Raw genomic sequence first — 112300 nt, forward strand, 5'->3', positions numbered from 1 at the left:
CCCGCTTTATTTCTCCCAAGCCAGTCGAACTTTGTGTACCAATGGCGCCCAAGAACGCCTCGTACCAACGCCTTCGTTCAAAATCGTTCGAAAAGGGAGAAGACAATGCGTGAAGCCGTCATCGTTTCCTATGCACGCACGGGCCTCGCCAAGTCCGGCCGCGGCGGGTTCAACATCACGCCGCCGATGTCGCTCGCGGCCCACGCCATCAAGCACGCTGTGAGCCGCGCCGGCGTCGACAAGGACTATGTCGAGGACTGCTATCTCGGCAATTGTGCCCATGGCGCGCCGAACATCGGCCGTCAGGCCGCGCTGCTCGCGGGCCTGCCGACCACCACGGCCGGCGTCTCCGTGAACCGCTTCTGCTCCTCGGGCCTGCAGACGATCGCAATGGCCGCCAACTCGATCCGCTCCGACGGCGCCGACTGCATCGTTGCCGGCGGCGTCGAGAGCATCTCGATCCCGGGCGGCGGCTCGCCGAAGGAATCGATCGATCCGGAGCTGCTCAAGGTCGCGCCCGATATCTTCATGGCGATGATCGACACCGCCGACATCGTCGCCGAGCGCTACAAGCTCAGCCGCGAATACCAGGACGAGTTCTCGCTGGAATCGCAGCGCCGCATGGCCGCGGCCCAGCAGGCGAACAAGTTCAAGGACGAGATCGTCCCGATGAAGACCAGGATGAAGGTCGTCGACAAGGCGACCAAGGCCGAGAGCATCGTCGACTACGTCGTCGATCGCGACGAGTGCAATCGCCCTGAAACCACGCTGGAAGGATTGGCAAAACTCGAGCCGGTGAAGGGCCCCGGCAAGTTCGTCACCGCCGGCAATGCCAGCCAGCTCTCGGACGGCGCCGCCGCCGTGGTGCTGATGGAAGCCAAGGATGCCGAGAAGCGCGGCCTCAAGCCGCTCGGCCGCTTCGTCGCCTGGGCGACGGCCGGCTGCGAGCCTGACGAGATGGGCATCGGCCCCGTGTTCGCGATCCCGAAGCTGCTGAAGCGCACCGGCCTGAAGATCGACGACATCGATCTGTGGGAGCTCAACGAGGCCTTCGCCAGCCAGTGCCTCTACTCGCGCGACAAGCTCGGCATCGATCCCGCCAAGTACAACGTCAATGGCGGCTCGATCGCGATCGGTCATCCCTTCGGCATGACCGGCGCGCGTCTCACCGGCCACATCCTGCAGGAAGGTGCGCGCCGCAAGGCCAAGTGGGGCGTCGTGACCATGTGCATCGGCGGCGGCCAGGGCGGCGCCGGCCTGTTCGAGATCTACAGCTGAGATAAGGCACAGGAATGTGAAAGGCGCGGCGCCGCAAGCGCCGTGCCTTTTTCGTTGCGGACCGACCACCACGAATCTATAAGCCTCGTGTCGGAAAAGGCAGATTTGGTCTGGTAAGCCCAAATCCTTTCGGTAACGAAAGCTCTGGTCTTTGGCCTTGTGCACGAGATCCCCGCGACGAACATCGGACGCTCAGGCGTCCCATCGTTCGTCCGTGTGATTCTCGCGCCTCAGGGAACGCTCCGGTCGAACATCGACCACAGGAGCGTCTCATGCACGATCAATCCTCACTTCCATACGACGTCGTCGTTGCCGGTGCCGGCCCCGTCGGCCTGTTTCTCGCGTGCGAGCTGCGGCTCGCGGGTCTCCACGTTCTGGTGCTGGAGCAAGCGCGGGACCCGCATTCGGCCCTGAAGCAACTCCCGTTTGGCCTCCGCGGCCTCTCGGTCCCGACACTCGAGGCCTTCCACCGGCGTGGCTTGCTGGAAGAGATCGAGGCCGCGCAGCAACGTGCGTCAGGCGCGATCAAGAGTGCGGCCCACTGGATGCAGCAGACGCGACGGCCCGCGGGCCATTTCGCCGGCATCCAGTTCTATCAGGACGACATCGATGCCGTGAAGTGGCCCTGGCGCCTGCCGACGCCGGCCGATGCCAATGTCGCCGTCGATATGGAAACGCTCGAATCCGTTCTAGCCGCGCGCGCATGCAGTTTGGGCGTGGAAATCCGGTGCGGTCTTGGCGTCAATGCCATCACCGCTTCAGACAATGAAGTAAGTATCGAGGCGGCCGGCGAGACTTTCCGCGGACGCTGGCTTGTCGGTTGCGACGGCGGTCGCAGCACGGTGCGCAAGCTGAGCGGATTCGACTTCGTCGGCACTGATCCGGAGTTCACCGGCTATTCCGTCGAGATCGAGCTGGCCGATCCGGAAAAGCTCCGACCGGGCCGCAACTACACACCCGCGGGCATGTACACCTATGCGCAGCCCGGAACGATCGCGATGGTCGATTTCGACGGCGGTGCCTTCCACCGGACCGGGCCGATCACGCGCGAGCATGTGCAGAGCGTCCTGCGCAATGTCTCCGGCACGGACGTCACCATCAATGCTCTCCGGCTTGCCGCGACGTGGACGGATCGGGCGCATCAGGCAACGACCTATCGCAAGGGTCACGTGCTGCTGGCAGGCGACGCCGCCCACATCCATTCGCCGCTGGGCGGCCAAGGCCTCAATCTCGGTCTCGACGATGCGATGAATCTGGGCTGGAAGCTGGCGGCCACGATCCGCAGGCAAGCACCGGCCGATCTCCTCGACACCTATTCGCGCGAGCGGCATCCTGTCGGCGCGCAAATCCTCGACTGGTCGCGCGCGCAGGTCGCGATCATGCGGCCGACGCCGAGCGCCCGCGCACTTCAGGCCATCATTCGCGATATCGTCGAGACCCGCGACGGTGCGACCTATTTCGCCGAGCGCGTGCGCGGCGTTTCGCTCCGCTACGATCTCGGCAATGGTCATCCGCTCGTGGGCCGGAGTGTCCCCGATTTCGAGTTGCTTGACGGGACGACGGCCGGAGAGCGCCTCAGGACGGCGAGGGGGATATTGCTGGACTTCGACGCTCGAGCACCGCTTCAAGCGCTTGCAAGCCGCTGGGGTGGCCGGATCGATTATGTCGCGGATGAGCCTAAGGATCGGCTGAGCCTGAGCGCCGTGCTGGTGCGCCCCGATGGCATTGTCGCCTGGGCCAGTGACGGTGCCCCCGACCATGAGGAGGCCGCTCAGGCCGCGTCGCGATGGTTCGGCGATTCCACAGCGGCGCGCGAATGTCCCTGAGCGCCGTCCTCAAGCCTTCGCCAGGGCCGGTCCGAACACCACCTCGATCAGCGTGCCGGAATTGCCAGCGCTCTTGATGTTGAACCGGGCGCGGTTGGCTTCCACCAGGGCCTTGGTCAATGACAGGCTGAGCGCCGAACTGTCCGCGGCATCGCCGGGCGGTGGCGTGCGGAACGGCTCCATCGCGGCGGCGACCTCGCGCTCGCTCAGGCCGTGGCCGGTGTCGCGGATGCGCAGGGCGATCTCGCCGCGGTCGGTGAGCGCGGTCGAGACAATGACCTGGCCGCCGGCGCTGGCAAGCCGGATCGAGTTCGAGATCAGGTTCATGGTGATCTGCCGCATCGCGCGCGCGTCCACGCTCACCTGCGGCAGCGCATGCCCGAGCGAGGTGCGGATGATGATGCGCTCGCGGTTGGCCTGCGGCTGCATCACCGTGACGCAGGCTTCGACGAGATCGTTGAGATTGAGGTTGGCGAAACTGAGATCGAGCTTGCCGGTCTCGATCCGCGACAGCTCCAGCAGATCGTCGATGATGGTGATGACGCGCTCGCCGGAGGCGCGGATGTCCTTCATGTACTCGCCGTAGCGCTCGTTGCCGAGCGTGCCGAAGCGCTCGGAGATCATCACCTCGGCGAAGCCGATGATGGCGTTGAGCGGCGTGCGGATCTCGTGGCTGATCCGCGCCAGCATGTCGGCCTTGGCATTCGCGGCGCCGTCGGCGAGACGGCGGGCGTTCTTGAGCTCGCTTTCGCCCTTCTTGCTCTGCGAGAGGTCGCGGAACACGGCGAAGAAGTTCGGGCCGTCGGGCCTGGTGCGGCCCATGATCATGGCGAGCGGAATGACGCCGCCCTTCTTCTCGCGTCCCAGCACCTCGCGGCCGTGGTCGAGCAGGCTCGCGATGTCCTGGCTCTTGAGGCTTTCGAGATAGTCGGCCACGATTTGCTGGCTCTCCGGCGCGAACAGCGTCACCAGGTTCCGCTGCATCAGCGCTTCGCCGTCATAGCCGAACAGCGCTTCGGCGCTGCGGTTGCAGGCGTGGATGTTGCCTTCGGCATCGAACATGACGATGCCCTCGGCGGTGGTGTCGAGGATCGCGGCGAGATCCTCGGCGTCGGCATCGCCGGCCTCGGGCTCGGGTGCGTAGGGGAAGGATTCCGCGACGACGGGGTCGACGACGACAGGCGGCGCCACGGCAGGCGCAGCAACGACTGTTGCGGCTTGCGGCAGCGCGCAGATCAGCGCATGCGCGCTCGCGCCGTCCCAGTCGATCGTGTGCAGATGCGCTTCGGTGGTCGGAAGCGGCTCTTGGCCGTTGGCGAGCGTCGCGCTGATGGTCACCGGCGTGCCGGCCTGCGACGTGCTGCTCGCCGACGATACGCCCGGCTCGACATAGAGCGCATCGAGCCCGCCGGCATCCTCCAGCGCGCCCAGGCTGGAATGGCCCATGCGCGCGAGGAAGGCGGGATTGGCGTAGAGCAGCCGGTCGAGCCGGTAGATCAAAATGCCCGTCGGCAGCAAATCGAGCAGCGCGCGGTCGCGCACGCTGTGGCCCTGCGCGGGCGGCGCGGGTTCGGTCAGCCATTCGGCCGGCGCGTGCGGCGCCTCGGGCGCCGGCATCGGAGGTTCGGGCGCACGCTCCGCGGCCGGCGGCTCGGAGGCGCCGGCCGCGATCGTCTCGCGTTCGCGTTCGAGCCGCTCGGACAATTGCCGGGCGAGCTCGTTGAACGCGCTGTTCTCGACCGGAGTCAGCGTCGGCGATCTCTGATCACTGGGTGATCTGACATCGCCGGGCGGGCGGAACGGCACGACATTGGGAGGCGTTTCCACTGGCGTTTCCGGATCGGTTGGGTGTGAATTCGCGTCGGCTAAGGGTTCGGGCAGTTCGGGTTCAGGTGTTGGCTCGGGCTCAGGCTCGGGTGCGGGCGGCTCACTCGGCGGAGGCGGTGCCTCCGCCATGGGCTCCGGCTCGGGATCGACGACGTCGGCGGAGAGACTGTGCTGTGCGGGCGGCGCGGCGAGCAGCTCAAAGCGCCTGAGCGCATCGAGCCGGTTCAGCCCGTCGAGATCGCGGCAGACGCCAAAGCCCCTGAAGCCCGCGAAATTGCGCTCGCGGTCGTAGACGGGCAGGCCCGCGAGTTCGACCGGCAGATGCTCGCCGCCATCGGCCGGCCAGTTCACGGTGATCCCGGCCCAGGTGTCGTGGCTTGCAAGCGCCTGCGCGACGCGGCCATCAGGGTCGAGCGCAAACTCGTCGGCGATCTCGCACCAGGGGCGGCCGAAGCCGGCGGCGGTGTGCGCGCCGATCAGGTGGATGAACTCGTCCGAGCCGAGCACAAAGCGCCCCTCCTTATCCACCTGCCACAGGAAGCGCAGCGGATGTTGACGCGGTGCGGACGGCTCCGCTGATTGCGGTTCGACCATGTGCGAGGTGATCGGCGCGGCCTGCGGCGACACAATGGCCTCTCGCGGGTTTTCAACCGGAGTTTTGGGCGCGGCTTCGCCCGCTTCGCCGATCGTTTCCTGGACAGGCGCTGCGGCCGCCTCCGGGATCGTTACGACCATCGCGTCGCTCGCGGCGTGCGCATCCGCGATCGTCTCTGATGGCGGGACGGTCCCTGTCGGAGCCGGCGTTTCGACCGGCTCGGCGAAGGCGTCGAACAGCGCGATTCCGGATGCAGCCTCGTTCGGCCGCGCAGGCTGCACATGGTCAGGCACCGCGGCCGGAGGGACCGGCGGCGGAGCCTCAGGCGCGGGCTGAGCGGCTTGTCCGCGCGCGATGGTCTCTTCGACATCGGGCGCCGCCTGCCGGGCGGCCGGCTCGATCAGCGCGACCAGGCCGACATCGGCGCCGACGCCGACCCGCTGCAGCACCATCTGGCCGATGCCGATCGGCGTCTCGGCGCGGCCTTTCGCCAGCGCATCGCTGCGGGCCTGGTCGAGGCCGGCATCGCCGAGATCGCGGAAGCCGAGCAGGGAGCGGGCGGCTTCGCTGGCGCCGACGAACAGGCCGTCGGGCGCGAACGCCGCCATCGGCACCCTGGCGCCCTCGACGAGACGATGCAGGCGCTCGACCAGCGGCATGGCGCGCTGCGTCGGATCCATCGCGGTGACGAGCACGCCGGAGCTTCCGTCGGCGAAGTCGAGGCGGGCGCAGGCGCAGGTCATCAGCATGCCCAAGCGGGCGCCGAAGCCGCGCAGCCGTTCCAGCCTGATCGCCCCGTTCGGCGTCAGCCGGCGCGCCAGCCGGGCGACCTGGCGGCGATGGCTGTCCGCCGGGCCGAAGGTCCTGTCCGCGAGCGCTGTGGCATGGGCCGCGCCGAACAGCCTTGCGCCGACCGGATTGGCCCACAGCACGCGTGTGCCGTCGATCGACCAGAGCCAGGCGGGCAACGGAGAGGTCGCGTGCACGGCCAGCCGGGGATCGCCCACGCCTCGCAACTGGAAATCCGAACTCGTCATCCGACCGGCTTCAAGTCTCGCTTGGTAGCATCAGGGTGCAAGGCTGCCGGAATGACAGCCTTAAGAAAGGGTTACTATCGCGCGCAGGCGCGGGCAGGTCCACGGCTCCGGTCTACACGGCGAAGCCTAAAGCCGCGATAACCTTAATCTAGCCGCCCCCGCAAGCCGCAGCCCAACGGCATCCGCAGGATTCGCGGGGCAGTCGCGCGGCGAAGCCGAAGCAGGCAGATCTGGCCGAAAGAGCAGGCTGGCGCGGCATCACAGATGCCCGTCCTCCAATGGAGGGGGAGGATCGGTTCGCATGGAGCGAAGCGGCATGCGAACCGAGGTGGGGTGACAGTCTCTCCGCCGAAGCGGTGCCCGAGCGGAGAGATCACCCACCCCGCTCGCGTTTCCGCGCGATCGGCCCCCGAGCGAGCTCTGCACGTCTCGCCCCCTCCAGGGAGGGTAAGAAAGCCGCTCAGCAGGCACCCAATTACCTCAACCCTGAGTTCCCCGGCTCAGGAACCTCATCCTGACCGCGATTAAATTTCGCGGTGCGGCCCCGATCACGTTTGCGTTGCACAATGTTGACATCTTAGGCAGCGATAGTGATCGGCGCTGGGCGAGCCATCTCATTCGTTTCGCGTTTCCAGTCGTCGTTCCCGCTGAATTTGAGGCCTAGGTTGGGGCCGGCGGGCGCGCCGGAAGGCTCACTCCATTTTTCATTAGCGTGAGGGACAACCATGACAGCTGCGACTGATCCGTTTTCTGCCTCGATCATTCCGTTCGAGGTCCCCGAGCAGATGCGTGCGTTCGCCGAAAAGGGCGTGTCGCAGGCGCGCGAGAGCTACGCCAAGTTCAAGGACGCGGCCGAGACCCATAACGGCACCGTCGAGGCCGTGTTCACCTGCGCCAACAAGGGCGCGAGCGAGTACACCGCCAAGCTGGTGGAGTTCATGAAGGCCAACACCAGCGCCCAGCTGGACTTCGCCCAGCAGCTGTTCGGCCTCAAGTCGCCGGCGGAGGCGCTGGAGCTGTGGACCGGCCACACCCGCACCCAGCTCGAGACCTTCCAGTCGCAGGCCAAGGAGCTGGTCGAGCTCGCGCAGCGCGTCGCCGCGGAGACCGCCGAGCCGATCAAGGCCTCCGCCTCGAAGTTCTACAAGCCCGCCGCCTGATTGGCCGGCTGGTCCAAATTAGGAAACCCGGGCCTAGAGCCCGGGTTTTGCTTTGGAAATAACCTCGTCCGAAGCGCGATTCTCAGGTTTTGCGGCCTTGCCAAAAACGCCCGTTGCACCTAGTTTCCGCCCCGTCCAGCCCCCCTCGGTGACCGGCCTGTTAAAGGCGCCCCCGGGCGGCTCGCAAGGATGCAGTTGTAGCTCAGTTGGTTAGAGCGCCTGTCTGTGGAACAGGAGGTCGGTGGTTCGAGCCCACCCAACTGTACCACTGTTGCGGATAACCCCACGTTCTCAGCATCTTATTGATAGACCTAACGGATTTGCGTCGCCAAAATACAAAAGGCGATACAAATGGCGTTGCGAATGGTTGCGTTAAATCGAATTGCGGATGGTCGGTGGTTTGCTCGCAAAGGTATCCCCGAGGATGTACGTGAGGACTACCAACGGCTCTACGGGACCAAACGTGAAGCTCAACTGAAACTCGCGGCCGACACGCCCAAGTACGAAGCTAAGGCTCGTCTTGGCGAGTGGGAAGCAGAGGTCGAAACGCGCATCGCGACCCTGCGAGCCCAAAGGAACGGCGAGGGGCAACCACTCACGAGGCTCAACGCAATCGCTCTCGCAGGCCGCTGGTACTTGTGGTTCGTGAAGCAGCACGAGGCGGACCCCGGCAAGCCCGGATATTGGAAGAACCTCGGAGATATCATGGTTTGGGAGGTGACCCACAGCGGACCTAAGCGGGACTCGCAGGACATCTAAGATGCCGGCACGTCCCCACTGTTGGGGCGCTGTGACAATTCGTCCTAAACTAGCGCGGATCAGCGTAACTATCGGTCCCAGATGGGTCGGTGTCGTTGACATTGGACCTTGGTCCAACTCGTTTGATTTTCCCCAATCGACAAAAATAGCTCGCGACGCCTCCTTGCCAAAAGCGAACTCGACTGCAAGCCGCGCAAACATGGGGTACATGAGATGAAATCTCACAAGCAACTTTTGCTCTGTTCGTTGGCCGCTTCACTCACATTGATCGCGGGGGCGTCAAGGTCGCAGGAAGTAAAGGGTTGGGACCGCACGGTCAGGACCGCCGACTATCTTGAACCCGCGATTCCGCATCCAACCCAACAGCAGGCGGCATTGGAAAAGTTGCGCCAGTTTGAGGCAAAGAACGGTCGCAAGGCAAATATTCTGATCATCCTCGTCGATGACATGGGCTACGGCGATCCAGGTGCCTTTGGAGGCGGAGCGATGCTTGGAGCGCCAACTCCGAATATCGATAGCCTCGCCGCCGGCGGGCTGAAGTTAACGTCGATGTATGCCACTCCCGTATGCACTCCGTCCCGTGCCGCTTTGATGACAGGCCGCATTCCTGCCCGAAGTGGTCTCACGCGTCCTCTACTTGCCAGCGACAAGCCGACGAAGAACCCGTGGGCCGATGAAGTCACTGCGGCGAAGTTGTTGAGCCAAAACGGTTACGTCACGGGGTTGTCGGGGAAATGGCACATCGGCGAAGGCAAGGGGATGCAGCCGCAGGACGTTGGCTATGACGAGTTCCGTGGTTTCCTGTCGGTCGTCAGCGAATATACGCAGTACATGAATCTCTCCAAATACTCGCAGCTCATGCTTGACCCTGAACGTTTGAAGACTTTCAGGGACCTGAGCGAGTACAATGGGATCGTCGAGGGCAAAAAGGGCGGCGAGCTGAAGATTGCCTACAAGCTCGAAACGCCGCAACAGATGGGAAATGTCGATCAGGACTTCGCGAACTTTTCCGTGGACTTCATCAAGCGGGCGGCTCAGGTCAAGAAGCCATTCTACCTGATCCATTCCTTCGCAAAGGTGCACTTCGATAACTATCCTGGCGATGGCTATCAGGGACGTAGCGCCGCCAAGCTGCCCTACAGGGATGCCGTTGTCGAAGTCGACGACATCGTCGGCCGCCTCAAGAAAACCCTCGAAGAAACCGGGCAGGCCGACAACACATTCGTGTTCTTCACGTCCGACAATGGTCCCGAGGAAGACTCGTATCCCGATTCCGGCTTCACGCCCTTCCGTGCAGGCAAAGGGACAACCTGGGAAGGCGGCGTCCGGGTACCCGGCATTGCATATTGGCCTGGCGTGATAAAGCCGGGGCGCACCAGTGATGGCCTCTTTGATATCATGGATCTGTTCAATACCTCGCTCGCCCTCGGCGGCATCGAGAACAAGATTCCGACGGAGCGCTACATTGACGGCGTCAACCAGACGAGCTTCCTGCTCGCCGACGATGGCGACACCAATCGCCAAGCTGTGTTCTCGTACAATCAGGCCGAGTTTTCGGCCGTGCGGTGGGCGAATTTCAAGGGCTACTTCAAGGTTTTCCAGATCGAGCAGCCTTTCTCCAACATCAGCATGTCGACCTTTGCGCCGGTGGCAGTTGCCCCTTGGATATTCGATGTTTACCGCGACCCCAAAGAACGCCTCACCCGGAGCAACGGCGACTATGAATGGATCTATGGTCCGATCCTTCAGATGCAGGTGGCCCACGCTGCGACCTTCGTCAAATATCCGAAAAAGGACATCGGATTGGGAATTGGCGGCGGAGGCGATCCCCGATAGCTGACGAAGACACGCGTGTAGTGTGAGAGCCGCCTTCCTCTGGGCGGCTTTCAATTGAGTCTCGACACTGCGCGTATTCCGCTGTTGGCCCTTAACCGACCTTGCTGTGTTGAGTGCCAACGTCTGCTTCGTCTAGGAGCGGATCAGGGCGCTCGCAGTGGCCAGCGGGGCCACGTGGTATCCCTTGGTCTACGTGAGAACCGCATGGGTCCTTCCGGCTCGACTGGACCCTATCGCAGCGCGATGCCCGTGCGGCACATCAAGTCTACTTGGCTTCAAGGCCTTTGATGCTGCCCAATGACGGCTGTCCGGCGACGGTCCCTCAGCTTGACTGAAACAATACCGGCAGAACCACCCCCGCGACCCCAGTTCCCGCAGTAGCCTCGAGGATTCCTTCAGGAATCCATACAGAGGCCATTCCGTCGCCCAGTGTCTGGTAGCCCCCGACGGCCGAAACGAATCCAGCGGCTCCGTAGGAATCCCTGGGACCTATGTGGCTGTGCCAGAGAGACGCAATGCACCCCGGCCGCTCATCTCCGACTGATACGCCCCACCTAGTCATAAACTTATCGGGTTGGGTCCAAACATTCGTTCCACGTTATGGTAGGGATACCCTCCGAGGTACATGGGGGTGAATAACCATGACCATACCCCTATGTAATAATACCTATTATATTATATATTTCATATACTTAGGTATATTCCATATCCTCCTCCCGTTAGAAATCCCATAGGTGGGTGACATCTAAGCTGGGACTGACCCCGAGACGGGTCCGGAATTGATGGGTGATCGTCTTCACAGCCAAGGCCTGATGTGAAGCTGGTACGATCAGACTGTCATGAACTGGCAGACTTGGCACGCCCTGCGCCATCAGTTCTTTCATACTGCCGATCACGACCTCGCTCTCCGCAAACATCAGGTCGCTCCAATCCCGAGCACGGCCACCGATGGGGTGACCCCAGCGCTCAAGCAGCGGATGGTGTTCAAGAACACGCCTCTTCACCTCGCGAAGATTGTAGCGCTTCAGGTTGAACTCTTCAGGTGCAATGGCCTTCTTCTTCAAAATCTTCCTGACATCCGCAACAACACCCGAGCGCCACGCTGCAAGGAAGTCACCGTTCCCGAAGTGGTAGTTGATGAAGAACTTCGTCACCACCCGGTCCAGCTTGGTAGGGCCAAGGATATCCCCGTAGGCGTCCGCCTCGGTGTCGAGCGGCTGACCGATCCAAGCGTAGAAGATGGTGAGGTACGACGATGAGATATCGACCTCCGCCACCGCTTCGCCGTCGATCCGCATCTGGACCCGTTTGTCTTCCTGAATCTGCTGATATCGCCAGGCGACGCGTAAAAGCGATAAGATAACAGAGGAGAAGCGCGCGGCCCTTACCAAAATGTTCGGCTCTGACCAATGGGAGAGGGAGCTTTATTCTGATAAGGGTCAAGGCGATATGTTCGGCGGTGGGCCCACACAGCGAGAGTTCGATGTCAAAGGGCTTGAGCGGTATGTGAAACGTCGACTTGAAACCCTCTTCCCCAAGGTGTTCGAGCCACTGGCGCTTCCTGTCGATAAGGCGCCTCAGCGCTTTTCGCTCTTTCTTTGTATTTCAAACGATGAACCTAAGGCCGTGGGACTCGCGACCCGGATCGCCAATCACATACTCAAGGCAGGCAACTCATCGTAGGTGCGGCCACGCAGGAGGCGACCGGCAGCCTTCTTGTTCTTGCCGCCCCACTGCTTGAAGAAAAACGCCGTACCTGATCGCCGGCAAATCGCTTCAATTTCGTCCACCCATTCAGGCTTCATCTCGCGCGAGCGTGGTCCGCTTTCACCTCCGACAATCGCCCAGTGGATATCTGTCAGGTCACCAGAAGCAACCGAACCAATTAAGGGCTCGAAGGAAACAAACCGGATTACCGCCGGCACAGCCCGGAGTGCGTCGAGCCGGCCGAGAACCCGAGCATCTTCCACGCTCGTGCCAAGCCAAACATTCGGCAAGACGGTGAAGCGGCGATCGGAAAGTACCTCCGCCATGATTTCAGGACGCTTCGTCAAAATCTGATAGGTGTGCCGCGGTGTGTCTTTCATGACCTCCCAAACCCGCAAGATAAAGGTTTTTGGGACTTTCGGATGAAACAGATCCGACATTGAATTGACGAAGACCTTCCGCGGCTTTGTCCAGGTTCTCGGCGCACCAAGAGATTTTCGGTCGAGCCGGATATTGCCCGTCCAGACCGCTCTGCCACCGCTCTTGCGCGTGAGGCCCTCATACTTTTCAAGACCCATCGCCTCGAGCCTAGCTGCCATGCGCATTGCGTAGCAGTTGGTGCAACCGGCAGTCAGCACAGTGCACCCGGCAACCGGATTCCAAGTCGCGTCAGTCCATTCAATGGAAGTATCGGCCATGGCGACATTGAATCAGAAGAGCATGAACCTGTGAATCAAAAACTTTGCGATCATGGGAGAATGCTTGCGCGACGACAGGACAACCCCGACGCCGCAGCAGTCGACCCGCGCCAGCAACTATTGCGTTGCCACGACCACCACCACCACCGGCAACGTCACCGCCGCGAGCAGCGTCCCCGGCGCAACCGCCCCCGACACCGGGTTCACCAGCCGCTGATACTGCGCCGCGAAGATGTACGCGTTCGCGCCCGTCGGCATGGCTACGAACAGCACAGCGACGCCAGTTCAGGCGCTTTGCGAGCACGAAGGCCTCACGCCCTCCTCAACGCGCGATCCAATCCCGTCTCATCGCGCGTCAGGAGACGATGGCCTTGATTTGCGCAGTGTCCGCGAATTCAATCAGCTCAATGATTTTGCCATCCTGAAATTTGAAGAGGTCCAGGACTTCCGTGCTGAAGACTTTCCCGCTTGGACGGTATCGGATGACAAGGCGGGACCGTATTGCAGCACAATTCCCTTCAACCAATTCGCTCAGGATCTCGCGCTTTTCGAAGTCGAAATGGTCAATGAATTGACCGAAGGCGCCACGCAGTGGCTCGTGCCCCTGCACATTTCCTGTCAGGTGCAGTGCGCTTTTGTCGCCCACCAGGTTGAACTGGCCCTCGGGATGAAAAGCGGCCACCAGGTCTGCCGCGTCACCATCACCGCGCGCGGCGTAAGCGCGCTTGATCACGTCGAGCATTTCCTCGCGATGTCCCATATCCGCCTCCTGCTATGGGTATCATCGCAGGATAGCTACCTTTGCGTGCAAAGGCAAAATTAAACGGGGGCTTACCTGGCCACCACCATCACCACCATTGGCAACGTCACCGCCGCCCGCAACTTCCCCAGCGCCACCGCGCCCGACACCGGGTTCACCAGCCGCTGATACTGAGCCGCGAAGATGTCCGCGTTCGCGCCGGTCGGCGCACGACCACGCCAGTCGCTGGCGGCGTCGGGTTGAGCAGCTTTGCGAGCACGAACGCGACTGCCGGCGTCGCCAGAAGCTTGAGCGCGCCCATCACTGCGATGCTCCTCGCCCTTGATCTCGCGCCGGAAGAAATGCGCGGAGTGATCGGCTGCGTCAACATTTCTGGCTTGGTTTGCTCATCCTCCGCGATGTAGCCTGACTGCGCATTGCGATCTGCGTCGATGGCCGTACTCATCCCGATGACCTCGGCCGCATCGGGTCTAGCTTCCCGGGGGAAATTCGAGCGTAACAATCGTTGGGGATCTCATGTCGAACTCCGATCTCGCGTTGTCGATTGCGCTCGGTGTCGGTCTTGCGGCCGCGACGGGCTTCCGGGTGTTCCTGCCGATGCTGGTTGCCAGCGTGGCCGCTTACTCGGGTTCGCTTCCTCTAGGCGACGGTTTCGCGTGGCTTGGAACACCTGCTGCAATGCTGATGCTTGGCGTGGCCGCGCTCCTGGAGGTTGGTGCGTATTTCATTCCCGGCGTGGACAATTTGCTCGATGTCATCGCCGCGCCTGTCGCGGTGATCGCCGGAGCCATCGTGTCGGCGGCGACCATGGCGGACCTTCCGCCGATGATGAAATGGACGGCCGCCATCGTTGCGGGTGGCGGCGCGGCCGGCATCGTGCATGGCGTCACCGCGGCCCTGCGGGCCAAATCGACGGTCCTGACGGCCGGCCTCGGCAACTCGACCGTGGCGACCGCCGAACTGGGCGGTGCACTCCTCGTATCGCTTCTTGCCCTGGCTGCACCGGTTGCCGCCTTCGCGATCGTCGTTCTGATGCTCTGGCTGGCGATACGTTTGATCCTGCGTTTGCGGAGGTCAGCGCCTCGCACGGATGCACTGGAATGACCGCGTGACCGCTCGTGCGGCTACTTCCACCCCGCCACGATCACCACCACCACCGGCAACGTCACCGCCGCCAGCAGCGTCCCCAGCGCCACCGCGCCCGACACCGGGTTCACCAGCCGCTGATACTGCGCCGCGAAGATGTACGCGTTGGCGCCGGTCGGCATTGCCGCGAACAGCACGATCACGCCGGCTGCGACTGGCGGCAAATCGAGCAGCTTGGCCAGCACGAACGCGGCCGCCGGCATCGCCAGCAGCTTGAGCGCGCTCATCACCGCGACGCTCAGCATCTCGCCCTTCACTTCGAACCGAAACAGATTGATGCCGAGCGCGATCAGCGCCGCCGGCGATCCCGCCTGCGCGAGCAACTCGATCGTCCTGTCGACGACGGGATTGAGACCGAGGCCGGTCAAGCGCCAGACGACGCCAAAACCGATCGCCAGCATCAGCGGATTGCGCGCGAGATCCGCGAGCACGGGGCGGATGACCGACAGGACCGAGCCCGTCCGCTTGCGGCTGACCAGCTCCATCTGCAGGATGCCGCAGAGCCAGAGCAGCGGCGTGTTCACCGACAGGATCAGCGACATCGGGCCCGCGGCCTCGTTGCCGAGCGCCGAGAGCACGAGCGGAATGCCGAGCATCACGATGTTGCCGTAGACCGAGCCGATCGCGAACACGACGCCGTCCTCGCGGTCCTCGCGCCGCTCACGCAAGCATGCCGAGAGCGCCAGCGCCGCGATCCAGGTGATGGCGAGCGCGCCGTAATAGGCGCCCCACATCCGGTAGGGGCTGACATCGGGGAATTCCGACACGACGATGGTGCGGAACAGCAGGGCGGGAATCGCGATGCTGAAGGCGAACTCGGAGATGCCCTTGTGCGCGGTCTCGGAGACGAAGCGAAACAGCACCGACGCATAGCCGGCCGCGATCAGGGCAAACACCGGCGCGACGATCAACACGGTGGCCATGCAGTCCTCACCTCAAGGGGGAAGCTGACCACCCCACGCATTTTTCGATGATGGCATTATGCCCCTGTTTTGCCCGACGAGTCAAAGCGACTTCGAAAAATCCGTAGAGGTGGATTTTGCGAGGGATATCAAGACCCGGTCTACTGTGCATGGGGTTGTTTTCGCTTTTTTGTTGGAAGGGGCGGTAGGGGGCTCGGGTCGAGGGCCGGTCTGGCCAGTATCGACAAAGGGGAAAGCGGTGTAGCGCGGAGCCCTTCCCCACCCCCAACTGTCGTCCCCCGCCTTGTGCGCAATTGCGCACAGGAGCGGGGGGATCCAGTACGCCGCGGCCCCTCGTGGAACGTTTGGCGTCTCTGGAATACTGGGTCGCCCGGTCAAGCCGGGCGACGACACCTGAGAGTGTAGCCGGCAGCCGGGCCCCCGCCTGTTGCCGAGACCGCACACGTCTGAGCTTTCGCCTCCCGCCTCGTTGCCAACGAACGGCCGTTCACCCACTATTCCCTCCGACTCGACACTTGGGGGGATCGATGCCCGCGTTCCGTTTCAAAAAATCCTTGGCTAAATCCTTGGCTGCAGCGATCTCGGGCATTGCGCTCGCCGTCCTGGTCCATCCCGGCGCGGGCTTCGCCTACACGCAGGAGGAGCAGCAGGCCTGCTCGCCGGACGCGATGCGGCTGTGCGGCGAGTTCGTTCCGAACGTCGATGCCATCACCGCCTGCATGATCCAGAAGAAGGCTCAGCTCTCGCCGCAGTGCAAAGTGTTCTTCCGCCAGGGACCCGAGCCCGGCGAGGCCCGCGCCAAGAAGAGCATCAAGCCTTCGCAGAAGACGGCCAAGAAGAAGAAATCCAGCGAAAGCTGAGCGCGGGGCTGGCGTTCTTTCTTTGAAGCTCGTCATGTCAGGGCAACAGCGCGAAGCGCCGTCGCGTCGGCGTGTCCCGCGTGTGCGTTGCCGCCATCAGCTGCGCGCCAGCCTCCGGACTCCTTTTGTTCGCCTCCGCGTGCGGACGCCTGCGACAATTACCAGCGCGTGCGATGGAAAAGAGTCGCGAGAGGGTTTGCGCGGGGAGGTTGCATTCCGTTTTTTCCCGCGTTGCTGCCGAAAAAGCGCGGGATTGCCGGCGTGAAGGGCGTTTCGTTGCCACTGGTATCCCGGTCGCGCGAAGCAGTGTGACTCAAAAGCCGCCACGTCTTGTTATTTCGTGGCTCCGAGGCCACTGCCGATAAATTTTTCTTTCCCGAATCAGCGCGGTGATTCATTTTCGTGGCCTGGGGTCAATCTGGAGGCGAAGGGTATGAACGTTATTGTTTTTGCATCGCGTAAAGGCGGCTCGGGCAAGAGTACCCTCGCCGCACATCTTGCCGCACAGATCAAGGCGAGCAAGCAGGTGATGCTCGTGGATGCGGATCCGCAGGGCTCGCTCACGCTGTGGCACAAGCTGCGCGGCACCAACGAGCCGCCGATCAAGCCTGCCGTGAACTCGGTTAGCGGCATCGTCTCCGCTGCCAAGCGCGACGGTTATGAATGGGTGTTGATCGACACGCCGCCGAACCTCTCGGCCGTCGTCGACGACGCGATCAAGAACGCGACCATGGTGGTCATTCCGGCGCGTCCCGGCGTGTTCGACGTCAACGCGGTGCAGGAAACCATCCAGATGTGCCGCGCGGCGCGCAAGCCCTACGCGGTCGTGCTCAACGGTGCCCCGGCGCGCCGCGACGAGTCCGAAAGCCCGATCGTCACCATCGCCCGCGAGGCGCTGGCGAAATTCCGCGCACCGGTGTGGGGCGGCCAGATCACCAACCGTTCGGATTTGCTGATGGCGCTCAGCCACGGCGAAGGCGCGCGCGAGTATCAGGCCGAGAGCCGCGCGGCCCAGGAAATCGCAAGGCTGTGGGCGGCGATCGAGCGTTCAGTGAAGGCTATTCGCGGCACGGCGTCGGCATCCGGCGCAATGCACAAGCAGGCGGCATAATTTTCATAAATCATTCCCCGGACGGAAAGCGCGCGGAAGTCCGCGCGTTTTGCGTTTTGGTCCGGTGGAGATGTGTTACGCCACCATCAGCATGTAGAACACGATGACCGGCGACAGCGTCAGGATCACCGACCAGATGCCGGCGGCCCAGAGGATGTCCTCGGTGGTAAAGCTCTGCTGTCCGGCGTCGTAATGCGACGCCACTTCATTCTGGATATTCACAAAACGCCCCCGCGATTCTTCGCTTATGGAGGCCAGCGATAGCCGGGATGTTTTAACATTCCGCGTCGCGATTTCGGGCGCATTCGAACACAGGTGCTACCACGGATTAACCATGCCGGCGCGGCGCGTGCGTTCGCGCGGGGTTAACTACGGGGCGCGTTCTGCCCCTCCCCCCGAGGGGAGGGTAAAGGACTCGCGCCGCCGCTAAACCCAGTCGCTGTATTTCCTTCTGATCTCGTCGATGTAGTCCACACGCGATTTCACCTCATCCGCGGTCAACCCGATATCGCGCCGCAGCCAGTCGGATAACTCGCTCGCATATGAAACGCGTTCCCATGCCGCCTTCAGCGCATCGCGCCACTGACGAATGTCCATAGGTCGATCTCTTTTCCGGATTGAGATGATGTCGAGCGGACACGACGCTGCCTTCCCTCTCCCGCACGGGGAGAAGGGGGGGCAGCATGCGTGTGAAGAGAGGAAGCGGAGGCGCTACGCGGCGACTTTCATCCGCCGCTCGATTTCGCGGTCGAGCGCGGCGGCGAGCTCGCTGCTCACTTCCACCATCGGCAGGCGCACTTCGGGGCTATCGATGAGGCCGCACCGCCACAGCCAGTACTTCGCCGGCGCCGGGCTCGGCTCGGTGAACAACAGGCGCGTCAGCTCGGCGACCTCGTGCCAGCGCGCCTGCGCCGCGTCGTGGTTGCCTCGCTTCATCTCGGCATGCACAGCCGCAAACGTCGCGGTCTCGACATGGGCGGACAGTACGATGCCGCCGTCGGCGCCGTCGGTGAGCGCCTCAAAATAGTTCGCATCCTCGCCGGTGAGCACGCGAAAGCCCTTCGGCCTGTCGCGCAGGAGCGCGATGGATTGCTCGCGGTTCGCGCCGCAATCCTTCAGCCCGACGATGTTCCGATGCTCGGCAAGCCGCAGCAGCGTCTGGTTGGTGATGTTCACCGAGGTGCGATAGGGGATGTTGTAGAGCGCGATCGGCCACGCCGCGTGATCGGCAAGGGCTTCGAAATGAGCCAGGAGCCCGCGCTGCGAGGGCCGCACATAATAGGGGCTTGCGATCAGATAACCGTCGATCGGCCAGTCCGCGGTCTCGTCGAGGCGTTCCTTCAGCCGCGAAGTGTCCGCGCCCGACAGTCCGAGGCAGATCGGCAGCGTGCGGCGCCCCGCCGCCATCTCGTCGCGCACGACGGCAACGAGGCGTTCGAGCTCGGCCTCGCGCAGCGTCATGCCCTCGCCGGAGGTCGCCCCCAGGATGAAGCCGTCGACGGCCTGTCCGCTGTAATGTCGCGTCAGCCGCCGCAGCGATCTCTCGTCGAGAGCGCCGTCGCGAAACGGCGTCACCAGCGGCAGCCAGAGTCCGTGCAAATGATCTTGTAGACCGGTCATGTTCCATCTCCTTCTCGGGAAAAAAACCTGAGACGGAGGGCACATGAAAAAACCCCGTCCAGGTGGCGGGGTTTCGGGATTTGCTTGCGATGACGAAGCTGTGTTAGCGCGCGCAAAAATCCGAGGTCCCCGGATGGGGGCCTTTTTCGAGGCGACTGCCTTGAACGAGATTGCGCACGACTTCGTGATCATTCGCAAATGATGCGGGGTGTGCGTGGAACTGTCAATACACGCGGAGCGCGATACCCGAATGGGACAGAAAAAAGCCGGGCTCAAGCGAGCCCGGCTTAAGGTATTGGCCACGTGAGGCCGACACAATCACCTTCCAAGAGGGATTACTGAACTCCCGCGCCACTGGAGGAGGGGGACAAATGCGCAACGCGAAGGCTCAGCGTGCAAGCAGTATGAGCTTGGCGAGCGCCATGCAGCAACAGCCGAGGCCGCATGTCAGACATGCGGAAATCAGGAAGGCCAGCGCTGCGCCTTGCTCACCACGAAGTCGCGGAACACCTGCACGCGCGCGACTGTCTTCAACTCCTCGGGATAGACAAAATAAGTGTCGAGCTGGATCGAATCCGATTCACCGAACAGCTGCACCAGGCGGCTCTGTTCCTCGATCAGATAGTCCGGCAGCGCCGCGATGCCGAGGCCCTGCTGGCAGGCGCGGACGAGGCCGAGGATGTTGTTCACTCTGAAATAGGCCTCGCGCGGACCAGAGCCGTTGCGGCCGGCTTCGACCAGCCAGTTGCGGTTCTGAAGATGCGGCGCGAAGTTGCCGTCGGAGAGCGTGATGATGCGGTGGGAGTCGAGCTCCTCGAGCGTGCGCGGCGTGCCGAAGCGCTTGATGTAATCCGGCGAGCAATAGGCGTGGAAGCCCATCGCGAACAGCTTGCGCTGGATGAGATCCGGCTGGGTCGGCTTGCGGGTGCGGATCGCGACGTCCGCCTCGCGCATCGACAGGTCGAGCTCCTCGTCGGTGACGATCAGCGAGATCCGGATCTCCGGATAGAGCGCGGTGAACTCGCCGAGCCGCGGGATCAGCCAGTTGATGCCGACGCCGGGCGTGGTGGTGATCTTGAGATCGCCGCTCGGCCGCTCGCGGCTGTCGGTCAGTTTGGCGCGCGCCGCCTGCAGCTGCATGAACACGTCATGCGCGGTGCGGAAGAGCAGGTCGCCCTGCTCGGTGAGGATCAGGCCGCGGGCGTGGCGGTGGAACAGCGAGACCGAGAGCTCCTGCTCCAGTGCCGAGACCTGGCGTGACACCGCCGATTGCGACAGGCCGAGCTGCTCGCCCGCATGCGTGAAGCTGCCCGCTTCCGCCGCCGCGTGAAACACCTTCAGCTTGTCCCAATCCATATCCGTAAATCCGTCGCGTGTTCGAGGCATGATCTTTATTCCGCTGCAGCGCGCTCGCTGGCGCGCAGGGCCAGGAAACGTTCGGCTTCGAGAGCTGCCATGCAGCCGAGGCCGGCAGCCGTCACGGCCTGGCGATAGGTCTCGTCGGCGACGTCGCCGGCGGCGAACAGGCCAGGCACCGATGTGGCGGTCGAGTTCGGGGCGACCTCGACATAGCCCGACCGTTTCAGCTTGACCTGGTCCTTCACGAGCTCGGTCGCCGGCGCGTGCCCGATGGCGATGAACACGCCGTCAGTCTTCACGTCCCTGAGCGCGCCGGTCTTGACGTTCTTCAGTCGCACATGGGTGACCTTGTTCGGGTTCTCTGTGCCGCAGATCTCGTCGACCGCCGAGTCCCAGACCACCTTGATCTTCGGGTGCTTGAACAGACGCTCCTGCAGGATGCGTTCGGCGCGGAAGTGATCGCGACGATGCACGATGGTGACCTGCGAGGCATGGTTGGTGAGGTACAGGGCTTCCTCGACCGCGGTATTGCCGCCGCCGACCACCATGACTTCCTTGTTGCGGTAGAAGAAGCCGTCGCAAGTGGCGCAGGCCGAAACGCCGCCGCCCTGGAATTTCGTTTCCGACGGCAGCCCGAGCCAGCGCGCTTGCGCGCCGGTGGCGAGGATGACGGTGTCGGCAAGATAGACGTCGCCGCTGTCGCAGGTGAGGCGGAACGGCCGCTGCGTCGTCTCCAGCTTGGTGACCAGGTCGGAGACGATCTTGGTGCCGACATGGAGCGCCTGCTTCTCCATCTGCTCCATCAGCCAGGGGCCCTGGATCACGTCGGCGAAGCCCGGATAGTTCTCGACGTCGGTGGTGATGGTGAGCTGGCCGCCGGCCTGGATTCCCTGGATCAGGATCGGCTCGAGCATTGCGCGCGCGGCGTAGATCGCCGCCGTGTAGCCGGCGGGGCCGGAGCCAATAATGACGACCTTTGCATGAACAGTGGCAGACATTTTGACGGACGCCTTTCACGGGGGATCTGCAGCGCGGGTGCGGAACGTGCCGGGAGGCCTCGCGGAAGCGCTGAAATATCAGAGCTAATCTAAGCCTTCTGGTGAGCTATGCAAGAATTGCATTCCCTGTCGGCGGATTTTTCCAACAGGGAACAAAAGTCGATTGCGCTGCACGCGCAATAAAATTGCGCAATCGCTGCGGACTGGCTATGAGGATTGCGTCAAATCCACCAATACAGCCGCAAAGGCCAGGAGTTCCAATCACGTGTCGCGGAACCTAGACGAGATCGACCTGAAAATTCTCACCGAGGTCCAGGCCGACGGTCGAATCACGAATGTCGAGCTGGCCAAGCGCGTCGGCATCTCGCCGCCGCCTTGCCTCCGCCGCGTCCGCGCGCTGGAGGAGGAGGGGTATATCCACGGCTATCGTGGCCTGCTCGACGCCCGCAAGCTCGGCTTCGACGTCACTGTGTTCGCCGCGGTGCACTTGTCCAGTCAGGCCGAGGCGGATTTACGCGCCTTCGAGGAGTTCGTCCGTGCCGAACCCCTGGTGCGGGAATGCTGGATGCTGTCGGGCGAGGTCGATTTCATCCTGAAATGCGTCGCGCCCGACATGGCCACCTTCCAGGATTTCGTCGCCCACCTCACCGCCGCGCCGCATGTGCGCAACGTGCGGACGTCGCTGGTGCTGCACAATTCGAAATACGAGGCGGCCGTGCCGCTTGATGTGAAGGGAAGAAGGTAACTTACGCAAGCACTCGGCATGACCCCGAAACAAAAAGGCCGCGCAGGGCGCGGCCTTTTCGAAACATCATCACGCCTGGCGGCAAATCCTTACCGCCACTCCACCTTGGTGATCTCATACGCCTTGGCGCCGCCAGGGGCGTTGACCTCGACGGTCGAACCCTTCTTCTTGCCGATCAGCGCGCGCGCGAGCGGCGAGGTGATGGAGATGCGGCCCTTCTTGGCGTCGGCCTCGACCTCGCCGACGATCTGCCACACCGTCTTCTTCTCGGTATCCTCGTCGACCAGCGTCACGGTGGCGCCGAACTTGATGGTGTCGCCGGACAGCTTGGAAATATCGATGATGTCGGCGCGCGCGAGCTTGTCCTCGAGCTCGGCGATGCGGCCCTCATTGTGGGACTGCTCTTCCTTCGCGGCATGATATTCCGCGTTCTCCGACAGGTCGCCGTGCGAGCGCGCTTCCGCGATATGCTCGATGATGCGCGGACGGTCCTCGGACTGGCGCTTCTTCAATTCTTCCCCGAGCGCGGCAAAGCCGCCCGCTGTCATCGGAACCTTTTCCATCTCTTCTCTCGTCCTTCGATCGCGCGCCCCACGAAAACAGAGGGCGCGGCAACCTTGATTCGTCAGTATGTCCGGGGGGCTGAACACGCCGCCGCCGAAGCGTTATGTGGGTCTGGCGCCGGAACAGAACAACCACAATGCCCGGACAGTTCCTCCGGCCATTGTGGCTTCATTGCCAATTACTTACCGGCAGCCTAGCCGCCACTCGCGATCAGGTGTCCGAAAAGTAGCTCTGCAGGGTCCGAACCTCAAGGTCCCCGCCCAGATAGGCGCGGATGCCCTGCGCGGCTGCCACGGCCCCGGAAAGAGTGGTGTAATACGGCACTTTATGCAAGAGGGCCGCGCGCCGCAGCGAACGGCTGTCGGCGAGCGCCTGCGGGCCTTCGGTGGTGTTGAGGACGAGCTGGACGTCGCCATTGGTAATGGCATCGACGATGTGCGGCCGTCCCTCAAGCACCTTGTTGACCCTCTCGGTCGGGATGCCCTGATCGGTCAGGAAACGTGCCGTGCCCGATGTCGCCAGCACCTTGAAGCCGAGCGAATGCAATTCGCGAACGGCCTCGGCGATGCGCGTCTTGTCGCTCTCGCGAACCGAGACGAACACCGTGCCCTTGCGCGGCACCCGCGTGCCGCCGCCGAGCTGGCTCTTGGCAAATGCCACCGCGAAGGAGCTGTCGATGCCCATGACCTCGCCGGTCGAGCGCATCTCGGGGCCGAGCACCGTGTCGACGCCGGGGAAGCGGGCGAACGGAAACACCGATTCCTTCACGCCGACATGCTTGAAGTCCGCCTTCTTCAGCTTGAAGTCGGCGAGCTTCTCGCCGGCCATGATGCGCGCCGCGATCTTGGCGACCGGCGTGCCGACCACCTTGGCGACGAAGGGCACCGTGCGCGAGGCGCGCGGGTTGACTTCGAGCACATAGATCTCGCCGTCCTTGATCGCGTACTGCACATTCATCAGGCCGACGACGTCGAGGCCGAGCGCCAGCTCACGCGTCTGCCGCTCCAGCTCCTCGATCATCTCCGGCTCGAGCGAGTGCGGCGGCAGCGAGCAGGCGCTGTCGCCGGAATGGATGCCGGCTTCCTCGATGTGCTCCATGATGCCGACGATGAAGGTGTCCTTGCCGTCGCAGAGGCAGTCGACGTCGATCTCGGTGGCGTCGGACAGATAGCGGTCGAACAGCAGCGGGTTCTTGCCGAGCACGGTGTTGATCTGCCCGGTCTTGTCGTTCGGGTAGCGTGCCTTGACGTCGGCCGGCACCAGCTCCGGCAGCGTGCCGAGCAGATAGTCGCTGAGCTGGTTCTCCTCGCGGATGATCTGCATCGCGCGGCCGCCGAGCACGTAGGACGGGCGCACCACCAGCGGCAGGCCGAGATCGGTTGCGACCAGGCGCGCCTGCTCGACCGAATAGGCGATGCCGTTCTTCGGCTGCTTCAGCCGGAGCTTGTCGAGCACGCGCTTGAAGCGGTCGCGGTCTTCGGCAAGGTCGATGGCGTCGGGCGAGGTGCCGAGGATCGGCACTTCGGCGGCCTCCAGCGCTCGCGCCAGCTTCAGCGGGGTCTGGCCGCCGAACTGCACGATCACGCCGTGCAGCGTGCCGTTGGTGCGCTCCTTCGCGATGATCTCCAGCACGTCCTCGGCGGTGAGGGGCTCGAAATAGAGCCGGTCGGCGGTGTCGTAGTCGGTCGACACCGTCTCGGGGTTGCAGTTGACCATGATGGATTCGTAGCCGGCGTCATGCAGTGCGAAGCAGGCGTGACAGCAGCAGTAGTCGAACTCGATGCCCTGGCCGATCCGATTGGGCCCGCCGCCGAGAATGATGACCTTCTTCTTGTCCGACGGCGAGCTCTCGTCCGCGGGCGCGCCCGCAAACAGCGCCTCATAGGTCGAATACATGTAGGCGGTCGGCGACGCGAACTCGGCGGCGCAGGTGTCGATGCGCTTGTAGACAGGGCGGACGCCGAGCGCGTGGCGCTTCGCCGTCACGTCAGCTTCCGTCGTCTCGGCGAGCACGGCGAGCCGCGCGTCGGAGAAGCCCATGGCCTTGAGCGTGCGCATGCCGAAGGCGTTGCCCGGCAGGCCGTTCTTCCGGACCTTCTCCTCCATGTCGACGATGCCGCGCATCTCGCTGAGGAACCACGGATCGATCTTGCAGGAGTTGAAGATGTCCTCGTTCGACCAGCCGAGCCGCATCGCCTGGGCGACCTGGAGCAACCGGTTCGGCGTCGGCGTGCCGAGCGCGGCGCGGATCGCGTTCTTGTCGTCGTGCTGGCCTAGCCCCTCGATCTCGATCTCGTCGAGCCCGGTCAGGCCGGTCTCGAGTCCGCGCAGCGCCTTCTGCAGGCTCTCCTGGAAGGTACGGCCGATCGCCATGACTTCGCCGACCGACTTCATCGACGTGGTCAGCGTGGTCGACGCGCCCGGGAATTTCTCGAAGGCGAAGCGCGGAATCTTGGTGACGACGTAGTCGATGGTCGGCTCGAACGAGGCCGGCGTCGCGCCGCCGGTGATGTCGTTGGCGATCTCGTCCAGCGTGTAGCCGACCGCGAGCTTGGCTGCGACCTTGGCGATCGGGAAGCCGGTGGCCTTGGAGGCCAGTGCGGACGACCGCGACACGCGCGGGTTCATCTCGATCACGACCATGCGGCCGTCTTCGGGATTGACGCCGAACTGCACGTTGGAGCCGCCGGTCTCCACGCCGATCTCGCGCAACACCGCCAGCGAGGCGTCGCGCATGATCTGGTATTCCTTGTCGGTCAGCGTCAGCGCCGGCGCGACCGTGATGGAGTCGCCCGTGTGCACGCCCATCGGATCGAGGTTCTCGATCGAGCAGACGATGATGCAATTGTCTTTCTTGTCGCGCACGACCTCCATCTCGTACTCTTTCCAGCCGAGCACGGATTCTTCGATCAGCACTTCGTTGGTCGGAGACGCATCGAGGCCGCGCTCGATGATGTCGAGGAATTCTTCCTTGTTGTAGGCGATGCCGCCGCCGGTGCCGCCCATCGTGAAGGAGGGACGGATGATCGCGGGCAGGCCGATCTCGGACAGCGCCATCAGCGCCTGGCCGAGCGCATATTCCTGGTAGCGCTTGCGGCGGTCGCTTTCGCCGAGCGTCCACTGCCGTTCGTGTTCCTCGAGGGCAGCACCCGACAGCTTCTCGCGTTCGGCCCGGTGCTTGTCGCGGAAGGACTTCTTCAATTCGGACGCGTTGGCGAGCCGCGACTTTGGCGTCTCAAGCCCGATCTTGGTCATGGCCTCGCGGAACAGCTGGCGGTCTTCCGCCTTGTCGATGGCGTCAGCGGTCGCGCCGATCATCTCGACGTCGAACTTCTCCAGCGTGCCCTGCCGGCGCAGCGACAGCGCGCAGTTCAGCGCGGTCTGTCCGCCCATGGTCGGCAGCAGCGCGAAGCCGCCGGGAATGACGTGACGTTCCTTCTCGATGATCTTGGCGACGATCTCGGGCGTGATCGGCTCGATATAGGTGGCGTCGGCCAATTCCGGATCGGTCATGATGGTGGCCGGGTTGGAATTGACGAGGACGATGCGATAGCCCTCTTCCTTCAACGTCTTCACCGCTTGCGTGCCCGAATAGTCGAACTCACAGGCCTGGCCGATCACGATGGGACCGGCGCCGATGATCAGGATGGTGGTGATGTCTGTACGTTTGGGCATCAACTCTCGCCGAAGTGGAATTTAGGCACAAAAAAAGGGCGCGCTCGTTGCGCGTCCCCTGTGGCCGAGAGCGCGTTGGTCTCCCTCGCGCGCGGGTGGGTCTTAGACCAGTTTTCGGGGCGGCGAAACCCCGAAAAACGCCCATCAACCGGCAATTTTGGCGGGTTTTGGACGTGCCTGCCAGCCACGGGCGAGATGCACCAGCAGCGAGGCCGCAACGCTCGATCCGCCGATCCAGCCAAGGTCGGTCGGCGAGAGGGTGGCCAGCACCGCGCCGCCCAGGGCCCCGCCGATGGCGAAGCCGAGATACATGGCGGAGGCGTTGAGCGAGAGTGCGATCATCGAGGCTTGCGGCTCGATCCGGATGATGCTGGCGATCTGAGCCGGATAGAACGCCCAGCCCGAGATGCCCCAGAGGAAGATCGCGCCCAGCACCGCATAATGGGCCTGTCCCGGCATCAGCTTCAGGACCAGCGAATGCAGGATCAGGGCGCTCGCCATGCCGGCGAGCCCGAGGCCTGCGGTGGCGAGCGTCCCGAGCCGGTCGGCCAGGACACCGCCCAGCATGTTCCCGATGGCGGCGGCGCCGCCGAACACCAGCAGCGCGAGGCTGATCTGCGCGGCGTCGAAGCCGAGGCTACGCAGCGGGACCGCGAAATAGGTGAACACGGTGAAGCCGCCGAGCGCCCATAGGATCGTGATCAGAAGCGCGATCACGACATTGCTGTGACGCGCCACCGCCAGCCGTTCGCTGAGCGAGGCGGTGTTGCGCGGCAGGCCGCGGGGCAGGCCAAGGAGCAGGCCGGCGAGCGCAACCGCGCCGATCAGGGCCACCATGGCAAAGGTCGCGCGCCAGCCGAGCAGGCTGCCGACGAGATTGCCGAGCGGCACGCCGATCACGGTTGCAACCGTGAGGCCTGAGGTGACCAGCGCCACCGCGCGGCCGCGCCGTTCGGGCGCGGCGACGGCCACCGATACGGCGAGCGCCGTCGGCATGCACAGTCCGGAGCCCAGCGCCATCAGCATGCGGGAGGCCAGCAGCAGGGCGTAGCTGGAAGCCACCGTCGCGACGAGATTCCCGGCGATGAAGGTCGATAGCGCCAGGGCCAGCACGGTGCGGCGGTCGATATTGTTCAGCGTCACCGCCAGGATCGGCGAACCCACCGCATAGGTGAGGGCGTAGGCGGTGACCAATTGGCCGGCGGCCGGGACGGAAATCGAAAGATCGGCGGCGATCGACGGCAAAAGCCCTGCAATGACAAAGCCTTCGGTACCAATCGCGAAGGCCGCGAGAGCCAGCCAGAACACGCTCATTGGACGATATCCCTATGTTCAACGTTTATTGAACTATTGAATGCGATGGCTGGGATGTCAATTGGGTTCAAGAACTATTGAACATCGCGGCCAGTTTGCTATGATTCTGGACCATGAGCCGCACGCCCCTTCATCCCACCCGCGAGCAGATCGAGCTGCCGATGGTTCTGGATTGCCTCAGCGATCCGATCCGGTTGGCCATCGTCTATCAGCTCGCCCAGCAGGAACGTGTCAGCAGCGAGCTCTGCTGTGGCGACTTCAGCGGCCTTTCCGGAAAATCCAACCTCGCCTACCATTTCGCCAAGCTGCGCGAATGCGGCCTGATGCTGACGCGCGTGGCGGGCACCAACCGCTTCATGCGGCTTCGCCGCGAGGATCTGGACGCGCGCTTTCCGGGGCTGCTCGATGCCGTCCTCAACTCCGCAGCCAAGGATGCCGACCGGCTACAGCTGCTGCCAGAGTGCGAAACGGTCGAAGTGGATTGAATTTGAGAGGGTTGCGCGCAGACGGCTGAGATTCCGTCCGTCTTCGCTTTCGCTTCGCTACAGCTACGCCGGACACGCTGTGCCCCTTCGGGCCTTGTGTGGCTGCGCCACGCGTGGCCCCGCAGGGGCGAAGCGTGGAGACCCGGCCTGGATTTGAACCAGGATGAAGAGCGTTGCACCGCCCTCGCGTAGACGCTTCCGCCACCGGGCCGCGACGATCTTTACCCATCGGCGTGTGACAAGCCACCTCTGGCAGTCGTTATGCTTAACGGACCAGGGGCGGCCGCGCGATGAAGGTCATGCGCCAGCGATTGTGGCCGACATTGGTGTGGGCGCGCTGGACCGCGAAGCCGGCCGCAGTCAGCTTGGCGACGATCTCGTCCTCGCCATAGCGCTGAAGCCCGATGCGCGTGCGCAGATGACGGTAATCTGACAGCGCGGTGCTGATCAGCCCGATCAGCGCGTCCTTCAGGAAGCCGTGACGCAGGCCGAAGCTGAGCAACGCCATCACATCCCTGAACATGCCGACATTGGGCTGCAAGATATCTCCGAGCACGAGCCTGCCGGACGGGGTCAGCAATCGCCGGATGTTGACAAGCGCGGCATCGAGCTCATCCGGCGTCATGTATTGCGCGACCGAGTTCATCACCGCGAGGTCGATCGACTGGTCCTGCATTTTGCGGACGTCGTCGAGTGAGCGGACGCGGATCTTGGTGTTCGGGGCAAATCGCGCGATCAGCCGGCCACGCACGCCGGGGGCGGGCTCGGCGAGAATCAGCTTGCCGCAGGCCGCGGCCACCTGGCTCGCCGACAGCGCCTCGCCGCAGGCATAGTCGAGCACGGTCGCCTCGGGCGATGAGATGTAGCCGATGATGTCCCGCGCGATGATCTGGAAGTGCAAGTCGCGATGCAGCTTGCTGACATAGATCGTATGCGTGGAGTCGTAGTAATCGATCCAATCGTCCATGGTATTTCGTAGGTCCCGGCCAAACGGTTCCTGTCAAGGAACCGGCGCTGCCCGCCTTGCGTTAGGGGTGCGACGGCGCGCCGTCAATGTCCGCGTCCTAACAGGAAGGTTTCCCGTGAGCAAAGCCCCCACCAAGGTCTCGCCCGATCTCGATACCCCCACCGATCTGTCGCCCGATGGGGTCAAGAAGGTCTCTGAGGCGCTCAACGTGCTTCTGGCCGATGCGTTCGCGCTCTATCTGAAGACCAAGAATTTCCACTGGCACATCAGCGGCCGGCATTTCCGCGACTATCATCTGCTGCTCGACGAGCAGTCCGACCAGATCTTCGCCACCACCGACCAGCTCGCCGAACGCGTCCGCAAGATCGGCGGCACCACGCTGAAGTCGATCGGCCAGGTCGCCAAGCTCCAGACCATCAAGGACAACAACGAGGACTACGTCCCGCCACGCGAGATGCTGCGCGAGCTGATGCAGGACAACAAGCACGTCACCGCCGCGATGCGTAAGGCGCACGAGGTTTGCGACGACGCCGGCGATGTCGCCAGCGCCAGCATCCTCGAAAACTTCATCGACGAGACCGAGCGCCGGACGTGGTTCCTGTTCGAGGCCACCCGCCAGGAAGGCGGCAACGAGGCGTAAGGGTACGCGTGACTGCGTAGGGTGGGTTAGCCCCGTGGATTGCGCAAAGCGCAATCCACTAGGCGTAACCCACCTCTGGTGGGTTACGCCTCGGGCTAACCCACCCTAGAGCACCGCGCTTGTCGCTACCGCCACAACCGTATCAACGCTCCGTCCTTGCCCGTCACCGGATCGGCCGGCGGTAGCGCGACCTCGGGAATCGTCTTCAGTGCCCTGGCGTGGTTCTCCGGCGTTGCTCGCGTCACCACCATCTTCGCTCCCGGCGGATAAGCGCCGATCACGCAGAAATCGTCGCTCGCGCTGATGCACTGATGCCCCGTGCCGGCCGGCAGGATCGCGACGTCGCCCGCCTTGATCTCCAGCTCCTGGCCATGATCGCCGCCGAAGCGCACGCGGGCACTTCCGCGCGCGACGCCGAGCACCTCATGCACCGTCGCGTGATAGTGCAGATAGTCGTAGACGCCGTTGCGCCACGTACCGCCCCAGCCGTTCGCTTCGAACAGGTTTTCGATGGTCTCCTCGGGACGCCTGGAATCGAGCTTCACCGCACCCTGATAGACCAGGAAGGGAAGGATGTTGTTCGGCACGAGCCCGTCATCTTCGAACACGATGGCGCGTGGCTCGGCATTGTCGCTGACAACGGACATGGCAGGGCTCCTTCGAGAGCGTAGCAGGAATCAACGAGAGGCGTGAGACGACGTTCCGCAGCGTCGCGCCCGGAATGACAAGAGCCCGGGTCAAGGCCCGGGCTCGATGTCGTCAAGGCAATTGCAGGAGAGCCAGCGTTACGCGCTCTTCTTCTGCCGCATCAGATCCGCGAAGCGCTGGAACAGATAGTGCGAGTCGCGCGGGCCCGGCGAGGCTTCGGGGTGGTACTGCACCGAGAACACCGGCTTGCCGTCGAGCTGGATGCCGCAATTGGATCCGTCGAACAGCGAGATGTGGGTCTGCGTCGCGCCCTTCGGCAGCGTCGCCTCGTCCACCGCAAAGCCATGGTTCATCGAGGTGATCTCGACCTTGCCGGTGGTCTCGTCCTTCACGGGATGATTGGCGCCGTGATGGCCCTGATGCATCTTCTTGGTCTTGGCGCCGACGGCGAGGCCGAGCATCTGGTGACCGAGGCAAATGCCGAAGGTCGGTGTGCCCGACTTGATCACGTCCCGGATCACCGGCACCGCGTATTTACCCGTCGCGGCCGGATCGCCCGGGCCATTGGACAGGAACACCCCGTCGGGCTTCATCGCCAGAATGTCTTCCGATGAGGTCGTCGCCGGCACCACCGTCACCTTGCAGCCGACGCCGGCGAGCAAACGCAGGATGTTGCGCTTGATGCCGTAGTCGATGGCGACGACGTTGAACTCGGGCTTGTCCTGGCGGCCAAAACCCTTGTCCCACAGCCAGGGCGTCTCGTCCCAGGTGAAGCGCTGGCCCGAGGTGACCATCGGCACGAGGTCCATGCCCTCGAGGCCGGGCCATTCGCGCGCTTCTTCCTTCAGGCCATGCAGATCGAACTCGCCGTTCCTGGCGTGCGCGATCACCGCATTGGGCATGCCCTTGCTGCGGATCAGCGCCGTCAGTGCGCGGGTATCGATGCCGGAGAGGCCGATGATGCCGCGCGCCTTGAGCCAGGCGTCGAGGTGCTTGGTGGCGCGGTAGTTCGAGGGATCGGTGATCGCGGTGCGCAGGATCACGCCGCGCGCGCCCGGCGTCGCGGCCATGTTCACCGTCTCGATGTCTTCCTCGTTGGTACCGACATTGCCGATATGCGGGAAGGTGAAGGTGATGAGCTGGCCGGCATAGGAGGGATCGGTGAGGATCTCCTCATAGCCGGTCATCGCGGTGTTGAAGCAGACCTCACCGACGGCGTGGCCTTCGGCGCCGAGACCGAAGCCTTCCAGCACCGTGCCATCGGCGAGCACGAGGAGCGCGGTCGGTTTATGGTCCGGCCAGGCAGTATCGTTGTCATGTTGTGTCATGAGCCCGGTTCATAGTCCGGGCCGGCGCCGCCGTCAAAGCGGACGAGCGCCGATTCACATGCGTTTTTGCATATTTGACAGGTCCCCTCAGGCACTTAAGCTTGGCAGGATAATTTCCGCCAATTTCCCGGGCTTGCGAGGCAATAATGGACCAGACCACCCCGCTTCTGCTGGTTCCGGGGCTGGCCTCCTCGGCCCGGATCTACGCCCCGGTGGTCCCGGCGCTCTGGCGGTTCGGCCCGGTGATGATTGCCAACCATAGCCGCGACGACAGCATGGCGGCGATCGCCCGGCGCGTGCTGAGCGAAGCCCCGTCGCGCTTCGCACTCGCCGGCCACTCCATGGGCGGCTATATCGCGCTCGAGATCATGCGCCAGGCGCCCGAGCGGGTTTTGAAGCTCGCGCTGATCAACACCCAGGCCCGGCCCGATACACCGGAAGCGACCGCGCGCCGCCGCGGCCTGATGGAACGGGCGAGGCGCGGCGAGCTGAGCGTGGCGCGCGAGGAGATGTTTCCGGAGCTGGTGCATCCCTCGCGCCGCGACGATGCCGGCATTCGAAAGCTCGTGCACGAGCAGGGCGAGGACGTCGGCGTCGAAGGCTATCTGCGACAGCAGACCGCGATCATCGCGCGGGTGGATTCACGGCCGACGCTGGCGACGATCAAATGCCCGACGCTGGTGCTGACGGGCGATCAGGACAACACGATTCCCAACGCATTCTCGAGGGAGATGGCGGAGGGCATAGCGGGCGCGAGGCTGGTGATCCTAGAGCGTTGCGGGCACCTGCCGCAACCGGAGCAGCCCGAGGCGACGGCGCGGGCGCTGGCCGAATGGCTGGGCGCCCCGGTTGTCTCAGGGCCGCGAACGGCCTAGATCAGGCGTCGGATATTCGAAGGGATCACGATCATGCTGCGCGACGACATCAACAACGCGGTCAAGGAGGCCATGAAGGCCAAGGACGAGCGCAAGCTGTCCACCCTGCGCATGGTCAACTCGACCATCAAGAACGCCGACATCGAGGCGCGCGGCAACGGCAAGCCGCCGCTGTCGGACGCCGACCTGCTCGGCGTGTTTCAGAAGATGATCAAGCAGCGCCAGGAGTCGGTCGAGCTCTACGACAAGGGCGGCCGTGCCGAGCTCGCCGCCCAGGAGCGCGAGGAGATCGCGGTGATCTCGGCCTATCTGCCGAAGCAGATGTCGGACGATGAGGTGAAGAAGGCGATCACGGATGCGATCGCCGAGACCGGCGCTGCCGGCATGAAGGACATGGGCAAGGTGATCGCGGTGTTGCGCGCGAAGTACGCCGGCCAGATGGATTTCGGCAAGGCCAGTGGCCTGGTGAAGGCCGCGCTGACGGGCTGAACTCTTACCCTCCCCTGGAGGGGAGGGTCGATTGCGCGAAGCGCGAGCGGGGTGGAGTGATCTCTCCAGTCGGGCCCCTATTCAATGGGTGGACTGTCACCCCACCCCGCTACGCATTTCGCTTTGCTCCATGCGTAGCGACCCTCCCCCTCCAGGGACCCTCCAGGGGAGGGTGGGGCTTCCGATGCCGCGGCAATCCGGCCTAGTCTCTCCGCCAGAAAAGATCGGAGGCAACCGATGAGCGCCATCAAACCGTTTCGCATCGCCATCAGCGACGACATTCTCACCGACCTCAAATCGCGCCTCGCCCGCACGCGCTGGCCGGAGGCGGAGCTGGTCGACGACTGGAGCCAGGGCGCGCCGCTGAAATGGATCCAGGAGATATGCGCCTACTGGGCCAACAGCTATGACTGGCGCGCCCGCGAGGCAAAGCTCAACCGCTTCGAGCAATTCACCACCGAGATCGACGGGCTCGACATCCACTTCCTGCATGCGCGCTCGAAGGAGCCGTCGGCGCTACCGCTGATCATCACCCATGGCTGGCCAGGGTCCATCGTCGAATTCCAGAAGGTGATCGCGCCGCTGGTCGATCCTGCCGCGCATGGCGGTAATCCCGCGGATGCCTTTCACGTGATCTGTCCGTCGCTGCCGGGCTTTGGCTTCTCCGCCAAGCCAAAGACCACCGGCTGGGGGGTCGACCGCATCGCCGCGACCTGGGCGAAGCTGATGGATCGGCTCGGCTACGCGCGTTACGGCGCGCAGGGCGGCGACTGGGGCTCGGCGGTGACGACATCGCTGGGCGCGCAGGACGCCGAGCACTGCGCCGGCATCCACATCACGCTCGCCTTCAACGCGGCGCCGAAGGTCGAGGGCGAGCCGACGGCGGAAGAGAAGCGCGCGCTCACCGGCCTCAAGCATTATGTCGATCTCGATTCAGGCTATTCCAAACAGCAATCGACGCGGCCGCAGACGCTCGGCTATGGCCTGACGGATTCGCCGAGCGGGCAGGCGGCCTGGATTCTGGAAAAATTCTGGGCCTGGACCGATTGCGACGGCCATCCCGAAAACATTTTTGACAAGGACGAGCTGCTCGACAACGTCATGCTCTATTGGGCAACGGAGACGGCGACCTCCTCCGCACGGCTCTACTGGGAGAGTTTTGGCAAGCGCCGCACCACGCCCAAGGTCAACGTGCCGACCGGCGTCGCCGTGTTCCCCAAGGAGATCATCACGCCGGTCAGGCGCTGGATGGAGCCGAACTTTCCTAACATCACGCACTGGAGCGAGATGGAGAAGGGCGGGCATTTCGCCGCATTCGAGCAGCCGAAGTTGTATGTTGGCGACGTCAGGAAATTCTTCCAGACGGTGCGCCGTTAGGGGATGCCTCTGCATCGTCATGCCCGGGCTTGTCCCCGGCACTCACAGGCCTAAACTCAGGTCCAATCAAGAACGTGGATGGCCGGGACAAGCCCGGCCATGACGACGCTGCCGGGAAACGACCATGCTCACCGAAGCCGCAACCTACGACGAGCTCTATCGCAACTTCCGCTGGGACGTCCCGGCACGCTTCAACATGGCGGAGGCGTGTTGCGACCGCCATGCCGACGGCACGGGCCGCCTCGCGCTGCTCTATGTCGACGAGAACGGAGTAACCACGCGCACCTCCTTCGACGAGGTCGCGGAGATGTCGCGCCGCTTCGCCAATGTGCTGAAGGCCGATGGGCTCGTGCGCGGCGACCGCGTCGCGGTGTTCCTGTCGCAGTCGCTGGAGCTGCCGATCGCGCATATGGCCGCGTTCCGATCCGGGCTGATCTCGATCCCGCTGTTCGCGCTGTTCGGCGAGGACGCGCTGGAATTCCGCCTGTCGAATTCGCAAGCAAGAGCCATCATCACTGATGAGGCGGGCTGGGAGAAGCTCACGAAGATCCGCGATCGGCTGCCCTATCTGCAGGACATCTATGTCACGAGCGGCGCGGTCCATGCCGGTGCAAAACCGTTCTGGTCGGCGATCGAAACCGCGTCCGAGGACTTTGCGACCGTCGACACCTCCGCCGATGACCCCGCCCTGATCATCTACACGTCAGGCACGACGGGCAATCCGAAAGGCGCGCTGCATGCGCATCGCGTCGTGCTTGGACACTTGCCGAATGTCGAGATGTGCCACAACTTCCTGCCGCGCCCCGGCGATCTGATGTGGACGCCGGCGGACTGGGCCTGGATCGGCGGCCTCGTCAACGGCTTGTTCGCGTTCTGGTATCACGGCATCCCCCTGGTCGGTCACCGCGCGCGAAAGTTCGAACCGCAGGCGGCGATGGAGATGATGGCCGACCTCGGTGTCCGCAACGTCTTCCTGCCGCCGACCGCGCTGAAGCTGATGCGGCAGGCTGGCGTGAAGCATCCGGGCGTCAAGCTGCGCAGCATTTTCACCGGCGGTGAATCGCTTGGCGGCGAGCTGCTCGGCTGGGTGCGCGAGACGTTCGGCATCGACGCGCATGAAGTGTTCGGCCAGACCGAATGCAATCTCGTGATCGGCAGCAATTCCAACCTGTTTCCGATCCGCCCGGGTTCGATGGGCAAGGCGACGCCGGGCTTCGACGTCCGCATCGTCAACGACAAAGGCGAGGAGCTGCCCACGGGGCAGCGCGGCATCATCGGCGTGCGTCAGCCATGCCCGTGCACGATGCTCGAATACTGGCGCAATCCGGACGCGACGGCGAAGAAATATGCCGGCGAATTCCTGCTGACCGGCGATCTCGGTACCCGGGATGAGGACGGCTATTTCTGGTATGTCAGCCGCGAGGACGACGTCATCACCACCGCCGGCTATCGCGTCGGCCCGTCCGAGATCGAGCACACGTTGATGAAGCATCCGTCGGTGGCGATGGCGGCGGTGGTCGGCATCCCCGATCCGATCCGCACCGAATCGATCAAGGCCTGGATCGTGCTGCGTCCCGGCTTCGCGGCAAGCGACACGCTCGCGCGCGAGATCCAGGAGTTCGTGAAAGTGCAGCTCGCCGCGCACGAATATCCGCGCTTCGTCGAGTTCGCGGAGACACTGCCGATGACGGCCACGGGCAAGGTGCTGCGGCGCGAGCTTCGGGCGCGGGGTTAGGCTCTTTCAGACAATGGCAAAGACGTCTCAAGCTGCGGGGCTTCACCGAGCCTCACTTCCGAAGCTGCACGATCTCGATGCGGCGCTGGAGCTCATGTATTACGGCTGGCGCGGGATGACGCTGGAGGCCGACGAATATCTTGCGAAGCAGGGCCTGTCGCGTCCACACCACCGCATCCTCTACGTGGTGGCGCGCCGGCCCGATATCGCGATCGGCTCGCTGATCGAGATCCTCGGCATCTCCAAGCAGGCCCTGAACCGGCCGCTCAATTTGCTGCTGGAGCGCAAGCTGCTGACGTCGAAGCGAGCGCCCGAGCAGCATCGCTCCAAGCTGCTGCGCCTGACGGAGGCCGGGCGACGTATCGAGCAGAGGGCATCGGACCACGAGCGCAAGGTCCTGCGCGAAGCGTTCGATCGCGCAGGGGCGTCGGGTGCGGCGGCATGGATGGCCGTCATGGGGGCGATCGCCGACAACAACTGATGATTCCTGAAGTCAACATAGTTGACATGAGGCGCGGGCTTTGCCACTTTCCCGGCAACGAGCCAGGGGAGGGCTCCGCCATGAGCGGACGGACAATGGATCGCGCAGCCGCCGAGCGCTTCGTCGCGGCATGGTGTGCGAGCTGGTGCCGGGTCGATATCGACGCGGTCGTCGCGCATTTCGCCGACGACGCACAGATGCGCAGCCCTCTGGCATTATCGCTGACCGGTTCTCCGGTCGTCACCGGCGCCGAGAACATCCGCGCCTATTGGCGCGATGCCTATGGCCACATCGAAAGCGCCGACCTGAAGATCCTGCGCTGGAGCTGGGACGAGGCGATCGCGCGCCTGACGGTGTGGTGGCAGCTCGGCGACACGCGCGCCAGCGAGTTCATGGATTTCGACGATGCGGGCCGTGTGGTGCGCAGCGAAGCCTTCTACGGAAAATGATCATGCACCTTTCGGATTTCGTCCTGCTCCTCAACACGCTCTGGTTCGGCGGCGCCTTCATCCAGTTCAGCGTCGCCCAGGGCAACACCCTGAAGATACTCCTGCCGCGCGAAGAGCGCAGCAATCCGATCGCGCCGACGCTTGCCGCCAGCGTGGCGTTCCTGGGCGGGATGAATCTGCCGATCGGGCTTTTGTCGTTCTATCTTCTGGCCGCTCGTCCGGCTTTCTTCCAGCCGATCGAGGCGCAGCTCGCGCTGTTCCTGTTCTTTGCCGCCTGCCACTTCAGCCAGTTCGCCTATAACCTTCCGGTCCTGATGCGCGGAGGGCGCGTCGGGGTGGCCTACTGGCCCGTGCTGAAAGGTCCGATGCTCAGGATCTTCGTCATCGACGCGGCTCTGTTCGTAGCCAATCTCGGCGTGGCGCTTCGGCTGGCTCTCTCTTCCTGATTTCAGCGCGGCGGCGCCGACAGAGCGGATCGCAGCATCGCGGCAAGATCCTTCCGCCGGAACGGTTTTGTCAGGATGCGGGCGTCGCCGACCCCGTCGGGCGTCTTCACGGGATTTTGGGTGTAGCCGGAGGTGAAGAGCACCTTGAGCCCGGGCCGCAAGCCGGTCGCTTGCCTGGCGAGCTCCGGCCCGAACATGCCGCCCGGCATCACGACGTCGGTGAGCAGCAGGTCGATGTCGCCGGGGCGACGCAACAATTCGAGAGCCGCGGGACCGTTCGACGCCGCGATGACGCGATAGCCCAGCGTCTTCAGCTCGCTCTCGACATAGGCCCGAACCATGTCGTCGTCCTCGACGACAAGAATGGTCTCGCTTCCGTCGGGGGCGACGATCCGTTCCGCGGGTGAGGGCTGCTCGTTTGGTGGTGTTGCAAGGCGGGGAAAGAACAGCCTGACGACGCTGCCTTGCCCCGGTTCGGACTGCATCTGCACGACCCCGCCGGATTGCCGCACAAAGCCGTAGACCATGCTCAGACCGAGGCCGGTGCCCTTGCCGACCTCCTTGGTGGTGAAGAACGGCTCGAACGCCCGGCTCGCCACCTCGGCAGTCATGCCGCTGCCGGTGTCGGTCACGGCCACCATGACGTAGTCGCCCGGCCGCGGCTCGCCGTTGACGTCAAGGTCGGATTCACCGAGCGAGGTGTTTCGCGCCTCGATCGTCAGCTTGCCGCCGAGCGGCATGACGTCACGCGCGTTGAGCACGAGATTGAGCAGCGCCGTCGTCAGCTGGCCGGGATCGACGCTGGTCAGCCACAGATCCGGTTCGAGCGCGAAGGTGCATTCGATGTGCTCGCCCAGGGGCCGGCGCAGCAGCTGCTCCATTTCGTGAATCTTCACGGCGATGTCGATGTCTCGCGGCCTCAGGGGCTGCTTGCGCGCGAAGGCGAGCAGGCTTCGCGTCAGGTCGGAGCCCCGCTCGGCGGCGGTCGCAATGTCGTTGGCGATCCGGTGCAATTCCTTGTTGCCGGCCAGCCTGTCGGCAAGATGCTCGGAGTTGCCGAGAATGACGGTCAAGAGGTTGTTGAAGTCGTGCGCCACGCCGCCGGTGAGCTGGCCCATGGCTTCCATCTTCTGGGATTGGCTGAGCTTGTGGCTGAGGTCGGCGATGGCGGCGCGTTGCTGCTCGAGCGACTCGGCGGTCCCGTTGAGCAGGGTCATCAATCCGCCCAGCTCGCCGCCCGGGTGGGGAGGCGGAATTCGCGCGCTGAGATCTCCGAGCCCAAGCTTCTTCGCCATGGTGGCGAGACGTCCGACCTGACGCCCGACGCTCACGGTTGCAAGGATCCAGACGGCCGCGAGTAGCAGCAGCGAGGCCACCGCGAGTATCGCCACATCCTCATAGAGCCGGCGATTGGCCGCCGCGACAAGTCCGTCCTCGGACCGTCCGACCATGATGTAGAGGCCGGCATCGCGGGTCGAAGGCGAGCGCGCGGCGACAGCCCAGACATGCGTCCGGCCGTCGCGATCGGTCACCTCCTGATACGCCTTTCGGTCGGGCGTTGCGGCGAAGCGGAGCAGGTCGGATCCCGCGATCGACGTGCCGACCGGCTCGGTCCAGCCTCCGCGGGACGGGGCGACCAGAACCGTTCCCTTGCTGTCGAGGAGCAGGATCTCCTTCTGGCCGAGCAGCCGCTTGTCGTGAAACTCCGCGAATTTGCGCAGGTTGAAGGAGGCGAGCAGGACCAGCTTAAGGGCGCCCGTCTCTGATCGCACCGGATAGGCGATCTGGAGCACCGATAGTCCGGTCAGCCGGCCGAATACCGGCTCGAGCGCGATGCCGCGCGACGCCAGGGCCTGTTTGAAATAGGCGCGATCCCGGAGGTCGAGGGTGCGATTGGTCCGCAGCGAATCGCAGAACAGGCTGCCGTCGGGATCGATGGTCAATATCCCGGTGAACTGTGGGTATTCCTCGCGCACTTCCGACAGGAACGCCGAGCACGCCGCCTTGTCGCGCGTGTCGAGGTCGCGCGCGCGGGCGAGACCATAGTGAAGCTGGGCGGTGCCCTGGATCTTCTCATCCAGGTCGCTTGCAATGTCGTCGGCTGTCGCGGTCAGATTGGCCAGGGCCGCGTTGATTTCGCTGCTGCGATTTTGCACGAAACGTAAGCCGACGAGGATGGCCGGCACCAGCATGGCCGCAATGACGAGTATCAGTAGCCGGGTACGCAAGCTCATCGGTCGGGCGGTCCAATTTGGTCGTCGCGCGTGCTGGTTCGAAGATGCAATCTGCGGCACCACCCTCCGCCCAGTCCATAGGCATCGCGCCGAAAAGGCCCCCGCGGGCAAAGATTTCGGCTGCGCACATCACGGATGAGTCCCCGGAGAGTTCGCCCGCGAGGCGCTGTTGGGCTGACGTCGGGGCTCCCAGGATACCGTCATTCAGCAATCAACGCGCGCGTGCGCGCAGGTCGCGAAGGCGCTAATATCGGGATCGCGCGCGACGGAGATCGTGCCGGTGACGAGGAGAGGGAGCCGCATGTCGATCTCGGGCAAAGTCGATCCGGTGGTGCGTCCCGTGGCGGCGACCGACATCGCCGAGGCGCTGGTCGAGGGTTTGCGCGATTTCCAGGCGCTGCCGCTCTACGGGCTCTGCTTCGGCGCGCTCTACGCAGGCGGCGGCATCGCCATCATGCTCTGTCTCACCGCCTTCGGCATGGTCTATCTCGTCTATCCCCTTGCGGCCGGCTTTGCATTGATCGGGCCGTTCGTGGCGATCGGTCTGTACGAGGTCAGCCGTCGCCGCGAGCGCGGCGAGCCGGTCTCCTTCGGCGGGATCTGGTCGGCGATACGCGCGCGCAGCGAGATCGGCTGGATGGCCTTCGTCACGCTGTTCGTGTTCGTGATCTGGATGTACCAGGTGCGGCTGCTCATCGCGCTGCTGCTCGGCCTGCACGCCTCGTTCTCGAGCTTGCAGGAATTCATGACAGTGGTGCTGACGACGAATGAGGGCCTGCTGTTCCTCGCCATCGGCAACGCGGTCGGTGCCGCGCTGTCGCTGATCTTGTTTTCGCTGACGGTGGTGTCGTTTCCGCTGCTGCTCGACCGCGAGGTCGATTTCGTCACCGCCATGGTGACGAGCGTGCGTGCGGTGGTGACCAGCCCGCTGCCGATGGTCTCGTGGGCCGCGGTGATCGTGATGCTGCTGATCGTCTCGGCGCTGCCGTACTTTCTCGGACTGGTCGTGACGCTGCCCGTGCTCGGGCATGCGACGTGGCATCTCTATCGGCGGCTGGTGGTGCCGGTGTAAGGTCGTCGCCTCTGCTGCTTTCGCTCTCCCCTTGGGGATGTCGCAAGGTGGGCAAAGCGAAGCGTGCCCACCATTCAGAAAGATGGTGGGCACGGCGCAAGTGCGCCTTTGCCCACCCTACGATTCCGAGTTCGCGGAGACAGACCCGTCTCGGTCACGGCGTCTTGATCCCCATCGCCTTCAACGCCGCCAGCATCTGCGCCGGGGGTGTCATTTTGATCTGCGGCGCCTTGCCGGTTTCCAGCAAACTCTTCAGTCCCGACAGGATCGCGGGCCAGCCGGTGCGGCCGCCGGAGAGGATGTCGTCGCTGAGTGCGCGGTCGTGGCGTTCGCTCATGGTGAGGCGGACGGCCTCGCCGGCTTGCTCGATCTCGTAGGTGACGAGCGTGGTGCCGAGCTTTGCGACGAGGTCGGGCCAGTTGACGTTCCATGTCACCGTCAGCTTGTTCGGCGGATCGTATTCGAAGACTTCGCCCGAGATGTGCTCGGAACCGTCAGGCGCGCGCACGATGAACCTGCCGCCGAACCTCCGTTCCATCTCCACGGCAAAGCCGGAAAAGTACTTCCTGCTGAACTCGGCCGAGGTCAGCGCTTCCCAGACCTTCTCCGGCGTGGAGACGATGTAGATGGTGTAGACCGTCAGCGGTTTGAACTGATCGAGGTTCATTTTGCGTCGAATCCCTTGTTGAGGGCTGCGCGTGGAATGCCGAGCAGCTTGCCGGTCTCGAGCAGGCTCTTGAGCTGGGACAGGATCGCCGGCCAGCCGTTGGAGACGGCGCCGAGATATTTGCCACCCTCGACGAAGCCGTCATGCAACACGGTCAAACGCACGAGCGAGCCGAACGGTTCGATCGTGAAGACGACACGCGATATCGGCTCGCCGCGCAGCTCTTCGAACTTCTGGTGCTTGAAGCTGTAGGACAGGCGGCGCGGCGGATCGGCCTCCAGAATCTCGCCGGAATCGGTGACCTCGCCGTCGAGCGTGAGCGCGAAGGGCGAGCCGACCTTCCAGTCCGACCGGACCTCGGCGCCGAACCAGTATTGCCTGGTGAACTCGCTCGACGTCAGCGCCTCCCACAGCTTCTCCGGCGTGGTCTCGATATAGCTCACATAGACGAATTGGGGCTTACTCATCGCGCTTCTCCAACTGACGTTTCAACTCGCTGAGCGCGGCGAGCTTGCCGCGCTCGAACTTCCTGATCCAGCGTTCGCCGATCTGATGGATCGGCACCGGATTGAGGTAATGCAGCTTCTCGCGGCCATGCCTGATGGTCGTGACCAGATTGGCCTCTTCGAGAATGACAAGGTGCTTGGTTACGGCCTGGCGCGTCATCGCGAGGCCTTCGCAGAGTTCGTTCAGCGTCTGGCCGTTCCTGGCGTGAAGCCTGTCCAGCAGCGACCGTCGTGACGCATCGGCGAGCGCTTTGAAGACCTCATCCATGGCGGCGATAATAGGCAACCAAATGGTTGCATGTCAAGATGGTGTCTTTGGCGCCCGGAAATGGCTGTGCTAGCCTTGAAGCTCAGCCAACGCAGATTGGTTCCGGGAGAGCTTTGATGTTCCGTTGCTTCTCACTCGCTGCAGGCCTTGTCCTTTTCGCCTGCAGCACCACGGCCCAGGCGCAACAGAAGCAGACCATCGGCGCGCCGCCGGAAGCGTCCAATATGAAGCTGGTCGGCACCAACGACCTGCAGGCGCGCAGCGCGTACCAGCCGACCATCCATCACCAGGGTGCGCGCTGGATCGCCTATATCGGCCATCACGGCGGCACCGACGACGTGCCCGCGCCCGTCAATCCGATGACGGGGCAGGCCGAACCGAATGGAACGTCCATCGTCGACGTCACCGATCCCGCGCGTCCAAAATATCTGCGGCATCTGCCGGGACAGGAAGGCAAGTACGAATCCGGCGGCGCGCAGATGGTGCGGGTCTGCGACGGCAAGTCGCTGCCGAAGGGCGATCCCAATGCGGTCTACATGCTCCGCACCTTCGGCAGCGAGGCGCACGAGATCTGGAACGTCGCCGATCCCGCAAATCCCGTGCTCGTTACGCGCATCGGCGGCCTGAAGGACACCCACAAGAGCTGGTGGGAGTGCGACACCGGCATCGCCTTTCTCGTCTCCGGCGCGCCGGACTGGCGCACGCGGCGCATGACGCAAGTCTACGACCTCGGCGATCCCGCGCATCCGCAGAAAATCCGCGATTTTGGCCTGCCCGGCCAGGAGCCCGGCTCGACCGGCGCCGTGCCGACCGAATTGCACGGGCCGATCTCGACCGGACCCGACGGCAATCGCGTGTTCTTCGGCTACGGCACCAACAAGGGCGGAATTTTGCAGATCGTCGATCGCGACAAGTTGCTGAACGGGCCGAAGGAGCCGACACCGGAGAATCTGCGCTATCCCGAGATCTCGCGCATGCCGATGTCCGCCTTCAACGGCGCGCATACGACGTTCCCGATGCTCGACATGCCGGTCACCGAATTCGCCGAGGACAAGGACGGCAAGACCCGCGACATCGTCATGATCGTCGACGAGGCGATCCTGAACGAATGCGGCGAGGCGCGGCAGATGGTGTGGTTCGCCGACGTCACCACCGAGACGCGGCCGATGATGATCTCGAGCTACACCGTGCCGGAGGCGGGCGGACAGTTCTGCCAGCGCGGCGGCCGCTTCGGCTCGCACTCCTCGAACGAGAGCATGGCGCCGGTCTATTACAAGAAGATGGCCTTCATCGCCTTCTTCAATGCGGGCGTGCGCGCGCTCGACATCCGCGATCCCTATCACCCGAAGGAGGTCGGCTATTTCATCCCGGCGATCACGCAGGCCACCGACAAACGCTGCATTCCCGTCGAGGGCGGCGAGCGCTGCAAGGTCGCGATCCAGACCAACAATGTCGAGACCGATGATCGCGGCTACATCTACATCGTCGACCGCGCCAACACCGGCCTGCATATCCTCGAGCTGACCGGACCGGCGCGCGCGGCCGCCGGCCTGCCGAGGAACTGACGATGCGGCGCGGGGCGGCGATTGCGGCCGTGGCTATCGCGCTCGGTGTGTCCGGCGTCGGGGCCTATCGGCTTGCGCCGGCGCTGGCGGCGGAATCGGCGGGCTGGCGCGAAATCGCATGGCCGTTCCCGCGCGACGGCTGGCCCGCCGGCCGCGCGTTCCGCTGCGACGGCGCCTGCGCGGGCACCGAGCTCTACGTGCGCGCCAAGCGCGGCTTCTGCAATTGCGACCGCGGCGTCGCCGACGATGATGAGGTCGATCGCGTTGCCGACGTCGATCTGATCAGCCCGCGTTTTGCCGCCGTCGCACCGGGCGAGGAGGTGGGACTTGGCGAGATGCGCGGCCGTGCCAGGCGCTATGATCTCGATATGGCCGACGGTGTCCGTCATGCCGCGATCGGCATCGCCGTCTCGCGCCGCTGCGATCTCTTCGTCGCTGCGGTCCAGGGGCATGGCGAAGCCGGCGTCGTGCAGCGTGCGGCGCTGGCGTTCCTGGAGAGGCCGGAGATGAAGCTATGGGCGACCGCAGCGCTGGACGGACAGTGAGTGTCATGCATTAATGCGCCAAACCGCTCTCAGCGAGTCCTCCCCATGATGTCCATGCAAGCCTATTTCGCCTTCGTCGCCGCCTGCATTGCGCTGGCGTTGCTGCCGGGGCCCATCGTGACCCTCGTCATCGCCAACGGCCTGCGCCACGGCACACGCGCGGCGCTGACCAACATTCTCGGCGTGCAGATGGGGCTGTTGATCGTGATCGGCATCCTCGCAGTCGGTCTCACCTCGCTCATGGCGACAATGGGCTATTGGTTCGACTGGGTGCGCTTTGCAGGCGCGGCCTATCTGGTCTGGCTCGGCATCAAGCTGATCCGCGCTCCGGTTGAAGGCGTCGACACCGACGCGCCTCCGCCTCCCCCTCGCGGCGGCTTTCTCTTGCAGGGCTTCGTCGTGGCGTTGTCGAACCCGAAGCTGCTGGTGTTCTTCGGCGCGTTCATTCCGCAATTTATGGACATGAGCAAGGATCACCTGTCGCAGGTCCTGGTGCTCGGAATCACCTTCATGGTGCTTGCCGGCCTGACGGACGGAATCTACGCGCTGCTTGCCGGTCAGGTCCGCGGCTTTTTCTCGGCGCGCCGCACCCGCTTGGTGTCGCGCGTCTCCGGCGGCTTCATGATCGGCGGCGGCATCTGGCTGGCGCTTATCCGGGCCAAATAACCCTTTCTCAAGCCGGTTCGGCTTGAACCCTTCGCGGCGGCGATGCGTCCAATCGGCCATTGCCGCTGACGAAGGAATTTTGCCGTGCCCGATCTGCCCTGGTTCGTCTATGCGATGCTGCTCGCACCGCTCGGGCTGTTATTGGTCGCCGCCGTTGTGAAGACCTGGCAGGTGCGCGAGGCGCGAAGCTGGCCGCAGGCACCGGGCAAGGTCGTCCGTTCGGTCGCCGAGGTGCGCGAGGTCAGGGTGTCCGACAGCGACCGCGAGGAAGGCTATCGGCTCGAGAGCCGTAATTTTGCGAACGTGACTTACGAATATTCGGTCGGCAGCCGCAGGCTGAGCTGTAACCGCATCTCGATCGGCGAGGACCTCGGCAATTTCGAGGTCGCCGAGAAGCTCGCAAGATATCCCGCCGGCAGCATCGTCACCGTCTACTACAATCCGCGCCATCCCGATCAGGCCGTGCTCGAGCGCGACCTGCCCAAGGGGCTGTGGGGCTGCCTCGGCATCGGCACGGCGATCGCGTTTGGCATCGTGTTCGGCTCGGCGTTCGGTCTTAACCAGACTTATGCCTACCTTGCGCACCACATCGGGCGGCCCGATCTCGCGGGGCTCGTTGTCGGCTTCGGCGCGTTCGGCCTCGTCATCGCGCTGATGGGGTATGGCGTGCGGCGGCAGGCGTTGAAGGCGGCGCGCTGGCCGGTGGTGCCGGGCACGATCAAGCTGTCGGGGATCGAGCACTATCACGAGGCCAGCGAGCCGGGCGAGCGCCGCGGCACCGAGATGTTCGGCAAGCGCGTGACCTACACCTATCGCTATCAGAACGTCAGCTACACCAATGAATGCGCGCGCGTCGCGGCCGGGACGCAGTCCGGGTCCGACGAGATGTTGAAGAAGCTGATGTCGCGCTACAAGCGGGGCGCGACCGTCGAGGTGCGCGTCAATCCCGACAATCCGGCCGAGGCAACGCTGGATACAAGCGGCCCCGTCCGCATCGCCTGGCTGTTGTGGGGCATCGCTGCGATTTTCGCTGCGCTCGCGGTGTTCGTCGCGACGCGGGCCAGCTAGTCGACCAGCCTCTCCCTGCGCAACTCCAGCTCGATCTCCGCAAAAATCCTTCCCAGCCGTTCCGCCCATTGCTGCTGGCCGGACTGATCCGCGATCAGATCCTGGCGGATCTCGATGCCAGTGTTGACGAGGCCGCGGGCTTCGCCATGGACGGGGATGGTGTAGTCGCTGAGGTCGCTCACCGCGTAGGGCTCGTTGTCGCCGACGACGAGATCGCCTTCAGCGCGCAAATGCTTCAGCAGCAGCTGCGGCAGCACGGTGTCGCGGTTATACAGCGCGGCGATGTGCCAGGGCCGGGCAACGCCGGCATAAACCGGCGTGAAGCTGTGCAGCGACACCAGCACCGTCGGCCGCGTATCGTGCAGGCGGCGGTCGATCGCGGCATCGATGCGGCGGTGATAGGGCTCGAAGATCTCGCGCCGCCGCGCCGCGCGCTCGCCCTCGGTGATGCCCTCGTTGCGCGGGATCGCGGTCGCCTCGGATATCACGGGGATCGAGCTTGCAACGCCGGGTGAGCGGTTGCAGTCGATCACGAGCCGCGAATAGCGCTGCGCGATCAGATGCGCATCGAGCATTTCTGCCAGCCGCTCGGCGACGCCGGCAATGCCGATGTCCCAGGCGATGTGCCGCGTCAGCTCGCTTTCCGCGACGCCGAGGTCGCCGAGCGCGCGCGGCAGAATCCGTCCGTAATGATCCGAGGTGAGCAGGAAAGGCGATGCCCCATCCGCATTGACCTCATGCACCGGCGAAATGTCCCCCGCGCCGAGCAGTTGATCGGTCGCGTCGGCCGTGTTCAAGTCCATCCTGATTGCCTATGGAAAAACAGCTGCCCTCTGAATTGGGCAGCAATCGCTTGCAGGTCGGTCCACCCAAAATCATCATGATCGCCAGACGATGCCGTTGCAGGCGATTCATCACAAGACCAAATCTTGCTTGCCCCCGGGACTTCGCTGGGACGAGGAAACGTGCGGCTGTCGTTTCGCTCGATTGACGGCTATAGACACCCCATGACCTCCGATCGTCTTTTCGTCTACGGCACCCTGATGCGCGGCTTCGACCATCCGATGGCGCGGCTGCTTGCAGGACATGCGGACTTTTTGGGTGACGCGACGTGTCGCGGCCGGCTCGTTCTCGTAAAGCACTATCCCGGATTGCTGCTGTCGAACGAGGCCTCCCATGTCGTCCATGGTGAGCTTTTTCAATTGCGCGTGCCCGACGAGCTGCTGCGCGAGCTCGACATGTACGAAGCCTGTGGCGAGGGCTTTCCGGAGCCGACCGAATATCTGCGCGAGCTGATTGACGTGACGTTGCCTGACGGCGCAACGGAGAAGGCTTGGACCTACGTCTACAACTGGCCCGTCAGCGGTCTACCCGTCATCGGGACCGGACGCTTCCTGGATCATTAGGCCGACAGCACTTCCTTCACCACGCGCACATCCACTTCGCGCTCGACGTAGGTCCACTCCTCGGTCTGCCTGAGCATCGCCACCAGCTCTTCGAACAGCGAGGCATCCGCGGGTGCGAACTCGAACCAGGTCAGGAAGTCGAAGGGGCCGCCGAGGTCGCGGCTGTGGTAGAGCTGCCGGGCGATCGCTGGCAGGAAGCGCAGGCTGCTTGCGATGTGGTGCGACTTGTCTTCGAAGATCTTGCGGCGCTCTTCCTGCGTCAGGTCCCACCAGGCTTGCGACTTGCGGATCGGGATCAGCGCCGCGGAGGTGGCCTCGAGCCGGCCGAGCCCGGCCTGCACCGCGGTGAGCTGCTCCTGCTCGGCGCGCTCGGTATAGCGCAAGCTGCTCGCAACGCCCGCCAGTCGCCACGCATTGCGCGAGGGCACCAGCGGCAACGCGACGGCATCGCTGTCGACGACCGACAGCGCCGGCACGAAGGGCAGGGGCTCGCCCGTCACGGGCGAAATCGAGGTGACGCGCCAACCCCCGCTATGGCCGCCTCGAAACGTCCTGAACATGGCCTATCGAAGCGCGGAACCGGGCCGGATTCAAGCTTTCTGTCGTTCCGGGCTCGCGCTCCGCGCGCCCCGGAACGACGGAAGGGGCTGTGAACAGCGCGTATAATCCTGACAAACCTGACTTTTGGCCGGGCCGCACCTATATCCCTGATCCTTCGCCCGACTCACCCGGATTCGCGTTACACACACGCCATGCGCTTCACGCCCCAGTTCCTCGACGAGCTTCGTGCCCGGCTTTCGGTCTCCGAAGTCGTGGGCAAGCGCGTGAAGCTGAAGAAGGCCGGGCGGGAATGGAAGGGGCTGTCGCCGTTCCAGCAGGAGAAGACGCCGTCCTTCTACGTCAACGACCAGAAGGGATTTTACCACGACTTCTCCTCCGGCAAGCACGGCGACATCATCACCTTCGTGATGGAGACCGACGGCCTGCCGTTCGCGGAGGCCGTCGAGCGGCTCGCCGGCATGGCGGGGCTGGCGCTGCCGGCGGTGACGCCGGACGCGGCGCGGCACGAGCAGCGGCGCCGCACGCTGCATGACGTGATGGAGCTCGCCGCAAAATTCTTCGCCGAGACGCTGGCCTCGCGCGTCGGCGCCAAGGCGCGCGGCTATCTCGCCGATCGCGCGATCTCGCCGGCGACGCAGGTGCAGTTCCGCCTCGGCTATGCGCCCCCGCCGCCCGAGCGCTTCGCGCTCAAGGAGCATCTCGGAAAGCTCGGCGTCTCGGTCGAGGACATGATCGAGACCGGGCTCCTCGTTGCCGGCAACGACATTCCCGTGCCCTACGATCGCTTCCGCGATCGCGTGATGTTTCCGATCACGGATCTGCGTGGCCGCGTCATCGCCTTCGGCGGGCGCGCGCTGGAGAAGGACGTTCCGGCAAAATACCTGAACTCGCCGGAGACCCCGCTCTTCCACAAGGGCGACAATCTCTACAATCACCAGACCGCGCGCAAAGCCACGCATGATGGCAGCGCGCTGATCGTGGTCGAAGGCTATGTCGACGTCATCGCCATGGTGACGGCAGGCTTTGCAGGTGCCGTGGCGCCGCTCGGCACCGCGCTGACCGAAAACCAGCTCGCGCTGCTCTGGAGGATGGCGGACGAGCCGATCCTCTGCTTCGACGGCGACAGGGCCGGACAGAAGGCGGCTTACCGTGCCGCCGACCTCGCCTTGCCATTTCTTGCGCCGGGCAAGAGCCTGCGTTTTGCGCTGTTGCCGGAAGGGCAGGACCCCGACGATCTCGTCCGCTCGGGCGGCCGCGGTGCGATCGAGGATGTCATCGCGGCGGCGAAGCCGCTCGCCGAGATGATCTGGTCGCGCGAGCTCGAAGGCGGCAACTTTGCCACGCCCGAGCGTCGCGCCGCGCTGGAAGCGCGCGTCAAGGAGCTGTCCAACGGCATCCGCGACGAGGTGGTGCGGCGCTACTATCGCGACGATTTCGCCGAACGGCTTCGACGCACCTTCGCGCCCGAGGGCGGGCGCGGCGGCTTTGCCGGCCGGGGCAATTTCCAGGGCAATTCCGGCCGCTCCTTCCAGCCCCGCAGCGGGGGGCAGGCGAATCGATTTGGGGGCCAGGGATTCGGTAGCCAAGGGCGGCGTGGAGCCCCGGGGCCTGCCATGATTCCCTCAGGCCCCTACCAGGCGGCGAGCCCCCAGCTGGCGGCCAGCCCGATCATGAAGGGCCAGCGCAGCGCCATATCCCGTCGCGAAGCCCTGATCCTGCAAATCCTGATCAACCACCCCTGGCTGCTGCACGACCATCTTGAGGAGGTCGCCGCCCTGGAGCTGGCCCACCCCGAGGCCCATAAGCTCCGGGCCGGCATCATCGCCGCCTTCGCCAACGACCACCACCACTCGCCGGACCCCGGCGAGCAGGCCGAGAAGATGCGAGCCGACATCGAGAAGGGTGGATTCTCACAGCTCCTTCAAAGGGTTGAGAGCGGCATCACCACCGCAGCGGTGTGGGGTGCCCGCGAGGGCGCCGCCCGGGACGATGTTCTCTCAACCTGGCACCAGCTCGTTGCCTTGCATCGGCAATACCATTCACTACTTAGAGAGCTGAAGGACGCCGAGCTGGCCTTGGGGGAGGACCCCAGCGAGGCCAATTTGGCGTGGCTGCGTGACGTCAAGGCTCGGATAGGAGAAGTCGACGGTACCGAGGCCCTGATCGAGGGTTTTGGCGAGCTGTCGGGCCGGTTCCAGAAGAGCGTGTGATGAAAGAATCATGCGGACGGCCGGGACCGGAACCGCTAAAAGACTCGCCAAATCCAAGGTTTGGCGGCAAAAACAGGGTTAATCGAGGCTTAACGGTCTTGTAGCACTTTGGCCACCAGGCGGCCGCAGGCAGAACAGACGCGTCAGGAATGAATCCGCGCAATCGCTGTTGGCACTACACCTGCATCCGCTGCGACAAAGGGGCTCACGAAGCGTTAGGCAAATCCGGCGAGAGAAAAGGTCGGGGTGGCGAGAGATATCCGCGCCGCCCTTTCCGTGTCGCGATCTGACGAAGCGAGAGCGTCGAACAACAGGTTCAAGTGAATTCAGGCGGGCGGGCCGTTCGGCCTTCTGCATGAAGCGCGTTTAGGAGCAATGGATGGCCACCAAGGCAAAGACGCTGCAGGCGAAGGACAAAGAGAAAGACGACAAGGCAGCGGACGCGCCGGAGAAGGACTCCCAGGACGCGCCGTCGCCGTTGCTCGATCTGTCCGACGCGGCCGTGAAGAAGATGATCAAGCAGGCCAAGAAGCGCGGCTTCGTGACCTTCGATCAGCTCAACGAAGTTTTGCCGTCCGACCAGACCTCCCCCGAGCAGATCGAGGACATCATGTCCATGCTCTCGGACATGGGCATCAACGTCACCGAAGCCGACGATAGCGACGGCGACGAGGACAAGGACGAGGGCGGCGAGGACGAGACCGACAACGAGCTCGTCGAGGTCACCCAGAAGGCCGTCACCGAGGTCAAGAAGAGCGAGCCGGGCGAGCGCACCGACGACCCCGTGCGCATGTATCTGCGCGAGATGGGCACGGTCGAGCTCCTGTCCCGCGAAGGCGAAATCGCGATTGCGAAGCGCATCGAGGCCGGCCGCGAGGCGATGATCGCAGGCCTCTGCGAAAGCCCGCTGACCTTCCAGGCCATCATCATCTGGCGCGACGAGCTCAACGAAGGCAAGATCTTCCTTCGCGACATCATCGATCTCGAAGCGACCTATGCCGGGCCCGACGCCAAGGGCGGCATGAACACCGCGATGATCGGCGGTCCGACCGGCGAGAACGGCGAAGCGTCCGCCGAAGGCGGCGAGGCCGCAGCCGTGAACGGAGCTGCGCCGGCGCATGTCGCGCCGCCCGCCGCGCCGCCGTCGCCGACCCCGTTCCGCGCGGCGCCTGCGCCCGGCAATGCCGGCGAAGGCGAGAAGGATCCGGGCGAAGCCGCCGCCGAAGCCGACATGGACGAGGACGACGAGTTCGAGAACCAGATGTCGCTCGCGGCCATCGAGGCCGAGCTCAAGCCCAAGGTCGTCGAGATCTTCGACAAGATCGCCGACAGCTACAAGAAGCTGCGCAAGCTTCAGGAGCAGGACATCCAGAACCAGCTCGAGAGCACCTCGCACGGGCCCTCGCTCTCGCCGCACCAGGAACGCAAATATCGCAAGCTGAAGGACGAGATCATCGTCGAGGTGAAGTCGCTGCGCCTGAACCAGGCGCGTATCGACTCACTGGTCGAGCAGCTCTACGACATCAACAAGCGCCTCGTCTCGCACGAGGGCCGCCTGATGCGCCTTGCCGACAGCCATGGCGTCGCGCGCGAGGACTTCCTGCGCAACTACACCGGCTCGGAGCTCGATCCGCGCTGGCTCAACCGCGTCTCGAAGCTCTCGGCCAAGGGCTGGAAGAACTTCGTCCATATCGAGAAGGACCGCATCAAGGACCTCCGTCACGAGGTGCACCAGCTCGCCGCGCTCACCGGCCTCGAGATCGTCGAATTCCGCAAGATCGTGCACTCCGTGCAGAAGGGCGAGCGCGAGGCACGCCAGGCCAAGAAGGAGATGGTGGAAGCCAACCTCCGTCTCGTGATCTCGATCGCCAAGAAGTACACCAACCGCGGCCTTCAGTTCCTCGACCTGATCCAGGAAGGTAACATCGGCCTGATGAAGGCCGTCGACAAGTTCGAGTACCGCCGCGGCTACAAGTTCTCGACCTACGCGACATGGTGGATCCGGCAGGCGATCACCCGCTCGATCGCCGACCAGGCGCGCACCATCCGCATCCCCGTGCACATGATCGAGACGATCAACAAGATCGTGCGCACCTCGCGCCAGATGCTCAACGAGATCGGCCGCGAGCCGACCCCGGAAGAGCTCGCCGAGAAGCTCGGCATGCCCCTGGAGAAGGTCCGGAAGGTCCTCAAGATCGCCAAGGAGCCGCTGTCGCTGGAAACCCCGGTCGGTGACGAAGAGGATTCACACCTCGGCGATTTCATCGAGGACAAGAACGCGATCCTGCCGATCGACGCCGCGATCCAGTCGAACCTGCGCGAGACCACGACGCGCGTGCTGGCGTCGCTGACGCCGCGCGAAGAGCGCGTGCTGCGCATGCGCTTCGGCATCGGCATGAACACCGACCACACGCTGGAGGAAGTCGGCCAGCAGTTCTCGGTGACCCGCGAACGTATCCGCCAGATCGAGGCGAAGGCGCTGCGGAAGCTGAAGCATCCGTCGAGGTCGCGGAAGCTGCGGTCGTTCCTGGACAACTAATTCGAATCGTCTTGCCCGGGCCTGACCCGGGCATTCATCCAAACGAAAACGGCGGGCCGAAAGCCCGCCGTTATTGTTTGTGCTGACGCTTCGCGCCTCGCGCCCAGCGCCTATTTCTTCTTCACCCCGACCCGCTCGATCCGCTTGATCTCGAGCGCCGGGCGGCCGGACTTTTCGGCGATCTCGCGGTCCTGCTCCATGATGAAGCCGCGCGCGGGTTCGTCGCCGTCGAGGCCGCCGAGCAGTTCCGAGGGCACGCGGCGGTTGGAGCGTTGGGAATCGTCTTCATAGAAGACGTTGAAGAAGGCGAATTCGCCTTTGGGATTGGTTCCAGGTTTCTTGGCCATGGCGGCTTGTCGTCGATCAGGGGCCCGCAGTCAAATGACTTCGGCGGTTTGTCGACACCAGCATTAAGCCAGGGCGCTAACCAGCAGTGGGGCTGTCTTGATTGCGATACTCGTCGAGGAGCGGCGCCAGGCGCCTGCTGTGACCCTTCGCTCAATAAACGGCGGGCCGCAAAGCCCGCCGTTTATTTTTGGTCTTCAGCGTCGCCCGGGGCTGGCGGGGCGACAACCTAGAATAGAAGACTATAACTTGCGCCATAGCGTGGCAAGGCAAATCGTTGACGCTGTGATGTCGCATCGAGCGCGTCAGATATGCGCCGGTCGCGATGTCTGGTTTCGATGCGCATCAAAGCAATTGTTTGGATGGCTAAATCACTTTGTTCATATTTCCCGCTGTCGCAACGCAACGAGAGGTGCGCGCTATGTAGGAAAGCGCATTCGCCTGCACGTCCTCCCGTTTGCCCGCGTAGGTTGTGTTCCGTTGTGCGAACAAGTTCCATGTTCCGGCGGCACACCTCACCGCGTGCGCGTGCCGAGTTCCGGTACGGCGAGCCGCTTCTCCGCCAACATCGCCATTCGATGGATGCCCAGAGCGCAAATGGGAAAGATGAGTGAGGCCGTCACGGCGCCACCAGCTCCACGCGCCGGTTGAGCGCGCGGCCGGCGTCGGTGGCGTTGGATCCGACCGGTGCCAGCAAGCCGACGCCGGCGGTGCGCAGCCGCGTCTGCGCGATCCGAAAGTTCTTCACGAGCTCGGCTGCGACCGCTTCGGCGCGGCGCTTCGAGAGATCGAGATTGTATTCGTATGCGCCCTGGCCGTCGGTGTGGCCGACGATGAAGACGTTGAGCTGCGGCTGACTCGTCAGCAGCTTTGCTATCTGCTCCAGCGTCGGGCGGCTCTCCGGCTTCAGCACCGCCTTGTCGGTGTCGAAATAGATGCCGTAGAGCGCGATGTGGCCGGTCTCGCCAAGGCCCTTCGCCATCGCGGTAGCATCGACCATCTTGTTCGCGATTGCGCCTAATTCGGCTACGGTGACTTGTGTGTAGATGTCCTGGTTGTTCTGGCTGACGAGGACGCTGGCAAAAGTCTCGCGCCCGCCTTCGGTCTTGCGGCCGGAAAAATAGCGATAGTTGAAGCCGTCGACCCACATCTGCGGCACCGGCAGCGTGTCGATCGCCTCGGTGAAGGGAATCGCACCGCAGGCGTCGGTGTCGCAGGTGAGCAAGGTCTCGAAGCCGGCTTTCGCAAGCTGCGTCTCGAAATTGCGCGACACTTCCAGGATCGAGGGGCCCGGATTGGTGCGATAGGCGATGCGGACAATGCGGCCCTCGAGCCGCCGCGCATCGGCCGGCTGGCCGTCCCTGAAGGCGGCGGCCTGCATCCGGGCGGCGTCAAAATCCTTCATCACGTAGCCGGTGATGACGCTGCCGGTGAAACGGCCAATGCCGGGATAGTCGCGGCTGCCTGCGACATCACGGGTCTGTGCGGAGACGGCGGTGGCGGTTGAAATCAGGATGGCGAGAACGGGGAGTCCGAAGACGGTTCGCGAGGGCATCGGCATCTCTGTTTGCTGGGGAAGGAGGGCGCCACTGTTAGTCGCGCGCCCGTTTAGCCAGGTTGCCGGCGCGCCGAGCGGAAAGGCTACTTCCGCATAAACGTATGATTATCCTGCATAATTTTGTTCAGCTTGCATTCACCTCGCTGTGCTATAAATGCTGAGTGTTATTCCAAGAGCCGGTTCCAAGGAGCCAGCGATGTCGAAATATTTGAAGACCTTCTGCATAGCCCTAAGCTTCATCCTGCTCGGCTGCGCGATGGCGCAGGCCGGCATCAGCCCGCCCTAGGCTGACGATCAATCCTCGTTCGATAGGGTTTCCAGCCGCGTGCGAGTTTGCTTGAGAGATTCCCAGGCAGAGACCCAGTCGCTCGGTGAAACGCGCCCCAGGAATGGACCTTTCCGCGTGCTTAGGTCATCTTGCGCCGGCTTTGCGGTGATCTCAATCCCGTAAGTCAGGGCTTTGGTTGCGGCCCTCATGCGCGTATCCTTTTCCTGGCTGCTGAGCGCGTCCTTCTTTGCTGTCACGTATTGCACGGCGTTCAACGCGTAGGCATCGAGGATTTGCGCATAGACCAGCGCGGGCTGCTGCGGCGCAGTTGGCAGACACGACAGGTCGAGATGTGTCAATCGCTCGATATCCGTATCCGTCGTTTCCAGATACGACCGGTACTCCGGGTGATGCAGCCGGTTCTGGATGTGCGTCAGTTCGGTTGTGACATAGCTACCCAGCAGCCGTCGCAGCAGCGACAGGTTTTTGTCCGAGGACTTGCAGGGACCCGGCAGCTTTATCCCGCTACTGGTTTCGTTCAACACGGAAGGCGCCGTGCTGAGGATGTCGCGCAGAGATCCGCGCAGGATGTCCATGTTCCGTAGATGCTCGTTTCGGTAGGCTGTCGGCGCGGCGCTGCCTAGTTTCAACAGCCATTCCTCGAAATACGCTGCGAGCATCGATCGCACGCGGATCTGAAACCACTGTTCGGCCTTGCTTGGGGTGGACGTCAGCTTCTTCAGGCGTTCGTCCTGCTTTGTCAGCCATTCGTCGAATACGGAGGCTGCCGCAGCGTATTGCCCGAGCTGCACCAGAAAACTCGCATGCGCGATTGCAAAGTAGGGCCGGGTTTCGAGTGCGTTGTCGGATATGAAATCTGACAGCTTGATCGAGAGGTTATCTATCGCCTCGATTTGCGCTTTGCTTGGCGGTCCATGCTCGCGTCTGGCGCGACGCAGGCATTCCATCAAATCGGCCTTTTTCAGGGAATTATCGGTGTTGATGGCCTCTGGGCAGATCATTTTCAGCAGCGGTACACAGTCCTTTTCCACATCTGTGGGAGGGCCAAACGATTCAATGTCTGAAGCGATGCGTGCGAAATGCCGAATGAACATGCGGCTAACATATTTGCGTTGGTCTTCGCTTTGCGTGATCGTGGAGATTTGACGGAAAGCGGTAACGAAGAGCTCCAGGCTGGCATTCACGTAGAGCGCGTCCCCGGTCGTCCCCAGCCAACTCGATAGGCATTGCATCGGGGGATCCACGCTGAAGTTGGCCAGGTCTTCCGCACGTTTGAGGTGCCCGAGAAGCTCCGAGTTGGTGTCGCCGAACAGGTCCGTAATGTATGACTTGTCGCGTCTAATGATTTCCCCGAGCTGGCTGGCATAGCCGATGCCCGCAGATCCGCTGTTGGATTCGAAGTTCGAGCTGCTCGTGCTGCCCGAAAGGGGAAGAGCGCCCTGACTGGAATCACGTTTGCGCGACGGCTCGGACAACGAGAGTTCGACGCCAAATCCCTTGAAGCCGCTGATCTTGCGCGTGAGCTGATCGATCAGCCGGCTCGTCTGGTTGCCGGCCGAGCCGATCAGGCAGAACAGGATCAGCCCGATCCCTCCCAGCACCAGGCCGCGCGTGAGAGGCTTGCCCGGCGGATGGCTGAAGACGGCGTTGAGCCAGATCGCGAACAGGGGGCCGAAAAGGAAGCCGAGTACGATGTTCGTCTTGTCGCGCGTGATCTGGCCGAGCGGAGAGATCACCTCGTGCAGAAACAGGACGCCAAAGACGATCGCCAGCGAGAGCAGGACGCCGATCAGGCGCTGAGCCCATTTCGCCGCCCCCTCATCGAAATTCACATTGACGCTGCCGATGCGAAACCAGCCTCTCCGCGGCGGAATGTCGACGTAGACCAGGACTTCATAGACGATGAAGGAAAGCACGGCCGAGAGTATGAACGGTTGCATCGAACCTGCCTCTTGAAACCAGAGAACGTTGCATCATGCATAAATAGAGATGACATTATCATGCATCTCTTGCGTGAGTAAGCTCCATGTCGAGAATCAGGGCGCCGTCGGCAACCGCTGGGGCCGCCGCCGTTTTTGACGGCAATATTTCCGTCGTGGCATAGTCGGTAAACACGAAGCGGGAGAGAATCGAGCATGCTCAGGTGTCGGTTGGCGGCGTTGATCGGCGCCTTGCTGTTGGCCACTCCGTCTTATGCCGCGCGCTGCGGCGGCGACTTCAACAGCTTCGTCGCCAGCATGAGCTCTGAGGCGCAAGGAGCCGGCGTCTCGGCGAGCGTGACCAGCGCGGCCTTCAGCGGCATCGCCCAGGACGGCGCCGTGCTAGCCTTCGACCGGCGCCAGCGCTACACCTTCAACAAGAGCTTCGAGCAGTATGTCTCGACCCGCGTCGGCCCCGGCCGCATCAATGGCGGCAGGGCACTGTTGCAGCGCCACGCGGCGCTGCTCTCGCGCATCGAGCAGCAGTTCGGCGTGCCCCGCTACATCCTGGTCGCGATCTGGGGGCTGGAAAGCGATTTCGGCAAGGGCGACATCGGCAAGCTGCCGGTGATCCGGACGCTCGCCACGCTCGCGCATGATTGCCGCCGCACCGAGCTGTTCCAGGGCGAGCTGCTCGCCGCGCTCAAGATCGTGCAGCGCGGCGACCTGCCGCTGCGCGACCTGATCGGCGCCTATGCCGGCGAGATCGGCCAGACCCAGTTCCTGCCGTCGTCCTACATCAAATACGGCGTCGATTTCGACGGCGACGGCCACGTCGATCTGCGCCACAGCGTGCCCGACGTGCTCGCTTCGACAGCGAACCTGCTTCACACCAGCGGCTTCAAGATGGGCCAGCCCTACGGCGAGGGCACTGCCAATTTCGAGGCGATGCGGGAGTGGAACAGGGCGGTGATCTACCGCAAGACGATCGGCTATTTTGCGGACCGGCTGGCGGGGCAGTGACCGCATACTCGGTGTCATCGCCCGCCTTGTGCGCACTTGCGCACTGGGGCGGGCGATCCAGTATTCCAGAGGCGGCGCGGCTAGAACCGAGAAGCCGCGGCGTACTGGATCCCCGGTCAAGCCGGGGGCATGACAGCGGTGTGGCGACAGCGGAGCACGCAGCGGCGATGCGTCGTGTCACGCCTACTTCGCCGTCCCTTTCGTCATCTTCTCCAGCTTGCGCTGCAACGGCGCCCAATAGGTGCCCGGGCGGAAGCGCTGCAAGATGTCCATGAAGCGGGCGTCGTTGCCGATCAGGATGCGGGGCTGGTTCTTCTCGATGCCCTTGATGATGCGCAGCGCGGCGTCGTTCGGCGTGGTCTTTGCCGCGTTCTCGAACCGCTCGATCGATTGCGCGCGGCGCGCATTGTCGGTGACGCCGACCCCGGTGCGCGAATTGCGCGCGATGGCGGTGGCGACGCCGCCGGGATGCACCACCGACAATCTTACGGGGCTGCCCGCCACCGCAAGCTCGTGCCGCACGCTCTCTGAAAAGCCGCGCACCGCGAACTTGGCGGCGGCATAGGCCGACTGTCCGGGCGGCGCGATGATGCCGAAGATCGAGGAGACGTTGACGATGTGCGCCTCTGCCAGCGTGTTCAGATACGGCAGGAAGGCGCGCGTACCGTGCACCACGCCCCAGAAATTGATGTCGAACAGCCACTCCATCTGCGCCTGGTCGATCTCCTCGAACGATCCCATCAACGCGACGCCGGCATTGTTGATGACGATGCCGAGCGCGGGATGCGCCGCGATCGCGTCACGCGCAAACTCTGCGATGTCGCCTGGCTCGCTGACGTCGACGCGATGCACGCTGACCTTGCGTGCGGTACCGATCTCGGCGGCGAGCGTCTTCAATCCGGCCTCGTCGCGATCGGCGAGCGCGAGATCGCAGCCGCGGTTGCCGAGCTCGATCGCCAGCGCGCGGCCGATGCCGCTGGCCGCTCCCGTGATGGCGGCCGCGCCGCGAATTGCAGTCATGATGTCCCCCTATCAAGCCCGTCATGTGGAACCATGTTTTACATTTTTCCATGACGGAACTGAACCAGGGACGAATTGGCTCCTTAATATAGGTCACACAAGCAAGCATCGGAGCGGCCCATGGGACAGGCAGAACCATTTCGCGCAACGGCGCTGATCGTCGAAGACGACGTCATGCAGCGGGAGATGCTCAGTCTTCTGCTGGAGGAGAGCGGCTACCAGGTCATCCAGTGCGACAGTGCCGAGGCTGCCCAGCGGGTGCTCGACCAGGGCGCCGGCACGCTCTGTCTGATGCTGACGGACGTCCAGCTTGCGGGGCGCATGAACGGGGTCGAGCTTGCGCACGTCGCCAAGGACCGCAATCCAAAGCTCGATATCGTCGTCACCTCCGGCCGCCCCTTGGCGCAGCCGTTGCCCGACGGCGCGAAATTCTGGGCCAAGCCATGGGCGCCGCTCGACGTGCTCCGCGAGGCCGAGCTCGCGCAGCTGTCCTGACGATCCGGGAGCTCGCTTTCTTGCCGCGAGGCACGGTGATAGGGTCTGCCCATGACCTTGTCCTTCCTGCTCACCTCGCTCATCGTCGTCGCCTCGCCCGGCACCGGCGTGCTTTACACCCTGGCTGCGGCGCTGACCCGCGGCTCGCGCGCGAGCATCGCTGCCGCCTTCGGCTGCACGCTCGGGATCGTGCCGCACATGATGGCTGCGATGCTCGGGCTTGCCGCGGTGCTGCACACCAGCGCGCTCGCCTTTGCCGCGCTGAAATGGGGCGGCGTGGCCTATCTGCTCTACATGTCCTGGCAGGCGCTGCGTGAGACCGGAGCGCTGGCGGTCGATGGCGAGATCAAGGAGCGGTCGAGCCGCCGCGTCATCGTCACCGGCTTCCTGATCAATATCCTCAATCCGAAACTGTCGATCTTCTTCCTGGCCTTCCTGCCGCAGTTCATCGCGGTGGACGAAGCCCATGTGCTGGCGCGGATGCTGGAATTGAGCGGCGCCTTCATGGCGATGACCTTTGCGGTGTTCGTGCTCTACGGCCTCTGTGCGGCGTCGGTGCGCGAGCGCGTCATCTCCCGCCCGCGCGTCATGGCCTGGCTGCGCCGCAGCTTCGCCGCCGGCTTTGCCGCGCTTGGCGCCAGGCTGGCGTTTGCGGAGCGGTAGGCTTCGCCTTCATCTCTCCCCGCTTGCGGGGAGGCGCTGCAGCTGAGCGTGGAGCAATAAAAAAGCGGGCCTTGCGCCCGCCATCTTCAAACTATTCAACCTTACCCGACGCCCGGGCGGAGCGAGGCTCCACCCGGGCAAAGAACATGCTGGCTACTTCTTCTTCGCGGCCTTCTTGGCCTTTTTCTTCGTCGCCTTCTTCGCCTTCTTCGCTTTCTTAGCCATAGTATCCTCTCAAGGGTTCATGGTTAAACGCGACACGAGGGATGCTCGGCGGAGGGCCAGCCTCGCAACATCCTCGATCACAAACTCAGCAGATTCGCGGGCGGCTGCCCCGTGCTGTCACATCTGTGTCATTACGTTATCCACAGCTCAGATGCATTTTTGGGTGATTTTTGCCCACGAATCCGCATCGGCGTGGCCGCGCGGCGAGGCCGCGACATGCCTAACGATCCGATAATCGCGGCGCTCTGTTCATGAATCCAAAACCAAGGGCGAGCTTTCGCAGATCGCAGTGAGGTTCCGTTAAGTGCAATCCGCGCATTCTTTTCCGCAGGAACGCGGGGAAAGGGTCATGGACGAGCGGCTGCCAGAGACGGGGGGTGCGACGCTGCGCGTGCCGCACGCGCCATGCTGAACGTACCGACACTCTGGACGGTCTTCATCGTCAACTTCCTGGCGCTTGGCCTGATCTGGGCCTACGTGACGCGCTCCTATCCGAAATTTGCGGCCGCGCGGTTCTGGATGGCATCGTCGTTCATCGGCGCCACAGGCGCGATGACGGCCCTGATCCGCCTGTTCGTCGCCTCTCCCCTGCCGCTTCTTGTCGGCGCTGCCGGTGTCATCGCGGCGAGCTGCCTCGCCGCTATGGGCATTCAGCGTTTCTATGACCGGCCGGTCTCATGGCGCGTCATGACCGCAACGGGGATGCTAAGCCTCGCCGGCGTCGTGTTCTTCATGGTCGGCTTCGAGCACATGCAGCTGCGCATGCTCAGCTACACGCTCGGCCAGGCCTTGCCGCTGGTGCTGGCGCTGCGTCTGCTCCTGGCGCCGCCGGAAGGCCGCGTCAGCCCGGGTGCGCGGCTGTCCGGCATCGTCATCCTCATCATCATCGGGATCTTTGCGGTTCGCACGCTGGGCAATCTGCTCGGCCACGATTTCTCGGCACGCGCCGGCGGTCAGGCTCATGGCGTCATGGTGCTGGGCCTCCTGTTCCTGTCGATGACGCTCAATTTCGGCTTCCTGCTGATGGCGATGGATCGCCTGCGCAACGAGGTCGCCGACCTCGCGCTGCTCGACGATCTCACCGGCGTCGCCAACCGGCGGCATTTGTTGCAGCGCCTGTCCGAGGAATGCGCCCGGTCCGAGCGCAGCGGCGAGCCGTTCTCGCTGCTGGTGATCGATCTCGACGGCTTCAAGGCCATCAACGACACCCATGGTCATGCCGCGGGCGATGCCTGTCTCCAGCACTTCACCCTGATGGCGCAGACGCGGCTGCGGCCGGGCGACATGCTGGCCCGCACTGGCGGCGACGAGTTCTGCGTCGTGCTGCCGTCCTCGTCCCTGCGCGAGGCTGCCGCGATCGCCCGCCGCGTGCTCGACGTCTGCCGCCAGGACGCCGCGGGCTGCACAACCAGGGACATCCCGATCGCGATCTCGATCGGCGTTGCCGAATGGGACCGCGGCGTCGGCCGGTTTCCGGACCGACTCATCGCCCATGCCGACCACGCCCTCTATGACGCCAAGAAGAACGGCAAGAACGACTTTGCCGTCTACGATCCGGCCCCGCCGCTCTCGCCTGAGCAGCCTGGGCTCGGCGAGGCCACGCGCAAATTCGCCTAGGGTTGTGCTAGGCTCGGGTCCGCATTGGACCCGCACGATGATGTTTCGCCTGCTCGCGGCTATTTTCGCCGCTCTCCTGATCGCTCCCGCCGCCGCAACTGATGCCGAACTCGTAAAGATCGCGCGCGGCTCCGGCACGCCCGACATTCCCGGCTTGAAAATGGTCTGGCTCGCGCCATGGGGCGACGTCCGCGACGCCCATCCCTGGCGCAACATCATCGTGCACCAGACCGAGGGGCCGACAGGCTCGGCGCGCGGCGGCGCGGCGGAGCAGTCGAAGAACCCGACGCGCCGCGGCGTCACGGTGTGGGTCGAGACCGACGGCACGGTCTATTGGGCGGTCGCCGAGAACCTGGTGCCGACCCATGGCGACGGCGCCAACCGCAACGACAACAAGTACATCGACAACAGATCGACCTATCGCCAGGTGGTGCGTGACAACTCGATCGGCGTCGAGTTCGCGGGCAACTATCCGGATGTCACCGCGGGCCCGACCGAGGCGCAGGTCGCGGCCTGGAAGGTCCTCGTGAAGGTGCTGCGCGCGCGCTACGGCATTCCGCTCGACCACGTCTATGCGCACAACTGGATCGACTACAAGGACGCCCGCTATTGCGAAGGCTGCTGGCTCGCGACGCTGGCGCGGACATGGGGGGAGTGACGAGCAGCTAAACCGGCTGCGCCATCCATCCGAACAGACGTCGCATCAATCCCGGCCGCCGTGGCAATTTCGGCGGGCCGTCCGACGCCAGCACGCGTTTGAAGAAGTAGTCCAGGAACACCATGTCGTTCGGCTCGGTGACGGTGAATTTCTCGTCGCCGAAGAACACGCTGTAATTATAGAAGAACGGGCCCATGAGCGGGATCGTCGCGGTCGAGGCATAGTCCTTGGAGATGACGAACTCCGCGGGATCGAGCCCGTGCTCGCGCATCGCCTGCTCGACCAGCGGCAGCTTGCGCATGAACTGGGCGGAGAAGCCGCCGACGGTGGATTGCAGGATGATCGACACGGTTGGTGTCCGTTCGGTTGAGGCCGCCGGCCCGATCATTCTGGGTCGGTCGACCGGACGCGCGGGTTCAAGGCAAGCCCGCTTCTACGTCGGCCAGGGGGAGGAGACCGTGATGGCGGTCTCACAGGCTTCTCTGCCGACCCCAGCCACAGCTGTCATCGCCCGGTTTAACCGGGCGATCCAGTATTCCAGAGGCCTTCGTTGGAGATTCGCTCTCGCGATTGGCGCTGCGGCGTACTGGATGCCCCCGGTCAAGCCGGGGCATGACACCGAGTGTAGGGGCCGCACGTCGCATCACTTGGACGAAGCATGGCGCATGGCGCCCCTCTCGAACAGCGCATTGCCATGAACAAAAAAGCCGGCGTTGCCGCCGGCTTTCTGCTTCTTGTCGATCCGCCAATATCTATCGCGAAAAAAGCCCGCTTAATGCGCGGCTTCCAGCGCGGCCTGTTCCGCCCGTGCAATCGTGCCCTTGACCGCGGCCTGCACCTTTTCAAAGGCGCGGACTTCGATCTGGCGCACGCGCTCGCGCGACACGCCGAACTCGGCGGCAAGGTCTTCCAACGTCATCGGCTCATCGGCGAGGCGGCGAGCCTCGAAGATGCGGCGTTCGCGCGGGTTGAGCACGCCCATCGCGCCGTTCAGCGCGTCACGGCGTTCGTCATACTCCTCGTGCTCGGCCAGCATGGCTTCCTGGTTGGGCGTGTTGTCGACCAGCCAGTCCTGCCACTCGCCGGCTTCGCCGTCATCGCGGATCGGAGCGTTGAGCGACGCGTCGCCACCGAGGCGGCGGTTCATGTCGATCACGTCCTGATCGGTGACGCCGAGGCGCTTGGCAATGATCTTCACCTGGTCGGGGCGGAGATCGCCCTCGTCCAGCGCGTTGATCTTGCTCTTGGCCTTGCGCAGGTTGAAGAACAGCTTCTTCTGGTTCGCGGTGGTGCCCATCTTCACGAGCGACCAGGAACGCAGGATGTACTCTTGAATCGACGCCTTGATCCACCACATCGCGTAGGTGGCGAGACGGAACCCCTTTTCGGGTTCGAAACGCTTCACCGCCTGCATGAGGCCGACATTGCCTTCCGAGACGACCTCGGAGATCGGCAGGCCGTAGCCGCGATAGCCCATGGCGATCTTGGCCACGAGGCGGAGATGGCTGGTGACGAGTTGGTGTGCCGCGTCGCGATCGTCATGCTCACGCCAACGCTTGGCGAGCATGTATTCCTGCTGGGGTTCCAGCATCGGGAACTTACGGATCTCGGCGAGGTAGCGAGAAAGGCCGGATTCTCCATTGAGGACCGGCAAAGCAGCGGTACGGGCCATGATGAAGCCCTCCAAGGTTCAGGCCCCCGATAGCGGCGGGCCAGGCAGACGACCGCTGTGTTAAAGCCGGCCGTAGCTGCGATGTTCCGTTGGTCATTTCCAACGCAAGCGCAATATACCCCATGGGGTGTCAAAAAGGGAAGGATTGCTGACGTCACGTCCCCGTGTGGCAGCTATAACTTTTTGTAATGTAACGATTTTCCAAGGCGGCCTGCGTCATAGCGCCGCTTTCAGGGCGCCCTGAAGGAGAAGCAAATCCTTCGGCAGGGGCGCTTCCCAGTGGAGTAATTCTCCGGTCCTCGGGTGTTCCAATACCAGCAAATAGGCATGCAGGGCCTGCCGCCCAAGCATGGCGAGAGTCGCCTGCGACTCGGGGCCGAGGTGGTTCGCCTTGGTCTTGAAATGCGGTCCGTAGACTGCGTCGCCCATCAGGGGATGGCCGATATGGGCGAGGTGGACGCGGATCTGGTGGGTGCGTCCGGTCTCGAGCTCGCAGGCGAGCAGGGAGGCGATCGGCTTGCCGTCACGCCCTGCAAAACTCTCCAGAAGCTCCCAATGCGTCACCGCATCGCGGCCGCCCTGGCGCACCGCCATCTTCTCGCGCGCGTATGGGTGGCGGTCGATCGGCGCATCGACGGTGCCGCGATGGCGTCCCGGCAGTCCCCAGGCGAAGGCCATGTAGCCGCGGCGCATCGCGCCCGTCCGGCCGTGGTCGGCGAATTGCGCGGTGAGCGAGGCATGGGCGAGGTCGTTCTTGGCGACCACCATCAGCCCGGTCGTGTCCTTATCGAGCCGGTGCACGATGCCGGGCCTGCGTACCCCGCCGATGCCGGAGAGCGAGCCGCCGCAATGGGCGATCAGCGCATTCACCAGCGTGCCGGTCTCGTGGCCGGCCGCGGGGTGGACGACGAGGCCCTTCGGCTTGTTGAGGACCACGATGTCGTCGTCCTCAAACACGATATCCAGCGCGATATCCTCGCCCTTGGGCTCCGGCGGGGCCGCCTCCGGCACGTCGATTGTGATCGTATCGCCGGATGTGACGTGATAAGCGGGGTCCCGGATCGGGGCGTCCCTGAGGCTCACCGCGCCCGCCAAAATCAGGGCTTTCAGCCTCGATCGCGACAGGTCGGTGAGGTGCGCCGCCAGCACGCGGTCGAGCCGGGCCGAGCCCTCGTCGCCGGCGACGACAACTTCCAACCTTTGCGCAGAGCCTGAGCTATCCATGACGACGTCTGATACCGCTGTTCCCGAACCGAGCCCCGAGCAGGCCGCGCTGTTCGCGCGGGTGCGGCGGATGATGCTGATCGCGGGGTTGACCACGGCGCTGGCAATCTGCGCCGTCCTGATCGCGGTGGGCTACCGCCTTTTCAAGTCGGAGGGAAGGGCGTCCGAAATGGTCGGCGACGTCACCGCCGCCCTGCCCAAGGGCGCCAGGATCGTCTCGACCGGGGTCGCCGGCGACCGCCTCGTGGTCACGCTGGACGTGGGCGGCGTCATCGAGATCCGCACCTTCGACGCCCACACCCTGAAGCCGGTCGGGAAGCTGAAATTTGCCAATGAGCCGTAAAAGGCTCGCTCGGGTCCTTGCGGCGGACAAATTTCGAGGTTATTGGCTAGCCCTCACGCTCCCTTCGTCTAGCGGTTAGGACGCGGCCCTCTCAAGGCTGAAACAGGGGTTCGATTCCCCTAGGGAGCGCCAGCAAACTCAGGCACTTAGGTCGCCATCGGCCACGTTCGTTGAATATTGGTTGAATAAGACGCTGGTGAACAGCGGCGAACGCTTGGGGAATTTGCCTGCCGACATTTGGCAGACTGGCCTCGGCGCAATGCCTCGCTGTGGCTGGCGCATTCGCGAAAAATTTCCTCGTCGCCCTTTTTGTGTCCGGGAATATTCAAACCGCCGCTGACGTGCGCTGTCGTACGCGAGCGCCCTCGGATGCTCGCATTGACGTTGCTCATCGCACAATCAACCCTTCCGTCGAGCTTTGCGCAAATCGGAGGGACACGTGAGATACAATCGACGAGAGAAAATTGGCGGACAACAGTCACAAGTCACCCCATCTGATCCGAAAGCCGCAGAACCGAGCACGATGCCATTCGCCCAGCGGCTCACCTGCACGATCGACGATGCATGCGAAGTGACCGGCTTGGGACGGACGAAGCTTTACGAGTTGATAGGAGCTCGCCGTATCGCCACGACAACGATCGGACGTCGGCGACTCGTAGTGGTACGCTCACTTCTGGTGCTCCTTGACACCAACATGTCGAACAGATGAACGTGCGTGATACCCTTGAAGGCGTGCGAGAACTATCTCGCGATTTGTGTGTATTGGTCTGGGCGTTTCTGATGCGAAACTGGTGATGTGACACATCACTCAGATCGAGGAATGTGCGCGCCGCCTGTCGCATGCCGAGTGATTCAGGAACCGACCCGGTCAATGAGCGGACCATCTTCTCCGATGGCACGGAAGCGGTAAAAGCGAACGCTGTCTTGCAAATAGTTGAATTTCTGGCGCGCGAGCTGGAAGAACTTCTCGTCGCAGGTCGAGATGATGAATTGCCGGGTGCCGAAGTCTGACTTCAGCAGACCCATGATGAGATCCAACAGCGCATAGATATTGAGATCGTCGAAATGCGTGACGGGATCATCAAGAAAGACCGGCGCCAGCGACGACCAGTTTTGTCCGCTGCAGGCCGTCAGGAAGAGACCGAGTTGCAGCGTTTGCTTCTGGGATTCGCTGAAATAGTCGACGGGCCGCAGCTCGACGCCATGCCGCTTGACTGTGACCGAGATATCGGACCTGCGATTGACGATCTCGACGTCGTCGAAGCCGTAGACCGATCGAAGCCGGCGCTGAATGACCGATGTCCGCGGGCCGTATTGGCGCGTGAAGTTGGCGATGGCCGCAGCCTGTTCGTCAGACAGAATCTTCTCGATCGCAGCGAAGTAATCCCGCCAGGGCTTGCACGCGGCACGCGACGCCTTCTTCTCGGCGATGAGCTTTTCTTTCGTCGCGATGGTCGATTCAAGCCGGGCGAGCGCGGCGGCGGTTGTCGCGGCATCGAGGCCGATCTCGGCACTTGCAACACGCTGGTGCAGGGCGCGCAGGCGGGCAAGCGCCTGGGTTTCTTCCCCCAGTTTTCCGAGCAATTCCTGCTCGTCGGAATCTTCCGGTAAACCGGCGTCGGCAAGCCGCGCGATGATGGCCTTGCGTGCTTGTTCGTTCTCGTTTGCGCTCCTGCGGAGGATCGGGAGTTGGCCTGCGAGCTCCCCGAGAATACGTGACTCCGCATCGAGCAGTCCCTGCAGCCTTGTCTGTTCCTGTGTTGCGGCATCGTGAGATTGGCGAAGCTCATCGAGTAGCCCCAAGCGATCGTGCTCCGCATTATTCAACTCACCATCGTTCGAATCCAACGTCACGCCACTCAAGCGCGGGTCGCTACGTAATGTCGTGAGCCCCTTGCGAATTCGCTCCAGTTCCGTATTGACCGCGGTCCTCGCCGACTCTTGCTGGGCGATCGACTTGGTGAGCGCATCGAGGGCGGCCTTTGCCGCATCGGCAGCATCCGCAGCCGCCTTCACGGCAGCATTGCTGCCTTCTATCTCCTGGCGTGCTTCGGTGGAATTGATCGCAGTCTGCCGGCTCAATTCAGTCAAACCGGCAGATGCATTCAGACCGAGACCATTTGCCGTGTTCGTCCAGACATTAATCTCGCGATCACGGACGATGCGATCGTTTGCGAGTTGGCTCAATTGCGTTTGAATGGACTTTTGCGCCTCACGATTTCCGGAGAGCTGGCGGGTGATTTCCTGGATACGCTGCCGCAGCCCAGCGAGTTCGGTGCGTGCCGTCCCCGCGCTGTCGAGTGTCATCTGCCCCTGGATATGACGGACGAGCTCGTCCTGATTTCCGTGATCGACGCCGCACAGCGGACAGTTGCCGTCCGTGATATGCTTTTGCAGCTGGGAAAGTAATTGTCGCAGCTCGGACTGGCTGCGATCGGCATCGGCGATCACCCGCTCGAGGGCTGTCTGCTGTGGGGTACTCGCATCCAGTTGCGCTTGCAGCGTTGGCTCTTCCGCCCGCAACTCCAGCAAGGTCTGGTTCAGGGTCGTTTCCTGCTGCCTGATTTCGGCGAGACGGTCGGTGCTTGCCTTCCACGGACCCAAGGCCGCACGAAGCGCTTCCAGATCGGCGGAACGCTTCCTCGCCGCAGCCTGCCGTTCAACGGACATCGCGAGCTGATTGGATTTTTGCTGCAGGTCGGCCGAGGCGGTTGCGGACCGGTTGCGATCTGCGGCGATCGCCTCGGTCGCCCGATTGAGACGCTCGGTTTGGATATTGAGCGAGTTGAGCGCGGTCGCGTAGCCTGGGCGCTGATCGCGTACCCATTTGAGATTGTCGAGCGCCGATTGAGCCTGCCGGATCTGGGCGGCGATCTCTGTAACGCGCTTGCGGACAACGTCCAGTTGCTGCTGAACGGACACTTTCGCTTGCTCGGCAGTCATCCTGCGAGCATCGCCCGCTTCGAGCTGCGCGCGCAGGTCCTTCCCTTCCTGGATGAGAGGGGGCAGCCGGACGACTTCTTTTCCAAGCTCGGAAAGAAGGGTGATCCTGCCCTCGCTTTCAGCGATGCGGGCTTCCAGCGCTGCTCGCCAGCCACGCGCTGTGGCGGCATCGATTGCGCCGGAACCGGCGTCGACGCCGATTTCCTTCAACGCGGCGCGCAAATTGCGCAGCTCGGCATTGAGGGCACCGATGTTCGATTTATCCTTGATGGTACGACGAAGGCCATCGAGCTCGGACTTGTCCGTCTTCAAGGATGCCGTGGTGTCCGCTATCTCGGAAGAAAGCGCATCGAGGCTGTTCTCGAGTATCGTCACGATGTTGGCGGACTTTTTCAACGCGTTCTCATAATCCTCGAACGCCAGCATGCGCGAGACGATCTCGCGCGGCAGCGTGCAATGATCCTTGAAACTCTGCGTCAGCGCCTGATTGTCCTGACTGAACAGGTGGGAGGCACGGAACAAGCTGATAAGATTGTCGATCCGTTCGGCGACGGCGTCTCCGCTCTTCGTCAACTGCTTGAGGATCGACTTACGGTCGGCCGCCGATCCGTCCAAGGTTGCGTGCGTCGCATCAGCGACAGTCCTGTCGATCGTGTGCGATGTTCCGTTGGATCGATATGTCAGGGAGACCCGGGCGTCTTCTGCTTCGCTGTCGAGATGCTTCGCGACCTCGCGGAAGTGATCGTTGCCGGTAACCTTTAAGCGTCCAATCGAACCGGTGACACCGAAGTCGATGGCATCGAAGAATGAAGTCTTGCCGAATCCGTTGGGTCCATAGAGCACCGTGATCTCGCTGCCGATCTCGAACGTCATCGGAGCGCGGTACGCCCGGAAGTTCTCGATCGTGACCGATTCCAGCAAGACAGGCGCGCCAGGCTGCTCGCCGGTGACCACAGATAGCGTGGCCACGCGTTTCGGTGCTTTCGGGCTTCCATACTCGTTAGCAAGACACGCTTCGACGATGCGTTCGGCACTTCGTTCGTGCTGAACCACGATATGCCGTGCCAGCGATGCCGGTACGTCCGATTGCTGAAGGAATGTTTGAGCCGAGGCCGGACGAAGGGCCGGCCCGTCAAGTTGCCTCAATGGCAGGAAGGGCAGCCGCGCGAGTGCGTTCCCGACGTGCTCGGTGAGCGGCACCACGAATTTGCGGCAAAAATAGACGTCGGTTTCGATGCGCGAAGCGAGCTGGTCAAGCTTGTCAGCGTCTGGCGATATGCAGAGCACGTAGGACAGATCGAATTGATCCCAGTCCTTCGATCGCTCGGCCTCGGCCTTGAATGCCTCGTAGGTTTCCTCGAATGTTGCGTGCGGATCGGAACCTGCAAAGGCAAAGGCGGCGACGACCCGATTGGTTAGCAGGATGGTGACGGGGAGACCATCTCCTGCCTCCAATACCGAGAGGGTGCCCCCCGGCACCTGACCGAGGCACGCCTTCACCGCTTCCGCGTGACCTTCGCTAAGCGCCGACATGGGCAGCAACTTTTTGTGAGAGTTCCTCGACGGTAGTCGCATTGATGAAGGCGGCGATCAACCCTTGATAATCGACGTGGATGATCGCGCTCTCGGGATCGGTGATCTTGCGCTCGTCACCAAGCTTTGGCTCGCTGGTTTGAAGGATGCTGCCAGATCGGCGCCGGCGCGGCAGGTTCTCACGATCGCGTGTGACCAGGATTGCCTGACGGCGGGTATTCGGCGTGAATTGGATTTGCGCGTATTTGTGGCAATGGTCATGTGTCTTGCCCCGTACGGCGAGGAGATCAAGGGTCTTCCCGCCGAGCGACACCGTGGCATGTCCAGCATTTTGATCGTCTGCAGTGACCCCGCCGCACACGCCAAACAGATCGAGCGTATTCACCACGTGGCCGAGAGCGCTGCGTTCATCAGTGTCCCACGCATCGGCGTCGTCTTCGGACCCGGCGCGTCCGCTTGCCTGACCGTCGCGCGCGGTGGCCAACTTGATCACCCGGTCGCAGGAGGATGCAGGGAGCGCGCGCAACTCCTGAATCGACGTGGCATGAGCGGCGTCGGCACGGGCGCCGAGGTCGCCCGCAGGCTGCAAATCGCTGAGGCTCGTTACATCGTCGAGCTCATCGTTGACCCATTTGACGCAGGCCGGGACCAGGTTGGATGGCGTGCGTGGATCGGGGGGAGCTGCCAGCGGGAAGACGAACGGTCGATCGACCGCGAACGTGCGGTGTGCCGCACCAGCGATCACGGAGTCGGGATTGATCTGGACGAACGAATGAATGCACGCGCCTTTCTCACGGAAATACGCATCGCGGAAGGGATTCAGCAGCGGATTACCCCTGAACCGTTGACCGCCCTTCGCGACGGTCGGCCGTGAAGGCATTTCCTGAAACAGCGTTTGTTGTGAGAAGACAACGCTGGTGCCGCCGTAGACCGCGGATCGCCCAGGGACGGGCTTGCCTGCGCTGTTGGCGAACACGAGGCATGTGCGGTCCCGCCGGACGTTCGGCACAGTCGTTCCGTCAAAGAAGGACGCTACCTCGCCCATAAACGATGGGTGCGACGGCCACGTGTTGCATTGGATGACGAACATCCATGAAAGCGCCAGCTCGCCTTCGCCAGCTTGCACGCCGAGATCATCGAGGGCCCATCGCCACGACCGCTTGGTGCCGATCGTGGCGATCCAGTCGAAACAGATCAGCGAGGAAAAACGGTACTTCTGGCCATTGGACAAAGTTCCCTTGAAGGAAAAGATCGATTTGCCCCGGTACATGTTTTGATAGGAGATGGTCTGCTCTTGCCAGGCTGGCCAAAGCTTTGGCTGCAGCCAGCGTTCGACCGTTCCATTTTCGGCCTTCGTCCAGATGATCGCGCAATTGATCCATTCGCCGGCGCCGATGTTGTCCAGCCCGTTATGCTCGGTATCGAAGTGGCTACCCACGCGACCGGCCAGACTTGCGAAGTCGGCCTTTGAGAGCGCATCCACCCCGCCGATGACGATCGTTCCTGCGGGCCATTGCGCATCCGCGAGCGCGGCGTCGATCAGCTCGACCCCCTCCAGACCGGGGATGCTGTATTCCGGGAAGATCGTGAAATGCGTTTTCTCGGCTTGATGAGGCGCGGCCCGCGAGACAGCCAGTGTCGCAGTCAGATTGCCCAAGAGCTCGGGTCTGCCGGCAGGGGGAGTCCTGTACGGCTCCTGCTGCGTCAGTGTCAGATGCGGTTGGGCGATCACCATCCCCACACGATCGTGCGGCAGCAGGATGCCCCGCTCTGTTAGGTCTACGCGTGAGATGTGGATCATGCCGGAATGAACTTGCAGGAAGGCGTCGAAGTCATGGACTTCGACTTGGTTGGACCACGAGAATTGGCTCCGCCAGGAAAGTGTGGCCGCCGCTCCTACAACTTATAGGCTAGAGTACGAAACCCGCACAAGAGCGTTCCTTGCAGGCGCCGCGCCCCTCCGTCGCGATGGCCGGCGAACGTCGTGGCTCAATCGCTGTTTGCGTGAATTTCGGAAACGAAGCCTGCTTTAAACGATCAGACGGAAGACGCAGGGAGCCATGTCTTGGCTGCGTCGGGTTGGAGCGATGCCCCTAACTAGCGGAAATGTAGCATATTTGGGATCGCGGCCCTTGTGCGCGCGATGGCTGAGCCTTTTAGCAAGCGCGGTGAAATGCCGCGTGGGGATCGAAGCCCTCGGAGGGCCGGGACGCGGCTTGGATCATGAGAGCCTCGGTCCGCGCCTGCGGACGCGCCTTGAAGCGGATATCAGGGAACGTACTAATGTGTGATCCGGTTCGCGAGATTCGAAGGAGTTGTATTGCGTGATAATATTTTGGTCATGGCAGTCGGACGTCCCGAAGGAGATCGGCCGCTTCTTCGTGCGTGACGCGTTGCGCGAGGCTATCCAGACGTTGAAGACCGACCAGGAGTTGCTGGAGCCGGTCGAGCGCGAGGCCGCGTCACGGCTTGCGATGGACTCAGACCGGCAGGGTGTGCCGGGAAGCCCCGATCTTGCGGCAACGATTTTCGAGAAGATCGAGAAGGCCGATGTGTTCCTCGCCGACGTGACGCTCGTCGGCGAAACGCCCGACGGGAAGAAGCTCATCAACTCCAACGTCGCGATCGAATACGGGCACGCGCACCGCGCGCTCGGCGCGCGGCGCGTACTGATGGTGCAGAACCTTCATTACGGTGATGGCGATGCGTTGCCGTTCGACCTGCGGCAAAAATCCTGGCCGCTGCACTACAGTCTCGCGCCCGGCGCCTCCAAGGCGGAGATCAAGGCGGAACGCGACAAGCTTAAAGTTCAGTTCGTCGCGGCGCTCCGCCCCTACCTCACCATGGCGGCGGCAGCAGCGCCGGACCATGTCCCGACGTCCACGACGTTCACTGAGGCCGTGTTCTTCCAGCCGGGCGAGATCCTCGCGCAGAACCATATGCCGCCGCCGGATGCGATTGACTACAGTTTCAGTCGGCGGGACGCGCTCTATCTGCGCCTCGTGCCGGTAGGGGCACGCGCGACGCCGCTCAAACTCACCCGTCTCTACGATGATGTGCTGAACCGGCGCGTCGATCTCCTCCTGCGCAATCTTTACATGGGCGTCGGCGATCGCAACGCCTATGGCGCCATCACCTACGAGTCGCACGGCACGGCGACCGAACCGCGTGCATTCACGCAAGTGTTTCCCAACGGCGAGTTCTGGGCCGTGACGACGGAGATGTTCGTTCATCATCAAGAAGACGATCTGATCCCGACCACGAATGTGCAGAGCATCTTCGGGCGCGTGCTCGAGAATTTCGTGGTATTGTCCAATAGTTACGGTAACGGCACGCCGCTGCGGGTGATCATGGGCGGTGTCGGCTTGCGGGGAAAGCGCCTCGGCATCGGCCGCCACCAAATCAGCCAGCCGATCCATGTCGACGCGCGGCACATCGAGGCCGAGTTGGCGACGGGATCACAGGAGGAACGTGACGCCGCCATGGCGGCGTGGCTGGCCGAACTCTACGATATTGCCGGCGTTCGGCACACGGACATGGAATAAATGGCGCGGCGCAAACCCACTCCCAAGGCCGCCAAGGCAACCGGTGAACGCCGGCCGGTCACGGTTTCGCAGAATTTCATGGACGGGATCACGCGCTTACTGGAAGACGCCCCGCGATGGATCGATGAAGCTCAGACGGCGACGGTGCTGAAGACGGTCGCCGTGTTCGAGGACGTAGTCCGGCAATGCCTCGAAAGCGTGATGCGCCCGATGACCAAGGCCATGGAGGCGCGGTTGTTCCAAGGTTACGGCCCCCTCAGTTCCTTCGCCGCCAAATGCGACCTTGCGTTCGCACTCGACCTCTTGTCGGAGAGCGATTACGCCGACTTGCAGGTCATCCGCAAGATACGCAACAGGTTCGCGCATGCGCAGGAGATCATGGGCTTCGAGAAGCCCGAGATCGCGAGCCTGGTCTCCAAGATGGCCCGGCCGAAACAGGAAGCCTCCTGGGCGTATGATTGGTACTTCAAACGCCTGCATGATATTGGCCTCAACCTGATCGCTGCGACGGCGAAGCAAGACGGCCCACGCGGGCGCACCGTGATATCCCGAAAGCGGTGATGACGGCAGGTTTGGCCGCCATTCTGCGGCATCGCCGCGATGGCATATCCATGCAATCATAGAACGATTCGTCTGCTCTTCCGAGATGCCATGGATATTGCCGCCGCGCTCGAGCGCATCCACGACCATATCGAGAATGACCGCGTTGAAAACGCGGTCATGGCTTGCCTGCGCGTCGCGCGGGCAAGCAAGGACTTCCTGTTCGCTGCCATCTTCCTTCGCGAGCTTTACCCAAGCAAAGCTGAAATCGCGCGGGCGCTGTTCAACGAAACGCAGCACCTCAACGATGAGGCCAAGAAGTTCATCTATGAGCGATCGCTGGATCGTCACCTCGACTTGCATACAATCGAAAGCATGGACCAGGACTCGGACAAGGCCGAAGGCGACCGCGCCAACGTCCTGCCCGTCGCGGCGGGTGAGATCGAGTCCGAGATCAAGCGTTGGCAGGACACGCTCGCCGACCTCGTGCCGCCACCGGGCCTGTCGCAGTTCGACGTGGCAGAGTTCACGCTGAGTGCCATGGAGCAGAAAGGGATCGTGCGAACGCGCCTTGCCGGGCTGTACACGGTCAAGGCGCGTCTCAAGACCCGTTGCTTTAACTACGCGCTGGAGATCGAGCGCCAGTTCGATGCGGGCCGGCAGCAGGATAACTTCCTGCACAGTGTTCAGGCGGAGGTGCACAATTACTTCAGGGGCCGGTCCGACTACGTCGTGCAGAAGCTGATCAAGGCGAGCCAACTGGCCGCCTCCAAGGATGGCGAGGATTGTGCGCTCGTGCTGACGGAGGTGCGCCGTGCGATGAAGGCGGCCGCCGATCTGTTCTGGCCGGTCACCGGCGAGGAGCCGGTAAAGTGCAGTGACGGGCAGGAGCGCAAGCTCGGCGATCAGCAATACCTCAACCGGCTGCAGGAATTCGCACGGGTCAAGCTGCGCAATTCGAGCGCGCGGGACCTGCTCTTGGCCGAACTCGACCATCTGGATGTCTTCTTCCGGCGGCTCAACGACCTCGCCTCGAAGGGTGTCCATGCCGAGGTCACCGTCGCCGAAGCCCGCCAGGGCCTGGTCGGTCTCTATTTCTTCCTGTCGAACCTGATCCGGCACCTCGTCTCGGCCGAGCCACAGACAGCGTGAGGGCTTCCCCGCGGGGCGCGGCTCGCCCTACTATGCCGGCATGGGCATGTGGAACTGGTTGATGGGATCGAAGGGCGCGCCGCACGGCGATACGGCCGAAGACGATTTCGATTTCGGCAACACGATCCATATCGCCTCGCATGATTTCATCGGGCTGCGCGCGCGCTCGCCCAACGGGCGGTTCACGCTGGCCTGGGCCGATGGCGGGCCTGATCAATCCCGTACCGGCCGGTATCTCGTGCTGGATGGCAAACGGGTGATCGTCGAAGGCCGGATGCCGCGGCCCAACGACGGCGCGGTGACGGACGTTGGCGTCTTCATTCTCAATGACTGGGGAGCGTCGGAGACGCTCAACGGGACGTTCCATGCGTTCGGCGCCGATGGGAAGATGTTGGTGTCACGCCATTTTATGGCCAACCTCTACAACAACGGCGTCTCGGCCGATGGTCGTTTCGCTGTGTGCCAGACCGCAAACGCGCCGGGCGCCGACGGCAACCGGCTCACCGTATTCGATGTGGAGGCTGGCCGGGAGATCGCTGGTTTCCAGCCGGAATCGGGCTGGGCCAAGGATTACGCGTTCTTTCCCGAGACCCGGCGCATCCGCCTTCTCTACCACGACGGCGGCGCGTTCGATTACGATTTCGAAGGCGTGTTCGTGGACCGGATGAAGTGGCTGGCATTCGGCCTCTCGCAAGGCAACATCTTCGTCATAGAGACCCTGATCGCGGAGATGGATGGCAAGCCGAGCCCCGGGCTCGCCGGCCAGGTCTTGCCCGCGACCGATGTCGCGCTCGGCAAACTTCGCCCCGACGATAGCCGCACGCGGGCGCGGCTGCTGCGGTCGCGCGGCACCTGTCTCGAGGCGCTGGCCGAGCTCCGCCAAGCGCTCGCCTGCTACGACGAAGCGCTGTCACTCGATCCCAAGGTCGGCGTAAAACGCAGGGCCGACACCTTGCGCAAGGTCGTCTAGCGAAGAGCCCGCCTTGAATCTCATTCAATGCGGGCAAGCGTGATTAGGCTCGGCCGCGCGGCGTCGACAACCGAGGCGTCGGGTTTCACGCCCCCTCTTTCGGGGCGCGGCCGGTTGGTCGATGCGGCGCGATCAAAAGCTCGCGACGATGCGAATAGACGCTTCGATCTTGAGACCGGCATCGCTTATGCGCTGCGCGACTATGCCTTCATCAAGCGAGCGCCCCTCGGTAGGCGCAGGAGCCCGCCGCGGGTTGCGGAAATTGTGAGGGAAGGTACCGCCGCCGAAAAAACAGAGGCTCATGGCGCCCACAAGCCTGGAATGAAGGTTTGTGAATAACGAGAATACGCAGAAATGTTCCCATGAACGTACCGAGAACAGGTATATTTCCCGTTGCAGGTGCCGAGTCGGCCTAACGCAACGGGCGGGTAATGGTGGAGACAGAAGAACCCAAGGTTTGCCGCATCCTCAGCCTCGATGGCGGGGGTGCAAAGGGATTCTATACCCTTGGGGTCCTGAAGGGCATAGAGGGAATGGTCGGCCCGCTGCATCAGCGATTCGACCTGATTTACGGCACCAGCACGGGCTCGATTATCGCGGCACTTCTCGCGCTCGGGCATTCGGTCGATGAGATTCTAGAACTCTACAAGACGCATGTCGTCGAGGTCATGAAGTGTTGGCTGCCGGGCAACAAGACGGCGGCGCTGCAGGCTCTCGCCGACCATGTGTTCAAGGACCAAGACTTCGCAGCTATAAAGACCAACGTCGGCATCGTCGCGACGCGCTGGGCGTTCGAGACACCGATGATTTTCAAGACCTCTGTCGACCAGGCACACGGCGACAAGCCGAATTTCGTGCCGGGTTTCGGCTGCAAGATAACAGACGCGGTGCAAGCGTCTTGTTCGGCATATCCATTCTTCAGGAAGAAGACCGTGACGACGAGTGGCGGCGAGTCGATTGTGCTCATCGACGGCGGCTATTGCGCGAATAATCCGACATTGTACGCGATTGCGGACGCGACGAACGCGCTGAAATTTGACCGTAAGCAGATACGCGTGGTCAGCGTGGGTGTTGGCGAATATCCCGCGCCGAAAAAGGGCGTGTTCAGTGCGATGCGCTGGATAGGCTATTTCTTCACGGTTCGGCTGCTGCAACGGGTTCTCGAAATCAACACGCAGTCGATGAACCAGCTTCGTCACATTCTCTTTCAGGACATCGACACGGTACGAATAAGCACCCGGTACACCGAACCTGAGATGGCGACGGATCTGTTCGAGCATGACCTGGCGAAGCTGGACCAGCTCTGGCAGCGGGGACGGCAATCGTTTCGCGACTATGAAAATGCATTGAGGAAGATTCTATAGGAGAGCGGCGTGGCAATTCCTGAGACTCAGCTTGAGACGTGGACGCACATAGGCGCCGCCGCGCAGTCCGCGGCAACGTATCAGTCCATTAAGGGCGTCATCGAACACAAGGACGCGCCTTATTCGTCCCGACGCATCGACTCGTTCCTGCAAGGGTCATACGGCAACGATACGAACGTCTACGGCGCGGATAGCGACGTCGATATCGTCCTGCGCACCCGAGGTCTGTTTCACTACAACATCGATGCCCTGTCAGGGCCGGAAAAACGGCATTCAAAACCGCGTATCCAACCCCTGCCGAATACACCCTGGAGTCATTTCGGACCGATGTAGTCGCGTGGCTCGACAAGCAGTACGGAAGCGACCTGGACACCTCGGGAAAGAAAGCCCTGCGGCTTAAGGCGAATGGGACTCGGCGAAGCTCCGACATTCTGCTGGTCGCGCCGCACAAGAAGTATTCCCGCTACTTCAGCGAACAGGACAAAGAGTGCATCGAGGGCGTACTATTCATCACGACCAACGGGACTGAAATCGTCAATTACCCGAAGCAGCATTCCGAGAACATGACTCGGAAACATCAGGCGACGGCCGAGTGGCTCAAACCGACCGTGCGCATCTTCAAGAACATGCGCAATCGGCTCATTCGGGACGGGAAGATAAAGAGCGGCGTCGCCCCCTCCTACTTCATTGAGGGCATGCTTTACAACGTGCCAGTAAGCGAGTTCGGCGTGAGCTACGCGAACACGGTCGATAAATGCTGGGGCTGGCTCAACAGTCCGCCAGATGCCGGCGCCCTCATGTGCGCTAACGGCATCCATCCGCTCGTTCGCGACAACAGCCATACGTCTTGGCCCATCCAGGGCTATCTCGACTTCTTGGCGGAAACTCAGAAGCTCTGGGTCCAGTGGAAGTAGGCTTCTGATGACTAGCCACACGGCGGACGAGGCGAAAGCCGCGAACATAGCGGCCATGGGTGGGCCGCTTGGCTCGCTGTACTCAGCCCTCTGGCAATCGGTAGCGGTCGTTCACGTTTATTGGAAAGAGTATGTCGAGCTGTTCGGCAGCAAGCCCGAGCGCATCGACCTACTCAATAGAGCGGCGCCGGCCTTCTTTCACATGCTTCAAGACGAGCTATGGGAGCTAACGCTGCTTCGTATCTCGCGTCTCACCGACCCGGCGAAGACCGGTAGGGCTGGTAGACAGAACCTGAGCATCCAAGCGCTGCCGCCGTTGATAGGCGACGCGAGGCTGAAGGCTCGGGTAACGCAGCTCGTCGCGGATGCGGTTTCGGAGACTGCATTTTGCCGCGACTGGCGAAACCGAAGGATTGCTCACAGCGACTTGCTGCTCGCGCTCGAACAACCGACCAAGCCGCTCGCGGACGCGAGTAGGCTGAAAGTGAAAACGGCGTTGTTGTCGCTAACAGCCGTCCTCAACGCCGTCGCCGGGCACTATATGGATTCCGAGAGCCGCTTCGACCTGGGAGGGCGAATTAACGGTGCCGTCACCCTGCTCTATGTTTTGAACGAGGGGGTGAAGGTAGGAGAGGCCCGCGAAAAGCGACTAGAGGAAGGGAAGCCGATCCCGGAAGACTTCCGTCGCGAACACATATGAGTAGGAGATTGGCATGACGGGAGACGAGCTGAAACAGCGAAACAAAGTGGTAATCCACACGGTTTAGATTGGCAGATCCAGCTGTGGCTCCGCGCCATCTTCGGGGTGTAGCGATGAGAGTGAGATACCTAAGAGCCGAACCGGTCTTGGAAGAGGCGTTTCGTTCTCGAGCAGGCTGATGACCAAGCGCTCCAGATCGCTTCTGCTCGACACGGCGGTGGGGACAGACCTGCTGCGTGTCATAATCTCGAAGTCTGCAAATTTGACCTTCAGCGTTACTGTCCGGCCCCGCGAGCCCTTTTCTTCGCAATGCCGCCAGACCTTGTCGATCAAAGGCTGCACTTCCGACACCATTGCCTCGAACTCAATGAGATCAGTGGAGAACGTATTTTCTGCACCCACGGATTTACGCACGCGGTCGGCTCTGACCTCGCGGTTGTCGACACCCCTCGATATCGAATAGTAATAGGTTCCGGCCTTGCCGAAATTGGTCTGCATAAATTCGAGGGACTGATTGCGCATGTCGAGGCCTGTGTAGAGACCAAGGGCGTTCATCTTGGCGCCGGTTGCCGGCCCAATTCCATGAAACTTGCCGACCGGCAGGTTTTCTACGAATGCCGGGCCCATCTCCGGCGTGATGACGTACTGGCCGTTAGGTTTGCGGTGGTCGGAAGCGAGCTTCGCCAGAAATTTGTTGTAGGAAATGCCGGCCGAAGCGTTGAGGCCGGTTACCTCCTTGATTTTCGCACGGATCGCGAGCGCGACGTCCCGAGCCAACGGAATGCCCTGGAGATTTTCGGTCACGTCGAGGTAGGCCTCGTCCAGCGACAGCGGCTCGATGGTCGGGGTATGCTCGGCGAAGATTTCGCGGATTTGCTGTGAGACCGCCTTGTAGACCTCGAAGCGGGGTTTCACGAAGATCAGATCGGGGCACTGCCGCTTCGCGGTAACCGATGGCATGGCCGACCTGACGCCGAACTTGCGCGCTTCGTAGCTGGCCGCCGCCACGACGCCGCGCTCCCGGGATCCTCCGACGGCGACCGGCTTACCGCGGAGATCAGGATTGTCCCGCTGCTCGACGGATGCATAGAAGGCATCCATGTCGATGTGGATGATCTTGCGTTGGCGGCCCGGGGAAGCTGCCTGATCGTCATCGTCCTCGGTGGTCACGTCGTTAGCCCGGCCGTGTCTTCCTTGACGCCGCGGGCGACGATCTGGAGCGTTCCGTCGGCAAGCGGTCGCTGCAACTTCAGGGCCTCGTCGAGAGGAGCCGTCATCCAGGTCTCGACTTCGTCCGGCGTCGTCAGGATCACCGGCATCGCCTTGGGGTGGATGGCGCCGACCTCGGCGTTCGGCTCCGTCGTAAGAAATGCATAGAGGTCGTTGGTGGTCTCGCCTTCCTTGACCTTCCGAACAGACATCCAGTTGGTCCATATGCCGGCGAAGCAGGCGAGGGGACGGGTCTCATCGAGTGCGAACCAGATATCACCGCCCTCGGCCTTGTTGAACTCGCTGAAGGAGTTGAACGGCACCACGCAGCGGCTTTCGGTGCCCAGCCATCTCGTCCAGTGCTTGCTCTTCACGTTGCGGATGTTGGTCGTGCCGCCGTCCGGCTCCATTCGCAGCAGTTCCTTGAAATCGACGGTCTTGCCCTTGGCCTGCAGCTTTTCGGCTCGTTTCTTGGTGGCGTCCATCAGGGCTTTTGACGACGATGGCATTCCCCACCGCGCTGTCGCGAGTTCGCGGCCCTCGGCCCCGTTACGCACGATTGGTGCCGTGTAGTCCGGAAAAACCCCCGGCATTGGCGCCAGATTGCCGACGTACCGGTTCACGACGCGAAACAACGCGATGATAGCGGCTTGGTTGGTCGTGATCGAATAGAGATTACACATCGGTCAGGCTTCGGTTCGAGAGTGGCGCGGCTGCCAAGCTAATTGTAGCAGAGTCGCGGATGGACGCCGGCCCGCCTTGGCGCATTTGCGGCAGCGCAGCCGGCTGGCGAGATCGTGCACGAAGGTGGTCGGCGGATGCTTCATCGCCGCGAGGTCGACGTCACTCGGCGTCTTGCAGCGCGCGCACCTGATCTCCAGCCAGGGAAAACCTCCATTCACGGCCTGGTCGATGGTGGGCGACGGATCGATCGGCTCGCCGTCTGACCACATTCGCTCGTTCCAACTTTCGCAAAGCAGCCTATCAGCTTGCTGGATCATCGCCTCGCCCTTGGCTCGCATCTCGGCCGATTGAGCGGCCAGGATGTTGGCCATCGCGCGTGCTTTGCCGAGCTCTTTCGCCAGAGCCTTGCGGTCGCCGCCCGACAGGGGCGTAGGGTGGTACTTCGGGGCCATCCGCACATCCACGCGCAAAGAGATCGGATCGGCGATCCGCAGCGGGCTACGGCGTCTCGAACGCTGGCCAGCACCCATCTTCTTCATGTCTGCCGGTGCGCTGCTGACAGGTATTGTCGAGCAACCGCTGCGCGACGTCCTTCCAGACCGCGTTGGCGCCATACAATCGGACTGCATCGGCAGTCTGGATTTCCACCGTTCGCTCGCAGCGACGGCACGAGATGCGCAGCACGTGGCGCTGTATCTCGGAAAGACGTCGCTGCCGCAGCTGGGCCCCGGTCGCGTCGGCGCGCGGGTCTTTGAGGAGCGATTCCCAATATTCCGCCGGGAGGGGAGCATCCGGCGCCGCAGCGGAGGGGGCCCGCCTGCGGACGGTTTCAGCGGCCAGCTTTTCCATCTGCTTTGGGGTCGGCATGCGCCAGCTCGCGGGTCGGTCGGACATTCCGAATTAGAACATAAAGAGAACAAAAGTCGAGTCCGATCGAGCCCGCTCCGTGAAAAAATCCTCCTTTTGGAGGGGACGCGATGTCGGAACCAAGCCGGGCCGTTCGTCTTGAATCCGGCATCAGTAATGGAGTTCCCCGCGATGGCCCCCCGCGCTAACTGGAAAGGCTTCCTGCGTCTTTCCCTCGTCACCTGTCCGGTTGCGCTCTATCCGGCCACGTCCGAATCCGAAAAGGTCTCGTTCAACCAACTCAACCGGAAGACCGGCCACCGTATCAAGTACGCCAAGGTCGACGCCGATACCGGCGAGGAGGTCGACAACGAGGACATCGTCAAGGGCTACAAGGTCGACACCGATACCTTCATCGAGGTGACGAAGGAGGAGCTTGAGAACGTGGCGCTGGAATCGACGCGAACTATCGAGATCGACGAGTTCGTCGACCGGAGCGAGATCGATCCTCGATATCTCATCCGCCCCTACTACCTGCGCCCCGATGGCAAGGTCGGGCACGACGCCTTCGCTGTCATCCGCGAGACCATCCGCGAGATGAACAAGGTTGCAATCGGTCGTGTGGTGTTGACCAATCGCGAGCACATCATCGCGCTGGAGCCGCTGGACAAGGGGCTGATGGGGACGCTGCTGCGTTATCCCTACGAAGTCCGCTCCGCGGATGAGTATTTCGACGATATCCAGGATGTCAAAGTCACCAAGGACATGCTCGACCTCGCCAAGCACATCGTCAATCAAAAGGCGGGTCACTTCGAGCCGGATAAGTTTGAAGACCAGTATGAAACCGCCCTCATCGATCTCATCAACCAGAAGCGTGCCGGCAAACCCATCACCGCAAAAGCGCGTCCGCGCGGTGAGAACGTGGTCGACCTGATGGACGCGCTGCGCAAGAGCATCGGCGGAAGCGCGGCGGCAGCGACAGAGGCGCCGAAGAAGCCAGCCAAGAAGGCCCGCAAGGCGGCGGCCGGGCAGAAGGAAATGCTAATGCCGATCGCCGGCAAAAAGCCGGCCAAGGAGGCCGCGGCGAAGAAGCCGGCGGCCAGACCGCAGCGGAAGTCAGCCTAGTTGTCGTGAAACATCCAGTGACGCCGGACGGGCGTCGCTTCGTCGTCCGCGGCAGGCTCTGGCGGACGGCGAACCCCGGTCTCGACGAGGTCAAGCGAGCCGATCTCCTAGGTCAGCTGATGGGGCCCCGGTGGGCGGTACGCGACGCAGAGAACGCAGCTGACCTTGAGGCGAAGGCAATGGCGCATAGGGCCGTGGACAAGTTCAAGCAGGCGCTCGGCGAGCGTAGTCCGGTATGGTGGGACGACGGCTCGCCGGATCTCAACCGGCACATGGCGAAGAACACCCTCTATGCCGACTGGTACGCAAAACTAGCTCGCTCCAACCGTGGAGGACTGTGAGTTGCCGAAAGCCGCTATTTTCGATCTGGACGGCACGCTTCTGGACTCGGTGGATCTCCACGCGCTGGCATGGCAGGAAGCTCTGCTCAAGTTCGGCCACGAGGTAAGCTTCGAACAGGTGAGGGGCCAGATCGGCAAGGGAGGAGACAAACTGATTCCCGTGTTCCTGTCCGCCGATGACCAACGAGACCACGGCAAGGAACTGGAGGAGTGGCGCGGCAATCGTTTCAAGACCGAGTATCTGCCCCTTGTGCGTCCCTTCTCGGCCGTCCCGGACCTGTTGAGGCGCGTGCGTGAGGCGGGACTTCAGGTCGCTGTTGCTTCCTCGGCCAAGAAGGATGAAGTCGACAAGTATCTCGATATCGCAGGCATCACCGATCTGGTCGATCTAAAAACTTCTTCCGACGACGTGGAAGAATCCAAACCCGCACCGGACATCTTCGAGATCGTTCTCAAGAAGCTCAAGCTCGAAGGCGCCGACGCCGTTGCTATCGGCGACACGCCGTACGATGCGGAAGCGGCGGGGAAGGCGGGAGTTCGCACGGTGGGCGTACTCTGCGGAGGCTTCACGGAGGACGAATTGCGGAAAGCCGGGTGCGCCGAGGTGTATCCGGGACCTGCTGCGCTTCTGGCCTGTTTCGAACGTTCTTTGTTGCGCAAGTAGCCAGTCGCCGCTCCTCAGATCTTCCGCCGTTGCTTAATACCCGGTCTGCGCCGCAAAATAGGAGCGATATGGCAGCGTTGACAAAGACTACCAAGCGATCGACGTTGAGCGCGGGCATTCTGGCCTACCGGAAAGGCGCTCGCGGGCTCGAGGTCCTGCTCGTTCACCCCGGCGGTCCGTTCTGGCGCAACAAGGACGATGGCGCCTGGTCGATTCCGAAGGGAGAAATAGATACCGCGGATGCTCCAGAGCAGGTCGCGCGGCGCGAGTTTGCCGAGGAGCTCGGCCACAGCGCTTGGATTGGTCCACTACAGCCTCTGGGGGAGATCCGACAGCGAGGTGGGAAGCGCGTCATCGCATTCGCCGGCGAGGGCCATTTTGACCCAGCGGCGCTGACCAGCAATACCTTCGATATCGAATGGCCTCCCCGAAGCGGTCGACGGCAGAGCTTTCCCGAAGTAGACCGCGCGGAATGGTTTGATATCGAGTTTGCACGAACCAAGATTCTGTCCGCTCAGGTCGAACTTCTCGATCGTCTCTTGGCGATCGCGGCTGAGAGCGACGGAAAATGATGTTCAGGATTGGAATCATTTCGGACACGCACGGCCTGTTGAGGCCCGAGGCGGAACGAGGCCTGACGGGCGTCGATCACATCATTCATGCCGGCGACATCGGAAGCCCCGAGATCGTCGACGCGCTTCGCCGGATCGCACCTGTCACCGCGATCCGTGGAAATGTGGACAGTGGCGAGTGGGCCCGCGAATACCCGGACACAAAATTCGTGCGCCTGGCGGGAAAGTCGATCTACGTCCTGCACGACCTGAAGACGCTACAGGCCGATCCCGGCGCCGGCATCGACGTCATCGTCTCCGGGCATTCCCACGTGCCAAAGATCGACACGGTCGGTGGCGTTCTCTACCTGAATCCCGGCAGCGCGGGACGACGACGCTTCAAGCTGCCGATCACGCTTGCGACGCTCGAAGTCACGCCTCAGGGCATGCGACCGGAAATCCACGACCTTGGAGGCGATTGAACGCAACGCTGAGGAGGTGAAGGCGTTCGTTCCGTTTGCCGTTTACGGCCGAAGGAAAGCGCTATTTGCGCAAACGTTCTCGTTCGCGCACGACATCCTTCGCTCGCTTGTCGGACCTGAGCCCGAGGTAGACGGGCTGGCGCAGTTCGCCGTTGCCGGTCCACTCAGCGAATTTGACCTCGGCAACCAGCGAGGGCCTGACCCAGGTCGTGGCGGCCTCGTCCTTCACTTTGGCAGGAAAGGGTGACTTAGAGGCCCTCAGCTTCAAGAGCTTGGCATGAAGATCTTCCAGGGCCTTGTGGCTGAAGCCAGTGCCGACATGCCCGATGTAGCGCCATGCGTCGTCTTCCCGCACGGCGAGGACCAGGGCGCCGAAGAACGGCCTGGTGCGCTTGGGCGCCGTGAAGCCGGCGATCACCACTTCCTGTCGCTTTGCCGTCTTGATCTTCAGCCAATCCGAGGTCCGGCTTCCGGATGCATACGAACTGTCGGCGCGCTTTGCCATGATGCCTTCGAGACCCTTCCGCTCGGCCTCGGTGAAGAATTTCGTACCGTTCCCTTTGCGATGAGCGCTGAAGGCGATCAGCTTGTTGCGCGGCAGAATTGCCTTCAGCCGCTTCTTGCGCTCGAGAAGAGGCTCCCCGCGCAAGTCCACTGCGTTTTCAAACATGAGATCGAAGGCGCAGTACAGGAGCTTCGCCTCATGGCGTAGCGCGTTTTGAAGCAACTGGAAATGCGAGATGCCGTCCTTTCCGATCGCGACGAGCTCTCCGTCGATCACAGCGTCGCCCTTCACGCCCTCCAGCGCTTTGGCGACCTCAATATAGCTGCGGCTGATGATCTTGCCGTTGCGGCTGTAGAGTGCAACCTTGCCCCGCCGGATTTCTGCGATCATCCGGAAGCCGTCGTACTTGTCCTCGAAAACCCAGTCAGGGTCGTCGAACGGCGCGTCGGTAAGGGTAGCGAGCATCGGCTGCAGGCGCTTGGGCAGGGTCGACGTCCGGCTCATTCGAGGCCATTCCTTAAGAGCGCGTTGCGAAATGCATGGACGTCCTTCAAGGATGAGGGAACGCTTCGAGACCGCGTCGTGTTCCGCAGGCGCCGCGGCGCGCGAGGTGGACGATTTCGGTAAGGGCAGATCAGACCGATGGCCAGAAAATTGAAGACCTTTCAGACCTCGCTGGGCTTTTTCGATCAGGCGATCGCAGCGCCATCCATGAAGGCGGCTCTGGAGGCGTGGGGCGCCGACAGCAATCTCTTTCACCAGGGTGCGGCGAATGAGAGCCACGATCCGGACGTCGTCGCCGCGACCATGGCAAAGCCTGGCGTCGTTCTTAGGCGCCCGGTCGGAACCAACCAACCCTTCAGTGAACATGCCGAGCTGCCTACAGATCTTGGCGGTACCGGGCCAACGAAAGCCGCCCGCAAGTCTAAAGGTCCTAGGCCGAAAGGGCCTTCGACTCGCCCTGTCGACAAGGCGGCGGAACGAAAGGCCGCTCTCGCCTACGAACGAGAGCAGAAGCGTGTCGAGCGCGAACGGGCGAAGGAAGAGGCCGCCAGGCAGAAGGACCGTGAACGGCGTCAGGAGGCCATCGGCAAGGCGCAGGCTGCGTTGGATAAGGCCGAGCAGGAGCACGGCAAGCGGGCCGCCGTCATCGAGGCTGAGCTCGAGGCTCTCGAGAAGAGATTGCAAGCCGAAAAAGCCCGCTGGGATAAGGAGAAGGAGCGATTGGAAGCGGCGCTGCGGCGCGCGCGAGGTTAGTCTTTGGCCGTACCCACGGGTGCGGCCAGCGGTCCCCTTCAAGCGTTCATCGTTCGGGATCCAGCACGCGTGCTGCAGCTTGGTTCAACGCGGCCCGGTCACGTCGGTCCTCAGGAGTGAGCTCCATGACGGCCTGATGTAGCTCGGCCGGAATCGTCAGGTGACTTTCCAAGGGCTTGTTGGCCCACTGCCAGAAGCGATCGAATGCATCCATCACAGGTCCTCCCGCAAGCCCCGGACGAACGGGTGCCGGACCTTTCCCTCGGCGGATTTCGCGCGATACTCGATCTCGGCCAGAAGCTTTGGTTCAACCCAGATGCCCTTGTGGCCGATGCGCTTGGCATAGGGCTGGGTCCTTCGGATGAGGGGTCTGAGCCGCTTCTGCAGATCGCCGGCCGAGACCTTGTCGAAGCCGTGGTCGACCTTGCCGGCGTAGACCAGATCGTCGCCCTTGCGCCGGCCCACGTAGAGCCCGTCCCACTTCGTACCATCGAGTGCGAAACCGGCAATGGTCAGCGTCTCCCGTTGCGCACAGGTCTTCTTGACCCAGTCGTTCGTGCGTCCCGTCGGATAGGCGCTGCCCCGAACCTTTGAGACGACGCCCTCGAGGCCGAGCTTGCAGGCGTGTGCGAACATCTCGCGGCCGTCTATCTCGAAACTTTCGCTGAACTGGATGTCGGCGCCGCTTAGGATCTTCTTAAGTTCGGCCTTGCGCTGAAACAGCGGCAGCTTCCGGATATCGCAGCCGTTCAGATAGAGCAGATCGAACGCTACAAGCACGATGCTCGCCGACTTGCCCTTGAGCTCGTTCTGCAGGACCGAGAAGTCGGTGGTCCCATCGGCGGCCGGTACCACGATCTCGCCGTCGACCACGGCCGAGTTCGCCCTGATCCGCCAGGCGTCATGGGCGACCTTCTTGAAGCGATGCGTCCAATCATGGCCGCGCCGGGTGAAGATCTTCGCAACCTCGTTGGCCAGATGGACCTGGACACGGTAGCCGTCGAACTTGATTTCGTGAATCCAGCGCTCTCCGGACGGCACCTTCTCGATCGAGGTGGCCAAGGCGGGTTCGATGAAGCCGGGGAAGGGCGCCTTGACGCCGATGGCCGCCGGTTTTCCACGCTGAAACGCCACTGAAGAACTCCACGCTACAGCCGACTCAAATTGGCACGGTTCGAATAGTTCCGGAACCTGCGAATCCTTGTCGCGTTGCTTCGATGTCACAACAGGAGGCACCCATGGCGGTGGCGAAGAAGCCGAAGACGGCGCGCGGTCGAAAACAGGACCGGGCGCGGGTAGCTGGCGGGCAGAGCTACGAAGTGCAGTACGAGGCGAAGAAGACCGGAAAGTCAGCACCAGCGGTGAAAAGGCCGTCAAAAAGGTCGGCAACGCGCGCAAGCGCGTGGAGAAACGGCTAGGTCGCTGAGAGCGATACCCGTCGTTCCCTCGGTGCCGGCCTATTCCTGATGGCTATCTTCACCGCAGTCTGAAGGCAACCCAACTTGTGCAGAATTCGGCTGTGGTGGGCGTCGTCCCAGAACGCAGCTTCGTTCCTCGCCGGGTGAACCTCTTCATCGCATCGAGTGTTTTGGTAGCGCGCCTATCTGTGACAAGGGTTTGGCGCTGGGGCAACCCAGAAGGTTTCGGACAGGATCTGATCACGTCGCTGACGTGGTGACAACCGCGCACCCCTTTTCTAGCGCTGTTTTGTACACGACTTTAAGATTCGGATCGGCAAGAACAGCATCAGCCGCCTTGAAGGTTGGATCTTTGGTCCATTCAGAATTTTTTAATGCCTTTGGCAGGGCTTCCCTGTTGATCACATACGCCACGCGAGACGACCTTTGTCCCGAGGGCATTTGTTCAAAGAACCTGCGCAGCCTATTCATTTAGAAGTCCGATCCAGTTCAACTAAATACGCAAGAAAGAGATTGTCAGAGAACTTCATCGGCAGCCTCACGTAGGCCGCTATTTCGATCTCGTTTGCTGTCCTCGCCTCCACACCCAGCCCCCTCTGGCTTTCACATCCAGCATTCTAGCGACCACTTTCGATCATGTCCGTCATCGATATGGCCGACCAAATGAAATCGCTCAGAACAAAAAACACGGCTTCGGTGCGGCTGCACCAGTGCCGAGGACGGGCCGCTGCGCCGTCACTAGCCTACTTCTCTCTCGTCAGCGCGGCGGCCGAAGCTCGCCGGCGAGCCAACCCACCGCATCGCTCTTCATAGGATCTATCGCGACGGCGATCTTCTCGGTCCGTCCGCAGGTGGAGCACTCGAACGTATGCTCCTCGAACTCGCGCTCGCCGGGAGAGATCCGCGCCAAGGCCATCCGGTGTTTGCACACAGGACACATCGGACGATCGTACGGCGGACTCATACACCTAGCCCCAGCCATGGAGATCCACAGTCTACCCATGATCGGCGGGCGGTTTCAATCGCGATCGGAACACAGGTGTCCCGGTTGAATTGGTCTGGCGGGCCGCGCGAAAATGCCGGCCTGCGCGGCCTCGCCTCCTAGCCCCATAGTCCCCAAAGGCGGGCCGCGTTCAGGAGCGTTAGGTGATGCCTGCGGGTCGGGGCGGATAGAAACGCATGCGGCGGCTGTGGCAAATCCTGAAGGCTGCTTTCTCGGGCTACCTGGCCAACGATGCCTTGAGCCGCGGCGCGGCCATCGCGTTCTATGCCGCAACGTCGCTGGCGCCGGTGCTTCTGATCGTGGTGGCGATCGCGGGTCTGGTCTTTGGACAGGACGCCGCCCGCGGGGCCATCAGCGAGGAGCTCGGCCAGCTGCTGGGTCCGGCCGGCGGCGACTTCATCAAAACCATCCTGGAACGATCTAGCGATCCCGCCTCCGGGACCATCGCGACGGTTCTTGGCGTCGTCACCGTGGTGATCACCGCCTCCGGCGTGTTCGGCGAGATGCACACGGCGCTGAATGCGACCTTCAGGGCCAAACCGATCGACGAGCCGATCTCCGCCCTGATCCGGACCCGCGCCGCCAGTCTGGGCCTCGTCGCGGCGCTCGGGTTCATGCTGGTGGTGTCGCTGGCCGCCAGCGCTGCCCTCTCGGCGCTAGGTCATGTCTTCCAGGGACTATTCGCCGGAAAGATCCTCCTGGCCGTCCTCAACACCGTCGTCTCGCTCGCCATCTTCACGCTGCTGTTCACCGCGATCTACAAGGTGCTTCCGGACACGGCGATACCCTGGCGCGAGCTGGTTCTGGGCGCGTTCGTCACGGCCGTGCTGTTCGCAGTCGGAAAATCGCTGATCGGGGTCTATCTCGGGCGCGCGGCGCCGAGTTCACCCTATGGGGCGGCCGGCGCGCTGATCGTCCTCATGTTCTGGACGTACTATTCGGCCCAGATTTTTCTCTTCGGCGCCGAGCTTACCAAGGCCATCGCTGACGAGCGTGCGCCCGCCGATCGCGCCGCGTGCGAAACGAACCGAATGGCGGATGAGCACGTCTGAACATCGGATGTTTTGGAAGCCGCCAAATTGCCGCTTCTGTAACAAACTCGCGCGTTGCGCATTGGTCTGTGGGACGGAGCATTGAATCAAGATGAGGCCATGCCTAGAAACAAGGAGTTCCTGCTGGAGCAGATCGCCCGCGCGAAGCGCTTCGCGCTGGCCATGAACACCGACGCCGACCGGGAGCGCTTCGAGAAGATGGCGGCCGAACTGCAAAGCGAAGGGGCGGAGGGTCAATCGTCTGTCGCCCCGAACGCCTCGGAAGACGCGGCCCAAACGAATGGAACTGCCGAAGTTCAGTCTGCAAACTCGGATGATACCGATCCAACGGCGAACGCGGATGGCGATCAGGGGCGGGCGACAGACTAGCTCGTTGGGCCGTGCAGTCGCCCTTGCTGAAGCTTATCGGGACGCTGGACGACGACCAGGGTAGATCAGGCTGACCACTTATCTTCTTCGCGCCGAGCTTCGTCGTCGTTAAGGCGCTCGGCCACGTCGGCAGCGAGATCTGCATCCTCCGTGCTCGCGATCGGCTTGCCATCCTGCTTTTTATTTTTGGCCTTCCGCAGTCACCGGGAAATCAGCGGGTTTCAGCGGTTTCTTGGAAGTGGACATCGCGTCTTCCTCCTGTGCCCAGCACGATAGCATACACCAAGGTCATCGGGGCGGGGTGCCGGCGAAATTGAAGCCGGCGCCTCTTATCGGAAACGCAACTTAGAAGGCTCCCAAACCTAGATTCCGGAACTTTCCCGTAGGTTCACTTTTGTACATACTGTGACAGCACCCAGGGGCTCCAACCAACGAGAGTTAAGCGTGAGCGAGGCGCCACTGATCCTCGTCGTCGAGGACGATTATCCATTGCAAGGCGTGGTCGAGGATTTCCTGCGCGAGGGCGGTTTCGAAACCCACGCCTTGTCGTCCGGCGAGGAGGCGCTCACGCTATTCCGGGGCAGGGTTGCGGAATATAGGGCCCTTGTCACCGACGTGAGCCTGAAGGGCACAATAAATGGGTGGGAAGTCGCGAAGCAGATCAGGGAAAGCGCCGCTGACTTTCCGGTGGTCTACATGACCGGAGCGGCCGCCGACCAGTGGACCTCTCACGGCGTTCCCAACAGCATCCTCCTACAAAAACCCTTCGCGCCGGCGCAACTGGTGACCGCGGTTTCCCAGCTGCTGAACGCGGTGCGGCCGCCCACTTAGGCAACTCGGATCGTGCAGCCTGGCGGCTTGAGCTTGCCGTCGAGCCAGCCGACGGCGTCGGGTTATATGCGGTCGATGCTCACTGAGATCTTTTCGGTCCGCCAGCAGCTCGAGCATTCGAACGTTCGTTCTTCGAAGCCGCTCGCCCGGAGAGATGCGCGCCAGCGCCATGGTCCTGTCCGCATTTACACGGGTGGCGCTTGGTGGTGTCCTAAATTCAATCTGCGGTCCATAATAAAGGATGGAACAGACGAATCACAGAACCTGCAATTTGCGGGGCGGTCTATAGCCGCACCGAGCACATGGCGAAGTCGCGTGAGATCGCAAGCTTCGAGTGCGCGGTGGCCAGACCATGGAAAGCTGGTATACGACCTGGATCCCGTCGTACCGCTTTGTCGCCGGTCCCGTCAGCATGTCCGACCAAACCGACTAGGAACGCTTTTGCTCATCGCACGTTCACCGCGGTTATGATGCGGTATTTTTTCGACATCCGCGACGGCGATTAATTCGTACCCGATGATGAAGGGATCGAGCTTCCACATGTCGAGGCCGCCCAAATAGAGGCTGCGCGGTCGCTGGCAAATCTTGTCGGCGATAAGGCCGACAGCCAACCCTTTTCCCTGATGGCTGTACAGGTCCGGGATAGCGACGGTCCGGTAGTCGAAGCCAAGTTCGTTTGGGAATTACTCCATCGAAGGCATTAACGCCGCCTCTGTTGCCGCCATGCTCCTCGGCTAAGGCAGGGGCGTGGACAGGTAGCCAGTATCCCTTTTGAAGGATTGGATTTAAGGGCGCAGCGCCACCACTCCAACGGGCCAGGCGATGCGCCGGTTGCCGACCCGCGCAGTTTTGTTCCCGGTTTTTTGCGGTCCAGACGCAATTTCGCCGCCAGCGGCGCCGTTTGGAAGGGGAACTCGGCGCTGGCGCCCTGCGTTGGCCAAGGGTAATTCCTACAGCCGTCGGGGGCCGTCAAATAATCGTCGAGCAACTGACGCCGGCCTGACTGGGTCGAGTTCGTCTGGAGCGTCGGCTCGGTCGGAGGCTTGCCGTCCGGGATGGTGCATCCGCAGATGTCAGGAGCATCGATGAGTGCAGTTGACGACCTTGCGAACGCGCCCGGTGAAATCACCGCCGCCCAGTGGCGTCAGATCGTCAACGGCGCGACCGACACGGCCATCATCAGCACGGACGAAGGCGGCATAGTCACCAGCTGGAACAGTGGGGCATGCCGCATTCTGGGTTGGAGCGAACCCGAGATGCTCGGCAGGTCCCTGAGCCGCATCTTCGCCGATGGCGACGGGCAGGCGCGGTTGAGCCGGGAAATGGAAGATGCGATGGTCCATGGCAGGGGCGGCGGCGAGGAAGGCTGGCGCGTCCGCAAGGACGGAAGCCGCTTCTGGGCGGTTGGCGAACTGAGCCCCATCCGTGAGTGCGGAAAGGTCATCGGTTTCGTCAAGATCCTGCGCGACCGCACGGTTCAGCGGGAGGCCGAGGAACGATCCGCGAGGAGCGGCATGCGCTCGAAGTGCTCAATCGCGCCGGATCCTCGCTTGCCCTCGAGACCGATCTCCAGCGCTTGGTGCAAATCGTCACGGACGCGGGCGTCGAACTGAGCGGTGCCGAGTTTGGCGCGTTTTTCTATAATCTCACTAACGATGCCGGCGAGAGCTACATGCTCTACACGCTTTCGGGAGCTCCGCTGGAGGCGTTCTCGAAATTCCCGATGCCGCGAAACACCGAAGTGTTTGCGCCGACGTTCAACGGCGAGGGCATCGTGCGCTCCGACGACATCACCAGGGATCCCCGCTACGGCAAGAATCCGCCGCTTAAAGGTATGCCCGAAGGCCATCTGCCCGTGCGCAGCTATCTCGCCGTCCCCGTGCTTTCGCGGACGGGCGGAGTGATCGGAGGACTGTTCTTCGGCCACGGCAAGCCCGGTGTCTTTTCGGAGCGCTCGGAACGGGGCCTCTCGGGGCTTGCGGCCGAAGCCGCGGTTGCAATCGACAATGTCCGTCTTTCGCAGGCGTCGCAGCGCGAGATCGCAGAACGCAAGCGTGCCCAGGAGGCGCTGGTCCAATTGAACGCCACCCTGGAAAAGCAAGTCCTCGAGCGCACCGAACAACTCAGGCGCAACGAGGAGGCGCTGCGGCAATCCCAAAAGATGGAAGCCGTGGGACAGCTGACCGGCGGGGTCGCCCACGACTTCAACAATCTCCTCCAGGTGATAATGGGGAATCTCGACACGCTGCAGCGGAATATTCCCTCCGATTCCGCTCATCTGCAGCGCGCCGTACGGCATGCAACCAATGGCGCACAACGGGCCGCCTCACTTACCCAGCGCCTTCTGGCGTTCTCGCGTCGGCAGCCGCTCGATCCCAAGCCGATAGACGTCAACGTTCTGGTCAACGGCCTTTCCGAAATGGTCCATCGCACCCTCGGCGAGACCATCGCCGTAGAGACCGTGCTCGGTGCCGGTTTGTGGCGCGCGGAAGCCGACCCGAACGAGCTCGAGGCAGCCATCCTCAATCTCGCCGTCAACGCTCGGGATGCCATGCCAAACGGAGGAAAGCTGACGCTCGAGACCGGCAACGCCCATATCGACGAAGCCTATGTCGCGGCCCACAGCGAAGTGGTGGCGGGCCAATACGTCGTCATATCGGTCAGCGATACCGGCATCGGCATGGAGCGGCAGACCGTGGCGCAAGCCTTTGAGCCCTTCTTCACCACGAAACCCGTCGGCAAAGGCACGGGACTCGGGCTGAGCCAGGTTTATGGCTTCGTCAAGCAGTCGGGTGGTCACGTGAAAATCTATTCGGAGGTTGGCCAGGGCACCACCGTCAAAATTTACCTTCCTCGCTTGGCAAGTGAGGCATCGAACGACTCCGCACCTGAAGAGACGCTCAATCCGGAAGCCGCGCAGGAAGAGACCATTATCGTGGTCGAGGACGACGACGACGTTAGAGCCTACTCGGTGGACAGCCTCCGCGAGCTCGGCTATCGCGTGCTGGAGGCCCATGACGGTCCGGCGGCTCTGCGGCTCCTCGACCGTCAACCCCGAGTAGATCTCATGTTTACCGACGTGGTCCTTCCGGGCGGCATGACCGGCGCGCAGGTCGCCGCTCAGGCCAAAGCAATCCGCCCCTCCTTGAAGGTCCCGTTCACAACTGGATATGCCCGCAACTCGATCATCCATCACGGCCGCCTCGACAAAGGTGTGCAGTTGATCGTCAAACCTTTCAGCTTCAATGAGCTGGCCGCCAAGGTCCGCGACGTGCTGGATCAGGTCGAAAAGTAGAGCGGTTTCGTCCCATAAGGGCGTGATTGCGCCCGGCCTAGGCCGCTCCCCGGCAGCCGGGATCCCGTTGGAACATTCTGCCGGCAAAGCCTTTGACTCGCTGGACCACCGCCCGCCGTTTGAGTACGGCGCCTGTAGCGGATAGCCAAAGGCGTAAAGCCCGCTGTTCAAAGACATGCGCTCGCGCGGATAGCCAAAGGCGGTGGCCCCGTTCCGCGCGGTGAAAGAATCAGCTGAAGAAGCCGTCGAAAACCCGCGAAGAACTGGAGTCCGCCATCAGGCTGGAGATGGAAGACATCAGCGACTGGCCGACGGACCTGGCTATCTCGGTCGTGCCGCACGAAGACTCCTGGAAAGTCGAGATCATGAGGGATGGACCGCAGCGCGACGCGGATCGTTGCGACATGATCGAAGCCATTGCCGATCGGCTGCGCGGACAGTTCGACTTGAAAGCTTGACTGCCGAATCGAGCCGTACCGCTCGGCAAATCGCGACTTTCGCACCAGCAGGCCTTGCGCTCCCTCGGGAAAATTCGGCAAGCTTGGGCGGGAAGGGGCCGGTTCGGCCCCGCGTAGTTGCGTGGGCTGGGCAGTGAATTTCCAGGTGACCATCCTCAAGGTGCTGGCGAGCTACCCCGGCGGATTTGCGAGTCTGGCGGACGTCAAGCGCGACGTGGCCATTTTGGTAACCAGCGGACGGGAGTGGTCGGAACGCACCACGAAGCTGGCGGCGCGCTTGCCCGGTTTGGAAATCTTCGCGCAAGGTTTGGTCGAGCGGCGAGACGGCGGCTGGCGCATCACCGATGCGGGCCGAGCCGCCCTCGATCTGATGGAGAAGCCCGCCGCTCCCGAGGTGTCGCCGGCGCAGGTCGCCGCGCCCGAACCGTCGCCGGCGAACCCTCATCCGGCAAGCCTTGTCGTTGCCGGACCGGATCGGCGCCGCATGGAGCGACGACGGCGTCGCCGACCGAACAGACAACGCCAGGCGGCGAAGGCTTCTTAGGCGGACCTTGGTCGTGAGGCGTTTTATTCTTTGGGCTGAAAGGTCGCTATCCGACGCGCCTCTTGCCCTAACTCGATGGCGTATCCGTCCACCAACCGCTCCGCGCAGCGTTTGGCCTCGTCATCGTTGTCGCAAAGAACTTCGATGCGATTTCGGACATGGCCGCCATCGCCAATGACGTAGGCGTAATAACCCCAGGCCATGACGGCACACCTGTTTTGGCAACATCAAGCCCGGCGACGACAACCATTCGCTGATGTGCGCGGCGGTCATGGCCTGTCTTGCCTTGCGCAATAGCATTTCTCGATGCTTGCCGGGGGTCATCGTCCTGGCCTGCTCCTCGAGACGCTGCGCTTCGCTCGCCATGCCGTTCATCGAAGGTTGTGCACGGTCCGGCGGCGCGTCTTGAGCCGCGTCTTGGCTTCGGACGCCGGTGCTTCACCAGTGGCACTAGCGATGGCAGACGCTCGAAGTCTGATTGGATCTCGCACGCCGTCCGCTGCCTGCTTCAGGATGTGCTGAGCCATCCCAGATTTGAGGGCTTCAGATTTGAATCCATCCGGCAGAGCGGCCCAAGCTTAATCAAGGATCGCCCGGAGGATGGTCGGGAGCAAACGCGCTCTCAGTCGTCGGACATTGCCCAGGGAGCACCCGATGATGGCTCGATCATGCATAGTCGGGTGCCTGACATTAAATTCACGCCGGCCCAGTTTGCGCTGGGTTTTCCTAACCTTTTTCATGAACACTTGAACCCGCGCTGCGAGGCGAAGACACGATAGATGCCCGATCAACTCCCGCTGTTCAAAATCCACCTGAGAAAACGCGGTCGCGCCTGCAGGTGGTACCTGTGCACGACCGAGGGCCGCGCCGTCATGCTGGGATCGGAAGGTAGCCGGACCGCCGCCAGGTACCAAGCCAATCGCGCGTTGTTTCTGATGCTGCTGGCTTCGGCCTGTCAACCGCCCCGGCTCGGCCGTCCCGGCGGGAGCCGCTCGCGCCGAAGTCGTTCATCAGCCGGTTGACGTGGGCGCGCGTCTTAGAAAGCTCTGGTTCCAATCCGTAAATTTACGGAATCCAAATCTCGCGGCCATTGTGCTGTAATGTCACGACCGGATAGGCGTATTTCATCAGCTATCGATATTTCCGGTGGGCCGCAGGCCTCTTGGCTGCGGCCATTTATTTTTGGTTGTTCCGCATTGCGTGACGCGTGATCTGGCCATCCGCTTATCGATCGACCGGATCGGCTTTTCTCCGAGTTGCCCTACGCGCTGCCTCGGGAACGGGCTTCCACGCCGTGTCCGTTGGTTGCCGCCGAGCGTGCAGCGAGTGTCGAAAGCTGGCGGTCCGGCGCCGGGTGTCTGCGAAGAATCTTCTGGTAGACCCGCATATAACTGGCTGCCATGCGGGCCGAGGAAAAGTGCTCCTCGAATCTGGAACGGATGGTCCTGCGGTCGAGCGCCATCAAATTGGGAATGGCCCGCACGGCCCGGTCGACGTCGGATACGATGCACCCCGTCACTCCCTCCTCGACGATCTCCGGGACCGACCCGCAGCGAAATGCGAGCACCGGCGTGCCGCATGCCATCGCTTCGATCATGACCAGCCCGAACGGCTCGGGCCAGTCGATCGGAAACAGCAACCCGGCCGCCTGGCCGAGAAACTCGCTCTTGGCATTCTCGCAGATCTCGCCGACGAACTCGATTCCCGGCCCCTTCAGCATCGGGGCGACCACGTCCCGGAAGTAGGCCTCGTCCGCCTTGTCGACCTTTGCCGCGATCTTGAGCGGAAGACCGGCCTGCCGCGCAATCGCGATCGCGCGGTCGGGCCGTTTCTCAGGCGAGATGCGCCCCAAGAAAGCAAGATAACCGCCTCTCGGCTGGAAGTTCGGCGTCAGCAGATCGAGCGGCAGTCCATGATGGACGGTTGCGACGAAGTTCGCGCCCGACAGCGGCGTCCGCTGCGCGTTCGAAATCGAAACCAGCGGCATGTCGGAGAACCGGCGGTAGAACGGCATGTGGTCGGCGAGGTCCTGCCTGCCGTGCAGGGTGGTCAACGCCCTGCCGCGCTCGAAACGGAAAAGCGGGAAATGGAGGTAATCGATGTGGAAATGGAGGACATCAAACTCGCTGGCGCGCTCGGCTACCTTGTCGAGCATAACCATATGGTGGGGCAGGGGATCGCGGACGCCCGGATCGAGGCGCAACGCGCGCGGGATGCAAGGCACCAGTTCGGCGGAGGTGATGGAATCTCCGCTCGCGAACAGAGTCACCCGATGTCCTTGCCGGACGAGTTCCTCGGTCAGGTATGAAACGACCCGCTCCGTTCCGCCGTAGAGCCGAGGCGGAACGCTCTCGAATAGCGGAGCGATCTGCGCAATTCTCATTTGCGTCTCTCCGTCATCGCCCCGGCCGTTCACCGATCGGCAGGAGCGTTCCATCGAGCCGGGCGCTCAGTGCGCTCCTAATCTTTTGCAGCGCACGAACTTCGATCTGGCGAATCCGTTCGCGCGACACGCCGAAGGTCGGGCCAAGTTCGTCCAATGTCTTCGGCCGTTCCGCCAAGAAGCGCGCTTCGATGATGTGACGCTCCCGGGAAGTCAGGGAAGCCAGTGCGTCTTCGAGTGCGGAACGGACCCGTTCGCGATCGACCCTTTCGGACAACAGGGTTTCGGGGTCTGGCGACGGATCAACCAGGCAATCTTGCATTTGCTCCGAGCCGTCCTGCTGGGTCAGCGGCAAGTTGAGCGAAATGTCGCCGCGGATCCTGCCATTCATCTCGACGACCTCCCGGGGAAGGACCTGCAGCTGTTCGGCGATGTAACCAACCTGGTCCGGCGACAGGTCGGCTTCCTCGCCTGCCGAAATCTGGCTCTTGAGTTTCCGGAGCTTGAAAAACAACTTCTTCTGGGCCGCCGTGGTGCCGATTTTCACTAAGGACCAGGACTTCAGAACGTACTCATGAAGGGTCGCCTTGATCCACCACATCGCATAGGTGGCAAGCCGGACGCCTTTTTCGGGCTTGAACCGCTTGACCGCCAGCATCAGGCCGACATTCGCTTCCGAGATCAGGTCGGCGACGGGAAGGCCGTAGCCGCGATATCGAAGGGCGAGCTTTGCGGCCAACCGAAGGTGACTGGTCACCAGGCGATAGGCCGCTTCGCGATCGCCGTCCTCTCGCCAACGGCGTGCGTACATCGCCTCGTCGGCCGGATCCAGCAGCGGAAACTTGCGAATGGCGGCGAGGTAGCGGGGGAGCCCGCCGTCCGAGTGAAGCGGAGGCAGATTCGACACGATTGAAAGGGTGCTCATTTCCAATTCCTCCTTAGAGCAAAGTGGGGTTCGAGCTACGGGCATGGGCTTGGGCCCTGACGGCGCCCTAAGTGCCTCATGCAGCCGGCGACCACAAAATGTCGTGGCGCCCGAAATGTTCCTTCGAGATTTGAATGACGTAGCGAATTGCGGCGGGACCGGTTATGCGGCGTGTGCTGGCGCTGCCATGGCATTATCCGCCGGAACGTTCGCGCCCTGAGCGCCAGCAGCTCAGGCTGGACCTCGTGCTGGAGCGAAGGCCTGCCAGGCATGCCTTCGGTGATTGCCTGGTCGATCAATATTCGATCCACGCCAGGCCATCAGGTTTCGCCATCCATGCTCCCATCCGCACCGCCGCCATGGGCGAAGTCCAGCCTTTCTCGCCGTGGCGATCGGTCCGGACGAACCGCACCGGAACGGCCTTGCCGTAGCTGTCCTGAAGGGCACCTAGTCCGAGCCACCCGAAGGTTTCGTCCCAGAAGGCCTGCTTCATTTTTGCGGTGCCCGCTCTGGGGTGGTCTGCACGACGGACGGAAAGCCGCTGACGGTTGGCGCAAAGGATCGCGGCCGCGAGGGTCGGAAAACTGAGCTCAACTGTCACGAGTGGGTCGTCGTCACCGATCCATTCCATCAGCGGCTCGAAAGACGGGAAGCCGCGCCGCTCGACGATAAAGACGTAAACCCCTTGCTGCGGGCTGTTCTCGTGATCATGGCGCCGCCGCGCCGGCCGCGAGCTACCGCATCCCGTGCGAATGCCGGCGGGTTCAGCGATGGTCTTTCGATCATTGTCGTTCGCGGCAGTGCGCCTCTTGGGAGCTAAGGCCGAGCAGCATGGTTCATCCATGCTCTTGCGACCAGTCCGTCAGGTCAGGAAGAGCACCCCTTGCAGATGTCCGGGACAATGTCTTCGGCGCGGAAAACCGGGTTCCTGTCGCCGGCACGGTTGGACCTTGTGCTTCGACCGGACGGTATCTGCTGCGGTGCCTCCGTCTGAACGACGCGTTCGAGCCGCTATGCTGCTTCAGCTTCGTTCGCTGCGCAGCGGCCGCTTCGCTTGCGCTGAAGAGCGTGGCGAACGCGATAAAAGCTGCGAGTACACCGTGCATCGTTCCTCCTCCACATCCTCCTGAAAGCAACGTGGACCGCCTAACAGCCATCTCCCTGCGGGATCTGGCGCCAGTCCTACAAAGGCTTTGGCGGCGGTGGATTTAGGAAAGCGGCGCGGGCGGTCAAGAGGTGCGAATGCCCGGGACTAGAGGGCCGCGCTTGCTCGAGGCATGGGTTTCGACTGCGTCAAATATCGGTCACTCGATAAGTCCGGGTGCGAAACGGGTCAGGCCGCACGCTTGATGGCTTTACCGAAGCCACTCCCGTGTTGAAAATTGTAAGACGCGCGCCGGCCGGGATCTTGAAACCAAGCCGAACGCTTCTAGTTCTTTTAGTGTCACTAGCGTGACGCCGGATGCCGTCAGGGTCTGGCCAAGGCCGCCGGAGAATGCGCCGGCGTTGCTCTTTCCATGTTGCTCAAAGGAGGATGTGGTTATGAGAACCTACGATCTGTCTCCGTTTTGGCGTTCGAGCGTCGGGTTCGATCGCCTGTTTGATCTCGTCAACGACACGATGAACGACAGCGATGATTATCCGCTGTATGACATCGAGCGTATCGACGAGGACCAGTACCAGATTTCACTGGCGCTGGCCGGCTTCGGCCCGGAAGAGATCACCATCACCGCGAAGCAATCGACGCTCACCGTCGAGGGCCACAAGGCGAACAAGGGTGATCACGACTATCTCTATCAGGGAATCTCAATGCGGCCGTTCCGCCGCGTCTTCAACCTGGCGGACTTTGTCCAGGTGAAAGACGCCGCCTTCGAAAGCGGTATGCTGAAGATTGCACTGGTTCGGGAAGTGCCGGAGGCGATGAAGCCGCGTCGCATAATGATCGAAGCCGCCGGCAACGAAAACCAGCAAATCGAGCAGAAGCAGGCGGCCTGACGGAGTTCCGTTCAAAGTGTCGAACTGCCTGTGCGTGGCGCCGCCGCGTGCAGGTGAGTTCTGACCAGCAAAACTGTGGAACAAAGGAGGACAATTATGGCACTACGCGATCTGATACCGTGGAACAACGGCTCTCGTGATCTGAGCCTGAATCGCAATGAGCCCAATCCGTTTCTCGTGCTTCACCGCGAGATGAATCGGCTGTTCGACGATACGTTTCGCTCGTTCGATATCGCCCCGTTCAGCTCTCAGGCAATGGGATGGCCGAGCGTCGAGGTCAACGAGACTGACACGGAGGTTAAGGTCGTCGCCGAACTTCCTGGCCTCCAGGAGAAGGACGTCAATGTCGAACTCTGGGACGGCCTGTTGACCATTAGCGGCGAGAAGAAGAACGAGACCGAGGACAAGGAGCGACGCTTTACCGAGCGCTACTACGGGCGCTTCGAGCGTTCCATCCCGATCGATGACGTCGACCAGGACAAGGTCGTGGCGTCGTTCAAGGATGGCGTTCTCACCGTGACGCTGGCGAAGTTACCGAGCGAACGGCAGAAGGTGAAACGGATTGCCATCAACGGCAAGTAACCGCGGCGCGGGCGAGCGCTTGCGGCCTCGTCCGCACCGGCGGTTTGTCATCCACCAGTTCAGTCGTACCGCGGCTGATCTCAGAATGAGAGTGAAAGGAGCTATGTAAGGAGTTACAGCCATGAACACCGTCTGGAAAAAAGATATGATCGCTGATGTGGTAGGTCTTGTGATCGGCCTGGGCCTGTTCTTTTCGCCTTGGGCCGTGGGATTCTCCACTGAAAGCCCGATGAACTGGAATGCCTGGCTAAGTGGCATCATGATCGCCGCGCTTGCTGTAGCAGCGCTAGCGCTGTTTGCCGAGTGGCCGGAGTGGCTGACTCTCGCGGCCGGCGTTTGGGTCGCGGTGTCGCCGTGGGTGCTGCATTTCTCGTCTAACGCAACCATCACACCGCTCCACGTCATCGCCGGAATTCTGGTGGCGGCTGTTGCGGCTTTGCGACTCTGGTATATGCACCAGAGCTATCCCCGTGTGACAGCCTGATACTTGGCAAGGGAGGCCTGCACGGCCTCCCTTGTCCTTTGCCGCACGAAGGCTGCGCTCTCTTCTTCGCAAAGATCGCGAGATACGCCCGTCATGCTTTCTGATTTTACGATCACCGCCTTTGCAACTCTATTCGTAGCGATCGGACCGATCGATACGGCAATCGTGTTCGGTGGCCTGACAGCGGGTGTTCACCGGCCTGAGCGGTTTCGGTTGGCGTGGCAGGCCGTGCTGATTGCCGGAATTGTTCTGTTGGGTTTTGCACTCTTCGGCAACCGACTGCTAGGCGCACTACGGGTTTCGCTGGACGCCTTTCGAGTTGCGGGTGGCATCTTGCTCTTGTTGCAGGCCATCCAGATGATCTTCGCTCATCCCTCGGGACTATCCTCGCTCACCGCACTTGAACGGCGCGAGGCATTGGAGCCAGGCGACATCGCGATTTTTCCCTTGGCGTTTCCGGTCATCGCCGGACCTGCCGGCCTCACGGCGGTCGTTCTACTGATGGGGCAAGCCGGTGATCCGGTCGGCTCAATGATAGTATTGGCAGCTATGCTACTTTGCCTTTTGCTAACGTACTTCGGGATGATCTTCACCGACGTCTTGCACCGGGTGCTGAAGGCTACCGGATCCAATGTGTTGGCGAGGCTTGCCGGCGTTATTCTGGCCACCCTTGCTGTCCAATTCATATTTGACGGTATCAGAGGTGCTCGGCTTGTAGCAGGCGCTTGAGAAGACCCCGCCTATCCCCGTTGCGGGCGTGGGGCGCCTCGGATCAGCGACCAAGAGGACAGGTATTGTCGATGCCTTTGATCGCGGAGACTGGCCGCCGGCCGTCTCGTCGCCACAGAGCAGGCGACCCTCGTCGTCCGGATGAATGCGGCCCTGCTCATTTATCATTCTGGTCCAACAAAAATGAGACGGTGCATTCTATTCCATCGGAGCCAAACGTTCGCTCGAATCGCCCGTGCAACATATGTGGTATCGATTTCTCGAGAAACTCTGAACCGAAGCCCCGCCGGGCCGGCTGGGGCGCGATGGGGCTCGTCCGCTCGCGCCAGCGGAGTTGGAACTCATTTTCATTGCCTCGATCATGAGCGTCCCACGATATGTCAATATGACCATTCTCCATGGAGAGGGCGCCGTGTTTAACGGCGTTTGTGGCGAGCTCGTGTATCGCCATCGACAACACCTCGGCCTGTTTTGCCGGAATCGAGATCGCGGGGCCGCGCTGCTTGAGGTTCTCGCCCTCGACAGCGCCGTGCACTGAGAGCTCCTGAGAGAGTACCTCGCGGATATCGATCGTGCTCGTATGGCTCCGGCTTAACAAAGCATGAGTGCGCGCAATCGCAGCCAATCGGTCCTCAAAAGCTTTTGCAAACTCGTCAAGGTTCTGGCTCTTGGCGCGCGTCCTCCGCGCGATGGCTTGGATAGTCGCCAGTATGTTATTGATGCGATGCTGAAGCTCGTGACCGAGCATTTCCTGTCTGAGCGCCCGCTCCGCCAATTCTCGCTGGATTCTCACTCGGTCGATAGCAGATGCCAACAGGTTGGCGTAGTTCTGAAGAAAATCGATATCGTCCTGCTCGAATTTCCGCAGCTGCCGCGAGTCCACCTCCAGCACACCGAATGGGCCGTCCTCACCGCGAATAACAACATTGACGGTGCTCCTGACGCTATGCTCGATCAAGAGCTTGGGAATTTCGAACCGAACCTCCCTCTGGGTATCTTCGGTAATCACCGGCTGGTTCGTGTGCAAGGCATAGCCAGCCGGCGAGCCCTCATGCGCGGGTATTTCAGCATGCCCTACCACGCCGGGGTTCCAGTTCACCCCGGCGCGGACGAGCAAATTCTCCCCGCCTGGGACGAGCTCCAGCACTTTCACTAGCTCAACATCGATGGCATCAGAAACAAGCTTAGTTGCCTCTTGTAGAAGACCATCTATGTCGTCGCTCCGCAAAGCTCGCTTGCCGAATTCGGACAATGTGGAGACTTGTCTCCGGAGCTTGTGCGCTTCCGAATGGGGCACTTTCGCAGTCTCCCATCGTAAATCGGATAAATGCTTACCGCCGGCTGCGGGTTCCAATGACGACTCTTAGCAGTTTAGCCACAGGGGTGAACCAATCTGCGCCAGACGAGAGGTTAGAGCGTTGCCGCGCCAACAAGCGGCACCTTGCTGGCCGCGCTTACCTTGCCCGACAGAGGCAGCGGAAAGACGCTGGGGCGCGCGCGGACATCAATGGATTTTTGGCCCGCTGCCAAAGTCATTTCTGGTTGGCGCCGGCCTCAGAAAATCTGATCGATCCACAAAGAGCTATCGCGCCCGGCGGCGCTGAAAGCATCGACGCTTAGCTTCGTCACCCGCGGCTGAATTCAGCCGCGAAACGTTTTCCGACAGGCAACTGCTATAGCCATCCAATCTCGCAGCAGTCCTCTGTCCTCCTTTGAGAACGCGGCCCGCCGCTTGAGATCATCCAGAGTGTCGCCGGGATGGCATCGCTCGTAATCCTGACGGATCAGCGATTCCAATTCTTCGTCGCTAGATGATTGGAGATCGTGGTTGGAGGTGATCGGCCGCACTACGAGCATCCCAAAAGGCGTTCTGCGTATACGGTTAAATTAGGAAGAGCGAGCGACTCTTCAATCCTCAGAGGAGACCGCACGCAAGCTCTTGGGATCAGTGCGGAGCAACTTCCACTTTTGGCTATCGCACAGTTCCGGAGCCTCGCGAGCGTGCTTTTCGTGCGCTCAATGGAGCGCATGTCCCAGAGATGAGCAGAGCTGCCGGTGGACTCCCGCAGAGCTGCGTCCGCGCAAATTGTGCAGACCTGATGTATTAGTATGCAATCCTCGTGTCGGTAGAACGAGCCCTTTGGGGTAGCCCCAGTGCGCATCAGTAGACCGATCGCCTACATTGTTCTTTACGTCGCGCTGTACGCTGCGTTTGGCGTGTCGTCGCCCTTTTGGCCAAAATTTTTCGAAACGAGAGCTCTGACTCCCCAGCAAATCGGTCTGATACTAGCAGCTGCAATGCTAGTGCGCCTTGCCGTCGGCCCAGTGGTAGGAATGCTGGCCGATCTTTTGGGGTCATTACGCCTTCTGCTCGCGACCTGTGCTGCCCTGGCAGCCGCTACGGCCGCCGCATTCTTGTTGGCAAATACGTTTTCGCTATTGTTCCTTATAGCTTTAGTTCAAGCTGCAGCACTTGCCCCCACGACGTCGATTGCCGACGCGTTGTCAGTTAACGCAGCAAAGCCTGAGATCGCAGGAAAGCCTTTTGAATATGGCTGGATACGCGGCTCTGGATCGGCGGCATTCGTATTGGGAACGTTGACTGTCGGGCAAATAATCGGTCAAGACGATCTCACCCCGATCATCTGGATGAATGTGGCCCTACTGGCGGTCGCAGCTGGGGTAACAGCCCTGCTGCCCCGTGTTAATATTCAGCCCAAACCTTATGAAGGCGGCCTGACCGCTCTCGCTGCCCTGCATGGGCTTCTTAAGATATCGCAGTTTCGCATCCTGATTTTAGTTTCAGCTCTGGTCTACGGGAGTCACGCGATGCACGACGCATTTGCTGTGATCAGGTGGAGCGCTGCAGGCATCGATACGCCGATCATAAGCGTCCTATGGTCCGAAGCCGTAGCGGCAGAAGTCATCGTGTTTTTCCTAATTGGTCCATCGTTACTCGACCGCCTCGGCGCGCGTGGAGCGGCTGCTCTGGCAGCCGCAGCTGGGATCATACGGTGGTCCATCGAGGGCGTGAGCACCTCCGTTTTAGTGCTCTCAATTCTACAACCGGTACATGGGTTGACTTTCGCCCTGCTTCATCTTGCGTGCATGCGTATGATGGCGACACTCGTTCCAGCTAGGACAGCCGGAACGGCTCAAGCCCTTTATGCCTTTGGCTCAGGGTTGGCGACTGCCGTACTAACTTTGTTGTCAGGAATTCTCTTTGCCAGGTTTGGAGGCGTGGCCTTCTTTCCAATGGCCCTTCTCTGCGGCGTCGCTCTCCCGTGCGCGTGGTTTGGCTTCCGGGACCGGTCTGACGAGGCTGTTTGATCCAGCGGGACGCTGGGCGAATGGCAACCGCAAGTCGGGGCACGCTGAGCTGCGGTCGAATGTCACTTGTTTGCGAAGTCACCGACCCGCATTAGTCTCGCGCCTTCGGATAGAAACATCAAGATGTCGCCCGCAGCCGCATTGCGGCACGCGCACCGCCTAGACAGCCCTTAGCCCCTCCTTGGGCGTTTCCTGCACCAGCGCATCGAGGTCGCTTTGCTCGAGCGTTTCCTTTTCCAACAGGGTCCGTGCCGCCCGGTCCAATATCGCGCGGCGGGCCTTCAAGAGGCTCTGCGCACGCTGAAATACCCGATCAACGATGGCGCGAACCTCATGATCTACTGCGGCGGCGGTCTCTTCGGCATATTCGCGCTCGCGCGCAGGATATGGCCGGTCAGGCCCGGCGAGGAAATTGCCTGGCTCGCGGTCGTAGGCGATGCTGCCGAGCTTTTCGGACATGCCGTAGCGCGTGACCATACTGCGGGCGATGTCGGTGACGCGGCGAAGGTCGTCGGCCGCGCCCGTCGACAGATGCTCGAAGACGATCAATTCCGCTGCGCGGCCACCCAGCAGCACGGCCATCTTGTTCTCCAACTCTTCCTTGGTCATCAGGAAGCGATCCTCGATCGGTCGCTGGATGGTATAGCCGAGCGCCCCGACCCCCTTGGAATGATCGATACCTTGTGAACCGGGTCGACGCCCGGCAATGAAAGCGCGATCAAGGCGTGGCCCATTTCGTGATAGGCGACGATCTCCCGTTCCTTGGGATTGAGCAACCGGTTGCGTTTTTCCAGCCCCGCGACCATGCGCTCGATGGCATTATTAAAATCGGTCATCGCGACCGCATCGGCCCCGCGGCGAGTTGCCAGCAGCGCGGCTTCATTGACAAGGTTGGCGAGGTCGGCGCCAGTGAAACCAGGCGTCATCGCCGCTACGGCCTCAGCGTCGAAGCCGGGCGCGAGCTGCAACTTTTTCATGTGCACCATGAGAATCTCGGTGCGGCCCTTCCGGTCCGGACGGTCGACCAGCACCTGGCGGTCGAAGCGGCCTGCGCGCAGCAGTGCGGGATCGAGGATCTCAGGGCGGTTGGTGGCGGCGAGTATGACGAGGCCCGAGCGTGAGTCGAAACCGTCGAGCTCGACCAGGAGCTGGTTGAGGGTCTGCTCTTTTTCGTCGTGGCCGCCGGAGAACGCCCCTATGCCGCGGGCGCGGCCGAGCGCATCCAGCTCATCGATGAAGATAATAGCGGGGGCCTTCTGGTGCGCCTGCTGAAAGAGATCGCGGACCCGGGCCGCACCGACGCCGATGAACATCTCGACGAATTCCGAGCCGGAGATCGAGAAGAACGGGACCTTCGCCTCCCCGGCAATGGCCTTCGCCAACAACGTCTTGCCGGTGCCGGGCGGTCCGACCAGCAGCACACCCTTGGGCATCCGGCCGCCGAGCCGGCCATACCCCGCCGGACTCTTGAGGAAATCGACGATTTCGCGCAGTTCGTCCTTAGCCTCGTCAACGCCGGCAACGTCGGCGAACGTCACGCCGGTATTGGATTCGACGTAGATCTTCGCCTTGCTCTTGCCGATGGCCATCAGCCCTCCGCCAAGGCCTCCGCCCTCTGCGGCGCGCTTGCCGATGTACCACCACAGGCCGAAGAACAGCAGCACCGGCATAACCCATGACAGCAGGTCGCGCACAAGGGTGCTCTCGACCTGACCAGTGAAGAGGACGCCGGCTTTCTCGAGCTCCTGTGCGATCCCAGGGTCAACGCGCGTGGTAACGAACTGCTTTTGTCCGCTGGGCAAAGGCTCTTTCAACGTGCCCTGCAAAATGCGATCGGAGATCCCGACCGTCGCAACCTTTCCCTGCTTCAGCAATTGCTGGTATTCGCTGTAAGGGATGACGGCGACCTGGCTGGCTGCCGAGACGATGTACTGAATCAGAAGGATCGCGGCGACTGCGGCGATCGCATAGCCGACGTTGAAGCGGGTGTTATTCTTCATGCCGCGAACCGCTCTCGATGCGATCGAACTCCGAACGGATCCAGAACTCTCATATTCACATCTCGCTTGACAATCTCAGCGTGCTGCAGCGCCACGGTCGGCCCGATCCATTCGCGGGATCCAGGCCACCGCGTGACAGGAGATGAATTAGGAGCGTGCGATTAGGTTTCAAGACCTGAGCGACGAGAGCGTGCAACTAGCCGGTCCCGCTTTTCCTGCCGGCCCTTCTGGGTCCGCATGACGCGGCCGGCCGCCGCGATGTGGGCAGGGTAGCCGTCGTGCTTGGGCTGGGCGCCGCTGTCACTTCCCTCTTCAGTAACGGCTCAAGTTTCCCAGGCCGAGGCGCTCCGTTTGAAAGAAAATCCGCGTAATGTTCGCGAACGTGTCGTTGTCGAGCGCTCGCGAATTTCAACCTTTCTGAAATCGAAAGCGATTGCGAGTTCGTGCCGCCGACGGCTCGAACGACAACGGCACAACCCACTCTTCTTGTCTTTTCCAATACTCTTCACGAGTCGCACTAAGTTGCTCACCGCCGTGCCGCTTGCTCGACGAACTGATGCAGCGAATAGGGTAGTTCGCCGCCGCGATCGGCGCAGCGCTGGCTCAGTTTTCGCGCTATTTCTTCGGAAACGTCACGAACCCAACCCTCCGCGAGATTAAAGCGAATGATGCGTACCGGATTGCTGTACTGGCCCTCCAACAAATCCTCGATGACCGCTTCAAGACCGGTGTCTTCGACGTTTGTCTCTCGCCAAGCACATCCCATTGCACCGAAGTCATCGAGGACGAGATAGACGTCCTGGTCCATGACGGGGACAATCGATGGTGACTCACGCATTACCCCACTCCACGCAACCAAAAGCGATTCAAAAGACGGGGGCGAGAATGGTTCCTTCAAGGCAAGGGGCTTTGTCATCAGTGGCCAGGGCAGGGTACGGGAGCGAGCCCCTGGAAGACGTGGGGTTAAGAATAGCCGCGAGGGGTCCCTGGGCGAGTGCCAAGTGAATGCCGGTCTGGGATGACGTGGTCCCGGCGAGGCAAAGCTCCTGCCGTGCTCGCTTTGACCCGAGACCGGGATGGCGACGCATCTGCTTGAGATGCGACAAAAAGCTCGCGCGGCGCGTCTTGACGAAAACAACGTGCGCTCTACGTCGTTTTTCGTCCGGCGGCTTCAAGTCCGGGCCGCTAGTGACATCGCCGATTCGGATTGCCGGATGCAACGCGTTTCACCCGCTGCATACAGAGCATGTATGAAGCGCGACTAGCGCGCCTTGCGGTGCGGAAGAAAGGAGAAAGCCGCACGGTGCCCGACAATCAGGCGGACTGGTTTGTCGGACGCCGAAGGACACAAAGAGGGTACCATGAGATCGTTCAAGCGCGGCGCGCGCTTTTTTCTGTCCGTTGTTCTGGCGACTTTGATCGGTCCAGCTGCCTCCCTGGCCGCGGAGACTTCCCCACCCCTTACCGGGCTTTGGATCACGACCCCGCATCCCGAATTCTCGCTGAAACCAGGCGAGGCCGGATCAATCCAGCTCTCCGTCCGAAACGCACATCAGCCCCCGCAGCGGCTGGGGCTAGGCCTTGAGGGTCTCCCGGAAGGCTGGGAAGCGGCATTCAAGGGCGGTGGAAGACAAGTCTCGGCGGTGATGGTAGGCCCCGACGAGACTGAACGCCTTACGCTCGAACTGAAGCCACCCGCCGGCATCTCCGCAGGCACTTTCGCGCTCAAGGTCAACGCCAGGCAGGACGGGCAGACGATTTCATTGCCTCTGAGCGTCAGACTTTCGGAAGCGGCCTCCGGAAAGCTCACGCTCGAACCTGAACTGCCGGCCCTGCGCGGCACGCCTCGTTCGACCTTCAGCTTCCGGATCAAGGCTACCAACGGCGGCTCCGATCAGTCGCTTTTTAACCTGTCGGCGCGAACGCCCGAGGGATTCCAGGCAAAATTCAAGCGAGGTTACGGCTCGGAGGAAATCACCGGGCTACCGATTAACGCAGGGAGCTCACACGCGCCGCGGCTGCCGGCCGTTATCCTATCGCGGTCCGTCTGTCGGGCGGTGACAAATCCGCCGAAACCGCGTTGAGCTTGGAAGTCACCGGCGAGCCGCAATTGCGAATGGTCGGCCCGCAGGAGCGTCTCTCCGGCGACGCCGTTGCGGGAGAGGAATCGAACTTCACCTTCTCGCTTGTCAATGGAGGGTCAGCGCCCGCGACCGACATCGAGATGTCCGCTTCGCCACCGTCAGGCTGGAGCGTCACCTTCGAGCCGAAGCAGATCGGAAGCATCGCGCCGAACCAGACCCGAGAAGTGAACGTAAAAATCAAGCCTTCCGAACGGGCGGTTGCCGGGGACTACATGGTCACGCTGCGCAGCGGCGGCGGCGGGCTGTCCGAATCGGTGCAGTTTCGAACGACAGTGCGAACCTCAACCATTTGGGGCGTTGCCGGGCTCGGCGTCATAGCCGCTGCCGTGCTGGTTCTCGGCGGCGCCGTGATGCGGTACGGACGGCGATGAGCGACGAATTCATTATCGAGGCGAGAGGTCTTGCCAAGCAATATGGTCCGCATGTCGCCGTGGACGGCATCGACCTGCAGGTCCGCGCCGGTGAGGTGATCGGTCTACTTGGCCCGAACGGCGCCGGCAAGACGACGACAATTCTGATGTTGCTGGGACTGACCGAAGCCACGCGCGGGAGCATTCTGATCCTCGGCAAGGACCCGTTGCGGCGGCCGCTCGAGGTGAAGCGCGATGTCGGATATCTGCCGGATTCCGTCGGCTTCTACGAGACTATGACGGGCCGCGAGAACCTTACCTACATGGCTCGGCTTGCCGCCATTCCGCGCGGGGTAGTGGGGGAGCGCATCAACAGCGTTCTCGCCTCCGTCCACCTGCTCGAGGTGGCCGACCGTCCGGTCGCCACGTACTCGCGCGGCATGCGGCAGAGGCTCGGCATCGCCGAACTGCTGATGCGCCAATGCCGGATCGCCATCCTGGACGAGCCGACGTCCGGGTTGGATCCGCAGTCGACCCAAGAGCTGCTTGACCTGATCCAAAAGCTTAGCCGCGGCGGCATGACGATCCTGCTGTCATCGCATATGCTCGACGTCGTTCAGACCGTGTGCCACCGGATCGCGCTTTTCAACAAAGGCAGGATCGGCTTCTTCGGAACGATCGAAGAACTGGCGGCCAAGATCGGCGGTGGCACATATGTCATCGACGTCGAGGCGGAGGGAATCGATCTGTCCGCGCTCGCTACCACCGTCGATGGTGTCAAGGACGTCATGGCGGTGAACGGGCATTGGCAATGCGAGGCCGTGCGGGACGTTCGGCCGCAGCTCGCGCAGCGGATCGTCGCCGCGGGTGGCGCGCTGCGCAACCTCGACCTGCGTCGGGCTAGGCTCGACGAAGCCTATGGCCGGTATTTCCGGGAGGTTCACCAATGATGGTGCGTGAGGGATCTCCATTCCGCGGAGTCGGCGTCATTGCGCTCAAGGAGGCGG

Annotated in this window: 111 protein-coding genes, 3 tRNA genes and 3 pseudogenes (1 of these 117 running past the window's edge); 66 read left to right on the forward strand and 51 right to left on the reverse strand. The window is 62.6% G+C overall.

Annotation, left to right across the window (positions count from 1 at the left end; all coding sequences use genetic code 11):
* Positions 1-105 precede the first annotated feature (105 nt).
* Both BJ6T_RS09295 and BJ6T_RS09300 read left to right on the forward strand, forming a co-directional pair.
* Positions 106-1278, forward strand: coding sequence for a thiolase family protein (locus BJ6T_RS09295; protein ID WP_014492061.1), 1173 nt, complete (start codon positions 106-108; stop codon positions 1276-1278).
* Between the two features lie 272 nt (positions 1279-1550).
* Entirely contained in the window at positions 1551-3104 is a 1554-nt protein-coding gene (locus tag BJ6T_RS09300; RefSeq protein WP_028169840.1) for an FAD-dependent oxidoreductase, read from the forward strand.
* A gap of 9 nt (positions 3105-3113) precedes the next feature.
* On the opposite strand, the gene BJ6T_RS09305 is transcribed toward BJ6T_RS09300, so the two are convergent.
* Complete coding sequence (locus tag BJ6T_RS09305; RefSeq protein WP_014492063.1) at positions 3114-6563, reverse strand: PAS domain-containing sensor histidine kinase; 3450 nt, start codon at positions 6561-6563, stop codon at positions 3114-3116.
* 725 nt (positions 6564-7288) lie between these two features.
* On the opposite strand from BJ6T_RS09305, the gene BJ6T_RS09310 reads away from it, so the two are divergent.
* The 4 genes from BJ6T_RS09310 (at position 7289) to BJ6T_RS09325 (ending at position 10318) form a co-directional block, all read left to right on the forward strand.
* Positions 7289-7723 (forward strand): phasin, encoded by a 435-nt coding sequence (locus BJ6T_RS09310; protein ID WP_014492066.1) that lies wholly within the window; start codon positions 7289-7291, stop codon positions 7721-7723.
* Positions 7724-7914: 191 nt separating this feature from the next.
* Positions 7915-7991: transfer RNA gene (locus BJ6T_RS09315), tRNA-His, on the forward strand.
* Between the two features lie 83 nt (positions 7992-8074).
* Positions 8075-8482 carry a hypothetical protein gene (locus BJ6T_RS09320; protein WP_014492067.1) on the forward strand — a complete coding sequence of 136 codons (408 nt, stop codon included), beginning with the start codon at positions 8075-8077 and terminating at the stop codon, positions 8480-8482.
* A gap of 213 nt (positions 8483-8695) precedes the next feature.
* Entirely contained in the window at positions 8696-10318 is a 1623-nt protein-coding gene (locus BJ6T_RS09325; protein ID WP_080593837.1) for an arylsulfatase, read from the forward strand.
* Between the two features lie 719 nt (positions 10319-11037).
* Here BJ6T_RS09325 and BJ6T_RS09330 read toward each other — a convergent pair.
* The 5 genes from BJ6T_RS09330 to BJ6T_RS48155 form a co-directional block, all read right to left on the reverse strand.
* Positions 11038-11616, reverse strand: a complete 579-nt coding sequence (locus BJ6T_RS09330; RefSeq protein WP_014492070.1) for a hypothetical protein — start codon at positions 11614-11616, stop codon at positions 11038-11040.
* A 354-nt stretch (positions 11617-11970) separates the two neighbouring features.
* On the reverse strand, positions 11971-12723 hold the full coding sequence (locus tag BJ6T_RS09335) for a DUF5131 family protein (RefSeq protein ID WP_014492072.1): 753 nt from the start codon (positions 12721-12723) through the stop codon (positions 11971-11973).
* A 117-nt stretch (positions 12724-12840) separates the two neighbouring features.
* The gene (locus tag BJ6T_RS45350; RefSeq protein ID WP_014492073.1) at positions 12841-12996 is read right to left on the reverse strand and encodes a hypothetical protein; all 156 of its coding nucleotides are present in this window, start codon (positions 12994-12996) and stop codon (positions 12841-12843) included.
* Positions 12997-13078: 82 nt separating this feature from the next.
* Complete coding sequence (locus BJ6T_RS09340; RefSeq protein WP_014492074.1) at positions 13079-13483, reverse strand: nuclear transport factor 2 family protein; 405 nt, start codon at positions 13481-13483, stop codon at positions 13079-13081.
* A gap of 154 nt (positions 13484-13637) precedes the next feature.
* Positions 13638-13784, reverse strand: a complete 147-nt coding sequence (locus BJ6T_RS48155) for a hypothetical protein (RefSeq protein ID WP_240537956.1) — start codon at positions 13782-13784, stop codon at positions 13638-13640.
* A gap of 236 nt (positions 13785-14020) precedes the next feature.
* Between BJ6T_RS48155 and BJ6T_RS09350 the strand changes: the two genes are divergently transcribed.
* A complete protein-coding gene (locus BJ6T_RS09350; protein ID WP_197538870.1) occupies positions 14021-14587 on the forward strand; it encodes a DUF4126 domain-containing protein in 567 nt (188 codons plus the stop codon).
* A gap of 20 nt (positions 14588-14607) precedes the next feature.
* Here the strand turns inward: BJ6T_RS09350 and BJ6T_RS09355 are convergent, their stop codons facing one another.
* Complete coding sequence (locus tag BJ6T_RS09355; RefSeq protein WP_014492077.1) at positions 14608-15552, reverse strand: AEC family transporter; 945 nt, start codon at positions 15550-15552, stop codon at positions 14608-14610.
* Between the two features lie 527 nt (positions 15553-16079).
* On the opposite strand from BJ6T_RS09355, the gene BJ6T_RS09360 reads away from it, so the two are divergent.
* Both BJ6T_RS09360 and BJ6T_RS09365 read left to right on the forward strand, forming a co-directional pair.
* Positions 16080-16412: a hypothetical protein gene (locus BJ6T_RS09360; protein ID WP_014492078.1), complete on the forward strand. Its 333-nt coding sequence runs from the start codon at positions 16080-16082 to the stop codon at positions 16410-16412.
* A 433-nt stretch (positions 16413-16845) separates the two neighbouring features.
* A complete protein-coding gene (locus BJ6T_RS09365) occupies positions 16846-17523 on the forward strand; it encodes an AAA family ATPase (protein ID WP_014492079.1) in 678 nt (225 codons plus the stop codon).
* Between the two features lie 75 nt (positions 17524-17598).
* Here BJ6T_RS09365 and BJ6T_RS45360 read toward each other — a convergent pair whose 3' ends face one another.
* The 5 genes from BJ6T_RS45360 to trxB all read right to left on the reverse strand — a co-directional run bounded on the left by BJ6T_RS45360 (position 17599) and on the right by trxB (position 21500).
* Complete coding sequence (locus BJ6T_RS45360; RefSeq protein ID WP_014492080.1) at positions 17599-17745, reverse strand: hypothetical protein; 147 nt, start codon at positions 17743-17745, stop codon at positions 17599-17601.
* Between the two features lie 204 nt (positions 17746-17949).
* A complete protein-coding gene (locus tag BJ6T_RS45365) occupies positions 17950-18120 on the reverse strand; it encodes a hypothetical protein (RefSeq protein ID WP_014492081.1) in 171 nt (56 codons plus the stop codon).
* Between the two features lie 114 nt (positions 18121-18234).
* Positions 18235-19143: a 4-hydroxy-tetrahydrodipicolinate synthase family protein gene (locus BJ6T_RS09370; RefSeq protein ID WP_014492082.1), complete on the reverse strand. Its 909-nt coding sequence runs from the start codon at positions 19141-19143 to the stop codon at positions 18235-18237.
* A gap of 462 nt (positions 19144-19605) precedes the next feature.
* Complete coding sequence (locus BJ6T_RS09375; protein ID WP_027534296.1) at positions 19606-20529, reverse strand: LysR family transcriptional regulator; 924 nt, start codon at positions 20527-20529, stop codon at positions 19606-19608.
* 5 nt (positions 20530-20534) lie between these two features.
* Positions 20535-21500, reverse strand: a complete 966-nt coding sequence (trxB, locus tag BJ6T_RS09380; protein WP_014492083.1) for a thioredoxin-disulfide reductase — start codon at positions 21498-21500, stop codon at positions 20535-20537.
* A 265-nt stretch (positions 21501-21765) separates the two neighbouring features.
* On the opposite strand from trxB, the gene BJ6T_RS09385 reads away from it, so the two are divergent.
* Positions 21766-22245, forward strand: coding sequence for an Lrp/AsnC family transcriptional regulator (locus BJ6T_RS09385; RefSeq protein WP_028169844.1), 480 nt, complete (start codon positions 21766-21768; stop codon positions 22243-22245).
* Positions 22246-22334: 89 nt separating this feature from the next.
* Here BJ6T_RS09385 and greA read toward each other — a convergent pair whose 3' ends face one another.
* The 3 genes from greA to BJ6T_RS09400 all read right to left on the reverse strand — a co-directional run bounded on the left by greA (position 22335) and on the right by BJ6T_RS09400 (position 27798).
* Positions 22335-22808 carry a transcription elongation factor GreA gene (greA, locus tag BJ6T_RS09390; RefSeq protein ID WP_007596674.1) on the reverse strand — a complete coding sequence of 158 codons (474 nt, stop codon included), beginning with the start codon at positions 22806-22808 and terminating at the stop codon, positions 22335-22337.
* Positions 22809-23019: 211 nt separating this feature from the next.
* Positions 23020-26484, reverse strand: coding sequence for a carbamoyl-phosphate synthase large subunit (carB, locus tag BJ6T_RS09395; RefSeq protein WP_014492085.1), 3465 nt, complete (start codon positions 26482-26484; stop codon positions 23020-23022).
* 144 nt (positions 26485-26628) lie between these two features.
* Entirely contained in the window at positions 26629-27798 is a 1170-nt protein-coding gene (locus BJ6T_RS09400) for an MFS transporter (protein ID WP_014492086.1), read from the reverse strand.
* A gap of 113 nt (positions 27799-27911) precedes the next feature.
* Between BJ6T_RS09400 and BJ6T_RS09405 the strand changes: the two genes are divergently transcribed.
* Positions 27912-28283 carry an ArsR/SmtB family transcription factor gene (locus BJ6T_RS09405; protein ID WP_014492087.1) on the forward strand — a complete coding sequence of 124 codons (372 nt, stop codon included), beginning with the start codon at positions 27912-27914 and terminating at the stop codon, positions 28281-28283.
* 135 nt (positions 28284-28418) lie between these two features.
* On the opposite strand, the gene BJ6T_RS46850 is transcribed toward BJ6T_RS09405, so the two are convergent.
* Positions 28419-28494, reverse strand: a tRNA-OTHER gene (locus BJ6T_RS46850).
* Between the two features lie 54 nt (positions 28495-28548).
* Complete coding sequence (locus BJ6T_RS09410) at positions 28549-29250, reverse strand: class I SAM-dependent methyltransferase (RefSeq protein ID WP_014492088.1); 702 nt, start codon at positions 29248-29250, stop codon at positions 28549-28551.
* A 115-nt stretch (positions 29251-29365) separates the two neighbouring features.
* On the opposite strand from BJ6T_RS09410, the gene BJ6T_RS09415 reads away from it, so the two are divergent.
* Positions 29366-29890: a Dps family protein gene (locus BJ6T_RS09415; protein ID WP_014492089.1), complete on the forward strand. Its 525-nt coding sequence runs from the start codon at positions 29366-29368 to the stop codon at positions 29888-29890.
* A gap of 125 nt (positions 29891-30015) precedes the next feature.
* Here BJ6T_RS09415 and BJ6T_RS09420 read toward each other — a convergent pair whose 3' ends face one another.
* Positions 30016-30537 (reverse strand): cupin domain-containing protein, encoded by a 522-nt coding sequence (locus BJ6T_RS09420; RefSeq protein WP_014492090.1) that lies wholly within the window; start codon positions 30535-30537, stop codon positions 30016-30018.
* 138 nt (positions 30538-30675) lie between these two features.
* Positions 30676-31866, reverse strand: a complete 1191-nt coding sequence (gene carA, locus BJ6T_RS09425) for a glutamine-hydrolyzing carbamoyl-phosphate synthase small subunit (RefSeq protein ID WP_014492091.1) — start codon at positions 31864-31866, stop codon at positions 30676-30678.
* A gap of 146 nt (positions 31867-32012) precedes the next feature.
* Between carA and BJ6T_RS09430 the strand changes: the two genes are divergently transcribed.
* From BJ6T_RS09430 to BJ6T_RS09460, 7 genes are all read left to right on the forward strand, one after another.
* The gene (locus tag BJ6T_RS09430; protein WP_014492092.1) at positions 32013-32741 is read left to right on the forward strand and encodes an alpha/beta fold hydrolase; all 729 of its coding nucleotides are present in this window, start codon (positions 32013-32015) and stop codon (positions 32739-32741) included.
* A gap of 33 nt (positions 32742-32774) precedes the next feature.
* Positions 32775-33230 carry a GatB/YqeY domain-containing protein gene (locus tag BJ6T_RS09435; RefSeq protein ID WP_014492093.1) on the forward strand — a complete coding sequence of 152 codons (456 nt, stop codon included), beginning with the start codon at positions 32775-32777 and terminating at the stop codon, positions 33228-33230.
* 237 nt (positions 33231-33467) lie between these two features.
* Entirely contained in the window at positions 33468-34607 is a 1140-nt protein-coding gene (locus BJ6T_RS09440; protein ID WP_014492094.1) for an epoxide hydrolase family protein, read from the forward strand.
* 124 nt (positions 34608-34731) lie between these two features.
* Positions 34732-36342: an acyl-CoA synthetase gene (locus tag BJ6T_RS09445; RefSeq protein ID WP_014492095.1), complete on the forward strand. Its 1611-nt coding sequence runs from the start codon at positions 34732-34734 to the stop codon at positions 36340-36342.
* Positions 36343-36355: 13 nt separating this feature from the next.
* The gene (locus BJ6T_RS09450) at positions 36356-36823 is read left to right on the forward strand and encodes a MarR family transcriptional regulator (RefSeq protein ID WP_014492096.1); all 468 of its coding nucleotides are present in this window, start codon (positions 36356-36358) and stop codon (positions 36821-36823) included.
* A gap of 80 nt (positions 36824-36903) precedes the next feature.
* Positions 36904-37272: a YybH family protein gene (locus BJ6T_RS09455; protein ID WP_014492097.1), complete on the forward strand. Its 369-nt coding sequence runs from the start codon at positions 36904-36906 to the stop codon at positions 37270-37272.
* A 2-nt stretch (positions 37273-37274) separates the two neighbouring features.
* Positions 37275-37718 (forward strand): hypothetical protein, encoded by a 444-nt coding sequence (locus tag BJ6T_RS09460; protein WP_014492098.1) that lies wholly within the window; start codon positions 37275-37277, stop codon positions 37716-37718.
* A gap of 2 nt (positions 37719-37720) precedes the next feature.
* Here the strand turns inward: BJ6T_RS09460 and BJ6T_RS09465 are convergent, their stop codons facing one another.
* On the reverse strand, positions 37721-39952 hold the full coding sequence (locus BJ6T_RS09465; protein WP_014492099.1) for an ATP-binding protein: 2232 nt from the start codon (positions 39950-39952) through the stop codon (positions 37721-37723).
* 301 nt (positions 39953-40253) lie between these two features.
* Here BJ6T_RS09465 and BJ6T_RS09470 point away from each other — a divergent pair, with 301 nt between their 5' ends.
* Entirely contained in the window at positions 40254-41024 is a 771-nt protein-coding gene (locus BJ6T_RS09470; protein WP_014492100.1) for a DUF2189 domain-containing protein, read from the forward strand.
* A 154-nt stretch (positions 41025-41178) separates the two neighbouring features.
* Here the strand turns inward: BJ6T_RS09470 and BJ6T_RS09475 are convergent, their stop codons facing one another.
* The 3 genes from BJ6T_RS09475 to BJ6T_RS09485 are packed head-to-tail and all read right to left on the reverse strand — an operon-like array spanning position 41179 to position 42465.
* The gene (locus BJ6T_RS09475) at positions 41179-41691 is read right to left on the reverse strand and encodes an SRPBCC family protein (protein ID WP_014492101.1); all 513 of its coding nucleotides are present in this window, start codon (positions 41689-41691) and stop codon (positions 41179-41181) included.
* Positions 41688-42158 carry an SRPBCC family protein gene (locus tag BJ6T_RS09480; RefSeq protein WP_014492102.1) on the reverse strand — a complete coding sequence of 157 codons (471 nt, stop codon included), beginning with the start codon at positions 42156-42158 and terminating at the stop codon, positions 41688-41690. Before BJ6T_RS09480 ends, BJ6T_RS09475 begins: the two co-directional genes overlap by 4 nt.
* Entirely contained in the window at positions 42151-42465 is a 315-nt protein-coding gene (locus BJ6T_RS09485) for an ArsR/SmtB family transcription factor (protein WP_008544842.1), read from the reverse strand. Before BJ6T_RS09485 ends, BJ6T_RS09480 begins: the two co-directional genes overlap by 8 nt.
* A gap of 116 nt (positions 42466-42581) precedes the next feature.
* Here BJ6T_RS09485 and BJ6T_RS09490 point away from each other — a divergent pair, with 116 nt between their 5' ends.
* The 4 genes from BJ6T_RS09490 to BJ6T_RS09505 all read left to right on the forward strand — a co-directional run bounded on the left by BJ6T_RS09490 (position 42582) and on the right by BJ6T_RS09505 (position 46309).
* Positions 42582-44030 carry an LVIVD repeat-containing protein gene (locus tag BJ6T_RS09490; RefSeq protein WP_014492103.1) on the forward strand — a complete coding sequence of 483 codons (1449 nt, stop codon included), beginning with the start codon at positions 42582-42584 and terminating at the stop codon, positions 44028-44030.
* A gap of 2 nt (positions 44031-44032) precedes the next feature.
* The gene (locus BJ6T_RS09495) at positions 44033-44575 is read left to right on the forward strand and encodes a hypothetical protein (RefSeq protein ID WP_014492104.1); all 543 of its coding nucleotides are present in this window, start codon (positions 44033-44035) and stop codon (positions 44573-44575) included.
* Between the two features lie 48 nt (positions 44576-44623).
* Entirely contained in the window at positions 44624-45241 is a 618-nt protein-coding gene (locus BJ6T_RS09500; RefSeq protein WP_028159437.1) for a LysE family translocator, read from the forward strand.
* A gap of 84 nt (positions 45242-45325) precedes the next feature.
* Positions 45326-46309: a DUF3592 domain-containing protein gene (locus BJ6T_RS09505; protein ID WP_014492106.1), complete on the forward strand. Its 984-nt coding sequence runs from the start codon at positions 45326-45328 to the stop codon at positions 46307-46309.
* On the opposite strand, the gene BJ6T_RS09510 is transcribed toward BJ6T_RS09505, so the two are convergent.
* On the reverse strand, positions 46306-47112 hold the full coding sequence (locus tag BJ6T_RS09510) for an N-formylglutamate amidohydrolase (RefSeq protein ID WP_014492107.1): 807 nt from the start codon (positions 47110-47112) through the stop codon (positions 46306-46308). The genes BJ6T_RS09505 and BJ6T_RS09510 overlap by 4 nt on opposite strands.
* A 204-nt stretch (positions 47113-47316) precedes the next feature.
* Here BJ6T_RS09510 and BJ6T_RS09515 point away from each other — a divergent pair, with 204 nt between their 5' ends.
* Positions 47317-47715, forward strand: a complete 399-nt coding sequence (locus BJ6T_RS09515) for a gamma-glutamylcyclotransferase family protein (protein ID WP_028169845.1) — start codon at positions 47317-47319, stop codon at positions 47713-47715.
* On the opposite strand, the gene BJ6T_RS09520 is transcribed toward BJ6T_RS09515, so the two are convergent.
* Positions 47712-48275, reverse strand: a complete 564-nt coding sequence (locus BJ6T_RS09520; RefSeq protein WP_028169846.1) for a chlorite dismutase family protein — start codon at positions 48273-48275, stop codon at positions 47712-47714. The genes BJ6T_RS09515 and BJ6T_RS09520 overlap by 4 nt on opposite strands.
* Positions 48276-48467: 192 nt before the next feature.
* Here BJ6T_RS09520 and dnaG point away from each other — a divergent pair, with 192 nt between their 5' ends.
* Entirely contained in the window at positions 48468-50486 is a 2019-nt protein-coding gene (gene dnaG / locus BJ6T_RS09525) for a DNA primase (RefSeq protein WP_014492110.1), read from the forward strand.
* A gap of 379 nt (positions 50487-50865) precedes the next feature.
* Positions 50866-53025: an RNA polymerase sigma factor RpoD gene (gene rpoD / locus BJ6T_RS09530; protein WP_014492111.1), complete on the forward strand. Its 2160-nt coding sequence runs from the start codon at positions 50866-50868 to the stop codon at positions 53023-53025.
* A 110-nt stretch (positions 53026-53135) separates the two neighbouring features.
* Here the strand turns inward: rpoD and BJ6T_RS09535 are convergent, their stop codons facing one another.
* The 3 genes from BJ6T_RS09535 to BJ6T_RS09545 all read right to left on the reverse strand — a co-directional run bounded on the left by BJ6T_RS09535 (position 53136) and on the right by BJ6T_RS09545 (position 57157).
* Positions 53136-53372 carry a hypothetical protein gene (locus tag BJ6T_RS09535; protein WP_014492112.1) on the reverse strand — a complete coding sequence of 79 codons (237 nt, stop codon included), beginning with the start codon at positions 53370-53372 and terminating at the stop codon, positions 53136-53138.
* A 617-nt stretch (positions 53373-53989) separates the two neighbouring features.
* Positions 53990-54931, reverse strand: a complete 942-nt coding sequence (locus BJ6T_RS09540) for an OmpA family protein (RefSeq protein ID WP_014492113.1) — start codon at positions 54929-54931, stop codon at positions 53990-53992.
* 291 nt (positions 54932-55222) lie between these two features.
* Positions 55223-57157 (reverse strand): MFS transporter, encoded by a 1935-nt coding sequence (locus tag BJ6T_RS09545; protein WP_014492114.1) that lies wholly within the window; start codon positions 57155-57157, stop codon positions 55223-55225.
* Between the two features lie 195 nt (positions 57158-57352).
* Here BJ6T_RS09545 and BJ6T_RS09550 point away from each other — a divergent pair, with 195 nt between their 5' ends.
* Positions 57353-58159 carry a lytic murein transglycosylase gene (locus BJ6T_RS09550; RefSeq protein WP_014492115.1) on the forward strand — a complete coding sequence of 269 codons (807 nt, stop codon included), beginning with the start codon at positions 57353-57355 and terminating at the stop codon, positions 58157-58159.
* 183 nt (positions 58160-58342) lie between these two features.
* Here the strand turns inward: BJ6T_RS09550 and BJ6T_RS09555 are convergent, their stop codons facing one another.
* Positions 58343-59179 carry an SDR family NAD(P)-dependent oxidoreductase gene (locus BJ6T_RS09555; RefSeq protein ID WP_014492116.1) on the reverse strand — a complete coding sequence of 279 codons (837 nt, stop codon included), beginning with the start codon at positions 59177-59179 and terminating at the stop codon, positions 58343-58345.
* Between the two features lie 120 nt (positions 59180-59299).
* Between BJ6T_RS09555 and BJ6T_RS09560 the strand changes: the two genes are divergently transcribed.
* The 4 genes from BJ6T_RS09560 to BJ6T_RS09575 all read left to right on the forward strand — a co-directional run bounded on the left by BJ6T_RS09560 (position 59300) and on the right by BJ6T_RS09575 (position 62837).
* A complete protein-coding gene (locus BJ6T_RS09560) occupies positions 59300-59674 on the forward strand; it encodes a response regulator (protein WP_014492117.1) in 375 nt (124 codons plus the stop codon).
* A 51-nt stretch (positions 59675-59725) separates the two neighbouring features.
* Positions 59726-60337, forward strand: a complete 612-nt coding sequence (locus BJ6T_RS09565; RefSeq protein ID WP_014492118.1) for a LysE family translocator — start codon at positions 59726-59728, stop codon at positions 60335-60337.
* A 630-nt stretch (positions 60338-60967) separates the two neighbouring features.
* Positions 60968-62179 (forward strand): GGDEF domain-containing protein, encoded by a 1212-nt coding sequence (locus tag BJ6T_RS09570; protein WP_014492119.1) that lies wholly within the window; start codon positions 60968-60970, stop codon positions 62177-62179.
* A 37-nt stretch (positions 62180-62216) separates the two neighbouring features.
* Complete coding sequence (locus BJ6T_RS09575) at positions 62217-62837, forward strand: peptidoglycan recognition protein family protein (RefSeq protein ID WP_014492120.1); 621 nt, start codon at positions 62217-62219, stop codon at positions 62835-62837.
* A gap of 7 nt (positions 62838-62844) precedes the next feature.
* Here the strand turns inward: BJ6T_RS09575 and BJ6T_RS09580 are convergent, their stop codons facing one another.
* From BJ6T_RS09580 to BJ6T_RS09590, 3 genes are all read right to left on the reverse strand, one after another.
* Complete coding sequence (locus tag BJ6T_RS09580; RefSeq protein WP_014492121.1) at positions 62845-63186, reverse strand: hypothetical protein; 342 nt, start codon at positions 63184-63186, stop codon at positions 62845-62847.
* Between the two features lie 423 nt (positions 63187-63609).
* Complete coding sequence (rpoH, locus tag BJ6T_RS09585; RefSeq protein WP_014492123.1) at positions 63610-64509, reverse strand: RNA polymerase sigma factor RpoH; 900 nt, start codon at positions 64507-64509, stop codon at positions 63610-63612.
* Between the two features lie 216 nt (positions 64510-64725).
* Positions 64726-65733 carry an RluA family pseudouridine synthase gene (locus BJ6T_RS09590; RefSeq protein ID WP_014492124.1) on the reverse strand — a complete coding sequence of 336 codons (1008 nt, stop codon included), beginning with the start codon at positions 65731-65733 and terminating at the stop codon, positions 64726-64728.
* Between BJ6T_RS09590 and BJ6T_RS09595 the strand changes: the two genes are divergently transcribed.
* The 3 genes from BJ6T_RS09595 (at position 65732) to BJ6T_RS49570 (ending at position 66785) form a co-directional block, all read left to right on the forward strand.
* Positions 65732-66076 (forward strand): hypothetical protein, encoded by a 345-nt coding sequence (locus BJ6T_RS09595; protein ID WP_014492125.1) that lies wholly within the window; start codon positions 65732-65734, stop codon positions 66074-66076. The genes BJ6T_RS09590 and BJ6T_RS09595 overlap by 2 nt on opposite strands.
* A gap of 57 nt (positions 66077-66133) precedes the next feature.
* A tRNA-Glu gene (locus BJ6T_RS09600) sits at positions 66134-66208 on the forward strand.
* A gap of 391 nt (positions 66209-66599) precedes the next feature.
* Positions 66600-66785, forward strand: a complete 186-nt coding sequence (locus tag BJ6T_RS49570) for a helix-turn-helix domain-containing protein (protein ID WP_141378892.1) — start codon at positions 66600-66602, stop codon at positions 66783-66785.
* Between the two features lie 143 nt (positions 66786-66928).
* Here the strand turns inward: BJ6T_RS49570 and BJ6T_RS09605 are convergent, their stop codons facing one another.
* On the reverse strand, positions 66929-70552 hold the full coding sequence (locus BJ6T_RS09605; RefSeq protein WP_014492126.1) for an AAA family ATPase: 3624 nt from the start codon (positions 70550-70552) through the stop codon (positions 66929-66931).
* Positions 70539-72353 carry a hypothetical protein gene (locus BJ6T_RS09610; protein ID WP_014492127.1) on the reverse strand — a complete coding sequence of 605 codons (1815 nt, stop codon included), beginning with the start codon at positions 72351-72353 and terminating at the stop codon, positions 70539-70541. Before BJ6T_RS09610 ends, BJ6T_RS09605 begins: the two co-directional genes overlap by 14 nt.
* 523 nt (positions 72354-72876) lie before the next feature.
* Between BJ6T_RS09610 and BJ6T_RS42470 the strand changes: the two genes are divergently transcribed.
* From BJ6T_RS42470 to BJ6T_RS09630, 4 genes are all read left to right on the forward strand, one after another.
* Positions 72877-74097, forward strand: coding sequence for a hypothetical protein (locus BJ6T_RS42470; protein ID WP_014492128.1), 1221 nt, complete (start codon positions 72877-72879; stop codon positions 74095-74097).
* Positions 74098-74658, forward strand: a complete 561-nt coding sequence (locus BJ6T_RS42475) for an MltR family transcriptional regulator (protein ID WP_014492129.1) — start codon at positions 74098-74100, stop codon at positions 74656-74658.
* Positions 74659-74748: 90 nt separating this feature from the next.
* A complete protein-coding gene (locus BJ6T_RS09625; protein WP_014492130.1) occupies positions 74749-75789 on the forward strand; it encodes a hypothetical protein in 1041 nt (346 codons plus the stop codon).
* Between the two features lie 61 nt (positions 75790-75850).
* A complete protein-coding gene (locus tag BJ6T_RS09630) occupies positions 75851-76759 on the forward strand; it encodes a tetratricopeptide repeat protein (RefSeq protein WP_240537957.1) in 909 nt (302 codons plus the stop codon).
* A gap of 132 nt (positions 76760-76891) precedes the next feature.
* Here the strand turns inward: BJ6T_RS09630 and BJ6T_RS47040 are convergent, their stop codons facing one another.
* Positions 76892-77062, reverse strand: a complete 171-nt coding sequence (locus tag BJ6T_RS47040) for a hypothetical protein (RefSeq protein WP_155256724.1) — start codon at positions 77060-77062, stop codon at positions 76892-76894.
* Positions 77063-77190: 128 nt separating this feature from the next.
* Between BJ6T_RS47040 and BJ6T_RS09635 the strand changes: the two genes are divergently transcribed.
* The 4 genes from BJ6T_RS09635 (at position 77191) to BJ6T_RS42490 (ending at position 79737) form a co-directional block, all read left to right on the forward strand.
* Positions 77191-78123, forward strand: a complete 933-nt coding sequence (locus BJ6T_RS09635) for an anti-phage phospholipase (protein WP_014492132.1) — start codon at positions 77191-77193, stop codon at positions 78121-78123.
* Between the two features lie 9 nt (positions 78124-78132).
* Entirely contained in the window at positions 78133-78456 is a 324-nt protein-coding gene (locus BJ6T_RS47045) for a nucleotidyltransferase family protein (protein WP_014492133.1), read from the forward strand.
* Positions 78457-78686: 230 nt separating this feature from the next.
* Positions 78687-79037 carry a nucleotidyltransferase-like protein gene (locus BJ6T_RS47050; RefSeq protein ID WP_014492134.1) on the forward strand — a complete coding sequence of 117 codons (351 nt, stop codon included), beginning with the start codon at positions 78687-78689 and terminating at the stop codon, positions 79035-79037.
* A 7-nt stretch (positions 79038-79044) separates the two neighbouring features.
* A complete protein-coding gene (locus tag BJ6T_RS42490) occupies positions 79045-79737 on the forward strand; it encodes an AbiU2 domain-containing protein (RefSeq protein ID WP_014492135.1) in 693 nt (230 codons plus the stop codon).
* A 63-nt stretch (positions 79738-79800) separates the two neighbouring features.
* Here BJ6T_RS42490 and dinB read toward each other — a convergent pair whose 3' ends face one another.
* From dinB to BJ6T_RS48160, 4 genes are read right to left on the reverse strand one after another with little or no spacing between them, the layout of a single operon-like run.
* The gene (gene dinB, locus BJ6T_RS09650; RefSeq protein WP_014492136.1) at positions 79801-80907 is read right to left on the reverse strand and encodes a DNA polymerase IV; all 1107 of its coding nucleotides are present in this window, start codon (positions 80905-80907) and stop codon (positions 79801-79803) included.
* The gene (locus BJ6T_RS09655) at positions 80904-81629 is read right to left on the reverse strand and encodes an SOS response-associated peptidase (protein ID WP_014492137.1); all 726 of its coding nucleotides are present in this window, start codon (positions 81627-81629) and stop codon (positions 80904-80906) included. Before BJ6T_RS09655 ends, dinB begins: the two co-directional genes overlap by 4 nt.
* 3 nt (positions 81630-81632) lie before the next feature.
* The gene (locus BJ6T_RS09660; protein WP_014492138.1) at positions 81633-82082 is read right to left on the reverse strand and encodes a hypothetical protein; all 450 of its coding nucleotides are present in this window, start codon (positions 82080-82082) and stop codon (positions 81633-81635) included.
* A gap of 46 nt (positions 82083-82128) precedes the next feature.
* Positions 82129-82524: a hypothetical protein gene (locus tag BJ6T_RS48160; protein WP_028169848.1), complete on the reverse strand. Its 396-nt coding sequence runs from the start codon at positions 82522-82524 to the stop codon at positions 82129-82131.
* A 144-nt stretch (positions 82525-82668) separates the two neighbouring features.
* Here BJ6T_RS48160 and ku point away from each other — a divergent pair, with 144 nt between their 5' ends.
* The 5 genes from ku (at position 82669) to BJ6T_RS09690 (ending at position 85639) form a co-directional block, all read left to right on the forward strand.
* A complete protein-coding gene (gene ku / locus BJ6T_RS09670) occupies positions 82669-83601 on the forward strand; it encodes a non-homologous end joining protein Ku (RefSeq protein ID WP_014492140.1) in 933 nt (310 codons plus the stop codon).
* A 179-nt stretch (positions 83602-83780) separates the two neighbouring features.
* Entirely contained in the window at positions 83781-83942 is a 162-nt protein-coding gene (locus BJ6T_RS49350; RefSeq protein ID WP_347336782.1) for a hypothetical protein, read from the forward strand.
* Position 83943: 1 nt separating this feature from the next.
* Positions 83944-84606 (forward strand): HAD family hydrolase, encoded by a 663-nt coding sequence (locus BJ6T_RS09680; RefSeq protein ID WP_014492142.1) that lies wholly within the window; start codon positions 83944-83946, stop codon positions 84604-84606.
* Between the two features lie 68 nt (positions 84607-84674).
* Positions 84675-85178 (forward strand): NUDIX hydrolase, encoded by a 504-nt coding sequence (locus BJ6T_RS09685; protein WP_014492143.1) that lies wholly within the window; start codon positions 84675-84677, stop codon positions 85176-85178.
* Entirely contained in the window at positions 85175-85639 is a 465-nt protein-coding gene (locus tag BJ6T_RS09690) for a metallophosphoesterase family protein (protein WP_014492144.1), read from the forward strand. The genes BJ6T_RS09685 and BJ6T_RS09690 overlap by 4 nt, the downstream gene beginning before the upstream one ends.
* 61 nt (positions 85640-85700) lie before the next feature.
* Here the strand turns inward: BJ6T_RS09690 and ligD (BJ6T_RS09695) are convergent, their stop codons facing one another.
* Positions 85701-86648 (reverse strand): non-homologous end-joining DNA ligase, encoded by a 948-nt coding sequence (ligD, locus tag BJ6T_RS09695; protein WP_014492145.1) that lies wholly within the window; start codon positions 86646-86648, stop codon positions 85701-85703.
* A 138-nt stretch (positions 86649-86786) separates the two neighbouring features.
* Between ligD (BJ6T_RS09695) and BJ6T_RS09700 the strand changes: the two genes are divergently transcribed.
* Positions 86787-87401 carry a hypothetical protein gene (locus BJ6T_RS09700; RefSeq protein ID WP_014492146.1) on the forward strand — a complete coding sequence of 205 codons (615 nt, stop codon included), beginning with the start codon at positions 86787-86789 and terminating at the stop codon, positions 87399-87401.
* 46 nt (positions 87402-87447) lie between these two features.
* Here BJ6T_RS09700 and BJ6T_RS47055 read toward each other — a convergent pair whose 3' ends face one another.
* Entirely contained in the window at positions 87448-87615 is a 168-nt protein-coding gene (locus BJ6T_RS47055; protein ID WP_014492147.1) for a hypothetical protein, read from the reverse strand.
* Entirely contained in the window at positions 87615-88535 is a 921-nt protein-coding gene (gene ligD, locus BJ6T_RS09705; protein WP_014492148.1) for a non-homologous end-joining DNA ligase, read from the reverse strand. Before ligD (BJ6T_RS09705) ends, BJ6T_RS47055 begins: the two co-directional genes overlap by 1 nt.
* A 104-nt stretch (positions 88536-88639) precedes the next feature.
* Between ligD (BJ6T_RS09705) and BJ6T_RS43145 the strand changes: the two are divergent.
* A pseudogene (locus tag BJ6T_RS43145) lies at positions 88640-88827 on the forward strand (DUF3606 domain-containing protein).
* 232 nt (positions 88828-89059) lie between these two features.
* Here BJ6T_RS43145 and BJ6T_RS47060 read toward each other — a convergent pair.
* Positions 89060-89233, reverse strand: coding sequence for a hypothetical protein (locus BJ6T_RS47060; protein ID WP_155256725.1), 174 nt, complete (start codon positions 89231-89233; stop codon positions 89060-89062).
* A 765-nt stretch (positions 89234-89998) separates the two neighbouring features.
* On the opposite strand from BJ6T_RS47060, the gene BJ6T_RS09715 reads away from it, so the two are divergent.
* From BJ6T_RS09715 to BJ6T_RS09725, 3 genes are all read left to right on the forward strand, one after another.
* Complete coding sequence (locus BJ6T_RS09715; RefSeq protein ID WP_014492150.1) at positions 89999-90874, forward strand: YihY/virulence factor BrkB family protein; 876 nt, start codon at positions 89999-90001, stop codon at positions 90872-90874.
* Positions 90875-90973: 99 nt separating this feature from the next.
* Positions 90974-91243 carry a hypothetical protein gene (locus BJ6T_RS09720; RefSeq protein WP_014492151.1) on the forward strand — a complete coding sequence of 90 codons (270 nt, stop codon included), beginning with the start codon at positions 90974-90976 and terminating at the stop codon, positions 91241-91243.
* 444 nt (positions 91244-91687) lie between these two features.
* Positions 91688-92074 (forward strand): response regulator, encoded by a 387-nt coding sequence (locus BJ6T_RS09725; RefSeq protein WP_014492152.1) that lies wholly within the window; start codon positions 91688-91690, stop codon positions 92072-92074.
* A 407-nt stretch (positions 92075-92481) separates the two neighbouring features.
* Here the strand turns inward: BJ6T_RS09725 and BJ6T_RS45390 are convergent, their stop codons facing one another.
* On the reverse strand, positions 92482-92685 hold the full coding sequence (locus BJ6T_RS45390) for a hypothetical protein (protein WP_141378872.1): 204 nt from the start codon (positions 92683-92685) through the stop codon (positions 92482-92484).
* On the opposite strand from BJ6T_RS45390, the gene BJ6T_RS49575 reads away from it, so the two are divergent.
* From BJ6T_RS49575 to BJ6T_RS09735, 4 genes and pseudogenes are all read left to right on the forward strand, one after another.
* The gene (locus tag BJ6T_RS49575; RefSeq protein WP_373866008.1) at positions 92632-92778 is read left to right on the forward strand and encodes a hypothetical protein; all 147 of its coding nucleotides are present in this window, start codon (positions 92632-92634) and stop codon (positions 92776-92778) included. The two genes, BJ6T_RS45390 and BJ6T_RS49575, sit on opposite strands and share 54 nt — an antisense overlap.
* A 381-nt stretch (positions 92779-93159) precedes the next feature.
* A pseudogene (locus BJ6T_RS09730) lies at positions 93160-95369 on the forward strand (ATP-binding protein).
* A 287-nt stretch (positions 95370-95656) separates the two neighbouring features.
* Positions 95657-95827, forward strand: a complete 171-nt coding sequence (locus BJ6T_RS45395; RefSeq protein ID WP_014492155.1) for a hypothetical protein — start codon at positions 95657-95659, stop codon at positions 95825-95827.
* 145 nt (positions 95828-95972) lie between these two features.
* Positions 95973-96371: a hypothetical protein gene (locus BJ6T_RS09735; protein ID WP_307724523.1), complete on the forward strand. Its 399-nt coding sequence runs from the start codon at positions 95973-95975 to the stop codon at positions 96369-96371.
* Between the two features lie 23 nt (positions 96372-96394).
* Here BJ6T_RS09735 and BJ6T_RS45400 read toward each other — a convergent pair whose 3' ends face one another.
* The 4 genes from BJ6T_RS45400 to BJ6T_RS09755 all read right to left on the reverse strand — a co-directional run bounded on the left by BJ6T_RS45400 (position 96395) and on the right by BJ6T_RS09755 (position 100523).
* Complete coding sequence (locus tag BJ6T_RS45400) at positions 96395-96574, reverse strand: hypothetical protein (RefSeq protein WP_014492157.1); 180 nt, start codon at positions 96572-96574, stop codon at positions 96395-96397.
* A 1058-nt stretch (positions 96575-97632) separates the two neighbouring features.
* Positions 97633-98754: a glycosyltransferase family 4 protein gene (locus tag BJ6T_RS09745; RefSeq protein WP_014492158.1), complete on the reverse strand. Its 1122-nt coding sequence runs from the start codon at positions 98752-98754 to the stop codon at positions 97633-97635.
* A 13-nt stretch (positions 98755-98767) separates the two neighbouring features.
* A complete protein-coding gene (gene rpoH / locus BJ6T_RS09750) occupies positions 98768-99679 on the reverse strand; it encodes an RNA polymerase sigma factor RpoH (protein ID WP_014492159.1) in 912 nt (303 codons plus the stop codon).
* 295 nt (positions 99680-99974) lie between these two features.
* Positions 99975-100523 (reverse strand): ETC complex I subunit, encoded by a 549-nt coding sequence (locus BJ6T_RS09755; RefSeq protein ID WP_049824943.1) that lies wholly within the window; start codon positions 100521-100523, stop codon positions 99975-99977.
* 698 nt (positions 100524-101221) lie between these two features.
* Between BJ6T_RS09755 and BJ6T_RS09760 the strand changes: the two genes are divergently transcribed.
* From BJ6T_RS09760 to BJ6T_RS09775, 4 genes are all read left to right on the forward strand, one after another.
* Entirely contained in the window at positions 101222-101674 is a 453-nt protein-coding gene (locus tag BJ6T_RS09760; RefSeq protein ID WP_014492161.1) for an Hsp20 family protein, read from the forward strand.
* Between the two features lie 96 nt (positions 101675-101770).
* Entirely contained in the window at positions 101771-102256 is a 486-nt protein-coding gene (locus BJ6T_RS09765) for an Hsp20/alpha crystallin family protein (RefSeq protein WP_014492162.1), read from the forward strand.
* Between the two features lie 121 nt (positions 102257-102377).
* Positions 102378-102740 (forward strand): SPW repeat protein, encoded by a 363-nt coding sequence (locus BJ6T_RS09770; RefSeq protein WP_014492163.1) that lies wholly within the window; start codon positions 102378-102380, stop codon positions 102738-102740.
* 93 nt (positions 102741-102833) lie between these two features.
* Positions 102834-103469 (forward strand): MarC family protein, encoded by a 636-nt coding sequence (locus BJ6T_RS09775; protein ID WP_014492164.1) that lies wholly within the window; start codon positions 102834-102836, stop codon positions 103467-103469.
* Between the two features lie 157 nt (positions 103470-103626).
* Here BJ6T_RS09775 and BJ6T_RS42495 read toward each other — a convergent pair whose 3' ends face one another.
* Positions 103627-104721: a sensor histidine kinase gene (locus BJ6T_RS42495; RefSeq protein WP_160321074.1), complete on the reverse strand. Its 1095-nt coding sequence runs from the start codon at positions 104719-104721 to the stop codon at positions 103627-103629.
* Between the two features lie 902 nt (positions 104722-105623).
* On the opposite strand from BJ6T_RS42495, the gene BJ6T_RS09785 reads away from it, so the two are divergent.
* Positions 105624-106799 carry an MFS transporter gene (locus BJ6T_RS09785; protein ID WP_014492166.1) on the forward strand — a complete coding sequence of 392 codons (1176 nt, stop codon included), beginning with the start codon at positions 105624-105626 and terminating at the stop codon, positions 106797-106799.
* 159 nt (positions 106800-106958) lie between these two features.
* Here the strand turns inward: BJ6T_RS09785 and ftsH are convergent.
* Both ftsH and BJ6T_RS09795 read right to left on the reverse strand, forming a co-directional pair.
* Positions 106959-108799 (reverse strand): annotated as a pseudogene (ftsH, locus tag BJ6T_RS09790) (ATP-dependent zinc metalloprotease FtsH).
* A gap of 526 nt (positions 108800-109325) precedes the next feature.
* The gene (locus tag BJ6T_RS09795) at positions 109326-109607 is read right to left on the reverse strand and encodes a hypothetical protein (protein ID WP_225894962.1); all 282 of its coding nucleotides are present in this window, start codon (positions 109605-109607) and stop codon (positions 109326-109328) included.
* Between the two features lie 553 nt (positions 109608-110160).
* On the opposite strand from BJ6T_RS09795, the gene BJ6T_RS48170 reads away from it, so the two are divergent.
* The 4 genes in view from BJ6T_RS48170 to BJ6T_RS09810 are tightly spaced (at most 2 nt apart) and all read left to right on the forward strand, a layout consistent with a single transcriptional unit that may run on beyond the window.
* Positions 110161-110883, forward strand: a complete 723-nt coding sequence (locus BJ6T_RS48170) for a COG1470 family protein (protein WP_014492171.1) — start codon at positions 110161-110163, stop codon at positions 110881-110883.
* Positions 110884-110885: 2 nt separating this feature from the next.
* Entirely contained in the window at positions 110886-111314 is a 429-nt protein-coding gene (locus BJ6T_RS48175) for a COG1470 family protein (protein ID WP_014492172.1), read from the forward strand.
* Positions 111311-112243, forward strand: coding sequence for an ABC transporter ATP-binding protein (locus tag BJ6T_RS09805; RefSeq protein ID WP_014492173.1), 933 nt, complete (start codon positions 111311-111313; stop codon positions 112241-112243). The genes BJ6T_RS48175 and BJ6T_RS09805 overlap by 4 nt, the downstream gene beginning before the upstream one ends.
* Positions 112243-112300, forward strand: the start of a protein-coding gene (locus tag BJ6T_RS09810) for an ABC transporter permease (RefSeq protein WP_028169854.1). Its footprint extends 896 nt past the window's final position; the window shows 58 of its 954 coding nt (coding positions 1-58); the start codon lies at positions 112243-112245; its stop codon lies beyond the right edge, outside the window. Before BJ6T_RS09805 ends, BJ6T_RS09810 begins: the two co-directional genes overlap by 1 nt.

The organism is Bradyrhizobium japonicum USDA 6 (assembly GCF_000284375.1).
Lineage (GTDB): Bacteria > Pseudomonadota > Alphaproteobacteria > Rhizobiales > Xanthobacteraceae > Bradyrhizobium > Bradyrhizobium japonicum.

Excerpts from the sequence above, each read along its gene's own strand:
- BJ6T_RS09520 (WP_028169846.1), bottom strand. The coding sequence starts at position 48,275 with ATGTTCAGGACGTTTCGAGGCGGCCATAGCGGGGGTTGGCGCGTCACC.
- dnaG (WP_014492110.1), top strand. The coding sequence starts at position 48,468 with ATGCGCTTCACGCCCCAGTTCCTCGACGAGCTTCGTGCCCGGCTTTCG.
- BJ6T_RS09365 (WP_014492079.1), top strand. The coding sequence starts at position 16,846 with ATGAACGTTATTGTTTTTGCATCGCGTAAAGGCGGCTCGGGCAAGAGT.
- trxB (WP_014492083.1), bottom strand. The coding sequence starts at position 21,500 with ATGTCTGCCACTGTTCATGCAAAGGTCGTCATTATTGGCTCCGGCCCC.
- BJ6T_RS09300 (WP_028169840.1), top strand. The coding sequence starts at position 1,551 with ATGCACGATCAATCCTCACTTCCATACGACGTCGTCGTTGCCGGTGCC.
- BJ6T_RS09610 (WP_014492127.1), bottom strand. The coding sequence starts at position 72,353 with ATGATCCACATCTCACGCGTAGACCTAACAGAGCGGGGCATCCTGCTG.
- BJ6T_RS09605 (WP_014492126.1), bottom strand. The coding sequence starts at position 70,552 with ATGTCGGCGCTTAGCGAAGGTCACGCGGAAGCGGTGAAGGCGTGCCTC.
- BJ6T_RS09310 (WP_014492066.1), top strand. The coding sequence starts at position 7,289 with ATGACAGCTGCGACTGATCCGTTTTCTGCCTCGATCATTCCGTTCGAG.
- BJ6T_RS09375 (WP_027534296.1), bottom strand. The coding sequence starts at position 20,529 with ATGCCTCGAACACGCGACGGATTTACGGATATGGATTGGGACAAGCTG.
- BJ6T_RS09330 (WP_014492070.1), bottom strand. The coding sequence starts at position 11,616 with ATGCGGATCGACGGCGAAGCGGTGGCGGAGGTCGATATCTCATCGTCG.
- BJ6T_RS09720 (WP_014492151.1), top strand. The coding sequence starts at position 90,974 with ATGCCTAGAAACAAGGAGTTCCTGCTGGAGCAGATCGCCCGCGCGAAG.
- BJ6T_RS09490 (WP_014492103.1), top strand. The coding sequence starts at position 42,582 with ATGTTCCGTTGCTTCTCACTCGCTGCAGGCCTTGTCCTTTTCGCCTGC.
- BJ6T_RS09635 (WP_014492132.1), top strand. The coding sequence starts at position 77,191 with ATGGTGGAGACAGAAGAACCCAAGGTTTGCCGCATCCTCAGCCTCGAT.
- BJ6T_RS09660 (WP_014492138.1), bottom strand. The coding sequence starts at position 82,082 with ATGGCCCCGAAGTACCACCCTACGCCCCTGTCGGGCGGCGACCGCAAG.
- BJ6T_RS48155 (WP_240537956.1), bottom strand. The coding sequence starts at position 13,784 with ATGGGCGCGCTCAAGCTTCTGGCGACGCCGGCAGTCGCGTTCGTGCTC.
- BJ6T_RS09455 (WP_014492097.1), top strand. The coding sequence starts at position 36,904 with ATGAGCGGACGGACAATGGATCGCGCAGCCGCCGAGCGCTTCGTCGCG.
- BJ6T_RS49350 (WP_347336782.1), top strand. The coding sequence starts at position 83,781 with ATGGCGCATAGGGCCGTGGACAAGTTCAAGCAGGCGCTCGGCGAGCGT.
- BJ6T_RS09405 (WP_014492087.1), top strand. The coding sequence starts at position 27,912 with ATGAGCCGCACGCCCCTTCATCCCACCCGCGAGCAGATCGAGCTGCCG.
- BJ6T_RS09325 (WP_080593837.1), top strand. The coding sequence starts at position 8,696 with ATGAAATCTCACAAGCAACTTTTGCTCTGTTCGTTGGCCGCTTCACTC.
- BJ6T_RS09760 (WP_014492161.1), top strand. The coding sequence starts at position 101,222 with ATGAGAACCTACGATCTGTCTCCGTTTTGGCGTTCGAGCGTCGGGTTC.
- rpoH (WP_014492159.1), bottom strand. The coding sequence starts at position 99,679 with ATGAGCACCCTTTCAATCGTGTCGAATCTGCCTCCGCTTCACTCGGAC.
- BJ6T_RS09685 (WP_014492143.1), top strand. The coding sequence starts at position 84,675 with ATGGCAGCGTTGACAAAGACTACCAAGCGATCGACGTTGAGCGCGGGC.
- BJ6T_RS09690 (WP_014492144.1), top strand. The coding sequence starts at position 85,175 with ATGATGTTCAGGATTGGAATCATTTCGGACACGCACGGCCTGTTGAGG.
- BJ6T_RS09470 (WP_014492100.1), top strand. The coding sequence starts at position 40,254 with ATGTCGATCTCGGGCAAAGTCGATCCGGTGGTGCGTCCCGTGGCGGCG.
- BJ6T_RS09700 (WP_014492146.1), top strand. The coding sequence starts at position 86,787 with ATGGCCAGAAAATTGAAGACCTTTCAGACCTCGCTGGGCTTTTTCGAT.
- ligD (WP_014492145.1), bottom strand. The coding sequence starts at position 86,648 with ATGAGCCGGACGTCGACCCTGCCCAAGCGCCTGCAGCCGATGCTCGCT.
- BJ6T_RS09655 (WP_014492137.1), bottom strand. The coding sequence starts at position 81,629 with ATGTGTAATCTCTATTCGATCACGACCAACCAAGCCGCTATCATCGCG.
- BJ6T_RS09630 (WP_240537957.1), top strand. The coding sequence starts at position 75,851 with ATGGGATCGAAGGGCGCGCCGCACGGCGATACGGCCGAAGACGATTTC.
- BJ6T_RS09485 (WP_008544842.1), bottom strand. The coding sequence starts at position 42,465 with ATGGATGAGGTCTTCAAAGCGCTCGCCGATGCGTCACGACGGTCGCTG.
- ku (WP_014492140.1), top strand. The coding sequence starts at position 82,669 with ATGGCCCCCCGCGCTAACTGGAAAGGCTTCCTGCGTCTTTCCCTCGTC.
- BJ6T_RS09335 (WP_014492072.1), bottom strand. The coding sequence starts at position 12,723 with ATGGCCGATACTTCCATTGAATGGACTGACGCGACTTGGAATCCGGTT.
- BJ6T_RS45365 (WP_014492081.1), bottom strand. The coding sequence starts at position 18,120 with ATGGACATTCGTCAGTGGCGCGATGCGCTGAAGGCGGCATGGGAACGC.
- BJ6T_RS09745 (WP_014492158.1), bottom strand. The coding sequence starts at position 98,754 with ATGAGAATTGCGCAGATCGCTCCGCTATTCGAGAGCGTTCCGCCTCGG.
- BJ6T_RS48160 (WP_028169848.1), bottom strand. The coding sequence starts at position 82,524 with ATGTCCGACCGACCCGCGAGCTGGCGCATGCCGACCCCAAAGCAGATG.
- BJ6T_RS09410 (WP_014492088.1), bottom strand. The coding sequence starts at position 29,250 with ATGGACGATTGGATCGATTACTACGACTCCACGCATACGATCTATGTC.
- BJ6T_RS42490 (WP_014492135.1), top strand. The coding sequence starts at position 79,045 with ATGACTAGCCACACGGCGGACGAGGCGAAAGCCGCGAACATAGCGGCC.
- BJ6T_RS09295 (WP_014492061.1), top strand. The coding sequence starts at position 106 with ATGCGTGAAGCCGTCATCGTTTCCTATGCACGCACGGGCCTCGCCAAG.
- BJ6T_RS47050 (WP_014492134.1), top strand. The coding sequence starts at position 78,687 with ATGACTCGGAAACATCAGGCGACGGCCGAGTGGCTCAAACCGACCGTG.
- BJ6T_RS09320 (WP_014492067.1), top strand. The coding sequence starts at position 8,075 with ATGGCGTTGCGAATGGTTGCGTTAAATCGAATTGCGGATGGTCGGTGG.
- BJ6T_RS09590 (WP_014492124.1), bottom strand. The coding sequence starts at position 65,733 with ATGGATAGCTCAGGCTCTGCGCAAAGGTTGGAAGTTGTCGTCGCCGGC.
- BJ6T_RS09465 (WP_014492099.1), bottom strand. The coding sequence starts at position 39,952 with ATGAGCTTGCGTACCCGGCTACTGATACTCGTCATTGCGGCCATGCTG.
- BJ6T_RS09755 (WP_049824943.1), bottom strand. The coding sequence starts at position 100,523 with ATGGATGAACCATGCTGCTCGGCCTTAGCTCCCAAGAGGCGCACTGCC.
- BJ6T_RS48170 (WP_014492171.1), top strand. The coding sequence starts at position 110,161 with ATGAGATCGTTCAAGCGCGGCGCGCGCTTTTTTCTGTCCGTTGTTCTG.
- BJ6T_RS09430 (WP_014492092.1), top strand. The coding sequence starts at position 32,013 with ATGGACCAGACCACCCCGCTTCTGCTGGTTCCGGGGCTGGCCTCCTCG.
- BJ6T_RS09460 (WP_014492098.1), top strand. The coding sequence starts at position 37,275 with ATGCACCTTTCGGATTTCGTCCTGCTCCTCAACACGCTCTGGTTCGGC.
- BJ6T_RS49570 (WP_141378892.1), top strand. The coding sequence starts at position 66,600 with ATGCCATTCGCCCAGCGGCTCACCTGCACGATCGACGATGCATGCGAA.
- BJ6T_RS09500 (WP_028159437.1), top strand. The coding sequence starts at position 44,624 with ATGTCCATGCAAGCCTATTTCGCCTTCGTCGCCGCCTGCATTGCGCTG.
- rpoH (WP_014492123.1), bottom strand. The coding sequence starts at position 64,509 with ATGGCCCGTACCGCTGCTTTGCCGGTCCTCAATGGAGAATCCGGCCTT.
- BJ6T_RS09555 (WP_014492116.1), bottom strand. The coding sequence starts at position 59,179 with ATGACTGCAATTCGCGGCGCGGCCGCCATCACGGGAGCGGCCAGCGGC.
- BJ6T_RS09305 (WP_014492063.1), bottom strand. The coding sequence starts at position 6,563 with ATGACGAGTTCGGATTTCCAGTTGCGAGGCGTGGGCGATCCCCGGCTG.
- BJ6T_RS09625 (WP_014492130.1), top strand. The coding sequence starts at position 74,749 with ATGGATATTGCCGCCGCGCTCGAGCGCATCCACGACCATATCGAGAAT.
- BJ6T_RS09550 (WP_014492115.1), top strand. The coding sequence starts at position 57,353 with ATGCTCAGGTGTCGGTTGGCGGCGTTGATCGGCGCCTTGCTGTTGGCC.
- BJ6T_RS09400 (WP_014492086.1), bottom strand. The coding sequence starts at position 27,798 with ATGAGCGTGTTCTGGCTGGCTCTCGCGGCCTTCGCGATTGGTACCGAA.
- greA (WP_007596674.1), bottom strand. The coding sequence starts at position 22,808 with ATGGAAAAGGTTCCGATGACAGCGGGCGGCTTTGCCGCGCTCGGGGAA.
- BJ6T_RS09440 (WP_014492094.1), top strand. The coding sequence starts at position 33,468 with ATGAGCGCCATCAAACCGTTTCGCATCGCCATCAGCGACGACATTCTC.
- BJ6T_RS09570 (WP_014492119.1), top strand. The coding sequence starts at position 60,968 with ATGCTGAACGTACCGACACTCTGGACGGTCTTCATCGTCAACTTCCTG.
- BJ6T_RS09370 (WP_014492082.1), bottom strand. The coding sequence starts at position 19,143 with ATGACCGGTCTACAAGATCATTTGCACGGACTCTGGCTGCCGCTGGTG.
- BJ6T_RS09515 (WP_028169845.1), top strand. The coding sequence starts at position 47,317 with ATGACCTCCGATCGTCTTTTCGTCTACGGCACCCTGATGCGCGGCTTC.
- BJ6T_RS09445 (WP_014492095.1), top strand. The coding sequence starts at position 34,732 with ATGCTCACCGAAGCCGCAACCTACGACGAGCTCTATCGCAACTTCCGC.
- carA (WP_014492091.1), bottom strand. The coding sequence starts at position 31,866 with ATGACACAACATGACAACGATACTGCCTGGCCGGACCATAAACCGACC.
- BJ6T_RS09450 (WP_014492096.1), top strand. The coding sequence starts at position 36,356 with ATGGCAAAGACGTCTCAAGCTGCGGGGCTTCACCGAGCCTCACTTCCG.
- BJ6T_RS45400 (WP_014492157.1), bottom strand. The coding sequence starts at position 96,574 with ATGGCCTGGGGTTATTACGCCTACGTCATTGGCGATGGCGGCCATGTC.
- BJ6T_RS45395 (WP_014492155.1), top strand. The coding sequence starts at position 95,657 with ATGGAAGACATCAGCGACTGGCCGACGGACCTGGCTATCTCGGTCGTG.
- BJ6T_RS09340 (WP_014492074.1), bottom strand. The coding sequence starts at position 13,483 with ATGGGACATCGCGAGGAAATGCTCGACGTGATCAAGCGCGCTTACGCC.
- BJ6T_RS09360 (WP_014492078.1), top strand. The coding sequence starts at position 16,080 with ATGCCCGCGTTCCGTTTCAAAAAATCCTTGGCTAAATCCTTGGCTGCA.
- BJ6T_RS09805 (WP_014492173.1), top strand. The coding sequence starts at position 111,311 with ATGAGCGACGAATTCATTATCGAGGCGAGAGGTCTTGCCAAGCAATAT.
- BJ6T_RS09535 (WP_014492112.1), bottom strand. The coding sequence starts at position 53,372 with ATGGCCAAGAAACCTGGAACCAATCCCAAAGGCGAATTCGCCTTCTTC.
- BJ6T_RS09560 (WP_014492117.1), top strand. The coding sequence starts at position 59,300 with ATGGGACAGGCAGAACCATTTCGCGCAACGGCGCTGATCGTCGAAGAC.
- BJ6T_RS09575 (WP_014492120.1), top strand. The coding sequence starts at position 62,217 with ATGATGTTTCGCCTGCTCGCGGCTATTTTCGCCGCTCTCCTGATCGCT.
- carB (WP_014492085.1), bottom strand. The coding sequence starts at position 26,484 with ATGCCCAAACGTACAGACATCACCACCATCCTGATCATCGGCGCCGGT.
- BJ6T_RS09435 (WP_014492093.1), top strand. The coding sequence starts at position 32,775 with ATGCTGCGCGACGACATCAACAACGCGGTCAAGGAGGCCATGAAGGCC.
- BJ6T_RS09795 (WP_225894962.1), bottom strand. The coding sequence starts at position 109,607 with ATGGACCAGGACGTCTATCTCGTCCTCGATGACTTCGGTGCAATGGGA.
- BJ6T_RS09495 (WP_014492104.1), top strand. The coding sequence starts at position 44,033 with ATGCGGCGCGGGGCGGCGATTGCGGCCGTGGCTATCGCGCTCGGTGTG.
- BJ6T_RS47040 (WP_155256724.1), bottom strand. The coding sequence starts at position 77,062 with ATGAGCCTCTGTTTTTTCGGCGGCGGTACCTTCCCTCACAATTTCCGC.
- BJ6T_RS09715 (WP_014492150.1), top strand. The coding sequence starts at position 89,999 with ATGCGGCGGCTGTGGCAAATCCTGAAGGCTGCTTTCTCGGGCTACCTG.
- BJ6T_RS09480 (WP_014492102.1), bottom strand. The coding sequence starts at position 42,158 with ATGAGTAAGCCCCAATTCGTCTATGTGAGCTATATCGAGACCACGCCG.
- BJ6T_RS09765 (WP_014492162.1), top strand. The coding sequence starts at position 101,771 with ATGGCACTACGCGATCTGATACCGTGGAACAACGGCTCTCGTGATCTG.
- BJ6T_RS47055 (WP_014492147.1), bottom strand. The coding sequence starts at position 87,615 with ATGGATGCATTCGATCGCTTCTGGCAGTGGGCCAACAAGCCCTTGGAA.
- BJ6T_RS09595 (WP_014492125.1), top strand. The coding sequence starts at position 65,732 with ATGACGACGTCTGATACCGCTGTTCCCGAACCGAGCCCCGAGCAGGCC.
- rpoD (WP_014492111.1), top strand. The coding sequence starts at position 50,866 with ATGGCCACCAAGGCAAAGACGCTGCAGGCGAAGGACAAAGAGAAAGAC.
- BJ6T_RS09510 (WP_014492107.1), bottom strand. The coding sequence starts at position 47,112 with ATGGACTTGAACACGGCCGACGCGACCGATCAACTGCTCGGCGCGGGG.
- BJ6T_RS42475 (WP_014492129.1), top strand. The coding sequence starts at position 74,098 with ATGGCGCGGCGCAAACCCACTCCCAAGGCCGCCAAGGCAACCGGTGAA.
- BJ6T_RS09420 (WP_014492090.1), bottom strand. The coding sequence starts at position 30,537 with ATGTCCGTTGTCAGCGACAATGCCGAGCCACGCGCCATCGTGTTCGAA.
- BJ6T_RS09475 (WP_014492101.1), bottom strand. The coding sequence starts at position 41,691 with ATGAACCTCGATCAGTTCAAACCGCTGACGGTCTACACCATCTACATC.
- BJ6T_RS09770 (WP_014492163.1), top strand. The coding sequence starts at position 102,378 with ATGAACACCGTCTGGAAAAAAGATATGATCGCTGATGTGGTAGGTCTT.
- BJ6T_RS09545 (WP_014492114.1), bottom strand. The coding sequence starts at position 57,157 with ATGCAACCGTTCATACTCTCGGCCGTGCTTTCCTTCATCGTCTATGAA.
- BJ6T_RS09775 (WP_014492164.1), top strand. The coding sequence starts at position 102,834 with ATGCTTTCTGATTTTACGATCACCGCCTTTGCAACTCTATTCGTAGCG.
- BJ6T_RS09355 (WP_014492077.1), bottom strand. The coding sequence starts at position 15,552 with ATGGCCACCGTGTTGATCGTCGCGCCGGTGTTTGCCCTGATCGCGGCC.
- BJ6T_RS09565 (WP_014492118.1), top strand. The coding sequence starts at position 59,726 with ATGACCTTGTCCTTCCTGCTCACCTCGCTCATCGTCGTCGCCTCGCCC.
- BJ6T_RS09540 (WP_014492113.1), bottom strand. The coding sequence starts at position 54,931 with ATGCCGATGCCCTCGCGAACCGTCTTCGGACTCCCCGTTCTCGCCATC.